The sequence below is a fragment of the Phocaeicola dorei genome (genome assembly GCF_013009555.1).
In the GTDB taxonomy this organism is placed as follows: domain Bacteria; phylum Bacteroidota; class Bacteroidia; order Bacteroidales; family Bacteroidaceae; genus Phocaeicola; species Phocaeicola dorei.
Genome location: NZ_CP046176.1, coordinates 4044155 through 4159497, shown reverse-complemented (window position 1 = coordinate 4159497; position 115343 = coordinate 4044155). Strand labels below are relative to the sequence as shown.

Genomic DNA, 115343 nt, shown 5'->3' with positions numbered 1-115343 from the left:
TATTTGCACTATTGATAATTGAAAAATATATAAAGCAATTATACTATGAAAGCAAAACATTTTCTTTTGGCTTCGGCTTTGTTGCTTTGGGCGGGAGTTTTGGAGGCTCAGACTTACCAGGTACCTGTTTCAGAGAAAAATGAAAAAATGCAGGAAGGAGAGTTCGAACCTACTTGGGAATCATTGCAGAACTATAAAGTTCCTGAATGGTTTAGAAATGCCAAATTTGGTATTTGGGCACATTGGGGACCGCAATGTGTGGAAGGGTCCGGCGACTGGATGGCGCGTTCTCTCTATTTGGAAGGTTCGCGCGAGTATAAGCACCATGTGGAACATTATGGCCATCCCTCTGAAGTGGGCTTCAAGGATATATTGCCTTTGTTTAAAGCCGAGAAATGGGATCCGGACAAATTGGTTTCCTTTTATAAGAAGATTGGTGCCCAGTATTTCTTCGCTTTAGGTAATCACCATGATAATTATGATTTATGGGATAGCCAATATCAGGAATGGAATTCCGTGAATATAGGTCCTAAGAAGGATATATTGGCGGGCTGGGCTGAAGCTGCAAAGAAAAACGGTCTTCCATTTGGTATCAGTTTTCATGCGGATCATGCGTGGAGCTGGTATGAACCGGCTCAACGATACGACCGTCATGGCGAGAAGGCAGGTGTACCCTATGATGGATGTTTGACTAAAGAAGATGGTAAGGGTAAGTGGTGGGAAGGCTACGATCCTCAAAAACTTTATGCACAGAATCACCCGTTAAGCGCTGGAAGTTGGGCTGACGGTATGATTCACCGTCAATGGGCATGGGGAAATGGTGTTTGTATTCCTACTCAAGAATATGTGACAAACTTTTATGATCGTACAATTGATGCAATAAACCATTATAATCCTGATTTGATTTATTTTGATGTGACTGGTGTACCGTTTTATCCTATCAGTGATGCGGGTTTGAAGATTGCCGCACATTTTTATAATCACAACATGGTTGCTCGTAAGGGGGATTTCAGTGCTGTTATGTTTGGTAAAATTCTTACCGATGAGCAACGTAAAGCTTTGGTATGGGATGTGGAAAGGGGATCTCCCAATAGTATTTATGAAGAGCCATGGCAGACTTGTTCTTGTTTAGGCGGTTGGCATTATGATACCAGATTGGCGGAGAACGGTTGGTATAAGAGTGCTTCCGATGTAGTGAAACTATTAGTGGATGTGATCAGTAAAAACGGGAATTTGTTGCTTAGTGTTCCTCTTCGGGCTGACGGAACTTTTGATGAAAAGGAAGAAGCCATTTTAAATGAATTTGGTGACTGGATGAGTATGAATAAAGAGGCTATTTATGATACACGTCCGTGGAAAGTCTTCGGAGAAGGTCCGATAGCCAATGCTGATATCAAGATTAATGCTCAAGGTTTCAATGAAGGTGCTTACACTAAAGCTACTGCATCTGAAATCCGTTTTACTCAAACCAAGAAATATCTCTATGCTACAGTCCTTGCATGGCCGGAAGAAAAGCAAGTTGTCATTCAATCGCTGGCAACGGGAAGTGAGTTGTACCCTGATAAAATTACTAAAATTGAGTTGTTAGGTTATGGAAAGGTATTTTTTACTCGTACAGCGCAAGGAGTTGTTATTGATATGCCTGATGTACAGTTGAATAAGATTGCTCCCGTATTTAAGATAAAGAAGTGAATATAGCATAAAGTAGGTTTATTTATCGGCTTTTTTAGGTCGGTAAGCCCTTGTTATGTCTTGAAAATTAACCCAATAATCAATAGAATAATGAAAAACAGATTAGAATGTATGCAGTCAATAAGATTCTTGGCGGTCTTGTTGATGTGTTGCCTGAGCTATACTACTTGGGCACAGACACAGAGTAATGTCAATGGTTTGGTTACTGATTTTTCCGGTGAGCCGTTAATTGGGGTCAGTATCTTGGTTAAAGGTACTTCCAATGGAACTGTTACTGATTTGGATGGCAAATTTTCTCTGTCTGCTGAAATGGGAAACATGCTCCAGATAAGTTATGTAGGTTATATTTCGCAAGAAGTAAAGGTTGAAAGTGACAAGTTACTTCGTATTATAATGGAAGAAGATACAAAAAAGTTGGAAGAAGTAGTTGTGATTGGATATGGAACACAGAAAAAGGTGAATTTAACGGGAGCCGTAGCTGCTGTTTCAGCTGAAGACTTGGCTAGTAAACCTGTTATGAGTACTGCTCAAGCACTGGCAGGTTTGGCTCCAGGTTTAAGTGTATTACAAACTTCAGGTCGTCCCGGACAAGGAGCAACTGTTAAAATTCGTGGAACTGGTACATTTTCAAAAGCTGGAACAGATCCATTGGTCTTGATTGATGGTTTATCAGGTAACATTGATGATGTAGATCCTAATGATATTCAGAGCATTTCTTTTTTGAAAGATGCAGCTTCTGCTTCTATTTATGGTAATCGTGCTGCTAATGGGGTTATCTTGATTGAAACAAAGAAGGGTGCACAAGGTAAAACGACTATTACATATAGTAATTCTTTTGGTTGGCAACAGCCTACGGAATTGCCTGATTTTTTACCATCATGGGAATATGCGGAATATTATAATATGGCTATGCGGAATATGGGTAAGCAGGAAGCTTATTTACCTGAACAGATTCAAAAGTATAGAGATGGATCTGATCCGGATAATTATCCAAATGTAAATCACTTAAAATGGCTGTTGGAATCCGGTTCTGGTTTTCAACACCAACATAATCTTAGCATACAAGGAGGAAATGCTACGACGAGTTATAATTTATCAGTAGGTTATAGAAATCAGGAAGGAATGACGGCAAAAACGTCTAATGAAAGAATGACTGCACTGTTTACTATGAAAAGTGAAATCGCCAAAGGGCTGATGCTTAATTTGAATATTAATGCTTATAATAATAAATATAATGCTCCTAATGGCGAACCACAAAGTATTGATGGAATGATAGGATATGCTGTTCGTCAGGGACCTATTTATGCCGGGCAAAAGTCGGATGGAAGTTTTGGATATCAGGATAATTATAGTCCGGAAGCGTGGTTGGCGAGTGAATCTTTTGTGCAGAATGTGAGTAGAAATATAAGTGCTTCCGGACAATTGACATGGAATACTCCTGTAGACGGACTTTCTTTTATAGGCAAAGTAGGGATGAATTACTGGACTAAATATGATAAAGCCTACCGGGCTGATACTTATTTTGATGATAGTAAGACAGTGGGACCCGCTACTTTAAATGTATGGACTGCAAATAATACGTATACTACTTTTGAAGCATTAGCTACTTATGAAAAACAAATTAAAAATCATACCTTTAAGTTATTGGCGGGTACTTCTGTGGAACAATCTAATAATAAAGGTTTGGAAGGTTATAGAAATACGTTTCCTAATAATTATTTGTATGAATTAGGTTCTGGAGATAAATCAACAGCTACTAATGATAGTTCATTGGAAGAATATGCGTTGCTTTCTTTTTTCGGGCGTATAAATTATGCATGGAAAGATCGTTATTTATTAGAGGTTAATTTGCGCTATGATGGATCGTCACGTTTTGCGGACGGTCATCGTTGGGGACTTTTCCCGTCAGTTTCTGCAGGGTGGAGAATCTCTGAGGAGGACTTTTGGAAGAATGCGGCAGTTTCAGCTGTAGTTGATAATTTGAAATTGCGTGCTTCCTATGGTGTACTTGGTAATCAAAATATAGGTGTTTATCCTTACCAACAGATTTATGAACTTGGACATGATTATCCTTTTGGAAATCCGGTAACTCTTCAGTCTGGGGCTTACATGAAAACCTATAATAATCCGGAAATTACTTGGGAAAAGACGGCTATAACGGATATTGGTTTAGATTTTAGTTTATTGAATGGACGTTTTAGTGGAACATTGGATTATTTTTATAAATATACTTCGGACATTTTAGCACCAGTTGAGGTGTCTAGTATTATGGGACGTGAAGTCGGACAATCTAATGTTGGAGCTGTTTCGAACGAAGGAATTGAAATAAATCTGACTTATAACGGACAAATAGGACGTGATTTCCGGTTTAGTATTTCTCCTAATTTTACATGGGTAAAAAATGCAGTTGAGAAATTGGCGAACGGAGCTACCGAAGAAATTAATAATAACAGAATTGTAGGGCAACCGATAGGTATTATATATGGATATGAAACTGATGGACTGTTTGTAGACCAAGCGGAAATAGATGCGGCTCCTGAGCAATTGGTAAGTAAGTCAGGATTGAAACCTGGTTATGTGAAATACAAAGATATTAGTGGTCCTGACGGGGTTCCCGATGGTAAGGTGGATGCGCAATATGATCGTACCGTATTGGGAAGTACTACCCCGAAGTTTTATTATGGTTTGAATCTTTCCACTTCTTATAAAGGTTTTGATTTTTCAGCTTTGTTACAAGGGTTAGGAGGTCATAAGCGTTTGATAGGATCTTATATGGCTTATGCATTCTACAACGGTGGACAGATACAGAGATGGCAGGCTGAATCTTGTTGGAAGGAAGAAAATCCTGATAAATGGGCTGAATACCCTCGATTGGAAACTTTGAATATGAACGACACTAATCTTCAAACTTCTGATTATTGGGTCCGTAATGCTAGTTTCTTACGAGTAAAGAATATACAAATAGGATATACATTCCCCAAAGCATGGACTAAAAAAATAGGTTTGGAAAATGTGCGTGTTTATGTAAGCGGACAAAATCTGTTTTCTTTCAATAGTTTCTATAAAGGTTGGGATCCGGAAAATGAGATAGGAACAGGGGATTCTCCCTCTTATTATCCGGTCAATAGTATTTATTCATTCGGATTTAATTTCAAGTTCTAAGTAAATCATTCAATTAAGAATCATTATGAAAAATATATATAATACATTAGGAATGACAAAGGCTTGTTTATGTGCTTTGGCTATATCACTAGTAACAACTGGTTGCTCGGATTTATTAGATAAGGAGCCACCTTCAGCAATTTCTGATGGTAGTTTTTGGACTGGTGAAGGGGATGCCATGTTGGCATTGACAGGATGTTATCGTTTCCAGACTGGTTGGTCGCATGATGATTTTGCTACGCCACAAGGGTTGCTTTATTTGGATTTTGCAGGTGGAAATGGAACAGAAAAGGAAAATTTTTCTACTTTAATGGCTAGTTCCAATACGGTGGCTACTAATGGCAATTTACGTTGGTATTGGGGAAATGCATATACGCAAATAGCTAAGTACAACACTTTTCTAGAGAATATTACGGATTGTCCGATGGAAGAATCTAAAAAAGAACAGTGGTCTGCCGAAGTGAAGTGTTTACGAGCTTATTTCTTTTTAAATTTGGCATTTTATTATAAGGATGTTCCTATGCCTTTGAAAACTCTGTCGGTGGACGAAGCGAATTCTATTTCTCAAACACCTCAGGCTGAAGTCTATTCGCAAGTGGAGAAGGACTTGAAGACTGCTATAGACTTGTTGCCTGTCCAATATTCCTCAGAGGAATATGGCCGGTTTACTAGGGGGGCAGCTAAGGTACTTTTAAGTCGTCTTTACTTAGCGCAAGAGAGATGGGTAGATGCTGCTACTGTTTTACGTAGTGTGATTGATTCGGGAATATATGAATTGGATCGTCGTAATGGAGAGGACAGCTATGAGAAACTTTTTCAAATAGGAGGTGAATATAGCCCTGAGATAATATTTTGTATTATGGGGATAAAGGATCTATATACTAATTCACGTTATCAATATTTATATCCTGAAGCTGCTTATGGAGGGTGGCATCAGTTCTCACCATATAACGAATTAGTGAAAGAATATTTTTGTGCAGACGGCAAGGATATTAAGACTTCTGAGGTTTATGATGAGAATGATCCTTATGTTAATCGGGATTTGCGTTTGTATGCTTCTATTTTTTTACCTCCTTTGGGAAGTTATGAGGGAACTAAGTATAATGATATAATTTATGATTGCTTTAAGGGGGCTAATACTGCAGATAGCTATAATAAGTTTGCCTTATTTAATGGATATTGTCCGAAGAAAGGTTGTGATCCGTCTATAACTAATAATTTAGGTTCTACTCCCACTTATACTCCTATAATGCGTTATGCTGAGGTCTTATTAAGCTATTTGGAAGCGGTAAATGAATCGCAGCCGAATGCAGTAGACCAGAACTTATTAGATCTGACTATTAATGATATACGTGATCGTGTGAAATTGGTTGGAATAAAAAAGACAGACGTAGCAACACAGGAACTTGTTCGTGAAGCGGTTCGTAAAGAAAGACGTGTGGAACTGGCATTCGAGGGGCTTCGATATTATGACGTGTTACGTTGGGGCATTGCCGAGAAAGAACTTAATCATACTTTTACCGGAGTAAAATTGTCGGATGATCCGCAAGCTCGTAATTATAGAGGAAGTGGTGTTACGGCTTCTCCTGTAGATGAAGATATGTATTATCAGTTTGAAAAACGTACATGGTCTGCACATAACCGATATTTTCCTATTCCTCAAAATGATTTGAATGTGAATAAAAATCTGAAACAGAATGAAGGGTATAATTAAGCAGGCATAAGTTTAAGATAAGATGAAAGAAAATGGATATGAAATGAAAAGATATGACTACCCGGTAAAAAGATATTGCCAGACAATGGATTTGAAGGATGATCCGGAGATGATAGCGAAGTATCGGGAGTGTCATAGTAAGGCGAAGTCATGGCAGGAGATCAGAGAGGGGATCCGTTCAGTTGGTATTTTAGAAATGGAAATATATATATGCGGTAATCGATTGTTCATGATTGTCGAAACTCCTATTGATTTTGATTGGGAATCTGCTATGGCTAAACTCGCGACTTTACCTCGACAGCAAGAATGGGAAGACTTTGTATCGATATTCCAACAGTGTAGGAAAGGGGAACTTGCTAAAGAAAAATGGAGTATGATGGAGCGTATGTTCTATCTATATGAATAATTTGAAAAGAGAGGGAACTGATGAAGTATTCTCTTTTTCCTCAAAATATAATAGAAGGCATATTGAATAATTTAGTGATTAAAAGATTGTACAATGGCGTGGGATAGAAAAAGAAATGCTTGTTTTATCAATACCCATTGCTTATCATCGGAAAGCCAATAAGTTGATAAAAGGGGTCAACGTAAAATCCTGAGGGGTATATCCGATAAAATCCTATCTTTGTGTGAAACAAACGAATCATCAGCGATTATGGAAACTAACGGTTACCGTCTCCTTCTTCCCGAAGGTACCTTGGATTATTTCAACATTTCCGATGTAAAGGAAAGCAGTAGTGAAATCGTGATTTACCTGGAAGAGAAAAATGAGCTTCCCGGTGAATATTCGACTGTCAAAGTGGAAAGCAAAGGCTTCTACGACCCTGTAGTAGTCCGGGACTTCCCCATCCGTGGCAAGAATCTTTTCCTGAATATCCGCCGGCGCCGGTGGATTTTGAAAGACGAGGGGCGTTACGTAAGCCGTAACTGGAAACTGGTAGCGGAAGGCAGCCGTATGACGCATGAGTTTGCGTCTTTTTTAAAAGAATTATATTGATACGCTTCCTGTCAGTTGTAAGCTGCTGGGAACCCTGTTCGGTGTGGACGGTGAGCTTCTTGAACGTCAATACCGCAACCACTTGAGCGGTTATCTGAAATGGGAGTCTCTTCCTCATGCCGGGGACTGGCTTCTCTTTGAGAAGAATATAGGGGCCTATGTGGGTATAGATGAAGTCTGCCTTTCGCGTGGTGAGCTCTATACTATCCTCATAAACAAGGAAAAGACAGGCCGTTCAGGCAGCATCATCGCCATTGTAAAAGGTACAGATGTAAGGAGTGTCACCTCCGTATTGCTCCGTCTCTCCCGGCGCAGACGGTTTCAGGTAAGGGAAATCACTATGGATATGGCTCCTAATATGGAACAGATCGCCCGTGTCTGCTTTCCTGCGGCACGCCGTGTTACTGACCGTTTCCATGTGCAGAAGCTGGCTTTTGAAGCTTTACAGGAAATGCGCGTGAAGGCACGCTGGGAGGCTTTGGACAAGGAATCAATACAGATCGCATACGCAAAGGCGTGCGGGAAGATATACCATGCCCCGACCTTTGAGAACGGGGATTCGCGCAAGCAATTGCTCGCCCGCAGTATCTATCTGCTGTATAAAAAAGAGTCATTATGGACTGAATCCCAACGCATACGTGCCGGTATCCTCTTCAGGGAATATCCCGACCTGAAGAAGGCATACTATCTTTCCATGAGGCTCGGGTTGATATATCACCAGTGCAAGCACAAGGACACCGCTCTGACAAGACTTGCCAGATGGTATGACGAAGTTGAAAAGTCCGGCTTTCTTGCGTTCGGAAGGGTAATACGTTCCATACAGACACATTATCTGGAAATCGTCAACTTTTTCGACAGGCGTTCCACCAACGCAGCTTCCGAATCGTTCAATGCCAAAATCAAGGACTTCAGAACACAGTTCAGAGGAGTAAAGGACAGGACTTTCTTTCTATTCAGACTGACTAAAATTTATGCTTAATCTATGAATCCCTCAGGTTTTTACGTTGACCCGATAAAAGTGGGTGATTGGTAGTGTTATCAATACTGAAATTTTTGAGCCTTCGTTTCTTCAGGTATAGACAAAAACCCTCGAAATTATCTAATTTCGAGGGTTTTTGTCTGTTTCTATATGGAATGTTGTGCGCGTGATAGGACTCGAACCTACACGTCTCACGACACCAGATCCTAAGTCTGGCGCGGCTACCAATTACGCCACACGCGCGAATTGCTTTCGGTAAGCGGGTGCAAAGATAAGGAATATTTCTTAAGTACCAAAGATTTTTAGGAAATTATTCTTTGTGGTTATGTAAATATTCACGTGCAGCCTCAATAATTGTATCCACATTGCGTTGCATATCCTCTGAGGTCATATTGACTTTGATGTCCGGATCTATACCAAATTCCAGATGTTGCATATTCGCATCGTACATTGGACTGGCCGAGAAGCGGACAGACCAGCCATTGGGCAGTTCAGAAGAGAAGGGCAGACCAGAACCGCCACCTGTTTTGTCACCGATGATGGTTACTTTGGGTAGTATTTTCATTCTGTTCACAAAATCATTGGTGGCGCTGAAAGAGCGGCGGTTAGTCAGCACTACCGCTTGTTTTTGCCAGCGTACGCGATCTAGTGACGGTTCCAGCCAAACAGCTTTAGGAGTTGAGAAATCATTGTGTCCCGGTCCGGTTTTATGGGACATATAGCCTACCAACACTTTTTCATTCGTGAAACGTGCGGCTAATTTCTCGGCTGTGGTAAGGTTACCACCGGAATTGTTTCGCACATCAATAATCAATCCATCGCAAATAGCCAGCTTGTTTAGAATCTCGTCCAGATTTCCTTCGCCGATACCTGATTGGAAACTGCCACAATAAATATAGGCTATGTTATCCTCGAATACCTGATACTTCATGCCTGAGGATTGGGCATAGTCCTTACCTAGATAGACACGTTGGATGCTGTCGCTGAAATTGGCCGGATAGCTGTCAAACCATTCACGATATTGGGAGTACTCCAGTTTGGAAGACAGATTTACGTGTCCGTCACGCAACTCGTTCAGCATATCTGCCAGAACTTCGAATAACTGTTCATTATTCATGCCTTTTGATATTCTCTGTTTGTACTGGCTATATATTTCATTCCAGTCCAATCCGTATTCCTGCTTTTTATAGTCAAGGAAACAATACTGGCGGTCGATAGTCTGCCATAACGCTTCGAAGTTGCCTTCGGGGGAGTTGTCGTATTCGTCCTCCGTGATGCACGAAGTAAATAATACAACAGACAATAACAGACTGATAAAAAAATAACTATTTCTTTTCATTCTCTATATTAATAAGGGCTGACCCGGCTGGGCATCGCCACTTTGTTCTTACCTTTTAATAAATAGAAGTTTTTCACGAAACCTATCATAAAGGCGTGTGACCATATATGACTTTTCAGATTATTGACTTTCGCCTGCTGGATATCACATAGGTATCCGAAACGCATATTGACTGACCGGATAGGAAAATCCAATGTAACCAATTGCCGCAAGGAAGGTTGGTTATGCAGGGAAGTGAACAGCACATTCTTGCCGCCATTCTTTAAACTGAATATCTCATAATAAGATTGTCCGTATTCCGGGGAAAACATAACCCCCATGACAGGCAAATTGGCTTGATAACGGGCTATCAGCGGATAGTTACCGATATGGAACCGATAGATGACCATACCCGATGCCGCCAGATTGACATATGCTTTGGCTTGGGCAGGATTATTAGAATTTCGCATGTTATAGATGAATCCGCCGTTCAAGTCCAGCATGGGACCCGCCAGTATCTTCAAGTTTTCTGTCAGCCGGAACTGGTAATGCAGTGCATAATTCCAATTGACCATACCTGACATTTCGTTACTTGTTTCTGCTTTATTCTCAGTCAGGGACAGATTGGCTTGGAACAGACTTTGAACAGATACGTTGCCATTCATCAGTTTGGTCATGCGCATACTTTCACGCAGGATACGAATTTCGGGTCCGGTATATTCCATCGGTGAAAGATAGGTGTCCAATATATTTGTAAAACCGACACCGTAAAGAGTAGCCCTCATAACGTAGCGGTTTGCTCGTAAGCTGTCTTCCTGAGCCTGTGAAGGCAGACCAAGAAACAGGGACAGTAATAATAGGAGAATTTTTTTCATTTCTTAAAACAGTTTCATCTGGCCGGTAATTTCATCAATGATATCTGTTTCACTCTTACCATGATCCGGATCTTCAATTTCAGCAGCTTCTTCATTTTTATCAGTCCCCTCTTCCGCACCGTCCTCTTCTTTGGGAGGTTCGGGAAAACGTAAAGGCTCCAGCTCGTTTATTTGTTCAATGTTGTAAGTACTGATTCGTTTTCCTTTCGCTTTGAAGCTCTTAATTCCGATGAATTCGTCCACATCTATTTCCAATGGATCACGGAAACTATCATGTCCTCCGAATATGACTTGTATGCGTGGATAAACCACACAAGTAAGCAATATAGAACGGCTTTCCTTGTTCTCGCCCAAATAATTGAGACGGCGTGAAGTGGATTCAAAAGTGAATCGTTTCAGATAAGGATATCCCTGATCGGCATCAAATAAAGCGGCAGACCATACCTTGTTGGCGTCGAACTTCTCAATGATGCGGATTCCCGGATCATAATGATTATTCAAATCGAAGTTACTAGTATAGAATTCTCCATTTTCATGGACTATTAAAATCAATTCGTCACTTTGGAATTCTCCCAGATATTCACCGCGTCCGTCATAGTTCAAGCGGAGCACATCCCGGTCAAACCATACTTTTCTTCCACCCAAAGTAGAGCCGCCACGTTGTTTTAAGGCTATTTTATGTACTTCGTATTTAGACAGGATATTGCCCATGGACTGGCGTCCCTTGATATTGATGTCACTGAAATCTTTTTCATATATGATTTTTTTGATACGTGGATTCGGTTTTAAGGTAATCTTGATAACCTCTGCTTCTCCATTAGGATTGGCTGTAAAGTAAACAATACGTGAGCCGGGTGTACCTTGCGTTACATCATATTCACGGTCACGGGTGATGGAGGTAATGTTGAACCGTTTGATATAGTGAAACCCTTCTTTTCCATCACGATAAACCACATTGTATATGGTACGTTTGTCGTTTTTCTTGAAGATATTGACATAGAGAACATTCTTGCCGACAAACATTTTGTCTGTTACGCGAACTACTTTATATTTGCCGTCTTTATAGAAGATAATCACATCGTCTATGTCTGAACAGTTGGCTATAAATTCATCTTTTTTCAAGGTGGTGCCGATAAAGCCTTCTTCGCGGTTGATATAGAGTTTTTCGTTAGCTTCCACTACCTTCGCCGCCTCAATGGTATCGAAGTTACGCAACTCTGTACGGCGGGGGTATTGTTTGCCATATTTATCTTTCAACATCTGATACCAGTCAATGGTATATTCTACGATATGTGCCAGATGATTGTTTATTTCTTCAATCTGTTCCTTGATACGGGCTATGTTTTCATCTGCTTTATCCTTGTTGAACTTCAGAATTCGGGCCATCTTGATATCCAATAACTTCAGAATATCCTCTTTGGTCACTTCACGGATAAATTGCGAATAGAAAGGAGTCAGCCGTTCATCAATGAACTCGCAGGCGGCGTCTGTATTTTCGGATTGCTCGAACTTTACTTCCTTATAAATCCGTTCTTCGATAAAGATTTTTTCCAATGATGCGAAATGAAGGTTTTCAAGCAATTCTCCTTTGTGTATTTCCAACTCTTGACGAAGCAGGGACAACGTGTTGTCTGTGGCTTTTTTAAGGACGGCACTGACAGTAAGGAAGTGGGGCTTCTTTTCATCAATAACGCAACAATTGGGGGATATGCTTACTTCACAATCAGTAAATGCATAGAGCGCGTCCAAGGTTTTGTCCGAGGATACTCCCGGAGCAAGGTGCACTAGGATTTCCACTTTTTCAGAAGTAAGATCTTCTACTTTCCGAATCTTGATTTTTCCCTTTTCACTGGCTTTGACAATAGAGTCGCATACCCCCGGGACAGTCTTTCCGAAAGGCACTTCGGCTATGGACAATGTTTTGTTGTCTATTTTATTGATTTTAGCACGTACCTTCACCATTCCGCCGCGTTCTCCATCGTTGTAGCGGGATACATCAATAGAGCCTCCTGTCTGGAAATCGGGATAGAGTTTGAATTCCTCACCACGCAAATAGGCAATGGAGGCATCACACAGTTCGTTAAAATTGTGTGGTAGGATTTTGGAAGAAAGGCCCACAGCAATACCTTCTACTCCCTGAGCGAGCAAGAGCGGGAATTTGACAGGTAGGGTGATCGGCTCTTTGTTTCGTCCGTCGTATGACGCTTGCCATTCGGTGGTTTTGGGATTGAAAACCACGTCCAATGCAAATTTGGATAGACGTGCTTCGATATAACGGGGGGCAGCGGCACCATCTCCTGTCAGTATGTTACCCCAGTTTCCCTGACAGTCTATCAACAGATCCTTTTGGCCTAGCTGTACCAACGCGTCGCCTATGGAAGCATCGCCGTGCGGATGAAACTGCATGGTATGTCCTACAATATTTGCTACTTTGTTATATCGGCCGTCATCCAATCTTTTCATAGAGTGGAGGATACGTCTTTGGACAGGTTTCAAACCGTCATTGATGTGCGGTACGGCACGTTCCAATATTACGTAAGAGGCATAGTCCAAAAACCAGTTCTGATACATTCCACTCAGCTGGTGCTTCACCCCTGTGTTTTTGGTATCGGTAGGTTTATAGTCCGAGTGTCCGTTCTCCGGTGTGGGGATATTTTCTTCGTTTTGTTCCTCTTTATCAATAAAATCGTCGCTCATATATATTTAAATTCCTTAATGTTCTGATGATATGCACGCAAAAATACGACTTTTATTGAAAAAAATCATTTACTTTGCATATTATTTCGCCCTTATTAAAGGTTGAAAACAGGAAAAAACAACAAAAGTGTAAGAATAAACAGATAAGAAAATGGCACAAGAAGATGTTTTTAAGAAATTAGTATCGCACTGTAAAGAGTATGGTTTTGTATTTCCGTCCAGTGATATATATGACGGACTAGGCGCTGTATACGATTACGGTCAGATGGGAGTGGAGTTGAAGAATAATATCAAGCAATATTGGTGGCAGAGTATGGTGCTGCTGCACGAGAACATCGTAGGAATTGATTCTGCTATTTTTATGCATCCTACTATTTGGAAGGCTTCCGGACATGTGGACGCGTTCAATGATCCTCTGATTGACAACCGCGATTCTAAAAAACGTTATCGTGCCGATGTGCTGATTGAAGACCAGCTTGCCAAATATGACGAGAAGATAAACAAAGAAGTGGCCAAGGCTGCCAAGAGATTCGGGGATGCTTTTGATGAGGCTCAGTTTCGTAGCACCAACGGTCGTGTTCTGGAGCATCAGGCCAAGCGTGACGCTTTACATGAACGATTCTCAAAAGCTTTGAACGACAATGATTTGGATGAACTTCGTCAGATTATCATTGATGAAGAGATTGTTTGTCCTATTTCGGGAACCAAGAACTGGACTGAAGTACGTCAGTTCAATTTGATGTTCTCCACCGAAATGGGTTCTACTGCCGATGGTGCCATGAAGATTTATCTTCGTCCGGAAACAGCGCAGGGTATTTTTGTCAATTACCTGAATGTACAGAAAACCGGCCGTATGAAGATTCCTTTCGGTATCGCTCAGATTGGTAAAGCTTTCCGTAACGAGATTGTAGCCCGCCAATTCATTTTCCGTATGCGTGAGTTTGAACAGATGGAGATGCAATTCTTCGTAAAACCTGGTACTGAGCTGGAGTGGTTCCCCAAATGGAAAGAAATTCGTTTGAAATGGCATAAAGCATTAGGTTTCGGTGATGATCATTACCGTTTCCATGACCACGACAAACTGGCACATTATGCCAACGCAGCTACAGACATCGAATTCCTGATGCCGTTTGGATTCAAGGAAGTGGAAGGTATTCACAGCCGTACGAACTTTGACTTGAGCCAGCACGAGAAGTTCAGTGGCAAGAGTATCAAGTATTTCGATCCGGAATTGAACGAAAGCTATACTCCGTATGTTATTGAAACATCTATCGGTGTGGACCGTATGTTCCTTAGCATTATGAGTGCTGCTTATACAGAAGAAACATTGGAAAGTGGTGAAACTCGTGTCGTGCTGAAATTGCCTGCTGCTCTGGCTCCGGTGAAACTGGCCGTGATGCCGTTGGTGAAGAAAGACGGCCTGCCCGAGAAGGCGCGTGAGATTATGAATGACTTGAAGTTCCATTTCCACTGCCAGTATGATGAGAAAGACAGCATCGGCAAGCGTTACCGTCGTCAGGATGCCATCGGTACTCCATATTGTATCACTGTAGACCACCAGACTTTGGAGGACAATTGCGTAACATTGCGTAATCGTGATACCATGCAGCAGGAGCGTGTGGCTATTTCGGAACTGAACAATATCATTGCCGATAAAGTAAGTATAACAAGTCTGCTGAAGACTTTGCAATAATAAACAGGAATTTATGAATAAAAGTATTCTTTGGCTGATTAGTCTGCTGTTTGTTGCTTCTCTGTCCATTGTTTCATGTAGTGAATCAGATGGAACAGAAGACCCGTATGCAAACTGGGAGGAACGTAATCAGAGATATATTGACTCCATCGCTACAGTGGCGGAAGCTAATCAAGGCAATGAGGTAGGACAATGGAAAATTATCAGATCGTATAAACTTCCTCCTTTGGGATTGAATGAGACAGGAAAGGTGAATGATAATGTTTACTGCAAGATTGTTAAGATTGGTGATAGTACTACAAGTCCGATTGCCACGGATACGGTAGCGGTGAATTATCGTGGTCAGTTTATTAATGGAACAGTCTTTGACCAAAGTTATCAAGGAGAACTTGATCCGGAAACAGCTACTCCAAAGACATTTGTTGCAGGTGGGGTGATTGCCGGATGGAGCACTGCCTTGATGAAAGGATATGGAGGTATGAAAGTAGGAGATCAATGGGAACTTTATATTCCTTATCAATTGGGATATGGAAAGGATGGATATAGTGATATTCCCGGATATTCCACATTGATATTTAATGTAAATTTGGTTGGCATATCCCCGTTGAAAGGTACGGAAAGAAGTGTTGATGATGTATTAGTTGCTGAATAAACAGCTATCATAAAAGATTAAAAGGAGTATTGCAGTTATTGTGATACTCTTTTTTTATGGATGATTTGAGCTATGGCAGTTGAATGAATCGGGTTTTATTTGACGATCTTGTTTTCTTATTTGTGGGACAAACCATTTTTTTGTTTGCTGAAATGTTTTTTGGGGTATGACTAACTGTTTTTCTTCATATGGTTAAGTGCTTTATATGCCCGCTTGCTACGTTCCATTATCTGTAAGGAATGGTTTAAAGGTCGGGGGATAAAAGGCTTATTATATCAAAAAGAAGTCTTGACGGGAACAAGGAGATTGTTTTATTTTATCGGGGACAGAATAAAAAAACTTCGTCCTTTGGGTATCCGAGGTGTTTTTTCTTTCAGCATAATGTTGTGGGGATAGTTTGACGGACGAATAACTGTAATAAACGATATAATCTTTATCTTGGTCAATTCATTAAATCAATGATTGGCGCAAAGATAAAGATTATAAAAAAAATTATTTCACAAATTATTTCACGTTTCCTACTTTGATCAAGTATTCGGCAATCTGAACAGCGTTCAATGCCGCACCTTTCTTAATCTGATCGCCTACGATCCAGAAAGTCAGTCCGTTTTCGTTTGCCAGATCTTTGCGGATGCGGCCCACGTAAACCGGATCTTTACCTGCCAGGAACAAAGGCATCGGATATTCTTTCTTTTCGGGATTATCCATCAATACCAGGCCTTCACCTTTGGCAAAGGCTTCACGGGCTTCTTCGGGAGAAATGGGGCGTTCAGTTTCTACCCAGATACTTTCCGAGTGAGAACGGAGGGCGGGAACACGTACACACATGGCGCTAACCTGAATGTCGGAGTGCATAATTTTGCGTGTTTCGTTGAACATCTTCATTTCTTCTTTGGTATATCCATTGTCGGTAAATACATCAATTTGGGGAATCAAGTTGAATGCCAACTGATAAGCGAATTTCTCTACAGTCACGGGTTCATTAGCCAATACCTGACGATATTGTTCATACAATTCATCCATAGCCGCTGCACCTGCACCGCTGGCAGCTTGATAAGTAGCCACATGCACACGTTTTATGTGTGAAAGATTTTCGATGGCTTTCAGTGCAACTACCATCTGAATAGTTGTACAGTTGGGATTAGCTATCACGTTACGGGGACGATTCAAAGCATCTTCCGGATTCACTTCGGGTACTACCAAAGGCACATCGGCGTCCATACGGTAAGCGCTGGAGTTGTCAATCAGTACGGCACCATGTTTGGTAATGGTTTCACAAAACTCTTTTGTGGTACCTGCGCCGGCTGATGTGAAAGCGATATCTACACCTTTAAAGTCATCGTTGTGCTGAAGGAGTTTCACTTCAATCTGTTTACCGCGGAATGTGTATTTTCGTCCTGCACTGCGTGAAGAACCGAATAACACTAACTCATCCAACGGGAAGTTCCTTTCATCGAGCACACGCAGGAACTCTTGTCCTACAGCTCCGCTCGCACCAACAATTGCTACTTTCATTTTGTTTTTTGTTTTATAAGATAAAATTTAGTAATACTTTAGAACTATCTCTCAGCATGTAAGTATGTTCTGCGTGCAAAATTAGAACATTTTAGAATATAAATCAGTAAAAAAGAAAGTTTTTTCGTAATTTTGTCGATATAATGGTATAAAACTCAAAAAAAGATGGAATTATTCGACCTTAACATACATTTTCCGGTCACAGATCCTACCTGGATATTCTTCCTGGTACTTATTATCATCCTGTTTGCCCCTATGATTTTGGGGCGTTTACGCATTCCGCATATCATCGGTATGATACTTGCCGGGGTAGTGGTAGGCAAGTATGGCTTTAACATTCTGGAACGTGACAGCAGTTTTGAATTGTTTGGAAAGGTCGGACTTTACTACATTATGTTTTTGGCCGGTCTTGAGATGGATATGGACGATTTCAAGAAAAACAGGACAAAAGGATTGATCTTTGGTATGTTTACTTTCCTCATCCCGATGGGGCTGGGCATATGGAGCAGCATGAGTATGCTGGACTATGGATTTTTGACTTCTGTGTTGCTGGCCAGTATGTATGCCAGTCACACCTTGATTGCTTATCCTATTATCAGCCGGTATGGCTTGTCGCGGCAACGGACGGTCAGTATCACTATTGGTGGTACGGCGGTGACTGTGGTGCTAGCTTTGATGGTGCTGGCTGTTATTGGTGGTATGTATAAAGGTGAGGACGTAGGCGGACTGTTTTGGGTGCTGTTGGTTGCCAAGGTAGTTTTGCTGTTCGGACTTATCATATTTTTAATGCCTCGCATCAGCCGATGGTTTTTCCGTACGTATGAGGATGCGGTGATGCAATTTATATTCGTGCTGGCTATGGTGTTCTTGGGCGGAGGCTTGATGGAATTGGTGGGGATGGAAGGTATTTTGGGAGCTTTCCTTGCCGGGTTGGTATTAAATCGTTTTGTTCCTCATGTCTCTCCTTTGATGAACCGGCTGGAGTTTGTGGGTAATGCGCTGTTTATTCCCTATTTCTTGATTGGGGTGGGGATGATTATTGATGTACGTTGCCTTTTTACGGAAGGTGAAGCGCTGAAAGTGGCGGTTGTAATGACCGTAGTGGCGACATTCAGTAAGTGGCTGGCTGCATGGATAACCCAGAAGATATATGGAATGAAGAAGGTGGAGGGCAGCTTGATATTCGGATTAAGTAATGCACAGGCTGCTGCGACCTTGGCCGCTGTGTTGATAGGTCATGGTATTATTATGGAAAATGGAGAGCGGTTGTTGAATGATGATGTTTTGAATGGTACGGTGGTCATGATTTTGTTCACTTGTATTATAAGTTCTGTTGTGACAGAACGTGCCGCACGCAAAATGGTGACTCAGGAAAATCTGATGGAGGGCAGCGAAGGTAAGGAACAGGAACGCATCTTGATTCCGGTAGCTAATCCTGAAACCATAGAAGGGTTGGTAGGCATGGCTTTGATGATGAGGCATCCTAAACAAAAAGAGTCATTGGTGGCACTGAGTGTGATCAATGATAATAATACTTCAGAAACCAAGGAACTGATAGGCAAGCGCAACTTGGAGCGTACGGCGATGATTGCTGCTGCTGCCGATGCGTCTGTAAAGACTGTGTTGCGTTATGATTTGAATATTGCGCAAGGTATTATTCATACGCAGAAAGAATATGCGGTAACGGATATTGTAATAGGTTTGCATCGTAAGACGAATTTGATGGATTCTTTCTTTGGTACAATGACGGAAAACTTGTTGAAGGGTACGAACCGCCAGATTATGATCGCTAAATTATTGATGCCTGTCAATACGTTGCGCCGGATTGTGGTGGCGGTTCCCGATAAGGCGGAATATGAAAAAGGTTTCTTGAAATGGATGACACAGCTCTGCCGTATGGGTAAACAATTGGGATGCCGCGTGCATTTCTTTGCTACAGAAGATACATTGAAGCATTTGCGTGCCCTGACAGAAAAACAGGAGGCGAATACTTTTACGGAGTTTTCTTTATTGGAAGAGTGGGATGATCTGCTTTTATTGACCGGACAGGTGAATTATGACCATCTGTTTGTGGTTGTATCTTCGCGTAAAGGTTCCATCTCTTATCAGACTTCTTTTGAACGTCTGCCGTCACAAATCAGCAAGTACTTTGCCAATAACAGTTTGTTGATTGTGTATCCGGATCAGTTAGGGGACGATCCGCAAGAGATTGTTTCTTTTTCTGACCCTCGCGGACAATCGGAAACACGAGTATATGATAATGTAGGAAAATGGTTCTACAAATGGTTTAAGAAAGGTGATGAACGAAATTAATATAGAGTGGCAGCAACGTACGGAGTTGTTGCTAGGAAAAGATAAGATGAAACGCCTGCGTCACGCTCATGTGCTGGTGGTAGGTTTGGGTGGAGTTGGAGCGTATGCTGCCGAGATGATTTGTCGTGCAGGAGTAGGCCGTATGACAATTGTGGATGCAGACATTGTGCAGCCCAGTAATATTAATCGTCAGCTTTCGGCCCTTTACTCTACTATGGGACGTCCCAAAGCGGAAATTTTGGCGGAACGTTTCCGTGATATTAATCCTGATTTGGAATTGACTGTATTGGTGGAGTATCTGAAAGATGAGCGTATTCCGGAATTGCTGGACAGTGCAAAATTTGATTTTGTGGTGGATGCCATTGATACGGTAGCTCCTAAATGTTACCTTATATATAATGTGCTTCAACGTCGTCTGCCCATTGTGAGTAGTATGGGGGCCGGTGCTAAATGGGATATTACTCAGGTTCGTTTTGCCGATTTATGGGATACTTACCATTGCGGATTAAGCAAAGCCGTGCGGAAGCGTTTGCAGAAAATGGGGATGAAGCGAAAACTTCCGGTTGTATTTAGTACAGAGCAGGCCGATCAGGATGCGGTGATATTGGTAGATGATGAGAAAAATAAGAAATCTACTGCCGGAACCGTGAGTTATATGCCGGCAGTCTTTGGCTGTTATCTGGCGGAGTATGTGATAAGAAGAATTTGATTATGATAGAATTACAGGGAATAACGAAGAGTTTCGGGACATTGCAGGTACTGAAAGGTATTGACTTGATGATAGAAAAAGGAGAGGTGGTAAGTATTGTAGGTCCCAGTGGTGCGGGGAAAACTACATTATTGCAGATCATAGGAACGTTAGATAAGGCGGATACGGGTACTATTTTACTGAATGGTACAGAAGTGAGTTGTTTGAAGGAAAAAGAGTTGTCGGCTTTTCGTAACCGGCAGATTGGCTTTGTGTTTCAGTTCCACCAGTTACTTCCCGAGTTCACGGCTTTAGAGAATGTGATGATTCCTGCGTTGATAGCAGGTACATCTTCTTCCGAAGCTATGCGGAAAGCCAAAGAAACGCTAGCTTTTTTGGGGTTGTCCGAACGTGCTTCGCACAAACCGGCTGAATTGTCGGGAGGGGAGAAGCAACGGGTGGCGGTAGCGCGTGCATTAATAAACAACCCGGCGGTTATCCTTGCGGATGAGCCGTCGGGCAGTCTGGATACCCGCAATAAAGAGGAACTTCATCAGTTGTTCTTTGATTTGCGTGATAAATTAGGCCAAACTTTTGTTATTGTTACTCATGATGAAAATTTGGCTCGTTTGACGGACCGTACTATTCACATGGTAGATGGCAGGATTTCTTTGAAAATTTAATAGAGCAGAGATCAGTTTAATGGTATATGGATGCTGTCATTCTGCTCTTTCCATTGGTCTACTTGGAATCCTCCGGTCCCTCCTTCTTCCAGTAGTACACCGTCCATACTCAGGTTGACTGTTGTTTTTGTTCCGGCACTAAGTTGTGTGGTTAGCTTTTGTTGGTAATGCTTTAAATCTCCGTTTTTCATTTGCACGAAGACTTGGATCATTGGATTTGGCTGGGATGGGAATACAGATACAAATTTATTGCTGAATTCTTTTCGATCTGCGTTAGGGATCAACCCGAAACGTATGGTTTTGACAGTTCCTTCCGGTTGGGCGGAGAAATAATTCAGATTACTATAGATATTGCTGATATAAATCCACATAGAGTCTATGCTTTCGCTGAAAGCGTTACCGTTTGTTTCGGTAGTGATTACTCCTAATGCGGCGGTAGCACGAATGAGATGCGCTTGAAGGTCATCTTGACCGATATTGATCTCTTGTGTGCCGAATACTAAATCGTGTACAGGATAGTAAACAGTATCTACGGGGACTTTTCGTAATCCTAATGAAGTGTCGAGTAATTTTTCTCCTAAAATTAGGGTAGGGTCGCTCAGTGCGGCGTCTGTAGTATTGAAAAAGGTGGGATATCCCCAATAAATGATATTATAGGTGCCTGCGGGCAGTCTTAGAGGGGAATTTTTAGATTTTCCTATTCCGTTTTCTATGGAATAATATGCGGGGACAGGGGTCTGATTTCCGGTTGATGTGTAATTTCCTACATAAATACTGCCATCAGGCCGGCAAGGTAATACTTCCAAAGGACCGTTATAAAGATCGGTCGTATTTTGTTGAATGGTGGCATATAAGGCGGGAGTCACCATCTCTTCAGGTTTGGGATTGCTTCTGTCATAATCCTCATCTTTACCGCACGAAGCTAGCAGTGCCAGTAAAGGTAAAAATAAAAACTTTCTCATGTACATCTTTAGTTTAGGTTTGAATACTCCCTATAACAAGATATGGATGAGAAAGTTTGAATGGTGTAGAAGAAAGTTATGCTTATACTTTCTCGGGAAAACTGGCTTTCAGGATTTCAAATGCCTGGGCATAATCTTTTTCGAAGACTAGAACCTTTATTTCCATTCCCGGAATATAAGCCAAAACTTGGGCTGTATACTCTCCCTGCAACATGGATTCTATACCTTCATTTTTTAGAAGATCCTGTAACATGTGTGCTCGGACATCACTTTTGAAAGAAGTAAGAATAACTGTTTTCATACTCGTTCCTCCTGTATCAGTTGTTTCTTTTTTCGATTTACAGTTTTGCAGAATCCGGCGTGCCACTTCTCCAGTTACATCACCGTCCTCTCCGTATGCTGCGCCTCTCTCATTGAACCGGCGTACTATTTCTTCGATGGTATCATCGCCTATTCCTGCTTCATCCAAACGGGTCTTAAGTCCTAAATTTCTAAAGAATTCTTCAGTCTTTTCTATGGTTAGCGATACTCGTACACTGGGAACTCCTGAAGTAACCCCCCAGATACGTTCGCCATATTGTAGTATTTTGTCACGCTTTTTGTCGGCGAGTGTCCGTAGAGTTCCGGGAAATACGATAGCCAGTGTCTGGCCGTGTGTCATGCCATGTAATGCAGTCAGCTCATGCCCTATCATGTGGGTGGCCCAGTCTTCGGATACTCCCATAGCAATGAAACCGTTCAAAGCCATAGTGGCGGACATCATAAATTCACTCATCAAGTGATAATCCTGTTTGTTTTCTTTGATTTGCGGAGCGATTTGTACCAATGTACGAAGGATGCTTTCGCTCCAGCGGTCCATTAGATAAGATTCGTTTGTTTTGGTCATGTATTGTTCCATGACGTGTACAAAAGTGTCTGCCAGTCCGCAAGCTATCTGATAGTCGGGCAATGAGAAAGTTACTGTCGGATCTAGGATAGAAAATACAGGATGAGAGGAGAAAAATGGATATTTTTCATGAGTTTCACGGCATGAAATTACAGCTCCGTTATTCATTTCTGAACCTGTGGCGGGAATAGTTAGCACAGTTCCTAAAGGAATAGTATTTTGTGCACTGCCTTTTTTAACTAGTTCCCAGGCATCTCCGTCGTAGGGAATACCAGCGGAAATCAACTTGGTACCGTCTATAACTGAGCCGCCACCTACTGCCAGCAGGAAGTCGATGTTTTTTTCTTTGCCTGATTCTATAGCTTTTTTCAGGGTAGATATATCAGGATTTGATTCTATTCCCCAAAACTCCGTGTAATCACGTCCTTCAAGGGCTTGGATTACTTGTTCATAGACTCCATTTGTTTTTACACTGCCACCTCCGAAAGTGATCATGATTCTCTTGTTGGCCGGTATCTGTTGGGACAATTGGGCAATCATGCCTTTGCCAAAGATGAGGCGTGTAGGATTGTAAAAGATAAAATTATCCATAACTAATTGGGGTTTTCTTTGTTAATAGCGAGTAAAGATAGTGCTTTTTATTTATCTTTGAGAAAAAATTTAGCTAATGAACGTAAAACTGGGAAAATACAACCAGCTGGAGGTTGTAAAAGAAGTAGACTTTGGTGTCTATTTAGATGGAGGCGATGACGGAGAGATTTTATTGCCTACGCGTTATGTGCCCGAAGGCTGTAAGCCTGGCGATGTGCTGAATGTCTTTCTTTACCTCGACAATGAGGAAAGGTTGATAGCTACCACTTTACAGCCATTGGTGCAGGTGGACGAGTTTGCCTGTTTGGAAGTGGCATGGGTTAATGAGTTTGGTGCGTTTTTGAATTGGGGATTAATGAAAGACCTTTTTGTACCTTTCCGTGAACAAAAGATGAAAATGCAGAAAGGGAGAAAGTATATAATACACGCACATATAGACGAAGATAGTTACCGCATTATGGCATCTGCTAAAGTGGAGCATTATCTTTCTAAAGAACATCCCGATTATCGGCTGGGGCAGGAAGTGGATATCCTGATATGGCAGAAAACAGATTTGGGATTTAAAGCTATTGTGGAAAATAAGTTCAGTGGTTTGCTTTACGATAATGAGATTTTCCAACCTTTAGAAGCCGGTATGCGGCTGAAGGCTTATGTAAAGCAGGTGCGTGAGGATGGCAAGATAGATTTGGTTCTGCAAAAGTTAGGCGCAAAGAAGGTGGATGATTTTTCAGAAGTGTTATTACAATATATTAAAGATCATGAAGGTTTCACTCCATTGAATGATAAAAGTGCTGCAGAGGATATCTATGATGCTTTTGGTGTCAGTAAAAAAACTTTCAAAAAAGCGGTGGGGGATTTATATAAAAAACGTCTGGTTGTTTTAGAAGCTGAGGGGATACGCCTTACTTAGTGGAGCTTTTCCCTACCAGATATAGGAAAAGCCCTATGAATTTATGGGGAAAATCAATTGTGGGGGAAAGTGATTTCCCCTATTTTTGTGCCATAGAACTAACAAACTAAAAACGTAACAGCTATGAAAAGATGGACTACATTACTGATAGTGATTTGTATGCTAGGTATAACTATTCCCGCAATGGGGGCCATGAGTATCAGCAAAATGAGACAGAACACTCGTTTTCTTACCGACCGTATGGCATACGAACTGAAACTCACTCCGCAGCAATACAATGATGTATATGAGGTGAATTATGATTTTATCAATAATGTCCGTTATCTGATGGATGATGTGGTAAGAGGCTATGATTATGCGTTGGAACGTTATTATGATTTTTTGGATGTGCGTAATGATGATCTTCGTTGGATACTTTCCAGTGCGCAATATCGTCGTTTTATGAGGGCTGAGCATTTCTACCGTCCCATTTATGCGCATGAGAACAAATGGCAGTTCCGTATCTATCTGGTATATAATAATGTGAATTTTTTCTACTATGGCAAACCGCATCACTATGCTAGTTATTGCGGAGGGCATTATCGTACTCATTTCAATAATGTCAGTTATTATAAGATCCATTATCGTGACCATTATCGCCATGATGTGTACGACGGACATTATCGTATCCGCCATGATAGAATGACGTATGATATGCACCGTCGTCGTGATTTTAATATAGTTGTTCGTCCTCCTCAAAAGGATCATCATCGCCCAGCCACTCCTCCTCAGGCTAGTCCAAACAGACCTCAAATCCGTCCTGACAGGCCGTCGGGTGATCATCATCGTCCGTCTGTTCCACAGGCAAGGCCGGACAGACCGAAGAAGGATCATAATAACAAGCATGATGGGCGCCCTTCACGACGTGGACAGAACTCACAGGTTGATAAGGACCGTCATGAAAATAGGCGTATTACTCCATCCGGCAGGGATGTGAGAAGAGGAAATGGTAAGAAAGAGAAAGATTCGGAACGTTCAGGAGGAAGCAATAAAAGTAATTCTAAGGAGAGAACTGTAGTGCGTATGCGTACGGTATAGTATGATTTGAAAAACGACGAAAATTGACGTAAATAAGAGTTGGAGATACAATGAATTGTCCGGATTGTAAAGATCATTTTTATGATGATTCACCACAGGTCAACGCAGAATTTGATTATGAATGGACTGTGAAAATCTGTGGTGAATCTTAAGAAATTATTCTAAAGTAAGAGGAACTCCTTTGTAGAAATCCAGAATTTTGGTACGGAACAGATAATCATATTTTGCTTGAAGCATATCCGAAACGGCTTTCATCCAATTGGTACGAGCCTCATTGTATTCAGTAGCGTTGGCTTTACCATTGGCATATTTTTCGCTCATCAGACGGAAGGAAGCCTCAGAAGCATCCGTAGCTGTATTACTGCTTTTATATTTGCTTTCGGCAGCTACTGCATTATAGTATGCTTGCTGTATTTCTTTGAAAAGAGCCTTTTTGCTTTCTTCCAACTTCCATGATAAAGCAGTGCGCTGGATGCGTGCGTTCTTTACTTTATTTCGTGTGTCAAAACGGTTGAACAACGGAATGCTGAGTGAGAATTGCAGGTATTTATTAAAATTTTGATGCCACTGACTGCTGAATGAAGCATTTTCTACTCCTGAAATATTATAGTAGTTTGTTCCTATACCTGCACTGAAGTTTAATTGCGGATACCAGGAACTTTGGGCAATACGGATATTTTTGGCCGCACCTTCCAGACGAAATTGGGCTGCTTTAATACTTGGTTTGTTCAGAACAGCTTGTGCATAGATATCTTCGGGAAGTGAAAGCAGAGTAAAATCATCCTCTACACGGGGAGATACTACTCCAAATCCGTCAGGAGTAGGAAGTTCCAACAGCTGGCTCAGTTCTAACAAAGCTAACTGATAGTTATTGTCAGCCTGTACTGCTGACATTTCGTCTTGTGCGACGCGTGCGCGGGCTTCATAGACTTCGGCTTCAGATGCTTTCCCATTTTTGAAATAGGCTTCTTTCAATTCCAGCTGTTCCCGGCTTAACTCTACTTGGTTGTGAGCTACTTTTGCCAATTCTTCATTAAAAAGAATTTGTAGATAGGCAGAGGTGACAGAAATGCTGATATCTTCTTTGGCCTTGTTCAAGTCTTCTGTAGCTGCTTTCAGGTTCAGTTTGCTGAGAGCGATGTTGTTCGGTATCCGCAATCCTGTAAATAAAGGAATACTGGTACTGAGTGAGAAGTTGGTGTTTTTGGTATTACGGTCGCCGTACGTATTGTCTGCCTGCAAGGCACGGCCGAAGTTAAATGACTGGCCCACATTACCGTTCAGATTAGGCAGCCGGCTGTATTTAGCAGTATTCAAATCCACTGCATTCTGATCTCTTGCAGCTTCCTGTTGCTTGATACTCAGGTTGTGTTCTATAGCATAATCAATGCATTTACGTAAATCCCATTTTTCTTGGGAAACGACCGGTAATGCAGTCAGGGTGGCCAAGGCTATAATGATTTGTTTCTTCATAATGATATTCTGTTATTTCTTTTCTGCTCCGCGTACTTTTTCATTGACATTCAGACCGTTCTTTATTTCAATCTGGATACCGTCACTCATACCTGTAATAACGGCACGACGGCTGAATTTCTGTGAAGGTACACTATCTGTCAATACGTATATAAAAGTAGAGTCGTTTTTAAACTCAACAGTACTTTCGGGTACTGCCAGTACCTTGCTGGCACGTGCCAGAACGATTTCCGCATTTGCGCTATATCCGGAACGGATGGTAATACTGTCGGGGACTGTGATGGCTGCTTTGATCTCAAATTGGTTAGCACCATTTTCTTCTACACCTTTGGGGGATATATATTCTAGTTGTGCATCAAATTCCATGTTTTGTAAGGCTCCTAAAGTTATTTTTACCGGCATGCCTTCGTGTATGCGTCCTACTTCCGTTTCATCAATATTGCCGCGGAAAATCAGATCATTCATGTTAGCTACGGTGGCGATAGTGGTTCCGTCATTGAATGTGTTGCTCATTATGACGGAGTTACCGGCTTTTACGGGCACATCTAAAATCAATCCGTCAATAGTAGATCGGATAAGGGTACTACTGAATGAAGCTTTGTTTTTAGTGATACCTTCTTTGACTATTTCCAGATTGTCTTTGGCTGTTTGTAATTCTTCACGTGCTTGTTTTACAGCTACTTCACTCTTTTCGTATTCTTCACTGCTGATAAGTTTGCTTTCGAACAGTTTTTTCATGCGGGCAAAGTCCGTTTCCCCTTGTCTGGCATTGATTTCTGCCAGCCTTACACGGCTTTCTGCTGAGTTTAGTTGTCCCAGTTCGGGGATCACCTTTACTTTGGCAATCACTTCTCCTTTCTTTATTTTTTGTCCGGCTTCCTTATATACCTCGTCAATGATACCTGAAATCTGTGGCTTAATCAGAATCTCGTCACGTGGTTCTATTTTTCCAGTAGCTACAGTGGTCTTTTTCAGATCGGTGATTTCTGCGTTTAATATAGTATACACGCTGGCTTTGGGTTGTGATTTTTGATAGAGAAATACAAATGTTCCGATGAATATCAGTGCAACGATGACTAATAGTGCAATTTTTACATACTTTTTCATATCTGTTTGTTTTATTATTTTTTTATTCTTGTTTGTTCTTGCATGGAAACTTTATCCGTTACGTCGGATGGTTTTATTCGTCTCTTATAGCCTCAATTGGTTTGATGGCCATAGCGCGATAGGCCGGTGCTAATCCGGCCAGCATACCTAAGACCATCAATAAAATGCAAGCCCCGACGGCCATCCAGAAGCTGATTTGAAAATGAGCCTCTGTACCCGAAGCTGCCGTTCCTACTTCTAATCCTTGTAAGATCAAGACTCCGAAACTAATCCCCATTAACCCTGCAAAAGTTGTCAATACCATGCTTTCAGAAAGAATTTGGTTTAGAATATCTTTAGGGCGTGCGCCAATGGCTCGGCGGATGCCGATTTCGGTTGTACGTTCTTTCACGGTAACCATCATAATATTGCTTACTCCGATAGCTCCTGCCAGTAATGTTCCCAAACCTACCATCCATGCCAAAATTTTGATGCCTGTGAACAGATTGTCAATCATGCTGAACATTGCTTCTGCATTGACCATGATCACCGCTTGTTTGTCGTCCGGGTGGATATAGTGCGCTTTCTTGATTACTTGTTCTATTTTGTCGGCTATACTGGTAACAGTTACTCCCGGTTTTACGGTAATACAGACTAAATCAATGCGCTTTCCAAAGTTGTATGCTTTTTGCATGGTAGTAAATGGAAGAGTTACACTATCCTCTGTTCCGGCATTGATATTCATGTTACTGGTTGATAAGCTAACACCTACAATCTGATAATAAATACCATCCACACGCAAATATTGTCCGCATGGGTTTCCTCCTTGGGGAAACAGTTCGTCGTATACACGTTTTCCTATGGTACAGACTTTCCGGTTTTCCAGTATGTCTACGTCATTGATAAAGCGCCCCATTGTAATATTTTGAGCTTCTATCTTTTCATAATCAGGCTGCAATCCTCTGACGGCACAGGAGCTTTTCTTGTCTCCGAAAATAGCAGTAGAGCCCCATCGGCTGATATTGGGAGTGATAACTTCTACTTCCGGTACGGCTTGGCGGATACGTTCCACATCGTTAAATTCCATATCCCAATAACGTCCTTTTCTAAATCCTTTATAGGCTTCACTGGTTTTATTACTTCCGAAAAAAACGGAATTGGTGGCGAATCCTTTAAAGTTGGCCGACATCATATCTTGTAGTCCTTGGCCACCCCCCATAAGGGCCACCAGCATGAATATGCCCCAAAAAACACCAAAAGCGGTCAATAGGCTACGTGTCTTGTTTCTGGTAATGGTGATGAATATTTCTTCCCACCTGTCTAAATCTATTCTCATAATTTTAATCTGCTCTAAGTGCTTCGATTGGTCGGATCATGACGGCCTTACGAGCAGGAAAGAAGCCTGCCAGTGTACCGGCTATCACCAATGTCATGGTTGCTTGTATGGCTATACTGATATCTACTGTGGGATTGAGGAAAACTGTTTCGGTGAAAACGCCTGCGTCTACAGTTTGGTTTCCTGCCACTGTATTCATGTATTCTGTGGCAGCGATACCTGCCACCATTCCTATATACCCGAAAAAGGTGGTAATTGTTACGCTTTCGGCTATAATTAGCCATAAGATAGATATAGGTTTGGCACCTAACGCTTTGCGGATACCAAATTCACGGGTCCGTTCTTTTACTGTGATCAGCATGATATTACTTACACCTACGATGCCACTCAGCAAAGTGAATATGCCTATTACCCAAATGGCTATAGTCAGAATGCGCATACCTTTTTCTTGTTGCAGGAATTGAGTGAAACGGTTCCACATCCAGATAGCGCCTTTGTCATCAGCTGTAAACCGGTGGTGTATGCCGATAGCTTTGCGGTACTCCTTTTCAAAGATTTCATTTTTTTCTTCTGTATCGAGTCCTCGTGTCATAAATATCAAATTGTTCAGCTTGTCACCTTTATTATATATGAGTTGTAAGGTGGTGAATGGGATGAAGGCATTAGGTTGGAAACTTCCCTTGTCGGTAAATAGGCCTACTACTTGATATACTACTCCATTGGCGTTGACAAATTTTCCGATAGCTTTGTCTGCGTCTTTTTTAAAGAGCATTTCTGCGGTTTTTGTATGAAGAATGATTACTTTTCGCCGTTGACGGATATCAATGTCATTGATAAATCGCCCCCCTGCAGGTTTTACTCTTTCTACATCTTTATGATTAGGGTATACTCCTTCCAGTGTGGTGGATACATAGTCTTGCCCGTATGTTAAAGTCACATTACTCTGACGTACGGTAGCTCCTACACTGATGACATTTTGGAGGAAATCGGTTTCGGTTATCCGATAGTCTTTATTGTCCAGTTCAATGCGGCGTCCTTCTTTTAATCCATCGTATGCTTTGGAAGTCCAGCCTGGAAATACTTTGATGGAATTCATAGCCATATCTGCAGATGAGCTTTCGAAAGCATGGATTAGTCCGTTGCCTGCCCCCAGCAGTACGATCAACATGAAGATACCCCAAGCTACGGCAAAGCCGGTGAGGAACGTGCGTAATTTATTGCGCTTTATTGTTCCGAATATTTCTTGAATAAGATCAATCATGTGTGTCAGTTATTTCATGAATCCGTTCTTGCCGAAAGGAGAGGCATTATGGTCTATGTTTTCTTCAATCCGTTCAATCAGTCCGTCCTTAATATGGATGATTTTGTCCGTTTGGTTTGCTACTCCACTTTCATGAGTGACGACAACGATTGTCAGTCCCTCGTTTTTATGCAGTTCTTTCAGAATATTCATCACTTCCACGGATGTTTTGCTGTCCAGGGCTCCGGTAGGTTCATCGGCGAGGATGATTTGCGGTTTGGATATCAAGGCACGTGCTATGGCTACACGTTGTTTTTGCCCGCCGGACAATTCATTGGGCATATGATGCGCCCATTCTTTAAGACCTAGTTTGTCAAGGTATTCTAATGCCATTTGATTCCTTTTTTTTCGGCTCACTCCTTGATAGAAGAGGGGAAGAGCTACATTTTCTACCGCATTTTTAAAAGAAATCAGGTTGAAAGACTGAAAGATAAATCCTATCATCCGGTTTCTGTATTCGGCAGAGCGGGTTTCACTCAGATTCTTGATTAATACATCGTTCAAATAATATTCTCCCGAATCGTAATTGTCCAAGATGCCTAAAATATTCAATAAAGTGGACTTTCCGGAACCCGAAGCTCCCATAATAGAAACAAACTCACCTCGTTCTATGTCGAGGTTGATACCTTTCAAAACATGTAGCGGAGCTCCGTTATGATAGGTTTTGTTGATATTCTCTAAATGTATCATTACCGATGAATTTAACTTGTGTTTGTCTGGTTAGACGTGCCGAAGATACAAAAAGTTGCAATGCTATATGAAATAATTGAAAAAAAATTTGCTCTCTTTTTTCGCATTGTGTACATTTGCTCAAAATAACTAACCCTAAATAATAATATATCATGGTAACAGGCATGGAAAAACCCTACGTAGTAGGTATGGACATTGGCGGAACTAATACAGTTTTTGGCATTGTAGATTCGCGTGGTAACGTATTGGCTACCGATTCAGTTAAGACACAATCATTTTCTAAAATAGAGGATTATGTAGAGGCGGTCAGTTCAAAGTTGCGTCCGTTGATTGAATCGTTCGGTGGCGTAGAAAAAATTAAAGGTATGGGGGTAGGTGCTCCTAATGGAAACTACTATAACGGTACCATTGAATTTGCTCCAAATCTTCCTTGGAAAGGGGTGATTCCCTTGGCTGCTTTGTTTGAAGAAGCAATAGGTGTTCCTACTGCTTTGACAAATGATGCTAATGCTGCCGCCATCGGCGAAATGACTTATGGTGCGGCTCGTGGCATGAAAGACTTTATTATGATTACTCTTGGAACCGGTGTTGGTAGTGGTATTGTAATAAATGGACAACTGGTTTACGGACACGATGGTTTTGCCGGAGAATTGGGACATGTGATAGTTCGTCGTGACGGACGTCAGTGTGGTTGTGGTCGTAAGGGCTGTTTGGAAACTTATTGTTCGGCTACAGGTGTGGCACGCACGGCACGTGAATTTCTAGTTGCCCGTCCCGAACCTAGTTTGTTAAGAGACATCCCGGCTGAAGATATTGTATCTAAAGATGTTTTTGACGCGGCTGTAAGAGGGGATAAATTAGCACAAGATATCTTTGAATATACAGGACGTATTTTGGGTGAGGCTTTGGCGGATTTCATTGCTTTCTCCAGTCCGGAAGCGATTATTCTGTTTGGTGGATTAGCAAAATCCGGTGATTATATCATGAAGCCGATTCGTAAAGCTATAGATGATAATATCTTGAAAATTTACGAAGGTAAGACTAAATTGTTGATTTCTGAATTGAAGGATGCTGATGCCGCCGTGTTGGGAGCTAGTGCATTAGGTTGGGAAGTAAGAGAATAATGGAAAACAAAAAGCAAGGATATAAAGTTCGGAAATATCAGGGACCGGTAAAACGTTATTGCCAGATGTTGAATCTGAAAAACGATGCGGCCTTGATAGCCGAGTATAGAAAGCGCCATTCGGAAGGCAAGGTTTGGCCGGAAACATTGGCAGCTATTCGTGAAGTCGGTATTTTGGAAATGGAAATTTATATCCTGGGGACTAATTTGTTTATGATAGTGGAAACTCCTCTCGATTTTGATTGGGATACGGCCATGGCCAGAATGGCTACGTTGCCTCGCCAGGCAGAATGGGAAGAGTATATGTCTGTCTTTCAACAGGCAGAGCCGGGAGCGTCTTCGGCTGAAAAATGGCAGTTGATGGATAGAATGTTTTATCTATATGAATAACTTTCATTCTAGATAATAATAAGAAAAGGATATGATTTTTATCATATCCTTTTCTTATTATTATAAAATTATAAACTTGTGTTCTTTATGGTAAAGCTCATCAGGCATTCGCCTGTTGGCTCATTAATTTCTGAAGCTTGTATTGCAAAGATTGGCAAGCAGCTCCTTTTCTCATTGCTTTGTATCTTCTTAACTGATACTGCAACATCTCGATTGTGTCATTTGTTCTTTTCATAATTACATCTTTTTTATGTTCTCCCGTTTGGAGAACTGGTTATTCCTAAAAACCTTTTGTTTTCTCTTTTACTACTGCAAAGATAACACCAAAATTCCTATTTATGTTTTAAAACATAGTGTTAACCTACTTTATTTAACTTTTAATGTGTATTTTATCTTATTGTTTAGTATACGTTAAGAAATATAGCTGTAAAAATGTCACTTATAATCTGACAGGGAAATGTTCATTAACACAAGTGGTGGATCTCCTTAAATCATGTTAGAGAACATTATTTTCTTTTTGTTGAATTTGCAAATTTCAATAATGTTCGTACCTTTGCATTGTGTTTTTCATAGTATTAGATTTAAGGTTAACAAAGGTTGGAGCAAGGCGTTGCTCCTTTTTTTATGTCTATATCTCTGCATAAAAGTTTCCTTTTTACAAATTGTTTTGTTACATTCGCACCATACTATTGATATTAAACTACTATTATGAAACACTTATTTATCACAATTCTACTCTTATTACCATTGTGCCGCATGCTGGCACAGGAGAGAGAATACGTAATTGTTGTTCATGGAGGTGCCGGTGCTATGGAAAACCTTGAGGACGATAAGGAGAAATCAACCTTGTATTATGCGGCTTTAGATTCAGCTTTGAGTATCGGAAATGCTATATTGGATGCTGGTGGTGAAGGACCTGAAGCGGTAATGGCAGTTGTTAACTATTTTGAGAATAACCCCTTGTTTAATGCTGGTAAAGGGGCTACTTGTACCAGTACCGGTACTTTTGAACTGGATGCTTCTATTATGGAAGGTAAGGATTTGACAGCAGGAGCTGTCGCCGGGTTGAAAACGGTGAAGAATCCGATTAATGCAGCCTATGCGGTAAAAAATAAAACACCTCATGTGATGCTGGCAGGTGAGGGGGCCGACCGATTTGCAAAGTCACAAGGGCTGGAAATTGTAGATAATATGTATTTTGCTACTCCTAAGACATTGAAGTGGATAGAGGATTTGAAAAAGGAGAGCAAGAAGAATGGAACTGTGGGCTGTGTGGTACTGGACAAGCAAGGTAACCTGACAGCGGGAACAAGTACCGGTGGTATGTTCAAGAAGCAATGGGGCCGTGTGGGAGATTCTCCGGTGATTGGCGCAGGTACTTATGCGGATAATGAAGGTTGCGCTGTGTCATGCACCGGGCATGGGGAGTATTTTATCCGTCATGTTGTAGCTTATAATCTTTCTACTCGTGTGAAGTTGCTGCACCAGCCTGTTGGGGAGGCTGCCGATTATATTATCCATCAGGAACTGAATACCAAGGAGGGGAATGGTGGATTGATTGCAGTGGACAAGAAAGGTAATTTTGCCATGCCGTTTAATAGTGGAGGCATGTTCCGTGGCTACTTGTATAAGGAAAAAGGAACAGGCAAAATTTCTAAAGCAGTGGGCATAGGGAAGAAGATGAAAACTTTATAATTTTAGTTCCTGTTTGAATTTTCCTCCCACCTGCAACAGAGTTTTGCAAAACTGCTACCCACTACTACCACCCTCTTTCGTAAACACCCATGAACAGGGCGTTTCAAAGGTGGTGGTAGTAGCATGAAAAAACATCTGCTACCACCACTTTTTATCTGTTATCACTTCCCTTTCCTCTGATAGTTTGAGAATTCCTGTCACATTTTGTCTTAGCTTCGTTACCCCTTGGAATAGACAAAACCGTTTGAAAGCTATAGGTTGTATGTAACGATACGGACAGTTGGTATGCTTATCGGGAACCGGTACGGATGATATCTTGATTATTCACTGACGGAGAAGTTTTGGAGCAGTAGAATTTTAGCGGGGCTTTCATCCGTAAGAAAAAGGCATCCGCAAAAGACTTTGGCATCAGATTCGTCCTTAAAGGATCTCATCCGTATCCCTAACCCTTTCCTGACGTATGGTTAAGGCTTTTCTACCTGTTTGTCTTATCTCCGCAAGCCTTTGGAGTTAACTCCATAACCTTGGGAGATAACTCCAAAGCTTATGGAGATAACTCCAAAGGCTATGGAGATAGAACATATCCGTATAAAAAGGCTTAACCTGAAGAAAGAAAAGGCTTATGCTATAGGGTAGGGAGTGATATACATTCAATTGAGGCTTGACTACTCCTACAGCCATGATGTTTGAAGCGATGCTGGATATCCTGCCGGTTCGCTGATGCGGCTGTAACCGGAATATAATATGCAGCAGGCTGGTAATGATCAGACGCTTAGGAACGTTTGGATACTATCCGTAAATAGGCCGCTTTGCTATAAAATGCTGTCTCGCTGCGGCTTGATCGGTTGCAGGTGCACTCACTGAGCATGAGGTAAAAAACATTGGCGGAATTAATTCAGTCTTTCAAATACAGTCTGGATTAACTCCGCCAATAGGCTACCACTATCGGATATCTTATTTATAAGTAACCGGTATCAACCTTACACTACCATTCAATCCCGATGGCAATGGCTGCCAATCAGTATAAGGTACCGGTTTGTATTGCAGATTTACCACATTGATTTCATTGAAGATACGCCATTTCTCACCCCGACGATCCATATCCGCAATGCGGTTGGCAGGCAGATTGGTCACTTCTATTTCTATCTTGTTATCTCCCGGTTTCAGCCATTTGCCTACTTTCAACTGAAAAGGTACGGCCCATGCTGTTCCGGCATCTTGTCCGTTGATGCGCACACGGGCACTTTCCCGCACATCGCCCAAATCCAGTATCCAGTCATCGGCGGGAATATGGGGAACAGTGATGATATTAGTATATACTCCCGTCGCCATGGTAATCGGAGCGTTGGGGTGAGCAATTTCAGTCCACGAAGACGGAGTATCGATATCAAATGTACCTTCTATCTTGGGAGTGCTTTTTGCAAAATGAAGTTTCCAATCGTGATCAAGGCTGAGGCTGACAGATTGTTCTTGAACGTATTTCCATTCGGCAGCCTCTGTCAAGGCATGGTTGAAAGTTTGCAGGATCACGCTTTCGCCGGAATGCAGCTGGAGACGTACTTGGGTTTTTCCTCCTTCCTTGCGAGTTTGTGCTTTCCCTTTTTCTCCCGTCATCGGATTAAACAGCATGGCACTTTCTGCGGGAACGGCTAAGGTTATCCAGTCGTTTACTCCTTTTTCCTGCAATGAGGAGATGAAATAATGATGTCCATCGGTATGGGAGCGGCGGATACATTGTAAGCCATATCGCGTTTTCATCTCTTCGGGAATAACACCGCTTTTTTCCAAGGCAGATTGATAGTTGTTTCCTGTAATGATGATTCCTTTCTGATAAGGAGTTGCCACCGTTTTATCGAAAGAAGAAACTTCCGGAAGTTGCTTTTGTAATTGTGCAAAGCTTTTCCGGCGTGCTTCCAGTTTTCCATAACCGGGTACATCCTGCGGATAGTTTTCGGTAAAGATGATAGTAGCTCCGGCTTGTGCCAGCTTTAGTAAATGGCCGAGTACCTCGGACGGCATTAATTTTACAGCAGGAATGATGATGGCTTTATAGGAAGTTCCTCCTTTGGTCAGTAATTTGCCATTTACGCAACGGGTACTTTTCACAAAGTTGTCAGAGATATAATCCATGTCATAGCCGCAATTGCTGATGGTATGAACGGTCTCTATAAACTTGGGAGCACGTTTTGCCATATCATGGATGCTGAACAGCAAAAGACGGCCCGGCTGTTCCTGCCACATATCATATACAGGCAGATAAACGAGAAAATCATTATCCGGTTTCCCCATTTGCAGGAAAGACTGGCAACGGGTGATATATTCAAAGAAAGCAGGAGCATCCTGCCAAATGTTATTGGTAGGAGACATATCAATAGAGGCATAAAACTTCCATCCCGGCCATTTGGCTTCTTTAGGACTGTAGGGGGTTCCATGGAAAAACATGTGGTTTACACCTGATACGAACATCAAATCCATATCCGGTTTGCACTGGGAAAGTGAGGTACGGAAATGTTCTGTCAGCCAGGTGAATGTTTCTGAAGACGTGTAGGGCTTTCCGGCGATATGGGCAGCGGAAGAAGCATACTTCAGCATGGAAAGGTCTGAGTCATTCTTACGGGTCAGGGAATCTTGGCGCAATCCTTTAATATGGAATTGCGACAGGCCGAATCCTTCGCATTCGGGAATATCCACAGAGGCATAGGTATCTATCAGATTGGCAGGGGAACCATGTGCTTGGTTACGGGTGATGCTGCCATGACCGTGTGCCCAGTTAGTCCATTGGGTACTGAAATTCTCAATCAATAAATCGGAGATTGTTTCGCGATAGTCACTGACTATGCGGGCGGTGGTTTCATTACGATCCTGAGCTATAAATTCAGGGAAGTGTTCTTCCAGTTTATAGCCACGACGACGGGCGAATTGTTCCAGGAAATCAGGAGTCCAGTCAGCACCATATACTTCGTAAGAGTCATTGAAAAAAGTATGTGGAAAATTGGTCTCGTTTTCTTTAAAAGCTTTGTCAAAGTTGGCAAAATAACGTTTTACGGCTCCTTTATCCAAGTGGTTCATCACATAGCCTTCTCCACCGGGAGCGGCACGTTTCACTTTTTGGAATGTTTTACCTATATATAAGGTAATAATATGCCAATGACCTGCCGGAGCTTTCCATTGTAATTGTCCGTTCTTCGCTTTGGAAGTGAGATTAAGACATTGCTTATTGTCCGCATTATAGGCCATAACCCGGCTTAAAGTGGCTACAGGGCGTTGTTTTTCTTCTTCTACTTTCAAATCTAGCGTAATTTCTTTTCCACCCTCTACTTGATAAGATTGAAAAATAGCTTTGGTAGCAGCATCTGTCATACTCACGTGAGGACCGCCGAAGGGCCATCCGGTACCGGTGTTCATATCTACTTCAATACCGATACGTTTTCCTTCAGTTTCAGTATGTTGCAACATATTCATCCATTGCGGGCTGAGGAAAGGGAGGTTATTCTTATCGTTGCCTTGAACACCATAAATAGGAGTGATTTCAACACCTCCCAGTCCGGCTTTGGCATATTCCTCCAGATTGTAGGTCAGATTGGTTGCATCGACAGCACTTCCTAGCCACCACCAGCGGGTAGCCGGACGGGTTTCGGGGTGTACTGCCGGCCATTCTTGTGCATAAAGGCTGCTTCCGGTCAGTAATAGGCTGAACAATAAATATTTTCTCTTCATTCTATTTGTTTTTTATAAGTTTGCTGCATTGAATTCTTTTCCATCCACTGTGATGTTCCTGTATCTGATATCATTGGCATCCTCTGTGACAAACAAGGGACGTCCGTCCGCTTTCTCGTAATGGAAATTTACATTGTCCAAGGTGATGTTGCGTGCATGGCGGATGTAGAAACCTTTGGCGGGAATCGTTCCGAACATCCACGGTTCAGGATATACTTTCTCTTGTTCGGGAGGAGTCAGAAGTCCGTCGGCTTCTGTATATCCTCCTTGGTGATAGATATGAATATCGCTCAGTGTCACATTTTCAATAAGGGCTCCCGGTATTCCGCTGATAATGGAGGAGTAGCGCGAGTCGGCATTAAATACATTGACGTGGCTGATGAGGATGCGTTTCATTGTGCCCACGGGCGTTCCTTGCGGGCTGCGCATCCGGGCTCCTAACCGCAGGAAGATAGGGGCGTTGACAATATCGCGCATCGTGATGTTGCTGATGACGATATCTTCCAGTTTTCCCCCGTCTACCGTTTCCAGGGCAAGACCTCGGCAACGTTCGAATATGCAATTGGTAATGGCTATGTTTTTAAAATTGCCACTGGATTCTGTTCCTAGTTTGATACGTCCGGTTACAAACCCGTGATCCGGTGCTTGGGGTTCGTCTCGTTGCCAGGTACAATCCAATACACTGCCACGGTCGTATCCGCTGACAAAACAATCGGAGATGGTTACATTTTCCGTATCCTTGAAATAGCCTAATCCGTAGGACGCTTTAAGCACGATAGCATCATCCCAGGGAGCGTTGACTGTACAATGACTGATGCGGACATTTTTGCAGCAGTCTATGTCAAAACCGTCCCGGTTGGTATCTACTTTCACGTTCAGAATGCTGAGATTATCTACTCCTGTAGCCAGCAGACCAAAATGACCGCAATGCAACAAAGAGAAGTCTTTCAGTGTCACGTTCTTGCAGAGTTTCAAGCTGATGGCTTTGTTGCCTACACCGGGCAGGCGGCTTTCCTCACGGGTGAGTCCTTTGCCATAAATCAGTCCCGGTCCGCTGATGGTGATGTCTTCCAGACCGATTCCCCAAATAAGTGAGTTCTTCCAATGACTGTGCCCGAAATCCTGGAATTGGGTGTGTTCATTCGGTTCTGCCAGGTCATAACCTTCCGTTGCTGATGGGAAGGCGCCTACAATTTGTGCTCCTTGTTCTATGTACAAATGTATATGACTGGCCAGACGTATGGAATAGCACGCGTATTCTCCGGCGGGGAAGTAAATGGTTCCTCCACCCTGAGAGGCAGCTTCCTCAATAGCTCGATTTATGGCAGGGGTGTCAATGGTAGTACCATCGGCTTTCGCTCCGTAATCTTTTACATTGTATATCTTTGCCTGTGCTGTCCATGTGCTGAGGCATAAAAGGAAGAGTATGAGTTGTTTCATGGTCTGTCTTTGCTTTTACTGAATGGGCATTAGTTTGAATTTGTGTAAATAAGATGCATTGCCATACATGGTATGTTCATCGGATAAATTCCAGAATCCGTCTTTGGAGGTAGGGTGGGCATCCCAGTCAATCACTGCCCAGCATAATCCGATTTCATTTCCTTCTTTTAATAAAGTAGGGCAAGATAGTTCGGGACCATCGGCATCCGCATGGTCAAAGGGAGTGATATAAAATTCCAATGTCAGCTTACCCGGTTCACCCTCCTTGAAAGAGTACTGATAGGCATAATCAGCGTATGGCTTTTGTTTCAGCCATACTTGAGGACCCCATAACATACACCAGTCATTGCCGTGAGCCGGGGTGAAGATGTGATAGTTCTGGGCATGGCATCCGTGAAATTTGAACCAAGCCTGCCATACGTCTTTGGGAGCTGTGGGATGAAAACGGTCGATGAACGGTCCCCCTGAACAATCGCCATCCACCACTACTTCAAAAATATCCGTGTTCAAGGAGTTCTCACTGAACCGCCAATAATTATCGTATGCTTCATATAGAAAATACAACTTCTGAGTTTCTGCACACCAACCTACTTTGACACTGACTTTCAAGGTGGTGGTATCTGGCTGTGCATGTTTTCCCTCGTCTTCCTTTAAAGCTGTTTCCGTTATCTTATAATCAGCCGGAACGCAATCCCAGTCGTGGGTATTGCCATCTATGGCAGGAACCTTATCTGCCGGAAATTGGTACACCTTGAATTCTTGTGCCTGGGCAGACAGGCATAGGAAAAGGAAGAACAGGTATAGATACAATCGTTTCATTTTGATCGGGTTTTATGTTCTTTCTCGAATAATCCGGGTAGCATGAAATAATTATAATCTGCTCGTTGGTAGAAACAAAAGTAGAGCTTTTCTTGCGGTTTCCACGGGTATAGGGCAGAGATGACAGGGGCATCTGTCTTTTTACCGGAGTTGAATAAAGCAAGCGGGGATGCTTGTTTATGTCCGTCGGACAGACGAATATCGGAACCGATGGGAGATACCCCATGAACCGTTCTCAGTTTCATGCTTTCACCATAATAGGTAGTAAAAGCGTTTCCTTCTATACTGAATACATTATGGAAGCAGGAGGCTGCCGGAATACTGTTGTCTGTTACGGCAGGGTCGTCTGCGCCGTCGCATGCACCGAAAGCCCAGCAAAGTTTGAGCTCTTCGGGTAATCGCTCACCGGAAATCTCCATGATAAAACCATTACTATCTGTCAATGGACATACAATCAGCTTTATTTCACCTTCTTTCCATAATTTATCTTTAATGGTATAAGCCTGTCCCTTTTTCTTGACACTGCATTGGTCCAGCCAGCAACTTTCATTGCCGCAAACCACTCCCAGACGGAAAGTTCCCGCACCTTTGGATAAGCGGAAGGGAAGAGTCTGGGCGTTGTTGCTAAAGACAGACAACAGCATACAGAGAAAGAACGGAAGTAGCCACCGGCTATAATTCCATGTTGTTTTCATAGCTGATATTGATTTGTGCGTTCTTATTGTTTTTTTCTTCCACACGGCTGCCGTCTTCTACTTGTAACCGGACATCTTCCAAGTGGAAGTCTTCGGTAAAGATAATGCTTCCTGCTTTATTTACCTTGGCTTTTATGCCGGAAATATGGAAATTCTGCAAAGGCAGTTCCTCATTCCAGCCTGCAGCGGTGATAAAGGTTTGCACATTAGTAGCTTTTACATCGCTGAGCCATACATTACGGAAATGCGGATACCCTTTTTCTTTAGGTGTGACAGGAGTCAGCATAACCTTCCAATGTTCGGGAATCTCTTTTCCTTCATATTCAGCCGGTAAGGTAGAATAACTATAGCTGGGGTTCCAGTTAAGGTCCGCTGCCAGTACATGGCGGACATTGTCTGCTGTCACTTGGGTCATGTAGATATTTTCTACGGTTCCACCGCGGTTCATGGCAGATTTCAGACGGAGGGTGGAAGAGGTTCCGTATGCTTGAAGGTTATATCCCAAGACATTTCGGATGCAGCCTGAAGTTTCGCTGCCGCAGGTAATAAGTCCCGCACCTTTACGTGCAATGCATCCACGAACAATGATATTTTCGGTGGGACGGTTTACACGCAGGCCGTCGGCATCCCGTCCGGCTTTCAGGCAGATATTGTCATCGTTGCAATCTACTTCACAGTTTTCAATCAGGATATTGGTGCTGGAATCAATGTCAATACCATCCGTACTGGGACCATGCCCCCCTACGTTATTATTGATTTTCAGTCCGTTCAAGGTACATTGGTCGGAATACAGCACTTGGCAACCCCAAAATCCGGTACGCATCAAGGTAAAGTCTTTTAGTGTTATATGGCGGCTGTTCGAGATGAGCATTCCTCTTACTCGTTTGCAGTCGTAGTCCACGATCCACCGCAGTTTGCGTTTCTCGTAATCCTTCCGCATGGTCCAATATTTATCCCAAAATATTTTTCCACGACAATCCAACGTACCTGCTCCGCTGATAGCTGCGTTTTCTGCATCCAGAATATTGATGACTGCCGAGGGCCATACCATTTCGATACCTGCCACGCGGGAGCGCATTTCGGGGTATAAATCTATATCCTCGCTGGCTATCAGCGTCGTACCTTGGTTGAGGTGGAGGTTTACATTACTTTTCAGGTAGATGGCACCAATCCGGTAGTATCCCGGGGCTACTTCCACTGTTCCTCCTCCGGAACGGTGGCATTCGTCAATAGCTTTCTGCAGGGCGGCAGTGCTTAACTGGGTACTGTCATTTTTCAATCCGTAATCGGCTGCTTGGAATATTTTTCCCTCAGGATAGGTTTTGGCTCCTACTTGGGCAGTCCACGAAAGGTCAGGAGTTCCCATCCCTTCTCCCCATTGGAATCCGGAGAGGGATTGGGCATTGGTAAAGAGGGTACCTAAGGTAAATGATAGGGTTAATAATAATGTTTTGTTATTCATTTGTTCTTACTTTTAAATTAATTGCCGTCCGGCTTTTCAATTTCTGTAAACGGGCTGTCATTCCATTTGAAACTGTCCAAAGCATCCGGATGTGCAGGATTGTAACCGGAATAGTCGCTGCGCAAATAGTTAGAGATAGGTAATCCCGCTTTCTTTATCCCTTCAATGATACATTTGGAGATTTGATAAGCTCCGTAAGGATTGAAATGAGTATTATCTGCCAATACCCTGTTTTGTCCCGGATAGGTTCCGGCAGGATAATGTACGAATGCCTTTTTGGAAGGTTCCACTCCCATTGCTTCATAGAGGGTACGGGTCATTTCGTTGAGATCGATCAAAGGAACGTTTTCTTTGGCAGCTAGCCAACGCATTGCTTCGGGATAATCTTCGTGAGTATCTCTGATTTTCCCGTTTTCATCGAAACTGCGGCGTTGTGTCGGGGTTACCAGTACAGGATAAGCTCCTCGTGCCCTTGCCTCATCAATGAATGTTTTCAAGCTGGTCATAAATGAATAATAAGCTCCTTTACCGGGACCTTTTTGCTTTTGGTCGTTATGACCGAATTCCATAAAAATATAATCTCCGGGTTTCATTTGTGTCAATGCCTTTTTCAGTCGTCCTGCACCGATAAAAGTATTGGCGCTTTCGCCGGATTCTGCATAATTGGCAAAACAAATGCTGTCATTGAAGAAGCGGGGAATCATTTGTCCCCAGCTTGCCCAAGGTTCATTGTCCTGGTCTACTACGGTAGAGTTACCGCATAGGAATACTGTGGGTACATTATTTACTTTCTCAATAATCAGTTCGGACAATTGGGGGGCATCCCCGTTGAATTCCAAAGTTAGTTTGTCATCCCAGTTCAATTTTTGGCGTTCACGCGGTTTGATGCGTACATTTTCTTTTTCCGAAATATGTGTGTTGCGCTTGTTGATCACAAATGTACAAGGTTTTAACTCCCCTTTTTTTGTCTTCACATTTTCGAAGAAAAGGCGGCGTGATTCTCCTCGCACTGTTGTTTCTCCGGCAGCGCGTTTGTTTCCTATCACGACTGTGACGTGGTAGTTGCCATCGGGTACCGTAATAGAGAAAAAGAATGGGGCTGTACTTTTACCTTCCGGAGAGGGCTGTCTGTCATATCCGTATCCCTTTTCCTCCGAGTATCTGTCGGCGGGAGTTATTTTGGTATAACCGTCTTTAGTTTTTTTACCTGTGGTAAAATCGAATTTGTAAGTTTGTGCTTCGACTCCTAATGTCGCTAAAAGTCCAAGAGCTAATAGGGCTATCTGTTTCATGATTGATATAGATTGTTATTAATTGATTTTCGGTTTTAGTTCATCCGGAGAGTCATTGGTATAAGATTTTATGTCACCGGCTGTTTTTGTGAACAACTCACTGATTTGTTGAGGTGTTACAGTAAATTGCGGACGGAACTGGTCCGAATTCATATAATCCAAAATGGCTTTATGCATCTGACGAGCTACAATGCGTTTCTCTGGCTGGGAGGTAATGTCCATGCTTGTCATGAGCACTTTCCCATTTAATACATTGGCTTCGAATAACATACCTATCTTGCGGCTTATGAACCAAGTGTCAATGCTTTGAACCGTAGGTTGGAAAGCGGGTGGAAAGTGGGTGAATTGCATCACTTGAGCATGATTCAGCAGTTCCCACCATTGTAGATTGCTGTGATATTCTGTCGGAAACTGACGGAATAACGGGTGTTTGGGGTTCACTAAGATACCTGTGGTATGAGGAGGACGCATTTTGAACCAGGAGGTGTTCCAGAATACAGGAGTGAATTGCTGAACCACTTCTTTACCATAACTCACTTTGCCCGCAGCTGTAATAAGCACATTTCCACCATGCTGAAGAATTTCCAAGGCTTTCGAATCCAAGGTATCGGTAGTGTATACTTTTCCTTCGGCTATTGTCACTTGAGCGGGATAAACCCAGAAATTCCAGTCATTTACAGCTTCTGTTCCTGTAATGCGTATTTCCAGATTCAGCTTTTTAGCCTCTTGGATATCAGTAAGCGGAAACTCAAGGCTACCAGTGTGATTTAAATTTCCGATAGGGATGTCTTGTGTTGCCAATGTGCCTTGCGCATATACTTTGCCATATTCGTCTTTTAACGTATATACAATTTCTGCTTGTTTTAATGTCTTGGCACCAAAATGAGCAACTTCAATATCCGCCTTTAAAATCTCATTGTTATTATATACAAATTTATCTGTACGCATCAGTGGAACAGTAGGTGAGCAAAAACGTCTCCATTCTGCAGAGTTGATATATCCTTTTTCTTCAAAGAAAACATCAAGAACACCTACTAGTGCAGTTCCCTGACCCGAATAATCGTTCAGTGCCAATAATTGGAAACCGGCATAATCAGGCGTGCGGAGTGTCTTTTCTATTTCATATTTATAACAAAGGGCTTGCAACTTTCCGCTGGCCATCATAAATAGATGGGCTTGGTCGCTCATGTGGTTATCAGCCAGAATGTCTTTGAAAATTTCGAAGTTCTTAGCTTTATTAACACCTGTATATTTACGTATTTCATTGAAATTAGGGAAAGCACACCATTGACCTGTTTCATGGGATACATAAGGTTGTTTCACTGTGTCAAGATGATTCTGGAAACGATAATCGTCTTGGGTGGATGGCTGTCTTCTAGACCAGGTCAGGCCACGTGCCCCTGCCTTTACATGATATTGGTTGCGGGGTTGCCATTGCCATCCGTTGCCTACCGATGCTCCGGTATATACATGTCTGGGATCCTTCTTTTCCCAATATTCTACGAACTTGGTCACCCATTCTACCCAGCGTCCGCTAGGTTCGTTTCCGCATGCCAACATGCAATAAGAGGCATAGTTGCCATATTCTTTGGTTAATGCGATGGTTTCGTTCATCAAATAGGTGTCAATAGGTTGTCCCAAACCTAATTTAGGACCATGATTGGGCCAGCTCGGACCTTCGGGTTGCAGATAGAATCCTACCCGGTCGGCAGCTATAAAAGCGGCTTCGGGAGGACAGAATGAATGGAAACGCATGTGATTCAGTCCATAACTGCGACAGATACGGAATACTCGTTCCCAACTTTCTACATCCATCGGGGCGTAACCGGTCAACGGGAAGTCACAGTTCTCAACTGTTCCGCGAAGCTGAGTTTTACGCCCGTTTACATAAAACCATTTACCTTTGATTTCAAATCGGCGCATACCGAATTGTATTTCTTTTATCTCAGTTTTTTTCCCATTGGTGACTTCTGCTTTCAGTTTGTACAGAGCCGGATGAAATTCATCCCATAGCAGCATATCATTCCCCATAGGTAATACCATTTCTGTTTCCGTTACTCCTTTGTTAAGTTTGATTTCTTGTTGTATGGCGGGAACTATATGCTTTTTATCCGTATTGAAACTCTCCGCTGATAATTTTATTTTTGTAATGCCTGCACCTTTGATGACGACTTTGACACGTGCCAGTTTTTGTTCCGGTTCCGGATATATTTGAATATCATCGAAATATGTTTTCGGAGTCGTTTGCAGACAGATGCGTCCTACAATACCGTTCCAGTTTCCTTGAGTTTGGTCGGTTATGCTGTGTGAATCCGGTCCAACATTGATTTCTTTGATACGATTATCCACTCGGATGGTGATAGTACATTTTCCGGGACGGACATAACGGGTTATATCATATTGATGGGGAACGCAAAGACTATTCTGCATTCCTGTCTTTTGTCCGTTCACCCATACAGTTGTTTCTATATGGGGACGTTCCAGAAACAACAAAATACGTTCACCTTTCCAGTCGGCAGGTATATTCACCTCTTTCTGATACCAAGCAGCTCCTACATAATGTTTGTCAGGAGTCAGAAAGAATGGAAATTTAATATTACCTTCTTTACGGTATTTTTCCATGTATGGATTATAATAGTAAGAACTGTCATAGAGACTGCCTGTCCATTGGGTCTTTGCGGTGACCTCATCACCTTTCAGTTTCTCGGGCATGGAGCCGGGCAGGTTGATGCAGTCATTCAATGTGTGGCTGAACCATTTTTCTTTTTCTCCATTATCCTGACGGTCTATACTGAATGACCATTTTCCGGATAAGTCAATAATTTTTTGTGCACTTAACGAGAAGCACATCCATGTTAGGCAGATTGTCAATAACGTTTTTTTCATAGTATCTTTTTACTTTGAATTTGATGTTGCTAAATTAAGGTCTTTTCATTTGCATGTAAATAGAAAGAAGTACATATAGATGGAAATTCGTATAAAATAAGGGTAATGTGCGATATATTTGTACGATTTTACATGGATATGCCTTGTATGTGCAGAAAAAAGTCCAAATCTCTTTTTATCTTTGTATGCTCACAATTAAATCATTGTATACATGAAAAAACGATTATTCAGTTTGCTCTGCTTGTTAGGGGCAGTTTCCGGATTATTTGCCGGTGATACGGCTTATTTGTTCTCTTATTTCATTAATGACAGTCGGGACGGTCTTCATTTGGCTTATAGTTTGGATGGGCTGACATGGACTCCCCTGAATCATGGAAAATCATTCTTGATACCCACGGTCGGGAAGAACCGTCTGATGCGTGACCCTAGTATTTGTCAGGCGCCGGACGGAACCTTTCACATGGTGTGGACTTCCAGTTGGACAGACCGGATTATAGGTTACGCTTCTTCTCCCGATTTAATCCATTGGAGTGAGCAGCGTTCTATTCCGGTAATGATGCATGAGCCTGCTGCACATAATTGCTGGGCACCTGAATTGTTTTATGATGAACCTTCGCAAACTTATTATATTTTTTGGGCAACGACCATTCCCGGACGTCACAAGGAAGTGCCGGTCATTGAGAGTGAGAAAGGGTTGAACCATCGTATTTACTATGTTACGACGAAGGATTTTAATACATTTTCTGAAACCAAACTGTTCTTTAATCCTGATTTTAGTGTGATTGATGCAGCTATTGTACGCGATCCGGTGATGAAAGACTTGATTATGGTGGTGAAGAATGAAAACTCGTTGCCGGCAGAGAAGAATTTGAGAATAACACGGACAACACGAATAGAGGATGGATTTCCTACTACTGTTTCTCCTTCTATTACAGGAGATTATTGGTGCGAGGGACCTGCGCCACTTTTTGTAGATGATGTTCTTTATGTCTATTTTGATAAATACCGTAATCATCAATATGGAGCAGTTTGCAGTCGTGATCATGGAAAGACGTGGGAAGATGTGTCTGATCGTGTATCTTTTCCAAAAGGAATCCGTCACGGAACCGCTTTTACCGTAGAGAAGGCTGTACTTGATAAATTGCTTCGTATCCATAACTTTAATCCTCTTGTTCCGGATAATATTGCTGATCCTTCTTTATCCAAATTTGGTGATACTTATTATCTTTATGGTACTACTGATATTGATAAAGGGTTGTCACAAGCAGGTACTCCTGTGGTATGGAAATCTAAAGATTTTGTAAACTGGAGTTTTGACGGGTCACATATTGTGGGATTCGATTGGCATAAAGGACATGAATATGTCAATGCTAAAGGAGAGAAAAAGACGGGATATTTTCGTTATTGGGCACCCGGTAGAGTAGTGGAGAAGAATGGTGAATATTATCTTTATACCACTTTTGTAAAACCGAATGAGAATGCACGTACCTATGTGCTGAAGTCCGACCGTCCCGAAGGTCCTTTCCTTTTTGCCGGACGTAATTCTATATCTTCTCATTCTTTGGATGGGTTTGATCAATCTTGTATTGCTCCGGATATAGATGGGGAACCTTTTGTGGATGATGATGGAACTGCTTATTTATTCTGGCGCCGCCGGATGGCTGCCCGTATGACTGACGATTGGCAGCATTTAACCGGTGATACTATTGTGATGAGTACAGCTCGTCAAGGGTATTCGGAAGGGCCGGTTATGTTTAAACGTAAAGGTATTTATTATTACATTTATACTTTGAGAGGGAATCAGAATTATGTAAATGCTTACATGATGAGCCGGCAGTCCCCTTTGTCGGGCTTTGAAAAGCCCGAAGGCAATGATATTTTTCTTTTTTCATCCATTGCCAATAATGTTTGGGGGCCGGGACATGGAAATGTATTTTATAATGAAGAAACAGACGATTATATTTTCGTATATTTGGAGTACGGTGACGGAGGAACTACCCGCCAAGTATATGCTAATCGGATGGAATTTAATGAGGATGGCACTATAAAGACACTTGTTCCTGATGAAAAGGGAGTTGGTTACTTGGCTGTCAGCCAGGAACAGCGCGAAAATAAGGCGCTGAAAGCTTCTTTCAGTGCATCCAGCGTACGTTCTCCCCGTACTTCTAAGGTTGAAATAGAAACTCAGCCTAATTGTCCTTTGGCTGATAAAACTTCGCTTGTCAAGGTGGAACGCACACATATATATCACCCTGGAAATGCAGGCGACCAGTCTAATGGAACACGCTGGATGGCAGAAACAAATGATGATCATCCTTGGCTGATGGTGGATTTGGGTGAAGCCATGCAAGTAACGGAGTGTCAATTTGCCTTTGTACACCCTGCTGAAGGTCATGCCTGGCATCTCGAAAAATCCAATGATGGCACTAATTGGCAACCTTGTGCCGAAGTAAAAGAGGTGAAGGCATGTTCACCTCATGTGGCAACGGTGGGAGATAAAGTACGTTATTTGCGTTTGCACATAGATAAAGGTGCAGCCGGATTATGGGAATGGAAAATCTATTAAATTACTATTTTATCATGAAAAAACGATTTGTGACCGTTCTTTTGGCTTGTTCTTTGGCCGGAGGACTTTTTGCACAACAGCCTTGGTTTAAAGACAAGGATTTGACCTTGACCGGTGCTTATTATTATCCTGAGCATTGGGATGAGAGTCAATGGGAGAGAGATTTTAAACAGATGCACGATTTGGGTTTTGAATTCACCCATTTCGCGGAATTTGCTTGGGCGCAATTGGAACCGGAAGAGGGAAAATATGATTTTTCCTGGTTGGATAAAGCGGTGGCTTTGGCTGCCAAATATGATTTGAAAGTCATTATGTGTACTTCTACGGCAACTCCACCGGTATGGCTGAGCCGTAAATACCCTGAAATTTTGATTAAAAATGAAAATGGTACCGTGCTTGATCACGGAGCACGTCAACATGCTTCTTTTGCTTCTCCCGTTTATAGAGAACTGGCTTATAAAATGATAGAGAAGTTAGCTCAGCATTATGGAAATGATTCCAGAATAATCGGCTGGCAGCTCGATAATGAGCCGGCCGTACAATTTGATTATAATCCGAAAGCCGAACTGGCTTTCCGGGATTTTTTGCGTGAAAAATATCATCATGACATTAAAGCATTGAATGATGCCTGGGGAACGGCTTTTTGGAGTGAGGTTTATTCTTCTTTTGATGAAATAACTCTTCCTAAAACTGCCCAGATGTTTATGAATCATCATCAGATTTTGGATTACCGCCGTTTCGCTGCCAGTCAGACAAACGACTTTTTGAATGAACAATGTTTGTTGATAAAAAAATATGCAAAGAACCAATGGGTGACTACTAACTATATTCCTAATTATGAGGAAGGACATATAGGTGGCAGCCCTGCACTTGATTTTCAAAGTTATACTCGCTATATGGTGTATGGAGACAATGAAGGTATTGGTCGCCGCGGATATCGAGTAGGAAATCCGTTGCGTATTGCTTTTGCCAATGACTTTTTCAGACCCATACAAGGTACTTATGGAGTAATGGAACTTCAGCCAGGACAGGTGAATTGGGGGAGTATCAATCCGCAACCGCTGCCCGGAGCTGTCCGTTTATGGATGTGGAGCGTATTTGCCGGTGGAGGCGACTTTATCTGTACTTATCGTTATCGCCAGCCTCTGTATGGTACGGAACAATATCACTATGGCATTGTAGGTACAGACGGAACAACGGTAACTCCCGGTGGACGTGAATATGAGCAGTTCATGAAAGAAATCAGACAGCTGCGGGGACAGGTTGCTGCTCGTGAGGTGAAACCGGCCGATTATTTGGCGCGTCGTACTGCCATTCTTTTTAATCATGAAAATTCATGGAGCATTGAGCGCCAGAAGCAAAATCGTACATGGAATACATTGGGGCATATTGAGAAATATTATCGCACGTTGAAATCTTTTGGTGCGCCTGTAGATTTTATCAATGAAAGCAAGGAGTTTTCCTCTTATCCTGTGGTCATAGCTCCGGCTTATCAATTGGCTGACAAGGCATTGGTAGATAGATGGACTGATTATGTAAAGAAGGGTGGTAATTTGGTCTTAACTTGCCGTACAGCCCAAAAAGATCGCCATGGACGTTTACCCGAAGCTCCTTTTGGTTCCATGATTAATGAACTGACCGGTAATGAAATGGAGTTTTATGATTTATTACTTCCTGAAGAACCTGGCAAATTACGGATGGATGGAAAAGAATATACATGGAATACTTGGGGGGAGATATTGAAACCGGGTAAGGATTCACAAGTATGGGCTACTTATACACAGGAATTTTATGAAGGAAAACCGGCAGTCACTACTCATAAGTTGGGAAAAGGTACTGTTACTTACGTGGGAGTGGATAGTACGGACGGATTATTGGAGAAAGATATTTTGAAGAAACTATATGCGCAATTGAATATTCCTGTGATGGATTTACCATATGGTGTTACTTTAGAGTACCGCAATGGTATGGGGATTGTATTGAATTATACAGATAAACCTTATAAATTCGTACTTCCCTCGGGAGCCAAAGTGTTGATAGGAGAGCCGGTAATTCCTACAGCAGGAGTATTGGTATTTTCTATTACTGATTGAAAACGTATGATTGATAGAACAAAAAGGAGCGGCTTCACAGTCGCTCCTTTTTACTTAACCTAAATCTAACCTTTAAATCATAGTCTATGAAAAATCGATTCACTAACCAATCATATTATTAATTTAATTTGTAAACTTCACTTCCGGCAAGCAGGAAACATCCTACTCCAAAATCTTCAAAATCGGGTACTTTGTCGTATGTGACAGGTTGACTGTCTTTCGGTTCTTTTCCGGTTCCTTGTACAAGTCCTAGGAAGCCGTTAGGGTGAACGGCATCTTTCACCATAGCATTCCATGCTTCCAACAAGACTGGCAGGTATTCTTTTCTGTCCAACAGTCCGTTACGTACCCCCCATGCCATGCCATATACAAATAAAGCGGTGCCACTGGTTTCTTTACCTCCGAAGTTTGATTCGTCATGCATACTTACATTCCAAAAACCATCTGTGCGTTGGCAATTTTTGATAGCTTTACTCATGGTCAGGAAATCATTGATATAGTCGGCACGATGTTTTTCATTAGTAGGAATTTCATCCAGTACACGTACCAGTGCTGCATATACCCATCCATTGCCACGACTCCAATAGCAATTCTTACCGTTAGGTTCTTTGTAGGGGGGATCAAAGTCTTGGTCCCTCCACCACAGACCTTCTTTTGGGTTGTACATGCCATTCTCGCCATGTTTGTTACGGGTATATTCATACATATCCCACATCTTGTCGAAATATTTTTGTTCTCCGGTCAATTTTCCAAGTTTGGCAAATACAGGCATTCCCATCTGGATGGCGTCAATCCACCACCAATCATTTACTTGAGGAGTGTTAACCAGCATATCTATATTAGCTTTGACCTTACGGATTCTTTCCGGATCGGGACAAATGTTATATAAATCAATGTAAGTCTGGCTGGCACAGTAATCATCAGCATTGCGAGTGGTGGTACCGTTGCGAAATCCCCATTCGTGGTAATTTGACCAATCGACAGCATATTTATAATATTCATCGCGTGGATAAACGGAGTAAAGAGCCATTAATCCTTCATAATATACTCCGCGTGTCCAGATATTACTAGGACGCGTTACATTTTTTACAAAAGAAGGAGTACGATAATCGGCATACTTCTTCATGAAGTAATTATTGACTTTTATAACAGTCTTCAACGTTTCTTTTTTGTCCGGCAAGTCTTGTGCTTTTACAACTCCAAAACCTAATGCGACAAAAAAGAATGATAGTATTAATTTTTTCTTCATCATGTTGTTTTAGTGTTTTAATGGTAGCGCAAAAATAGGATGGTCTGGGATTTTCTACAATGGAAATGTGTACATCTTCCTTGAATATTATGCATGTGTACGCATTTCGAGTGTGTTTTTTATTTATCAGTGTTCTTATTGGGCTATTTGTCTTTATTTGCAGATCGTTCATAAATCTTTTCCCCTTCTTTTATCTCTAGTTCCAAACCTTTAAAATTAACATTGGCCACATTTGAGATACTTAATCCTTTTTGAGCTTTGATATGGCAATTCTCAAAAAAGAATGTATCATTTCCGAATGGAGCCTCTTTAAAACCATACATGGTTCCTGCTGATTGTGCTTCTCCATTTATATTCTTGAAATGGATATTGCGCAAACAGGTCAGTGGATAATGTGCAGGTAGAAGCGGAGGAACCATACGCCATTCCATATTGATATCAAAGATACTGCGTGCTCCTTTGATGATAATATCTTCAAAAGTGATATTTTCCACAGTTCCGCCACGGCTGGGCTGGCTTTTAAAACGTAAGGGACTCCAGTTTTCGTTATCCATCAGGCAGGAACGTATGGTCACATTGCGTATGTCGCCTGATATTTCACTGCCCATAGCCACTCCACCATGACCGTATGCGAAATGACAGTTCTCTATCAGAATGTTTTCACTGGGACGTCCTACTCTGCGTCCGTCCTCGTCTCGTCCGGATTTGATGGAGATACAATCATCATGTGCCTCAATGCGGGTGGAAGTAATCAATATATCATTGGACGAATCGATATCTATGCCATCGGAACTGGGTATATATTCCAATGCACGGATATCGATTCCATCTATAGTGAATCCGTTTGTGTAAAGTACATGAAGACACCATGAGGCCTGATTTATCATTTTTAAACCGGAAATCTTACCTCCCGGGCAATCTGTGAAACATACCAGTCTGGGGCGTCCGGAGTTTCCGAATGGAATTTTTTTCCATTCTACTCCTTTACCATCAATAACTCCTTCACCATAAACTTTAACTCCGTCTGAATGGTCGAAATTCAAGAAAGCACATCGCCACCTTTTTTCTATGCCTTCAAAACGGGTAGGGATGACAGGAAATTCATTGGGGTCGACAGTGCTGATTAGTTTGGCGTTTTTTTCTATACGTAAATCTACACCACGTGGGAAGAATAGAGCGCCGCTTAGATACTCCCCGGCAGGAATAACTATCGTTCCGCCTCCATTGTGAGCTGCTTCATTAATGATACGTTGTAAAGTGGCTGTTTCCGAATAGCCATTTCCTTTTACGCCATATTCTTTAATGTTATATTCTCTGTTATTTTTTCCGATAGATATGAGCTTGCTTTCCCATGCTTCCAGTTTAATGGTCAGACGGGTGCGATTATTGACAATTGTTGCATTTATCGGTTGGAGTGTGCCATCTGTTGCATTCCATTCTTTTACAACTCCTACTTTATCAAAGTCTGCTGTAAATTCTGTAGCTTTATTCCCTTCATTGAATATGAAGTAGAGGTCGCCATCGGGCATTACTCTGCGTGTGTAGCGGATAGAATCATTGTCAGGTGAAATGATTTTCATTTCTGGTTCCGGAAGGGAAGAGCTTACATGTGCTGTCCATCTGGTGGATGGCTCAATCCTGCTGTTGGTTAAATCTGATAGGGAACCAGGAGCAGTGAAATTTTTGTCAATGAAAGAAGCGGGCTTCTTTCCCCAAAACAGGACTTTTCCTCCACGTGAGGAAAATGTTTCTATTACTTTCCAGGCAGATACGGAAATAACATCTGATGATGGGATAATCAATGTTTCATATCTTTGGCTGCTTTTATTTTCCAGATAGCCGGGACCTATGGTCAGTGCTTCCGTAAAAGCATCATCGTTTATGTAGTCAAAATCTCGTTGATGAGTTAACAGCTGTTGGGTAAGAGTGACGATATCCTTATAAACTTCATTGTTACCCAGCCACATAGTAGATGTGGGGTAATACATGGCAATCCGTGCTCCCGGCTTCCCTTGGCTCATCAGGTAAGTAGTGCGATTTGTATATTCATTCAGGCCTTTCATACCAGGATCACTCATCCAATTGCGATGTTTGGATCCTGCCAGCCAGAACATGAATTCAAAGAAGTTAATCCCTCGGGCAATCTGATGATCTACAACAAATTTGGCTTGGGGAATGGTAGGAGAGATGTGGTAAGCTGCAAAACTTTCGCTGAATGCTCTAGGTTTTCCATAAACATGAGCTACAGATGAGGCTAGTTTGGGGAAATCATTAAGGGTACTGGGCCATATTTGGTTCCAGATTGCATCTACTCCGGGTATTTGAACTTTACTTAAGGCTCGAAAATAGTCTCCTTCAGCTTTTACACATGCGGGCATTTCATGTTCTTTGTTAAGATGGGTAATATGGGCTACTCCATTGGCTGCACACCAATCGGCTTGTAATTTGAAAAAGTGGGTGGCAAACAAGCTGGACCAGACATCCCAATAATCGGCTTTTACTCTTTGTTCCTGTATGGTAGGCGAAGCGGTAAAAAAGGAGGCTAGATAGGGAGTCGGATCGTACCCTTTTGTATCTTTGAATGTTTGGACAATGGAAGGAGTCCAAGGTAAATGTGCATAATCGGGTTCATCTCCCCGGAAACCAAGTACGGTGGTACCCAGCTCTTTACCAAGATATTTTTTATACTGTTTGTGTGTCCAATCAATGAATTGTTGTACGGCAACAGGGTTCAGATAATCACACAGAGAATTAGTGGCATCTTTACCGCCATTAGGATTATTAACGGCTCGGGTTACAGCCGTCCGAAAGTCGCTTTTGACTAATAGGATCTTCCAGTCATCCAGCCCGGCGTTGAAACTTATTTTTCCATTATTAATTTCTACAGTTCTGTTAGGAGCGCCGGATGTACTGACGGCTACCGCACTGATGATTTCCGGTGCTATTTTATGGTTTGTCATTACTTCTCCCCGTTTTATCTGTATGGTATCACCTATCACAAGAGCTTGCATTCTCAAATCGGGACGTTCCTGTGAGAATTTTCCTCCTGCAAATCCGCTGGGATATTTTCCTTCATCAATAATCCAGACTTTCATGTCTCGTTTTTTGGCTTCAACTACTCCGGTGCGAATTGCTTTAAACCATTCTTCGGAAAGATATTTGAAAGGTAGTTTGTAACCTGCTTCAAATATTACGGCACGGAATCCTTTCTTTTTGATAGAATCCAAGTCATTGCAAATAGTCTTTTTATCCATTTTCCCTTCCCAACCCCATATTACATGGTTGGCAAATTCCACAGGAGGTTCTGCAAATTGTTGTTCTAGACGGGAAAGGGGTGTTTCATGAATGCCTTGCCAGGATTTTATTTCATTTTTTGAAAATAAGAAGTTGAAATAAAAAAGGGAAGCAATAAATAATAGTATCTTTTGCATGATGTTTATGATTAGAGTTGAGTTTTATATGCATAAGGGCGCATCAAAGCGCCCCTACAACAAAAGGATATCCGTTACAGTTTTTAGAGGAATCCTTCATGCTAATCTTAATATTATTCTCCTAAATAATAGGAGGGGACAGGAGCTTGTGGGTATCCCATGGAACGATGAGCTACATAGCTTCTATATATTCCGTCCTGCATCAATGTGGTACGACGGTCTTTTGCCGGAAGATTGGTTGTGTAGATACGTATTTCACCGGGTAATGCGGTTATTATTTCTTCACGCCAGTCTCCATATAAATCTGCAATCATTAAGATATCACCTTCAATATCTTGTGTTAGTGTTTCTCCTTTCCATTTTACAATACTTAGTGAACGACCGTTTGAAGAGGAACTTGCCCCCCATCGGTTATCATCTCCTTTAAATGTTTCACGCAATAAGTCACCGTCCCACCAGGCCCAATTACGGCAGGAGGGCACTTCCTCATTTTTACCTAAGGGTTTACCGTCAGCCGAAAGTAGATATTTGTCTGTGCTGCCTCCTTTACGGTCTTCGCTGGCAAAACATTCCAGACCTTTATGGACCGGATCAAAATCAGCAACCATCCCATCGCCTACATGGAATGTCTTATGACCGATATTCCATACCGGTTGTCCTGTTCTGGCATCCACAACACAAACGCCACGTCCGTTCTCGTGCCAAGGTTCCAGACAAAGGAACACTTCCATACCCGGACGATCCGGGTCGATATCAGTCAGATAGATTTTATCAGGGTGTCCTAATCCGGTAGACCATAGTAAAGTCCCGTTATCATCAAGCATGCATGAGCCTAATAGAATTTCATCTTTTCCATCTCCATCCACATCACCACATACCATATTATGGGAACCCATGCTTCTTACTACGGGATTTTCTTCATCACCGTCCCATCGCCATGCACGTTCCAGTTTGTTATCTTTCAGTTGCCATGCATCTACAGTCATCAGTTTGTAAGTGCCACGACATGCCAATATATAAGGAGTCTTGCCGTCCAGATAGGCCATTCCTATTTGGTTACGGTTTTGCCGGACCAGATTTCCATACCTGTCATTCCGTTCAGGCCAGTCCACGCGGGCAATTTCTTTTCCGGTCATTCCATCCCATACACTTAGATATTCTTCACCGGAGTCTACCCGTCCTTTTTCATTTCGTTTGGTCGTTTCCGGAGCTGTTTTTAAGGCAATTTCTGCTTTGCCATCTCCATTGAAGTCGTATGCGATGAAAGGGGAGTACCAAACACCGGGCTCAATACCTTGTCCTAAATCTTTAGACCATAAAAAAGTGCCGTCACTTAAATAAGCCTCAATTTGGTAAGTTGAACCATCCAGAGTACCGGGCATTCCGGGATCCACATTTTTTTCTGGGGTACGAATGATATAATCGTAAATACCATCCCCGTTCAAATCAGCAACGGCTATTTTGCCTGCTTTTATATTACGGTTCAATTTAATGGATTGATAGTTTTTCAATAAAGAACAGTCCACATCCAATTTGGAAGATGTGTTAATCACTTTTTTCTTTTTATCTAATGCACAGATCCAATAGGTTGCTTTTCCGGCAACGGGAGTTTGGTCAACAAAGTCACAGGTGTTTTTAATTGGATTTTTTGATAGGCGCTGTGTCTTGCCGTTTGCAGAACGGTAGAGGTGGAAGGGAGTGTCTGTTTTATCTTGTTCCAATAGCCTCCAACTGAGGTAGATACCTTTCCCGTCTACAGATGAGGTGGCCGTTAACCCTCTGTCTAAGTTCTCTTTTACTCTTTCTGTTGCAAAACCTTTGATTTTCGGTTTGGGCTCATGGCGTGGTTCTAGTATTTCATAATAATATGTACGTTCACGCGAGTCCTGAGCTGTCATGTTTATTGATATGCTAAGCAACAGCAGTACCGAGCATAATCCTATAAGTAGGTTCTTGTTTTTCATCATTGATTTATATATTAATTATTTGTTTTTAAAATATTTGTCAGCAAAACGAAGAAATTGTTCCCAATCGTATGGAAGAATAGCGTGAGGCCCTTTGCGATTGTGGTATGCGATAGAGCCATTCATGTAAGGTGTATCCACAGGAGGCATTTCTTCACAACCTATTCCGTTTAAGCCATAGAGGGCATATACAGGTTCAGCTCCTTTACCTCCTAGAAATTCACCTTTTTGGTCGGACCAGTTGTCTTCTTCTGCACTGGCGATATATATAGGTCTTGGAGCAATCAGGGCAACGAGTTCGTGCTGGTCGAAAGGCAAGTATTTTTCCCGGTCGTTAAATTGTTTATAATTACCGCAGAACCAATGAGGAAAACGTACATTCATGGCTTCTACAGTCTCACCAAAACAACGACGTGAGATGGCAACTCCACAACATCCTGAATTCCCGGATATGACTAAAGCAAAACGCGGATCGGAGGCTCCGGCCCAGACAGCGGTTTTGCCAAGACGAGAATGACCTATCACGGCGATTTTTTTGGCATCCACTTTTTTGTCTGTTTCCAGATAATCCATGGCACGGCTCATGCCCCATGCCCAAGCTGCAATGGAACCCCATTGATCCGGATCTGGGAAATTCTGCCCTTTCTCATAATAATAAGGATGCACACCATTTTGGAAGTCATCGTCAAAATCGGGATCCACATCATTATAACAGAAAGTGGCCAGACCATATCCGTGTTCCAAAATTTTATCAAGCTGCCAGGATTTGTCCATTGATCCCCTGAAAGATCTTTTCTTCATTTTTTCATCTGTTATTTCGGGGACAGATAAATCGGGATCATCATATATCGTGTAATTGGGCATGAAGCTGATACCTAGAAAAACCGGAATTTTTCCTGATACATGATTAGGAAGATACAGTTGCAAGTCAATGTGGGGACCCTGTGGATCGTCTGTTAATTGGATGGTTATTTCTTTCCGGGTGGCACATCCGTTCAGAGCTTTTTCATTGATCCGACTGACTGTACAAGGCAGTTTGTGTTTTAATACAGGTGCTTTGCCAAACATGTAAGTCGTGAACAGGTTTAAAATTTCGGGGCGGCGTTTTTGCTCCCATTGTTCCTTGGTCTGAACCATTTCTCCGTCGTGACACATTAATACGGAAGGTAAGGTATATTGCGGAACCTTACTTTCATCATAATTAGCTAATTTGGCATAGTCTTTTCTAGGAGACTTCCCATTTTGGGCGTCAGTATAAGTTATACTCAAGAGGAGCATAATCCATATCATTATGTTTTTCATAAGATCCAGTTTTTATAGAAGTTTGATAACGATTTCTTATAATTAAATTTGTTTTACACCTTTCGGAAGTTTCACTTTGGTTGCGATTTTACCATCGGCTTTCTTCTCGTGGCTGACTTCTATCACGCCCCAAGGGGTGGGATAAGTGCCTTTAGCCCATTCTAATTTACCTAGGTGTGGCTCAATACTGATCTGCTTGCGTTCCACGTTCACGATTTTTATACCTAATACATGATCTGACAGCCATGTGGTAGGTCCTGAGGACCACCCGTGGCAAAGGCTGTGACGGAATCCGGGATAGCAATAGGCGCCGAAATCGCCATGTATGTCTTTTTTTCCGGCTGGAACAGGTTCGTCTATAGGAGCGGCATTAGGAATCCAGTCCAGATTGAAATCTTCCCAAAACGTGGTTGCTCCCAAATCCAGCATGGCCCCCCAGAAAGTGTTAATGATATCTATTGCTTTCTCATACTCACCTGCTTTGGCTAATGTTTCCAGCATATAATACCCGTAAAAAGTGGAAAAACCTTTTCCACCACCGACAGAGACAACTTCATCGCAAGCCTGTTGGGGATCCATCAATCCAGCGATGGCCATTAATGAAGCTGCCTGTTTCAGATTGTTGTGAGGTAATATCTTTTTTTTCATCCGGTTGATAATGTCCAGACATAATTGAGCATCAGAAGTGTTACCAAGTTTTAAAGACAATTGATGTGCATCTTGCATAGCCCATACGATCAGTGCGCGATAGCCTGCCTCAACTCCGGCTTTATTTCCGCTGGATGGCCAGTCCAAAAAGCGGGCAGGTGCTAACGTTTCATTTCCCGCATCATCCACTTTCTCATTTATCAGATGGATTAATCCGCTGATATAGTCGGAATGTTTCTTTAAAAAATCAATATCACCAGTCTGGTGATACCATTCATATTGGTTGATCAGATACCATAGGCTGTATGCACTCATGCCATTCATCCAATTGGGTAACGGAAATTGTTTGCAGGCCAGGTCCAGACTGTTGGGAATTACCTCATTGTATCCGAAAACACGGCTGACAGCCATTAATTCAGGATGCATATCGCCCAGCCAGACTACCCGGTCACGTTTGATGCCATCCCATAAAAACTCCTGCATATTCAAGTGGACAGTATAGGCTCCGGTAATCCATATTTTGTTTAAACGTTGGTCGTTGCATTCAAAAGATCCCAGATAAGGAATATCACGGTAGCGCAGGATAGCTGAAATTTCTTTTAAAGAGATAGTGGCGTTGTTTTGCAGCAAGTCGAGGCGGACAAAGCGGAAACCGGTATTACCTATTTCAATCATGCCGTCACGGGGAATTTCCATGATGATATCACGTTTGGCATGATCGTCTGTTGAAAATCCCACTTTCCATTCGGAATTTGAAGTGGTACTGTTGGCTTCTCCAACAGATTCTCCGAAACGTATTCTTACCAAAGAAGGCTCCCTACGGTTGGAACTGCCCATGACGAGCTTTAATCCTCCATGCAGTTCACTGTCGAAATCCAGTAATAAGGATGCCTTCTCTGTTTCAGTAGAGGTCATTATGCAACATTTTTTTCTGTTCATTTCCGATTGGCCGTTTCCACGCTCTAACAAATAGTGTTCGTTTTTTATTAGATTATTCTTACATCCTGCATATTTGGTAACAATACGTTTGGGGGTGATGTAAGCGCGGTCCATGATATCTTTGGTCATTCTTTGTGAGGCATCGCTTTGTAGGGTGGGAGGGATACCTGCATATAGAAGTGCGGGTAACAGAGCGAATGCAATTATGCTTTTTCTGATTGCTGGTAATAGTTCCATAGTATCTTTGATTTTTGATTTATGCAAATATAGACGAAGAAGGTGTCTTACCTATGGAATTTTATTCATTTACATGGAATATTGTTCATCTTCTTTCTGTTCTTTTTTCATATACGGATAACAATCTTTATTCGTCGTGTTGGATTTGTATTGGATTTTAGTTATTGATTGGGGGGGGACTGACAGATAGATTCTTTATATGAAAAGAAATGAGTAAATGAACTGTACAGAACTTGTTGATATCACTTTTCTTTTATAATCCATATTCCTTCAAAAAAAGGAGCCTCACCTCGTAGCTTTCCTTCTTCTGTTTTATATAGCCGTGCGCTTACTATATCGTTGATTTGTATTATATAAATATCTCCTTTTTTTGTGTAGTGGCTTGTTAGAACCAATGGTCCTGGTGCGACAAATCGGCATAGCGTGTCGTTCAGGAAATCTATGTAATCTATTTGTGGATTGCCATCTACAAGTTCATAGCGTATAGTTTTTTGTTGTTTGCATCCCGCTATTAACAAGAATAGTGTAGTGAAGCATATAAACCGACCGATTTTTTTCATTATAAAATAAGTATTTATGGTGTGGAAAATAGGGGAGTGCTGAATTCGGCACTCCCCTTTATTAATTATTGACTGCAAAAATCTAGTCTGTTAATAGCCAGGATTTTGCATTGCGGCTTTTTCTTCATCACTTAAATTCGTACCGTCTTCATGTTGAAGTTGGTCTAAGAATGTTTGTGGAATAGGACGAAGCAAATGTTTGTCTGCTATATTGGCAGCTGCTTCCGGATTGAATAATTTAGCACGTTGAACCAAAGTCTTGGTACGGCTCAATTCTTCCCATCGGTTCCATTCACCTAAGCATTCACGGGTACGTTCGTTTAAAATGAAATTGATCAAACGGTCTTTGTCCCCATTTACGCCCATAGCTGATAGAATAGCTTCATCCTCGGCTGGTAATGATGAATAACTTGAAATTTGCAGACTGGAAGCATCTGTTGTGCGTTCTATACCAGTTGAAAGATAGTAAGTGTTCTTTTGAAGGAAAGAAGCCTTGAATGCCTCTGTGTTATTGATCTTGGTACCATTGGCATCTTTGCATTTGCCTAAAGTGCTTAGTGCGGTTGAATTATCTTCGTCACCGCCTGCGCTTTTCAAGAAAGCCATAGAACCATCGGTGTAGTATTCGCGGTCTTCACCATTTTTCCATTCGGCACGTGCACGGAGCTGGTTGATGGTAGAGATAGCATCCTGGAAGTTACCGGAACGTACTTGAGCTTCCGCTTTTATCAGATAAGTTTCGCCTGTACGGGCCATAATGACATCACGATGTGCGTCACCTTTCTCTGCTGTACGCGATCCGTCGTCAGTCTTATTGATACCACAGAATACATTGGACTGTGCTGGATTTCCGCTAACACCATAGGTGTTCAATACATATTGACCACCGGCATATATAGGGAATACATTCGGCACCCATTTATTTGTTTCGGGGTTTACAAAGGAGTGGGCTATACCACCACGACCTACTGTTCCATAATCGGAGTTTGTGGCGTCTTTAAAACGGTTGTCACTTTTTTTATTAAGAATAAAGATGATGCCTTGGTCGCCTAGTGTTGGAACCTGATCGGCTGTAATACCGTTTGTAGCCACTACATCATCTGCTTTCGATGCAATATTATTCAATCCGTAGACAGTTTTGAATGTTTTCCACATACGTGAGTCATTCACATTGTCGAAGATAGCATAAGCGTATTCTGTAGGGCGGCAACGTTGGAAGTCCATACCACCGATATATTGACCACGTTGTGTCCAACCACCGGAGAAGTTGGAGAATTGTGGGTTGAAGTAATTATAAGTACGGTTTCCGAAACGTCCGGTTGCCGAAGAAGTGTGTTGGCATGACATTAATATTTCATTAGATTCTTCAGCTTTGCAGTCTATACCAGTCCATTTGGCGTAAAGGTTATTATAATCACTTTCTAACGGACATTTTGAGATGACTTCATCACATAATGTAATCGCTTTTTTCAAATCAGCATCAGCAGGATAACTTGAGTTCCAGTCGCTGCAACGTTCAGACTGACGGTACAGCAAAGCTTTTGCCAGGAAGTGTGCTGCTGTGTATTTAGTCCATGTACCTGTACCACGCCATCTATCTGTAGGCAGTTTGTCGTAAGCGTTCTGCAAGTCATCAATCACTTGGTTTAATGTTTCTTCTGCAGAAGCGCGAGTAAAGGTTCTGACCACACCTTCAGTAACTTGGGTTTGCAGAACCACACCACCATATTGTGCGAAAAGACGATAGTAGTTATATCCACGTAGGAAATAAGCTTCCCCTAGGCATTTTTCACGGACTTCCGCATCAGTAACATAGTCAGCTGATGCGATAACTTGATTTGCAGAGGCGATGCCGTAATACATCTGATCCCAAAGAGCCGATACACCCGGACAGTTGTTGTTGGCGGCACCGTTCGCCGTTGTACAGTCCAACGGGTTCAGACGGCTGTCATAAGTGTTCCATGGTTCTGCAGTCAGGTCAGAGCCGTTTGTAAATTCATCGGTGCCGTAAAGGGTAATACCATACGCCCATTCATAACCGAAATGCCAACGGATGTTACCGTACAGTGCGGTAGCCAGATCTTGAATGCCCTGTGACGTTTTGAAATAGTCAGTGGTATAGGATGACTTGTTTTTTTCATCTAGGAAACTATCGCTACAAGAACTGAAACTAGCAGTCATTGCGACAGACAGGGCGGCTGTGAATAATGTATATTTTAAATTTTTCATTTTAAAAACAGTTTAATGTGTTATTATCAAATTAGAAACCAACTTGTAAACCGAAAGTAAAGCCTCTATTGTAATAAGTAGTGCCTAAGTCCAAATCCATAAAATCTACTGAAGAATAGAGGTTGCCTATATTCTTAGCTTGTGCATATAATTTAAGAGAACTGATTCCGATGTTCTTTAATGCTTTGGAATTAAAGTTATAACCCAGAGAAATGTTACGGATCTTGATGAATGAAGCGTCTTTAAAGCCTAGCAGACTTGAATAAGCATCACCACCCGCTGTACTGTAAATTGGTTTTTGATAATCAGCACCAGTATTGTCTGGAGTCCAATAGTTTATTTCACGTTGGTTATACATACCGTTTTGGCCTTCACCACCCGTATCAACTATATAACCAAATCGTCCGTTCAGCTCGATACCTAGTTCAAGACCTTTATAGTTGAATGTATTGCTCCATCCCAGCACCCATTTAGGATTTTTATTGCCAAGAATAATACGGTCATTACTGTCAATAATATAGTTGCCATCCTGATCAACAGGTTTCACCATGCCTGCTTCAAATTTATGTCCATTAGCATTAAATTTAGCCATCTCTGCCGCATCGCTTTCCTGCCACAGACCATCGTTGGCAATACCATAGTAAACATTGATTGACTCACCAATGAACCAGGCATTGGAAATGTCATCCTGCTTACCGTTAGCAAGTTCTAAGATTTCATCTTTTTGATAGGCTGCATTGATAGTGGAACTCCATTCAAAGTCTTTAGTTTGTATGGGAACCAGGTTCAAAGATAAGTCAACACCGAAGTTTTTTGTTTTACCTACATTGGCATAAGTAGAATTAAAGCCAGTTAAGGTTGGAATAGTCATGCTTAATAATAAGTCATTGGTGTTAGAGTGATAAATATCCATTGAACCGCTGATACGTCCATTCAAGAAACTGAAATCTATACCATAGTTATATTGTGTTGTCTTTTCCCAACCTAAATTTTTATTTGCCATTTTTACTTGAGAAGAAGTGTAATAAGGTTCATTAGTAGCATAAGCAGGGGTTAGAGTAGAGCCAAAAGGTACATAGAATGACTGGATGTTACCTAATGTAGAATATGCACTTACAGCTGAGTTACCAGTTGTTCCCAAACCGAAACGAAGTTTTAACTGGTTTATCCAAGAAATATCTTTCATGAAGTCTTCTTGGTCAATGCGCCAGCCCAAGGCGGCAGAAGGGAAGAAACTCCATTTGTGCCCGTCTGCTAATACGGAAGAACCGTCATAACGTCCGGATACAGTCAATAAATAACGGTCGTTGTATGCGTAGTTTACACGTGCCATGTACGATGCCAGCTGATTCTCAGACATACCAGTACTCATACCAGCACCATAAGTTGCTGCATCAGTAATATCTACACTGCCCATGTTGTACCATTCAAAATTTTCATTAGGGATGGCGTTAGCACTTTCGGAACCACTTTCTTTATTATATTTGGAAGCTGATTGCAATAAGGTTACGCCTAAGTTATGTTTGCCGAATGTCTTGTTATAGTTGATCTGATTATCCAGTGTCCATGACAAGTAACGATCTGTTGCATATTTAGCATAGTTTTTTGAGCCCATTTTCACGGCAGAGTCTTTGCTGATAAAAATACCTTGACGATAGTGGCGGAAATCAGGACCGAAAGAGATTTTATAGCTTAGTCCCTCTAGAGGTGCCCATATTTTCCCAAAATCAAATTGTCCGTAAAAGCTGCCTAGTGCACGGAAAGTTTGGCGGTTATCGGTTGACTTATTCCATTCGTCAATTACAGTATAAACATTGGTGGTGGAGCCACAGGGGTTGGTAATGATATTTCCTTCTTCATCATAAGGAACACCAAAGCGTGGAATAGCTTTTGCCGCGCTATATATATCAACAGGGCCCGAGCCTGAAGATTGTCCGGTACGGGAATAACCATAGTCTTGAACCGCCCATGAACCGTTGATAGATCCGCCCATTTTAAACCAAGGTTTTACTTGTAAATCGACAGACATTGAAAAATTATAACGTTCATATTCCTGTCCTTTCTGAGTTCCTTGATTATTCAGGTAACCAACAGAGAAGAAAGCTTGCGCAGTTTCGTTACCGCCACTACCACTGATGGTGTGTTCATGAGTGATACCTGTTTGGGTCACTATGTCTGCCCAGTCGGTATCTGTTACTTTACTTCCATCCCAAGTACCGTTACTCCAACCTTTATTTACATTTGCCAAAGCTGCGGGATCACCTGATGCTGCGAAATAAATTTGGTCTTTATCGTAGTTAGGTTGGTCACCGCGAGGATTGTTTACCGGATCTGAGTTATAATAAGCCCAACGGCGCCAGGTAATATAATCGCTTGCACTCATGGCAGGTGATTTGTCTTTTAGGTTTTCTAATGTGACAGAACCTGAGTAGTTTAAAGCGAGTCTACCCGCTTTACCGCGTTTGGTAGTTATCAATATGACACCATTGGCACCACGAGAACCGTAAATAGCTGTAGAAGAGGCATCCTTTAAGATATCAATGGATTCTATGTCACGCGGATTGATCGTTTCAATTCCTCCAGCACTCAAAGGAACTCCATCTACTACATACAGAGGGTCTGATGATGCGCTGATAGATCGGTTACCACGAATACGGATTGATCCTACAGTACCCGGACGTTCACTTGAGGTGATATCTACACCGGCAGCTTTGCCTTGTAAGGCTTCAAAAGCATTGTTCACAGGTCTTGTATTCAATTCTTCAGAACCAACACGTGCCATAGCACCAGTCACATCACTTTTTTTCTGAACACCATAACCTACTACCACAACCTCATCCAGTGTTTCAGTATCCTCCTCCAAGATTACCTTAACGGTAGATTGTCCTTTCACCTGGATATCTACGGTCTTGTATCCCACGAAACTTACTTGGATAGTTCCATTATCAGGAACATTTTGAAGTGTGAACTTACCATCAAAGTCAGTAATTGTACCATTGGTAGTACCTTTCACCACCACACTGGCACCGATTACAGACTCACCTGTCTTGTCAAGGACAGTACCCGAAACGGTTTTGCTCTGTGCAAAGGCCCCTACAGCCAATACGGATAACAAAGCAACGAAGAACAGCCGCTGGAACTTGTCCAGGCGACCCAACAGACTTGAATTCTTTCTGTCTTTCATACTTTAATTATTAAGTTAAACAAAAGTTAGTTTTCTATTCTCTCAGGAGAAATAGGTCTCCCACCTGTGAAAAAGTGTTGCAAATATATGCGTGAATATGAAAAAAGCCAATGTAGGATTGTACAAAAGCATGGAAATTTACGTCTTTTCAACTGAAAAATAGTACAAATGTCTGTGAACAATCTCAAAATGGATAGTCTCACGAGCATTTTTGTTATACAAGAGTGCTTTTATTTCTGATTGTTACTTTAATATTGTATTGTAAAACGTATAAACTAAAATTTGAATATGGCTAATCTTTCAATAGTAATTGTGCCTGCTAAAAAATTATCTAACGGTAGACATAGAGTTAGGATCGCAGTAGCTCATCGTTCACAAACGAGATATATTTCAACCCAATTCATTTTGGATTCTGCAAATCAAATGAAAAATGGACGAGTAGTAAAACACGAAAATGCAGCTAATATAAATTCTTGTTTGCGCAAACTGATTAATGAATACGAAGAGATTCTTTCGTCTATTCATTATCAGTCGACCATTTCATGCACTGAATTAATACATGTCATAACTCGGGAACAACAAAAAAAGGGAATAACCTTTAATACGGTAGTGAAAGAATATCTTTCGATGATGGAGGCAGACGATCGTAAAAAATCCCATAAATTATATAATATAGCTTGTGCAAAGTTCCTTAAACACATGAAAGGTGATTTTCCTTTGGTACAACTCAGTCCGACACATATACAAAGTTTCGCTGATGTAATGAAGGCTGAAGGATTAAAAGAAACTTCTATCAGGATTTACCTCACTTTAATAAAAGTAATATTGAACTATGCCAGGAAAATGAATTATGTAACTTATTTAGTTCATCCTTTTGTCTTATTTAAAATGCCAATTAGTAATATCAGAGAACTAGATCTGTCCGTTGATGAATTAAAAAGAATACGTGATGTAAAATTATTCAAATCTGTGCATATCATGGCTCGGGATATATTTATGTTAACTTATTATTTAGGTGGTATTAATCTAAGAGACTTAATGGAGTATGATTTCACTAAAGGGAACTGTATGAGATATATAAGACATAAAACCCGTAATAGCAAAAAGAATGAAAATGAAATAGCTTTCACTATCCAGCCAGAAGCACAGGCAATTATTGATCGATATATTTCAGAAAATGGGAAATTAGTTTTTGGCAAGTATAAATCTTATGAAAAAGTATATAGTTTGGTCTTTAGACATATAGGGAAAGTGGCTGGTCTAGCAGGCATAAATAGAAAGGTTTCATATTATTCTGCAAGAAAAACATTTGCACAACATGGTTATGATATAGGTATCGAAATAGAAAAAATAGAATATTGTATTGGCCATAGCATGAAAAACAATCGTCCTATATTTAATTATATACGAATAATGCAGGAGCATGCCGATAAGGTTTTTAGAGAAATCTTCGATCAATTGCTTAAATAGCCAATTCTATTATTATATATGCATAAATGCTTTTTCATTTCATGTAAATGTTATTATTGTATTACCTTAAAAAGCAAGTATGCTTCGTGAGCCAAGTAAATGTACTTAAATGGCTAATGAAGTACACTTACTTTTTAAGGATATCTTTTAAGTTTATGCTAGGACATAAACTGCTTCATATAAATTGGAACGTAAAGCAAAATATTTCATAAAAACCAACTAAAAGAGATTTTTTTCAAACAGCAATAAGAGCTCTTTATATTCTCTATTATTGTATCATCTATATTACAAAATTCGATGAAATGGGCTTTTTTCGATACTTCTATACTTATATATCAAGTTAACTTTTGTTTAACTTAATAATTAAAGTATGAAAGACAGCAAAAAATCAAGTCTGTTGGGACATCGATTAAGATTTCGATGGCTTTTTCTCTTTAGTCTGTTTGCAGGTCCTCTGGCTCTTCCCCTAGGAGGACAGTCGGCAATAGCTGCAAACAATATTGCTCAACAACAAAAAGTATCAGTGACCGGTAAGGTTGTAGATAATTTAGGAGAACCTATTATTGGTGCCAATGTTGTTGTGCAAGGTCAGACAGTAGGTACTATAACCGACATTGATGGAGTTTTTAAACTGGATGTTCCTAAAGGAGCTAAGTTATTGATTTCATTCATTGGATATAGTTCTAAAACTGTGGAAGTAAAACAATCTAATATCGAAATTGTTTTGGAGGATGATTCTCAAATGTTAGGAGAAGTAGAGGTTGTAGCTTATGGTGTTCAGAAAAAGGTTTCTGTGACTGGAGCTATTTCCAGCGTAAAAGGTGAAGAATTGACAAAAACTCCAACAGGGTCCATTTCTAATATGTTATCAGGGCAAATGGCAGGTTTGACTACCGTACAGTATTCCGGAGAACCGGGAAGTGATGCAGCGAATATTTTTGTCCGTGGTCAAGCTACATGGAATCAATCTGCTCCTCTTATTCAAGTAGACGGTGTGGAACGTAGCATGAATGATATTGATCCTAATGAAATAGAAAGCATTTCTATATTAAAAGATGCTTCTGCTACGGCTGTTTTTGGTGTACGAGGTGCAAATGGCGTTGTTTTAATTACGACTAAACGAGGTAAGGAAGGAAAGGCTAAGATTTCATTTACGACTTCCTCAAGTATTATTGCCCCGACCGAAAGTATTAAAATGGCTAATTCTTATCAATATGCCACTTTTTATAACCAAATAAACACTGGTGATGGTTTGAATCCTACGTTTTCGGATGAAATAATCCAGAAATTTAAAGATGGTTCAGATCCCGTTCGTTTTCCAAGTGTGGATTGGGTAGATTATTGCTTAAAAGATATGACCCTTCAAACACAGCATAATGTTAATATATCAGGTGGTACAGACCGTGTACGTTATTTTATTTCAGCAGGAGCTTATACACAAGGTGGTTTATTTAAAGAATTTGACTTGCCCTATAATCTGTCTTATCAATATAATCGTTTCAATTACCGCTCAAATCTAGATATTGACGTAACCAAAACGACAACATTATCAATGAATATTGCTGGTAATGTGAATAATGCTTCTAAACCTTATACTGGACAGGGTAGTGCCGGGATGTTAATAAACATGTATTATTCCACTCCGTTTTCTAGTCCGGGACTTGTCGATGGCAAACTGGTTAATGCAAGTACGGACTATCCGGATTTGAGAATGCCTTTTACTGGTGGTAGCGGCATGGGATACTATGGTGGAGGTTTTATGCGAACCAGTAATAACACCTTAAATGCTGATGTCCAATTAAAACAAAAACTGGATTTTATAACTAAAGGATTGTCATTCCATATTAAAGGATCATACAATAGTGGCTTTACATCTTATACACAGGCTAGTGCTAGTGTTGCAACTTATACTCCTGTATTACAGGAAGATGGTACGATTGCTTACAAGAAATATGGACAAAATTCTCAGTTGAAATATGAAGATAAGGATCCGGCTAAATCACGTGATTGGTATATGGAGGCAGCCTTAAACTATGCCCGGGAATTCGGTAATCATCATGTTTCAGCATTATTGTTATACAATCAGTCTAAGATATATTATCCTAGTGCATATTCTGATATTCCTCGTGGTATGGTTGGTATAGTGGGACGTGCAACTTATGATTGGAAAAACCGCTATATGGCAGAATTCAATATTGGATATAATGGTTCCGAGAATTATGCACCCGGCAAACGTTTTGGTACTTTTCCGGCCGGGTCTTTTGGTTGGATTGTTAGTGAGGAAAAATTCTGGAAACCTATAAAATCAGTAGTAAGTTTCTTGAAATTTCGTTATACAACCGGTCTAGTTGGTAATGATAGTTTTGACGGAAACAAGCAACGTTTCCTCTATATGTCTGATCCTTATGTAGTTAATAATTCTTCTTTAATTAACCGTGATGGTCATGGTTTTTTGTTTGGTATCAATAATTCCACAGTAAGTCCTGCAGCTTATGAAAATGGAAAGAATAACCAAGATATTACATGGGAAAAAGCGTTGAAAACCAATTTAGGTGTAGATGCTAATTTCCTTAATGATCGCTTACGCACTTCATTTGATTATTATCATGAAAAACGTACAGACATTATGTTGAGTGACGGTACGGCTCCTTCTGTATTAGGATTTACTCCTCCATTGGCTAATCTTGGGGAAATGAGAAGCTGGGGCTGGGAAATCACTTTAAAATGGAACGATCAAATAGGCGACAATTTTAGATATAACGTAGGATTGAATTTGATGTACAATCAAAATCGGGTGGTAGAGAGAAAAGAAGCTCCGCAGAATGAAGAATATATGTATCAAAAAGGACGTCGTCTTGGTTCACGCAGCCAATATAAATTCTTTGAATATTATAATTCGGAAACAACCCCTACTCATTACAAAGAAGTATATGGTACGGATATGCCAGAACAATTAGTCAGTGATTTAAAAAATGGTGATTGTGTATATGTCGATTTAAATAACGATGGTAAAATAGATTCTAACGATATGTCACGTCAATTTGGTTTCACAGATGATCCGGAATACATGGCCGGTCTTAATATGGGATTCAGCTGGAAGGGATTTGATGTTTCAATGCAATGGACTGCCGCATGGAATGTAAGCCGCAGTATATCAAGCGTATTCCGTCAACCTTTTACAGACCGTACAAACTCAGATCAAGGAGGTTTGTTGGAATATATGTTAGACCATACATGGACTCCAGAGAATCCGAATCCAAATGCGGAATATCCGCGTGCGACATTTATCAACGATACCAATAACTATGCGGAATCAACTTTGTGGGAGAAAGATGCTAAGTATCTTCGTTTGAAAAATCTGCAAATTGCTTATAATTTCAATCTTCCGTTTATGAAAAAACTGAAACTGAATACTATGCAGTTAGCGTTAAGTGGATATAATTTATTGACCTTTACTCCATATTTTTGGAGTGATCCGGAATCAAAGGCTAGCAATTCTCCCTCTTATCCGCTGACAAAAACATATTCATTGAGTTTGAAACTTGGTTTTTAATCTTAATAATGCAATCAAATGAAAAAATATAATAAATGGATTTTTAATGTTGCTTCAGGACTGGCTCTAACATCTGTCATCGCTACTTCATGTGTCGATGAAATCAAGTTCGGCAACTCTTTTTTGGAAAAGGCTCCAGGAGGATCGGTTACAAAAGATACCGTATTTAACAATGCTGAATATACCAGACAGTTTCTGACTAATCTTTATGGTATGCAATATTATGGGCTTCCTTATAAAAATGTAGCTAATCAGGAAAGTTCTAATAATTACGTGGGCAAACCGGAGGCATTGACAGATCTTTATATATATACTTATCCATCAGCCGGTATCACCGGACCTTATTATCAAGGTACTCATACAGCTAATTATGGTAAACGTTCTGATAAATTTGATTATTTAAGGAATAATATCTGGGAAGCTGTACGTGGAGTATGGATGTTGATTGAGAATATTGATAATGTACCGGGGTTAGGGGAAGATGAAAAAGTTTCTATGGTGGCACAAGCGAAATGTATTCTTGCCTCCCGTTATTTTGATGTATTTCGTCATTATGGTGGCATTCCTTTAATTAAAGGTACATTCAGTGGGACAGATACAAGCTATGAAATGCCCCGTAACAGTGTGGAAGAAACAGTGAATTATATGGTACAATTGCTGGATGAAGCTGCTGCTGTACTTCCTTGGACTGTAGAAACACCTGCATCTGAATCCGGACGCTGGACTAGAGCAGCAGCTTTAGCTTATAAATGTCGTATTCTTCAATTTGCAGCCTCACCTTTATTTAATTCCGACCAGCCTTATTACCCGGGAGCGACAGGCAATCCTGCTATTTGGTATGGTGGTTATAAACCGGAACTATGGGATCGCTGTCTGGAAGCGTGTGAACAATTCTTTAATGAACTGGCTTCTAAAGGTGGATATAGTTTACAGCGGGCGAAAGGTACTCGTCCAGAAGATTATCGTTTGGCATATCGTGCAGGCTATGCTAATTTGGACAGCCCGGAAGTATTGATAAACACACGTGTAATTGATATTGATGCATTCAAATCAAGTCATTATAATTGGCACCAATGGGGAGATCCTCTTATGAGCATTCATCGTGGTTACAGTCCTACACAAGAATATATGGAAATGTTTCCTTGGAAAGATGGTATGCCGTTTGATTGGGATAAGACTAAAAGTGAAGGAAAACTGGATGAAATGTTTTTGAAAGGAACGGGCACAGCCAGTGACGGACTAATAAATATAGAATTGACCCGTGACCCGCGTATGTATGAAGAAATCATTGTAAATGGTCAGCAAGAATCTTTGGATTGGACTACAGGAAATATGTCGGGGTATTGCTTTGAATCGTGGTTGGGCGGAAAGAGTGCCGGCAATGGTCCTACCAGTCAAACAGGTTCATTCGCTACGGGATATGCACCCATCAAATTCTTAATGGGAAACGATATGTTGCGTAGATATGTACATTGGCCTTGTATCCGTATAGCTGAACTGCATTTAATTTATGCGGAAGCATTGTGTCAAAGTTCACGAGGCAGTATGGATAAAGCTATAGCTCAAGTAGATATTGTACGCGCACGTGTAGGAATGAAAGGATTGGCAGAATGTAATCCAGATAAAAATTTACAAAGTAATAAAGATGCTTTTATTGAAGAACTTCTTCGTGAACGTGCTTGCGAACTAGGTATGGAAGATGCACGCTTCTTTGACTTGATTCGCTATAAACGAGCAGATGTATTTGAAAAGCAATTGCATGGACTTTTCATTTATCGTTTAGATGACAACGGAGTACGAAGAGATTTGCCTTGGCGTGGAAACGATGAAGGGAAGATGGCTTATCCAACCCATTTTGAATATGAAAAATTTGAATTGAATAACCCTACTCGTTATTGGTGGACAAATGGATTTGACCCTAAATGGTATCTTTCTCCATTTCCGTCAACAGAAGTTAATAAAGGATACGGGCTTGTTCAAAATCCCGGATGGTAATAACTAATGAATACTTCAATTACAATTTGAATTAATTATTATGAGAAAAAATAGATTAATTATTCCGGCACTCCTTACTTTTTTGAGTATGCAGGGGTATGCACAGGAACTCAATGATAGTATAACTTCCGGTAAACCGGCAAAATATTCCGATGAAGTTGTAGAAATCGGATATCATAAAGCTCAACGTCTGGAAGAATCTACCTCATCAATCTCTACCGTATATAATGAAGATTTCAATAAGCGTAGTGCTAAAAATATAGCTAATTCGCTTTTTGGATATGGTACAGGCTTGACTACTTTACAAGGTAGCGGACGATATGCAGATGCTGAACCTACATTTTTTATTCGTGGTCTACAAAGTTTATCTACCAATAATCCGTTGATATTGGTGGATGGTATTGAACGTGATATTACAGATGTTACTCCTGAAGAGGTAGAAACTGTCACTATATTGAAAGATGCTGCTGCAGTAGCTATTTACGGACATAAAGGTATTAATGGTGTAGTTAATATCACTACCAAACGTGGTATTTATAATACACGTGAAATCAAGTTTACTTATGATCATGGTTTCGGTTGGCAGGCACGCAAACCCAAGTTTGTAGACAGTTATTCTTATGCAAATGCCATGAATGAAGCATTGGTAAATGACGGGTTAACAACACGTTATACACAAGATGAGCTGAACGCATTTCGTAGTGGTCAATATCCATATCTTTATGCTAATGTGGATTGGCTTGGAGAAACTTATCGTGATATGGATGCCACCAATATATATAATATAAGTTTCCGAGGTGGGGCAAGCAAATTCCGTTATTATGCCATGGCTAACTTGACTACTAATAAAGGATTTATTGCCAATCCTTATATGAATGATGGATATTCTACACAGGACCAATACTCCAGAGCCAATTTACGTACTAATCTGGATATTGATCTAACAGAAAAAACAAAATTGAAATTAAATGTATTAGGTATCCTGTCAGAAACTAGGACTCCGGGAGCGGACGATCAGGGAGGTGCTAATTTATGGGATATGATTTATACTTTACCTTCCGCTGCTTTTCCCGCTCGTTTGGAAAATGGTACATGGGGAGGTAGTGCGACTTGGGCTGGAACCAAAAATCCTTTAGCTGTATCACAAGCGGCGGCTTACACAAAGTTCCACGAACGTACATTGTTCGCTGATATGACTCTTACCCAAGATTTATCATCTATAACCCCAGGACTAGGAGCAAGCGGTATGTTATCTTATGATAACTATGCCCAATATTGGGAAAATCATTCTAAAACTTTTGTTTATGGTAGTAATTCGGTAACTGCATGGGAAAATGGCGTACCCTCAAGTACGACTTATTATACTGATGGTAAAGAAAGTGCGATGAGTAGTGATGCTAAATGTATTGCATTTACACGGGTATTCAATTTTGCAGCAACTTTATTTTATGACAAACAAATAAATAAAGACAATAAGATTTATAGTCAATTAAAATGGGACTATGAATACCGTAATACCAAAGGGACTGATCAGACTTGGTATCGTCAGAATGCCTCTTTCTATACTCATTATGGATACAAAGATAAATATTTTGCTGATTTGAGTGTAGTTGCTTCAGCGTCTAATAAATTGGCACCAGGACATCAATGGTCTATATCTCCCACTATTGGTTTAGCTTGGGTCATGTCAAAAGAAAATTTCATAAAAGATCTTTCTTGGATTAATTTTATAAAACTGCGAGCTTCGTTGGGCGTCATTAATACCGACCGTCTTCCGTTGGATGATGACAACGAGGTTACTAACTATTGGGAACAAACATATGGTGGCGGTGGTTATTATCCATTTGACACAAATTATTCTGTAGGAACGCAAAGTTGGTCATTAGGTCGTCTGGCTTCTTTGAATTCTACTCATGAAAAAGCATATAAATATAATTTCGGTTTAGATGCCAGTATGTTCAATGGGTTGGATGTATCTTTTGATGCTTATTATGAAAGACGTTCAGATATTTGGGTGTCTTCAAGCGGCCATTATTCAAGTGTCTTAGGATTTACTGCTCCTTATGAAAATGGTGGCATTGTAGATAGTTGGGGAGTTGAAATTGGTGCTAATTACCACAAAAAAATTGCTGACATTACTTTAAATATAGGAGCTAATTTTGCTTTAGCCAAAAATGAGATTATCGAGCAAATGGAAGAACCGCGTATGTATGACAATCTTATAACTACAGGTAACCCTCTGAAGCAAACTTATGGTATGGAAGTTATCGGATATTTTAAAGATCAAGCTGACATTGAGAATAGTCCTAAGCAGTCATTTGGTGATGTAAAACCTGGTGATATAAAATATAAGGATGTCAATGGTGACAATATCATTGATGCGAATGATAAAGTTGCTATAGGGTATAGTACGACTGCTCCTGAAATTTACTATTCATTCAATTTGGGCGCGGAATGGAAAGGATTAGGCTTTGATGCCATGTTCCAAGGAACAGGAAGATATTCTGCTGTATTAAATACGAAGAGTTTATACTGGCCATTAATAAATAATACAACGATTTCACAGGAATATTATGATAACCGGTGGACTCCGGAAAATCAAGACGCTAAATATCCTCGTTTGAGCTCTCAAAGTAATGAGAACAATTATCAGACCAATACCTTGTGGTTGGCAGACCGCTCATTTTTGAAACTTCGTTCAATAGAGTTGTATTACAAGTTTCCACAAACATGGGTGAAAAAAAGCAAAATATTAAGCAATGCAAAGATTTATGTGAGAGGTATTGACCTTTTGTGTTTTGATAAGATTAATATTGCCGATCCCGAAGTTTATGGAGCGACTTATCCTTTAACTCGTAGTGTAGTGGCTGGATTAACTATCGGCTTTTAATTGTTGAACTTAAATTAAAAACATGATTATGAAAATCAAAAAAATAGTGAGCGGAATGGCATGTATGGTAACTTTGGCTGCATGTAACCTGGATTATCACGAATATGCCAATTACGGAAAAGACTATATAGATGAAAGTTATGAAAATGTAATTGGTATGATTACCAATGTTTATTCCATATTAGACTATGACTTTGGTCAAACATATAAAGGTGGAATGCTGGCATCCGCTTGTGATGAAGCTGAATATGCCTATACAAACAATGATATATGTGATTTTGTAAACGGATCTTGGAGTCCGGCTAATCCAATGTCTAATATCTGGACTAGCAGCTATAAAGCAATTCAGATATGTAATCAGTATCTGGCTGAATTTCAAGGATTGACATTTGATGAATTAAAATTAAATGATGACTATCGTGCACAAATGTTCCGTTATACCAACAGTTTCAAGGAAGCTCGTTTTTTGCGTGCATATTTTTACTTTAATTTAGTACGTGCTTATGGGGATGTTCCATATTTTACAGAAATGGTAACTACGGATCAAGTAAACAGTCTAACACGCACCCCTGCACAGGAAATTTTTAATGCCATTATAGCAGAATGTGACAAATTATCTACTGAATTACCTGCAGACTACACAAAACTTGGACTGGACGGAATTGCCCCAGCAGAGAACGGTCGTGTTACTTGTTATGCGGCTTTGGCATTAAAAGCACGTGCTGCTTTATATGCTGCCAGTCCATTGTTTAATCCGGAAAATAACAAAGATTTGTGGCGCAGAGCAGCTGAAGCTAATAAAGAAGTGATTGAAACTTGTACGGCTAACGGTTTTAAATTAAGTAAGTACTCAGAATTGTGGGGACCTAACAACTGGTCAAATAATGAAATGATTTTTGTTCGTCGATATAATGGTAACATCAGCACATTGGAAGAATATAATTTTCCAATGGGAGTACCAGGTGGAAATTCCGGTAATTGTCCAACACAAAATATGGTTGATGCCTATGAAATGAAAGCTACTGGAAAAATGTGGAATGAAACAGGAAGTGGTTATGACGCTTCTAATCCATATGTCGGACGTGATCCACGCTTCGATATGACTATTGTGAAGAATGGCGATACAAAATGGCCATCAAAGAATACCAATCCTATTGAAACTTTTTATGGAGGTTTGAATGCTGAACCTCTTTCAGGTGCAACTCCTACCGGATATTATTTGAAAAAATATTTGGATTCAGCCATTGATCTGAGTGCCAATAGTACTACAAAAACCAGCCGCCATTCATGGATCACTTATCGTTTAGGAGAATTTTACTTAAACTATGCAGAAGCCATATTCCAATATACGGGTTCTGCTGATAATGCTGGCGAATTCGGGATGACAGCTTGTGAAGCGGTAAATATCATACGTAATCGTACTGATGTCAAAATGCCGGAATTTCCAACAGGTTTGTCGGCAGATGCTTTTTGGAATAAATATCAGAATGAGCGCATGGTAGAATTGGCTTTTGAGGGACATCGTTTTTATGATCTGAGAAGATGGAAAGATGGTGATAAATTAAAGAGCATCATAGAAATGAAACTTACAAAAAATGAGGATGGTACTATCACTTATAAACGAAACGTTGTCAATCGTGTTTGGAATGATAAAATGTATCTCTTCCCAATTCCACAATCGGAACGTATGAAAAATCCTAATTTGTCTCAAAACGCAGGATGGTAATAGAATAAATATACAATAAGAGGATGCATCAATATGTATAAAGCATCCTCTTTTACCTTTAAATTATAATTTATAAAAATGACATGAAACAATCTAGATTTTATATTCTCTTTTTCTTTGTAGTTTTTGTAGTTTGTATCGGGCTATTTTGCTCATGTCTCAGTAATGACGATGATGCGCAATGGTCTAAATTTAATGGTGTATATGTTACGGTTAGTGGAGACAATATTCGTGGCTACAAGTTATACACGGATTTTGGTGCAATTTTAGTTCCAACAGAAGAAAGTCTTAATCGTATACCTTGGTTAAAAGAAGTACAACGTGCCATAGTTAGTTTTAATCTATTGGAGGAAAATGAAAATATAACTCAATTGGAGGATGGAAAAACTTATGATATTATATTAAACAGTACGAATGGAATGAGCCAACAGATTCCTACTTTTACAGTTCATGTTGACACTTTAAGTGAAGAGTATCAAATATCCGGCCAAGACTCTATCCATCTAAAAAATAAGAGTATTTATTCATTAGATAAAACGGCCGGAGCATTCTATATAAAAAATGGTTATATGAATATTGTTCCAACTTTTGAGTATGATTTATATAAGCCAGTTTTCTTTTTATTATACTATGATGGCGAAAAAGATATAGATATTTCTAATAATAAGTTGAATCTAAATTTGTATTTTAATAATAGTATACAAAGTAGTAATAACTCAATTTCTTCGTTTATAAGTCTTGAAATGCCTGGAGAAATTTATTATAAATTTCAAGATAAAGGCATGAATGATGACGATCTTATCGATGTATATTTGAATTCTGAAACCGTTTCCGGTCAAGAACAAATACATTGTAAAATGGCTTTAAAAGATTTTATGCTTCCTTAAAACATTGGATTCTTCATTGCATTTGCAGAAATTTTACCGATAAAAACGATAAAGGCTTAGCCAATCAAGAAAAATATTATACAAAACTAGGGAAATGAAATACTGATATATGGATCTTTCAATTAAAAGCAATTTGAGAAATCCATATATTAGTATTTTTTTTAAAGTCACATCTTTTTTTATAAGGTTAATAGTCTCTGGTCTGAAGTTCTTGGTATAATTATTATTTATGATGTAGGCACCATTCATCTAATAAAGGCCATTATTGGGATAATACAGGAACTTATAGGTTTCATTATTATTAAAAAGTACATATGGGAATATGTCAAGACGTTCAGTCAATAACATGGTAATACGGAAAATATTCTTCTTTTTTTATTATAGATTTATACACTCTTTAAATTTCCAATAAGCATCAAGCATCTGTTGATTAAGTATACAAATCTGATGATTGAGTTTTAGTTCTCAATCATGTCGAATCATAGTTTGGACCAAAATTCTTCCTGTTTTTATAAAGGATATTCTATTTTAAAAGAAGAACTATAGTAAAGAGTCATCATAAAGTTTTTAGTTTTTTATTTCCGCTGTCATTTTGTATATTCATACTTGAAAAATAAAAATATTTTTAAGGGTCGCATTCCCGTCTTTCCTATGCTTTAAAGTTATTAAAAAAAATCGATGTAATGTCAAACTATCGTCAATCATCTGTTATAGATGATTTTAAAATCCATAGCAAGTTTTTATCAAAGAAGTAAGTAGTATATATTGTTTATATGAATGATATTAATTAGATAAGTCACGATATTGAATACAACAAAAAGGAAATAAAATATGCTATTAATAATAATAGTATGAGAATATTAATTTATATATACTTGATTAATAAGAATATAGATTGAGAATATGTGTGATTAAAAAGAAAACATAGATTTAATTTTTATTCAATATATGAGTCGTTGAAAAATATAACTCACTGTTTATCAATATAATAATCCTATAAAAAAACTGCTTTCTAACTTTTGTTTAACTTAATAATTAAAGTATGAAAGACAGAAAGAATTCAAGTCTGTTGGGTCGCCTGGACAAGTTCCAGCGGCTGTTCTTCGTTGCTTTGTTATCCGTATTGGCTGTAGGGGCCTTTGCACAGAGCAAAACCGTTTCGGGTACTGTCCTTGACAAGACAGGTGAGTCTGTAATCGGTGCCAGTGTGGTGGTGAAAGGTACTACCAATGGTACAATTACTGACTTTGATGGTAAGTTCACACTTCAAAATGTTCCTGATAATGGAACTATCCAAGTAAGTTTCGTGGGATACAAGACCGTAGATATCCAGGTGAAAGGACAATCTACCGTTAAGGTAATCTTGGAGGAGGATACTGAAACACTGGATGAGGTTGTGGTAGTAGGTTATGGTGTTGTTAAAAAGAGTGATGTTACAGGAGCGTTGACAAAAGTTTCAGAGAAGCAAATAAAAGAGCGTCCAGTGCAAAATGCTTTGCAGGCTATGCAAGGTAAAGCTCCTGGTGTGGATATTACAACAAATAGCCGACCAGGTGAATTGGGAGATGTTCGAATTCGTGGTAATCGTTCTATTACTGCTGATAATGATCCGTTATATGTTATTGATGGAATACCTATGGTTGCCGGTTCTATTGCTGATATAAATCCGAATGATGTTGAGTCGATGGAAATTTTAAAAGATGCTTCAGCTACCGCCATCTATGGTTCACGTGGAGCGAATGGTGTTGTTTTGATAACAACTAAAAAAGGTAAAGTTGGTAAGGTTAGTATTAATTATGATGGAACGGTAACTTTTTCTAAAATCCATTCGATGACAGATTGGATGGATTCTGGCGAATTAATCGATTGGAAACGTCAAGCTTATATTAATACAGGAGCATATTCAGGTACATATGGTAATGCTCCTGATCCTAATATTGATGGTGATTTATTGTTTTCTGACAATGGTGGAGGTGTATCTAATTATCCGTATTTGAATCAATATTTTCAGAAAGCATGGGAATATAATGCGGATGGTTCATATAAGATGCGTCCGGCTACAGATTATGAAAAAGAGGTTTTAGGATATGCTGATCAAGTACCTGTATATAATTCTGCAAATATTCCAACTACACCTTGGACTGATTATGTGACACGTACTGCGATTACTCATAATCATCAGATTTCGTTGTCAGCTGGTTCTGAAAAATCTAATTTGTACATTTCATTGGCTTATTTGGATCAAGAGTCTCCGATGAAAGATCAAGATTTTAAGCGTTATACGGCAAATATTAATGGTGAAATTCAAGCTACAAATTTTTTAAAGGTAGGTATGGGTATGAATGCCAGTCATTCTATTAAGAATTATGGTATTATTAATAATACTTCTAATTCAACCTACAAAGATTCTTATGGCTATGCTGTGGCTAAAATGCCATTCGCCCCTGCTTATGATGAGGAGGGCAAACCATTGAATGTAGATGGAGGTCCGTCACAGTATAATCCGATGTTGGATGTATATCAGGCAACGAATGAAACTCGTTATTATAGTGTTATGTTTAATTCTTATGGAGAAATTGATTTTGGTAAAATATGGTCGCCGGTTGAAGGGTTAAAATGGCGCACAAATTTAGGTACTCAGTATCGCAACTCACGTTATGGAAGCTATTATGGAAATGATTTTTCTAATCCTTTGAAGCATTCTGCTTATGCTGCTAATACAGCCTTTAATCAGCAAGGTCAAAATTTGTCGTGGACATTAGAAAATCTAATTTATTACAATAAAATATTCAAGAATATCCATTCTGTGGGATTAACATTGATGCAGTCTGCTGAGTATTCTCGTGCTGAGGGATTGGAAGTACGTGCATATAATTGTACATTTCCTACGGCATTATGGTATAGTGTGGGTAATTCCGATTTGACAATGGATAGCCCAGGATCTTCATTTAGCGAACAAAAGCGTGCTTCTTATATGGCTCGTATGAATTATGGATTGATGGATAAATATTTGTTGACTGTTACTGGTCGATGGGATGGTGCATCTATGTTGGCTGTTGGTAATAAATGGGATTTTTTCCCTTCTGCTGCATTGGCATGGAAGATGAATGAGGAAAACTTTATGAAAGACGTTAAATGGATCAATCAATTGAAGGTTCGTGTTGGATACGGTGTGACAGGTAATGCATCTATAAAACCGTATCAGACTTCTGGAACAATGACAGCAAGTGGTGCCGGTAAGTTTTTTGGGGTAGGTAATATTACTCAAGTTACTATTGGTGCTAAAGCTTCTGTATTACCTAATTTGGATTTAGGTTGGGAAAAGACAGCGTCTACCAATATTGGTGTTGATTTTGGCTTTCTTAACAACCGTATAAGCGGTAGTGTGGAATATTATGTGGCTAAAACTTCGGATTTGCTGCTTGCTAAATCATTACCTTTGATGACTGGTTATACAAGTATTACTACTAATATTGGTAAAACACAGAACAAAGGACTTGAAATAACATTGTCTACAACTAATATTCAAACAAAAGATTTTACATGGAAGACTGATTTTACATTCTCTACTAATAAAGAAGAAATTGTGGAATTGGCAGGAGGAAAGGTTGATGATACAGCAAATAAATGGTTTATAGGTAAACCTAAAGATGAAATTTGGACTTTGAAATATGATCGTTTATGGCAGAATACTCCTGAAGATTTAAGAACTTTGGAATTATATGAGAAAATATCGAAGACTGTAATGCAGCCTGGAATGGCGAAAGTTGTAGACCAACCATTAATAGAAGTTCCCGAGGGTACGGAAGGAGCAAAAACTGTAACATTGAATTCTGGCGAAAGAGTGACTTATATGGATAATGGTTTTGGTACTATCAATACAGAAGATAATAAATTTCTTGGGTCATTCCAACCTAAATGGATTGGTGGCTTTACTACTACATTTATCTATAAAAACTGGCAGTTGAATTCATTTGTTTATGCTCGTATGGGCAATATGTATTATGGATTGTTACAAACTTATGGTCGTCGTGTAGAAAAGGACGTATGGAGTACTGAAAATCCGAATGGAAAGTTTCCACAACCTCGTTCTGGTGGTGTAACTACTACAGATTATAGTGCTTATATGAACTATACTAAAGGTAATATGGTAGCAATACGTAATATTGCTTTATCATATACGTTCCCTGAAAAGTGGTTGAAGAAACTTGGGGCTGCTAGTTGTCAAATTTATGGTCAAGTATTGAATCCATTTATATTTGGAGGAGAATTAGTGAAATCGGGTATAAACCCAGATGATACAACAGGATGGAGTGAAAAAACAAATGACACTAATTTTATTGGTGGTCAAACAAACAATACCATATTGACTCGTAGTTATGTTATCGGATTAAGACTTGGATTTTGATAAACCATTAAAAGATATTGAATATGAAACTAAAAAAATATATGTTGATTTCCATGGTTGCTGTTACTTTAGCATCTTGTGGAGATGATTTTTTGGAAGAAAAAATGGTAGCAACCATTACGCAAGATTATTTTGAAACAGAAACGGGGGTAGAGCAGTTAATTGTTAGCACTTATGATGCGTTACGAGTGACTAAACAGTACCAACAAGGACCTTTTGCTTTTTTTACGGGTGTTGATAATATGATGGCTAAATCTGCCAATTATGCTATTTATTCAGGATCAGTTTGGACTTCTACTGGTAATGAAGCAACGTATGTTGATGGATTATGTGGTGAGTATACTAGTAATCAATTGTTGGGTTTTTATCCTTGTATTAATAATTGTAATCGTGCAATTCTTTCTATTCGTGAGGGGAAAGTTGATGGTAAATTTGCTTCTGATCAAGCTTATGCAGAACAACGAATGGCTGAAGCAATGTTTAATCGTTCCTATTGTATTTATTTGATGAATACGTTATTGGGAGATGTTTATGTTCCAAGGGGGTATACTACTGCTTTACCTGAAAATTATGCATACAATCGGGAAACTTCGGAAAGTCTTTATAAATTGATGATTGGAGATTTGCGTTATGCTTTTGAAAAATTGCCGAAAGCTTCCGAACAATCAGGGGCTGATTACGGACGTGCTACAAAAGGAGCCGCCGCTCATTTTTTGGCAAAGCTTTATTTGCAACGTGCACAAGGGGCTGATTATGGAACAGCAGAATACGGACGTAAGGCGGATGGAAGTATTGATAATTCTAATGAGAAGTCATATTTGGGTATGCTATACAAAGGAAAAGGCACTGCTGACTTAGATTCTTGTATTTATTATGCTAATTATGTGATTGATCAAGATGGACACTATTCATTGGAATCGGATTACGGAAAATTGTTTAGCCATCCTTTGGATGATTATTCAAATGAGGAGAGTCGTGAGATAATTTTAGCTTGTGTATATGGTATGCCTGCTAATAGTGGTACAAATGGACGTTATGGGAATCGTTTGCCTTATTTTTTAACTCCCAATTATACAAGTGCCTCGTGGGGAATTCCTAATTTTACTTGGGAATATCCAGGTAAAGGTAATGGGCATTCTGTTTCGCCTACTGATTTTGGCTACGATGTTTTTACTAACAAACAAGCTGATTCTCGTTTTCAAAAATCATTTTATTTGGAATATCATACATCATTAAGGGGTGGTTCTAATACATCGACTCCGGCAGCAGATGTTCCTTATTACGCTTATGATAGTGAAGATAATGCTACATATACCTGGACATCAGATATGGCTGATTTTTTTAATTCTAATATATTGCCTAATTATAATCGTGATTCGTGGGGTGGTCGTCGAGCTGTCGCAGGAGAGCATAAGATGGGGGCAGGTGATATGGCGTTTGCTTATTTGGAAAATACAAAGGAAACAGCTATTGATATTAAAGAAGCGTTAGCACAACCTTTTGTATTATTGGCACGTTGGATTAAAGATGGAAATAAATATTATTATCGTGCTCCAATAAAGTCGGATGGCAGTTCGTATGCTTATAATAATGCAACATATGTAGGGTTGGATAAAGTTTCGGGAACAGGAGGGCCGACTACTGCTAAATACACTGATCCTAATAGAAATTCTTATGATTCATACTATTCATCGCGCGACATTCCTTTGTTCCGGTTAGCTGAAACATTCTTAATACGTGCAGAGGCTTATGGACGTAAAGGTAATTTCTCGGCTGCTGTCTTGGATATCAATAAAGTACGTGCACGTGCTGCATTTAAAGCTGGTGAAACTCGAAATGAAGTGTTGGCTCGTTTGTATCCGGGTAGTGAGAATTTGGCTAAAACAGAGAGAGAATGGCCTTATATTGTAAATACAGATATGACTTCTTCCATGTTGGTTGATGAAAGTTATTGGACAGGTGGGGTAAATGCTGATGCTGAGAATTATCCTGTTACTGCTACCTCTATATTAGATCGTTTTGTCAATTTTATATTGAATGAAGTTGCACGTGAAGCGAATACAGAATTTATTTATTATGAATGGTTGCATCATTCTGGTTGGCAGGCTGATCGTATAATGTATCATGATCAGGTAGGTTCACCATTAACTGGGCTTTGGGATAGTGCTGATAATTTGGTGAATGGGACAGGACCTACAGGTAATGGTTTGGGAGCATTTAAACCTGCTTATACATTAAAACCATTTAGACAGTCATTGCTTGATTTATTGACTGACGAAAATGGGGCTTTACTGGATGCCTCTGCTAAAAAAGCTTATCAAAATTATGGTTATTAATTAGTTGAATCTAACCATAGCAAAATTGCCTGTCATTACTATTAATGATGGGCAATTTTTAAAACATTTACAATGATTTCGTGAATCTTTTTAAGATCATAAGATTTGGGAAGTGATTGTAGATGTTTTGTTTTGAGATAACGTATTAAATGTGTGAAGGTACTGATTATACAAAAATACATGTATAATGGATAAAATTCTATTGGATGCCATGCGATTGATTCTTATCTTTGTGTGGTAAATAGTATATTGGAAAAATGATAAAAATAATAATTTTTTTACTGTTATATGTGCCCCTAGAGAGCATAGCAGCTGATGATGAAGAGGTAAAAGTGAGTATTGCCCAATATAGGGGAGGAAGAGATGCTGCAATCAGTTATACTTTTGATGATGGTTTGTTGGAACAATATACATTGGTTTTTCCGGAATTGGAGAAAAGGAATATAAAGGCTACATTCGCTGTGAATGGAGGTTGGATGGGGTGTATTAGTGCAAAGAAAGTATGTATGTCTTGGGAACAAGCAAGGGAAATGGCACAAGCAGGACATGAGATAACAAATCATGGGTGGATGCATAAGAATCTGACGAAATTGGTAGGGGAAGAAAGGCGTTTTGAAATACAACATAATGATACGGTTATTTTTGAGCAAACAGGTATATTTCCGCGTACTTATTTTTATCCGGGAAACCGGAAAAATGAGGAGGCCATAGCTTGTGCATCGGTTGACAGAGTAGGTACTCGTATCCGACAAATAGATATAGGTTCACGCCGTAATGCCCGGTGGCTAACGCAGTGGACGGATAGTTTGATAGCAAACAGATTGTGGGGTGTCGGTATGACACATGGTATAGTAACGGGATATGATGCTTTTCCTGATCCTCAAGTGTTTTGGAATCACTTGGATGAAGTGAACTGCCGAAGAGACAGATTGTGGGTTACGACATTTCGTGAGGTAGCGGCGTACATGGCTGAACGGGAGAATTTGGTACTGGATATAAAGAGGACATCAGGAAAAATTACAGTGACTTTTCATTTTACAATGGACAAGGAATTGTTTGACATGCCGTTGACTTTGCTTTTGGAAGATTTGCCCGATCAGTGTGCTGTTACTGTTCTGCAGGATGGTAGAAATTTGCCTGTGAACTTGTGTCGTAGAGGAATGGTTGTGGACTTCAGTCCGTGGGGAGGACCAGTAGAGATCTCTTATGCTTCTTCAATAACTAAAATCAGATAAAGTGAACAATTAACCATATAAATGGATAAAATTCTATTTGATATAACTTCTCTCGTGCATAAATTTGTCGTATCAGATAAAAAATGACATGCTATGAGAAAGACATTTTTAGCTATTACATTATTTTTAGCTTTTAGTAAAGCCGCATTGGCTCAGTTTGGAAACTGCACTGCATCGGAAATGCGGACTTATGTAGATAGTGCGACCGGCAGTACTATCACTATGTTGACCGATACGATGAAGAATGACCGTTTTCTTTATCAGACTGATCCCATGTGGACAGCTGATGGCAAATATTTATTGTTCAGGTCTTCCAGCCGTGGAAATGACAAAGAGGTAGAAAGTACGCTTCCTAACGGAGAAAAACGTAAATGGACTCCTACACAAATTTATTTTATTGAAATGGCCACCGGTAAGATTATTCAAGCTACGGAAGGACCGAACTTGGGCAGTGCTTTTTTGGCTAATAAAACGAATCGTATGTTTGTCAGCCGGAAAGAAAAAGAAAACTGGAACATGTATGTGATGGACTTGGATAAATTCTTTGCCGATGTAAAACAAGGAAAAGTAGGTAAACCATCCGCTTATGAAACTTTCATAGGCACTTTTCCCACTGAGATGGGACGTCCGGGAGGATATGCTGTGGATTGCAATGATGATTATGCCTACATAACTGTTGAGCGTGAGGGTACGGAAGAGGAAAAGGAACGTATGATGAAAAACGCTTTCTTGCCTGAAAGTAACCAGCCGGTAAAGATAAAGCCAACTCTTTGCGGAATTCGTAAAATGAATCTCAGTACAGGAGAAGTAACTAAGGTTATTGATACGGAATTTAAAACAGGCCACATACAAGCCAGCCGTTTTACTCCGGGTGAAATTGTTTTTTGTAACGAAACCGGTGGCGATGCCCATCAGCGTATGTGGTTTTGCACGGCAGATGGAACAGTCTTTAAACCTTTATATAAAGAAACTCCGCTAGATTGGGTGACTCATGAAACTTTTGCAACCAAAGATTTTGTATATTTCAATATCTTAGGATTTCAGCCGCGCCTTCGCAAACAGGCAAGTGGTATTGTGCGTATCAATTTGCGTACAGATGATGTAGAGTTGATAGGGCAGGTAGAATTAGAAAAAGACCGCCAAGCGATTGACGGCCAATTGGTAGGAAGAGGTTTCTGGCATTGTAATGCCAGCCGTGATAATAAATGGGCTGCCGGAGATACTTTTGGAGGTAATGTATGGCTGATTAATGTGCAAACCGGAGAACGTCATTGGTTGGTTTCGGATACCAAGATGAAACCGGATCATGCACATCCCAGCTTTAGTCCGGATGGTACGAAAGTTCTTTTCCAATCCGGACATTTTACAAATGGAAAAAGATTAAATTTAATGATGGTGGATATTTCATCTTTTAAATAAAGCAAGGTTGGATATGAAAAAAACACGTAAGATATTATTTTCCGCAGCTTTGTTGTCTTCAGGGCTTACGATGGCCCAGACTACAACGGCAGAGAAATCGCCCAATGTTATTTATATTATGGCGGATGATTTGGGAATAGGTGATTTGGGATGCTATGGTCAGCGTCAGATTAAGACACCGAATATTGATGGGATAGCTCAGAATGGGATGAAGTTTATGCAGCATTATTCCGGTTCTACAGTCAGTGCTCCGTCTCGTTGTGCTCTGATTACAGGAAAGCACATGGGACATGCTGCAATCAGAGGAAATGCAAAAGTAGCAGGTTCGGATGGATTGTTATATGAAACTCCGCTTCCTGTCGGTGAAGTTACTGTAGCCGATATTTTTAAAACAAAGAATTATGTTACCGGATGTGTAGGCAAATGGGGAATGGGAGGACCGGGTACGGAAGGTATGCCCGGCAAACATGGTTTTGATTATTTCTACGGTTATCTGGGGCAACGTTTTGCTCATAGTTATTACCCTGAGTTCTTGCATGAGAATGAGCAGAAGATTATGCTGGATGGGAAATATTATTCGCATGACTTGATGTTGGAAAAGGCTTTGAATTTTATTGATGAAAATGCGCAGAAACCTTTCTTTCTTTATTTTTCACCAACCATACCTCATGCAGATCTTGATATAATGGGAGAGGTAATGACGGAATATGAGGGGGAATTTTGTGAAACTCCTTTTGGAGGAAGCAAAGACGGTTATAAATCGCAGCAAACTCCGCGTGCGGCATATGCGGCGATGGTTACTTATTTGGATAAAAGTGTGGGTTTGATTATTAAAGAATTAAAAGAGAAAGGTTTGTATGATCATACGATAATTGTTTTTACTTCCGATAATGGAGTCCATTCGGAGGGAGGGCACGATCCATCTTATTTTGACAGTAATGGTCCGTTCAGGGGTCAGAAAAGAGATTTATATGAAGGAGGTATCCGTACTCCGTTCGTCATTCAATGGCCGGGAGTTATTCCACAAGGGGTAGTTACTAATCATATTTCTGCATTTTGGGATTTTTTGCCTACTATAGGTGAATTGGTGCAGGCGGATATACCTCAAAATATTGATGGTATATCTTATTTGCCTACTCTTACGGGAAAAGGTATTCAGAAGGAGCATGATTGTATTTATTATGAGTTCTTTGAATTTGGAGGAAAGCAATCTATTATGACACCTGATGGTTGGAAGTTGGTGAGACTGGAAGTTAGTGACCCGTCTAAAACTTATGAAGAATTGTATAACATTTATACAGATCCGGCAGAAACTACTAATGTGATAAAGCAATATCCTGATGTGGCAAGGAAATTAAAGAATATGATAGGTGGTCAACGTGTTGAAAATGCCCGTTTCCATTTTTAAACAAGTAAGATTTATGAAGCAATCCTTATTTTTAAAGAAATGCAGTAAGTTCTGTTATGTACTTTTTGCAGTTTGTGGCTGTTTGGCTTGTACACAGAATCAGAAGATTGAATGGCCGCAAGTGACTAACGAGACCAAGCCTTGGACGCGATGGTGGTGGGAAGGCAATGCGGTCAGGACTATTGATTTGGATACGGTTATGCGTAAGTACCAGGAGGCAAATCTGGGGGGATTGGAGATCACTCCTATTTATGGAATACATGGTTATGAGGACCGCTTTAAAGATTTTCTTTCTCCGGAATGGGTTGATTTGTTTCTGTATACTTTGCAGGAAGCAAAGCAGTTGGGGTTAGGTATTGATCTGGCTAATGCTTCGGGATGGCCGTTTGGAGGACCTTGGGTCACTCCCGAAGATGCGTGCAAGACGGTGGCTTATAAAACTTATCAATTGAAAGAAGGTGAGCAATTGGGTGAACCTGTCCGGTATAAAGAAGAAGGCTTTGTCAGATTGGCAGGGCATACTCCGGTAAAACTGGCGGATTTGAAAGAACCAGTCAGTGCGAATGCTGATTTACAGACATTGGCATTGGATCAGGTACGATATAAAAAGGAACTGCCTTTGATTATAGTGACCGCTAATAGTGATGAAGGTGAATGTCTCGACTTGACTTCAAAAATAAAGCCGGATGGTACATTGGATTGGACGGCTCCTCAAGGTGACTGGACTATTTGTGCTCTGTTCCAAGGTCATCATGGAAAAATGGTAGAACGTGCAGGGCCTGGTGGTGAAGGTGATGTGATAGATCATTTTTCAGCTTCGGCCATTGATCATTATCTCAGTAAATTCGATGAGGCTTTTAAAGGAAAGGATATCAGTTATCTGAGGTATTATTTTAATGACTCTTATGAAGTGGACGATGCAAGAGGCGAGTCGAATTGGACTCCTGCTTTTTTTGAAGAATTTCAAAAGTATAGAGGATATGACTTGCGTCAGCACTTACCTGCATTGTTAGGTATTGACACACCAGATAAAAATGCAAGAGTGTTATATGATTATAGACAAACCATAAACGATTTATTGATAAATCATTATTCTATTCGTTGGCAACATTGGGCGGCAAAACAAGGAAAGGGTATAAGGAATCAGGCTCATGGCTCTCCTGCCAATATTCTGGATTTGTATGCAGTGAGTGATGTACCCGAAATAGAGGGGCGTGATTTAGTCAGTATAAAAGCAGCTCCGTCTGTAGCTCATACAGAAGGAAAGAAACTCTCATCTTCAGAAAGTGCGACTTGGTTGAATGAACATTTTCAATCGAATCTGGGAGATGTAAAGAAAGCACTTGATCTTTTCTTTTTGGGGGGTGTGAATCATATTTTTTATCATGGTACTTGTTTTAGTCCACAGGATGCTCCTTGGCCGGGATGGTTATTTTATGCGGCAGTCCATTTTCATCCGAATAATCCGTTTTGGGAGGATTTTAAATATTTGAATCAGTATGTTACTCGCGTGCAGTCATTTTTACAGGATGGCACTCCTGACAATGATGTTCTTTTATACTATAACATAGCCGATGTGATGTCTGAGCAAGGGAACAGAAGCCTTCAACACTTTAGCGGATTGGATCGTAATATGTTGGAATCTTCGGTCAGAGAAAGTGCGGTAACTTTAACAGAGAATGGTTATGCATGGGATATGATTTCTGACAAGCAACTTCTTAAAACTAATATTGAGAAAGAAATGATTGTAACGCCTGGTGCCGCATATAAAACCGTTCTTGTTTCGGCAGCGCAATATATTCCTTATGAAACAATGGAAAAACTGATGGCTTTGGCTGATGAAGGTGCTACCGTTGTGTTTTATAAGGGAATTCCTCAAGATATGGCCGGAATGATTCTTTCGGAAGAAAAACAGGCTCATTTTAAAGAAATGTTGGATGCTTTGGACTTTCATGCTGAAGGTGCTGTTAAATGTGCTCGTGTAGGTAAGGGGAAGGTTTGTTTGTCAGATGATATTAATGCTCTGATGAATGAGGCGAATGTGGGTGCTGAGAAAATGTATCAGGCAGGTCTGCAATGTATCCGAAGAAATAGTACGACGGGAAAATATTACTTTATAGAAAATAGTAGTGACCGTAAAATAGAGGATTGGATTCCACTTCGTACAGAAGCTCGGAGTGCGGCGATTTTCAATCCAATGACTGGTGCTAGTGGTTTGGCTACTATGAAACGCAATGACGGGCAAACAGATGTTTACCTGGAATTGAATCCGGGTGAAACTGTCATTGTATCAACTTCCGGTCAGCATTTTACAGGAGATGCCTATGCTTATTATCAAAATGCAGGTGAGCCAAATCCAGTTTCCGGCAGTTGGACTGTTTCTTTTGTTCAAGGAGGTCCTCAACTTCCTGCTTCTATAACGGTTGACAGTTTGGGCTCATGGACTGATTTTGTAGGGGATGAATATAAAGCTTTTTCTGGAACAGCCGTTTATACGACTACTATAAATAAGGTGCCTGTAGCGGATGTGATCAAATTGAACCTTGGAACTGTGGCAGAAAATGCATCTGTCTATTTGAATGGAGAATATATAGGTACAGTGATTGACTCTCCTTATCAATTGTATATCCCTGCTGAAAAATTCAAAGGACAGGATGAGTTAGTTGTCAGAGTAGCCAACTCTATGGCGAATCGAATTGCTTATATGGATAAGAAGGGAGTGGACTGGAAGATTTTCTATAATGTAAATATGTCTGCAAGAAAAAAGGAAAATGTGAAAAATGGTATCTTTGATGCTTCTGATTGGGAACCAAAATCTTCAGGGCTATTGGGACCTGTAACGTTGACTCCGGCTATGGTGAAGCAATGAATTATATAGTCCTGATGTTGCAACCTATAGAATAAATGTTTCAGGGTATTTGTGTAATATATTGAGTATTAATGTGATATGTAAATATGTGCAACATGAATACCCTGAAATTTCGTTTTGAACGAATTTCTATATAAATGTATCTTATTCTATGGTATGAGAGGGAACTTTATGCTAGTTTTGTAACAAACAATTTGAGATAACTATGAGAAACAAAATTCTTTTATTTTTATTGGCTTTTATAGGAATAAGTCAGATTGCGGCAGCATCAGCTGTTCGTGATAAATACAATTTTAATTCTGAATGGTTACTTTATGTTGGCGATATACCGGAAGCCAAAGAAGTACGTTTTCAGGATACGGATTGGAAGAAAGTAACATTACCCCGTCCTTTTAATGAAGATGAAGCTTTTCGTTTAAGTATAGAACAACTGACGGATACAATCATGTGGTATCGTAAGCATTTCCGTCTGCCTGCCAATAGCAAAAACAAAAAAGTTTTTGTTGAATTTGAAGGCGTCCGTCAAGGAGCTGATTTTTATATCAATGGTGAATATATCGGCTTGCATGAAAATGGTGCGATGGCTGTAGGTTTCGATTTGACTCCTTATATTAAATATGGACAAGAGAATGTAATGGCAGTCCGCATTGATAATAACTGGAATTATAAGGAACGTGCCACTGATACTAAGTATCAATGGAGTGACCGTAATTTTAATGCCAATTATGGAGGGATTCCTAAGAATGTGTGGCTTCATGTTACTGATAAACTTTATCAGACACTTCCCTTGTATAGTAATTTAAAAACGACCGGTGTCTATATCTATGCGGAGGATATTCGTGTAAAATCTCGTAAAGCCGTAGTTCACGCCGAATCCGAAATAAAAAATGAATATAATCGGGATAAGAAAGTCGCTTATAAGGTTGAAGTGTGTGATCGTGACGGGAAAAGCATAAAAAGTTTTGAGGGTACTCAGACGGTAGTAAAACCGGGTGAAACTGCGACTTTGGAAGCTTCAGCAGAAATAGACGGACTTCATTTCTGGAGTTGGGGATACGGATATTTGTACACAGTAAAAACCAGTTTATGGGTGGATGGCAAAAAAGTAGATGAAGTGGCTACCCGTACCGGTTTCCGTAAAACTCGTTTCGGCAAAGGAATGATTTGGTTGAATGACCGGGTGATTCAGATGAAAGGTTTTGCACAGCGTACCAGTAATGAATGGCCGGGAGTCGGTATGAGTGTTCCTGCATGGCTGAGTGATTATAGCAACGGTTTGATGGTGGAAGATAATGCCAATTTGGTTCGTTGGATGCATATCACCCCTTGGAAGCAGGATATTGAATCGTGTGACCGTGTCGGATTGATTCAGGCGATGCAGGCCGGTGATGCAGAAAAGGACCGTGAAGGCCGTCAATGGGAACAACGTACAGAATTGATGCGTGATGCCATTATTTACAACCGTAATAATCCGAGTATTTTATTTTATGAATGTGGAAACGAATCAATCAGTCGTGAACACATGATAGAAATGAAAGCGATTCGTGATAAGTATGACCCTCATGGAGGCCGTGCCATCGGTTCTCGTGAAATGCTTGATATTCGTGAAGCCGAATATGGTGGCGAGATGCTTTATATCAATAAAAGCAAACATCATCCGATGTGGGCCATGGAATACTGCCGTGATGAAGGTCTGCGCAAATATTGGGATGAATATTCTTATCCATATCATAAAAATGGGGAAGGAAATAATTCATTTCGTTCTGCAATGACTAATAAGGTCCAGAAAAAGGTGGATGCCCGTGCTTATAATCACAATCAGGATTCCTTTACTATTGAAAATGTAATTCGTTGGTTTGATTATTGGCGTGAACGCCCGGGTACAGGTGACCGTGTCAGCTCGGGAGGTGTGAAAATCATCTTCTCGGATACGAATACACATTATCGTGGTGTGGAGAATTATCGTCGTAGTGGTGTGACAGATGCCATGCGTATCCCTAAAGATCCTTTCTATGCACATCAGGTGATGTGGGACGGATGGGTGGATATAGAGAATCCCCGTATTCATATCGTTGGTCATTGGAACTATAAAGAAGATGTGGTGAAACCTGTTTATGTGGTATCCAGTGCTGAAAAAGTGGAATTGTTCCTGAATGGTAAATCTTTAGGAAACGGTCAAAGAGATTATCATTTCTTGTATACTTTCAAAGATGTGGCATTTGTTCCGGGCAAGTTGGAAGCTGTAGGGTATGATAAGAATGGAAAAGAATGTTGTCGCGCTGAATTGCAGACTGCCGGCAAGCCGGAACAGATTAAACTCAGTGTGATTCAAAGTCCTAAAGGCTGGAAAGCGGATGGAGCTGATATGGTATTGCTTCAAGTGGAAGTGATGGATAAAGATGGCAGACGTTGTCCGCTGGCTAATGATTTGATACATTTTGATGTAGAAGGACCGGCTGAATGGCGTGGTGGAATAGCACAGGGCAAAGATAATTATATTCTTTCAAAAGATTTGCCTGTAGAATGTGGAATCAACCGGGCTTTGATACGCTCTCTTACGACTCCGGGGACAGTTCGTATAACAGCCAAGGCTGATGGATTGCAATCTGCCGAAATCAGTCTTTCTTCTGCACCTGTTGAAGTGAAGAATGGCTTGAGTAACTATATTCCGGGAGATGAACTGGAGGGCAGGCTGACCCGTGGAGAAACTCCGTTGACTCCTTCTTACAAGGATACGAAAGTCGATGTGAATATCTTATCGGCGGTTGCCGGAGCCAATCAGGATGAAGTGATAAAAAGTTTCGATGATAATGAATTGAGTGAATGGAAGAATGATGGCAGACTGAACAGTGCATGGATAACTTATAGTTTGGAACGTGCGGCCCGTGTGGATGAAATTTGTATGAAACTTACCGGTTGGCGTTTGCGCAGCTATCCTTTGGAAATATATGCAGGTGATGAACTGATTTGGAGTGGTGAGACTGAAAAAAGTTTGGGGTATATCCACCTGAATGTAAAACCTGTATTGACAAATGAGATAACCATTCGTTTGAAAGGTGCCAGCAAGGAAGGTGACGGTTTCGGACAAATTGTAGAAGTTGCTGCTCCTGCCGCAGGTGAATTAGACTTGTTTAAGGCAAAAAATGGCGATAAAACTAATCACGAGTTACGCATTGTTGAAATCGAGTTTAAAGAGAATTTGTGGCAATAGAGATGTGGATATTTTTTAGAGGTAAAGATTGATAGACAGGAGTTTCTTTTTTTAGTAGATAGGCGGGGAAACTCCCCGCTTGTATTAAGGTTTTATAAATTGTTAGATGAAACATTGGATTATGATGAATATGCTTCTGCTTGTCGGAAGCATATTCGCTTTTTCCCAACCTTACAGTGGAGAAAAGCTTTCAAGAGGATTGATTGGAATTCCTACAGAGGATGGAATGTATTTTAGCTGGCGCATGACCTTGGAGGATGCAGCCGGATTACAATTTGATTTATACCGTAGTTCCGGTGGAGGTGCGGAGGTGAAATTAAATAAAGAACCGATAGATCGGACTTCCGATTTTTTAGACCGTACGGTTGATTATACGGTGGATAATCGTTGGACTTTAAAAGCAACTACCGGGGAAGTCGCTATCTGGACCCGTCTGAAAGGAGAGGAACGGAATCCTTATTTAAGTGTTCCTGTTTGTAAACCGGAAGACGGAGAAATAGCAGGTGAATCATTCACTTATACAGCTAATGATTGTAGTGTAGGTGATCTGGATGGTGATGGAGAGTATGAGATTATTTTAAAATGGTTTCCTTCTAATTCAAAGCGACCGCCACAACGTGGCTTTACCGGTAATACCTATTTGGATGCATATAAAATGGATGGAACAAGATTGTGGCGTATTGATTTGGGACCGAATGTACGTTCCGGAGCAGCCACTACTAATTTCCTGGTCTTTGATTTTGATGGAGATGGATGTGCGGAAATCTGTTGTAAGACAGGAGATGGTACTGTCGACGGACTGGGACATCGGATAGGAGATGCCCAAGCCGACTGGAGGACATGGGATAAAAAAAGTCCTACGTATGGTAAGATAGTAAATGGCCCGGAATACCTCACGGTTTTTGAGGGACGTACTGGAAAAGAACTGGATTCGAAAGAATATATTCCAACCCGTTATCCCTTGGATGGTTGGGGAGGTGTCGGTGGTAATTGTGGTAATGACAATACTGGTGGTCGTTCAGACCGTTTTACAGCTGGAGTAGCTTTTCTGGATGGAAAAACTCCTTCACCTGTCATGGTAAGAGGATGGTACGGACGGACGGTGGTGGCTGCATGGACTTTTACAAACGGGGCATTGAAACATACATGGACTTTTGATAGTGCGGCACCGGGTTGGGAGGCCTATTCGGGCATGGGAAATCATAGTGTGACCGTAGCGGATTTTGATGGTGATGGTTGTGATGAAATCTGCGTGGGGGCTATGACTGTAGACCATGATGGTAAAGGACTGTTTACTACGGGCTTGCGTCACGGGGATGCTTTACATGCCGGACGTTTTATTCCTTCCCGTCAAGGTATGCAGGTTTTTGGCGTGCATGAAAATGAAGGCGATAATGAAATTGTAAAGCGTACTCCTGCCGTAGCTATGTTTGATGGAGCGACCGGAGAAATTATCTGGCAGGATGGTTTGGGACAAGATGCCGGTCGTGGAGTAGCTGCCGATATTGATCCGCGTTATGATGGAGCAGAGTGTTGGTGCAACATAGGAGGTTTGAGAAGAGGGGATACCGGAGAAATAATCAGTAATAGAAAGCCTGACTCCTGCAATTTTACCATTTATTGGGATGCCGATCCCTTAGCGGAACTACTGGATCATGTTTCCATCAGTAAATGGAATTGGAATACGGAAAGTACAGATTTATTATTGAAAGCCGAGAGAGTTGTTTCCAATAATGGAACAAAAGGTAATCCGTGTTTGTCGGGTGATATTTTAGGAGATTGGCGGGAAGAGGTTATTTGGGCCTCCGAAGACCAGACAGAATTACGTATTTATTCTACTACCATACCGGCTGTGGACAGACGTGCCACATGGATGAATGACCGTCAGTACAGGTTGGCGATAGCTTGGCAGAATGTAGCGTATAACCAACCGCCGCACTCTAGTTTCTAGCCTTGTCGCTACTCTGATTAGGATATATGTACTATTGGTTGAACGAATAAACAGGAAAATGAATGAATTTCTATTCTCCGGTTTGTTCGTTCATCTTATTTTTGTGAAAGATTTGAAATGCAATAAAAGAAAAACACTATAAATGTCATGAAAGGAAATAAACTTTGTTTATGCTTTTTGTTAGCTGCCGGAGTAGGATTGGGAGCACATGCTCAAAATAAAATAGCTGCTCCGATGAAGGATGTGAACCAAGTCGTTGATAATACGCTTGATAGTTTAAATGTGGCGCGTTCTGCCCGTCCTGTTTCAGGTTCTAGCCGGAAAGGGGATAATCCGGTGTTGTTCCTTGTTGGAAATTCAACGATGCGTACCGGTACTTTGGGCAATGGAAATAACGGTCAATGGGGATGGGGATATTTTGAACACGAGTATTTTGATGAAAATAAGATAACTGTTGAAAATCACGCATTGGGAGGAACCAGTAGCCGTACTTTTTATAACCGGTTATGGCCTGATGTCTTGAAAGGAGTTCGTAAAGGTGACTGGGTTATCATAGAATTGGGGCATAATGACAATGGTCCGTACGATAGTGGCCGTGCCCGTGCCTCTATTCCGGGAATTGGCAAAGACAGTCTGAATGTGACTATTAAAGAGACAGGAGCAAAAGAAACCGTATATACGTATGGGGAATATATGCGTCGTTTTATTCATGATGTGAAGAAAAAAGGTGCTTATCCTGTTTTGATGTCTCTGACTCCTCGTAACGCTTGGGAAGATGCAGACAGCACTATTATTACCCGGGTGAATCAGACATTTGGATTATGGGCGAAGCAGGTAGCTAAAAAAGCGAGAATTCCTTTTATTGATCTGAATGATATCTCGGCACGCAAATTTGAGAAATTCGGCAAAGAAAAAGTAAAGTATATGTTCTATCTGGACCGTATTCACACAAGTGCTTTTGGCGCGCGTGTCAATGCAGAATCTGCAGCCGAAGGAATCCGTAATTATAAGGGGTTGGAACTGGCGCGTTATTTGAAACCGGTAGAAAAAGATACGGTTACGGGGGCTACCCGTAAAAAGGGGAATCCTGTATTGTTTACGGTGGGAGACAGTACAGTGAAGAATACTGATAAAGATGAAAATGGCATGTGGGGATGGGGAAGTGTTATTCACGAACTGTTTGACACAGAAAGAATTTCTGTAGAGAATCATGCGAAAGCGGGCCGCAGTGCGCGTACTTATTTAGATGAAGGGCGTTGGGATAAAATCTATCATGCACTTCAGCCGGGAGATTTTGTTTTGATACAATTCGGACATAATGATGCAGGTGACATAAACACAGGGAAAGCGCGTGCGGAATTACCCGGTTCAGGAAATGAAAGCAAGGTCTTCAAAATGGAGAAAACCGGCAGCTATCAAGTGGTTTATTCTTTCGGCTGGTATTTGCGTAAGTTTATTATGGATGTAAAAGAAAAGGGAGCTGTTCCTATTGTCCTGAGTCATACACCCCGCAATAAGTTTGATAATGGTGAGATAGAGCGCAATACAAATTCTTTTGGTAAATGGACGCGTGAAGCGGCAGAAGCGGCCGGGGCTTATTTTATAGATTTGAATAAAATATCAGGAGACAAGCTCCAAGATATGGGATACAATCAAGGTTTGCGTGTAGTAGGAACGTATTTCAATCATGACCATACCCATACCTCTTTGAAAGGTGCCCGTATGAATGCCCGGAGTATTGCTGACGGGCTGAAAGCTACGGACTGTCCGTTAAAAGATTTTTTAAAGTAAATGAAAACAAAGCAACATCGTATGAAAAATCTGTTTCTGTTTTTATTTTTATTAGTTGTCTTTACGTCAAAGGCACAGGATAATAGAGTATCCGGTTTGAACTCCCGCCAGTTTACTAAATACTGGAAGGTTGAATCGGAATCGCCTGATTATAAAGTGACGTTTCAGGGAGATACCGCTGAGATAGTATCTCCCAAGGGATTGACTCTTTGGAGAAAAGAGAAAATGAGTGGAAAAGTGACCATTGAATATGATGCATGTGTGGTGGTGGAGTCGGATGGAGATCGTCTGAGTGATTTGAACTGCTTCTGGATGGCATCAGACCCTCAATATCCCGATAATTTATGGAAGCGAGAAAAATGGCGTAGCGGTATATTCCTGAATTGTTATTCTTTACAGCTTTACTATTTGGGATATGGTGGTAATCATAACTCTACTACACGTTTCCGTCGTTATGATGGGGATGAGTCGGGTATTACAAATCCTAAAGCCCGTCCTGCTATTCTAAAGGAATATACGGATGCCGGACATTTGCTGAAGCCGAATCATTGGTATCATATCAAGATTACCAACGAGAACAATAGGGTTAGTTATTACATAGACGGTGAGCGTTTGGTGGACTTCAGGGATGCTGAACCGTTACGGGAAGGCTGGTTTGGTTTTCGTACCACTTTGTCGCGTACTCGTATTACAAATTTCAGTTATGAATGCTCATCGCAAGAAGTGGCTACTGTTCCTTTGCAATGGATTGGTGAAACTCCCCGGCAGGATAAGGCCGTAAGTTTCGGAGTGCCTTTTGATAAAGGGGAAGTTTTTCCGGAAAACAAGCTACGGCTATCTGCAGAAAGTGGTGAGGATATTCCTATTGATACTTGGACTTTGGCTTATTGGCCGGATGGTTCTGTAAAGTGGGGAGGAATAGCAGGAGTTATTCCTGCCGGAACAGAAAAATTGACTCTGGAAAAGGCGGTAAAGAAATCTAAGGCGAAATCCAAACTGCCGGATACAGATAAAAAAAAGTCCGTTTCTGTGGCAGAAACATCACAGGGTATTCATATCTCTACCGGAGTCATTTCAGCATATATACCTCGTCAAGGCGAATTTTTGATAGATAGTCTGTTGTATAAAGGTGTGAAAGTAGGAGAAAAGGCTAGGCTTATATGCCATACGCAAAGCGAACCGGTACTTGAAAGTACTTCTCAAGTTTCTTTTACTAATTATATAGGAGAACTGAAATCTGTGACTGTAGAGCGTGCCGGTTCTGTGCGTGCACTTGTTAAATTGGAAGGGGTACACAAAAGTCCGAATGGTCGTGAGTGGTTGCCCTTTGTGGTACGGCTTTATTTTTATGGTGGCAGTGAGCAAGTGAAAATGGTGCATAGCTTTGTATATGACGGAGATCAGAACAAAGATTTTATTCGCGCTTTGGGAGTTCGTTTTGATGTTCCTATGCGTGAGGCTTTATACAATCGCCATGTAGCTTTCTCTTGTGCCGATGGTGGAGTCTGGAGCGAGCCCGTTCAGCCTTTGGTGGGACGACGCATACTTACATTGGATAAAACCGGAAATGGAGAATCTTCGTTACAGCAACAGCAGATGGAAGGAAAACGCATTCCTTCTTATGAAGCTTTTGACGAAAAGAACCGTGCTTTGCTTGATCATTGGGCTTCTTGGGACAGCTATCGTCTGTCCCAACTGACAGCAGATGCATTTTCAATCCGTAAACGTGCCAATGACAATAATCCTTGGATAGGTACTTTTTCCGGTACACGTAGTGAGGGTTATGCTTTTGCCGGAGATATAACCGGAGGCATGGGGCTTGAGTTGCATGATTTCTGGCAGTCTTATCCGTCTTCTATTGAAATCTCGGATGCAAAAACTCCGGTGGCTGCTCTTACCGCATGGATATGGAGTCCGGATGCTGAGCCGATGGACTTGCGCCATTATGATAATGTTGCTCATGACTTGAATGCCAGTTACGAAGATGTGCAAGAAGGAATGAGCACCCCTTACGGGATTGCCCGTACAACGACTTTTACCTTGATACCTCAGGGTGGTTATAGCGGGAAGAAAGCTTTTGCAGAACAAGCTAAACAACTTGCCGGACCGGGAGTGCTGATGCCTGTACCTGAATATTTGCATGCCAAGCAGGCATTTGGTGTTTGGAGCCTTCCCGATCGTAGTACTCCTTTCCGTGCCCGGGTGGAAGACAGGCTGGATGCTTATATCAGCTTCTATCAAAAAGCGATAGAACAAAACAAATGGTATGGCTTTTGGAATTATGGGGATGTGATGCATGCATACGATCCTGTCCGCCATACCTGGCGTTATGACATCGGAGGTTTTGCATGGGATAACACGGAACTGGCTTCTAATATGTGGCTATGGTATAATTTCCTGCGTACCGGACGTGCTGATATCTGGCGCATGGCAGAAGCCATGACCCGTCATACGGCGGAAGTGGATGTATATCATATCGGTCCGAATGCAGGATTGGGTAGCCGGCACAACGTCAGTCATTGGGGATGTGGAGCTAAAGAAGCACGGATCAGTCAGGCTGCCTGGAATCGTTTCTACTATTATCTTACTACGGACGACCGATGCGGTGATTTAATGACCGAGGTAAAAGATGCCGATCAGAAATTGTACACGCTGGACCCCATGCGTCTGGCGCAACCTCGCAGTCAGTATCCTTGTACGGCACCTGCACGTCTCCGTATCGGTCCCGACTGGTTGGCATACGCCGGAAACTGGATGACTGAATGGGAGCGTACCGGCAATACGGCTTATCGTGACAAAATTATAGCCGGGATGAAAAGTATTGTGGCACTGCCCAACCGTATCTTTACAGGTCCGTTGGCTTTAGGTTATGATCCGGCTACAGGGATTATTACCAGCGAATGTGATCCCAAGTTAGAAAGTACAAATCATTTGATGACTATCATGGGAGGTTTTGAAGTCATGAATGAAATGATCCGTATGGTTGATTATCCCGAATGGAATGAGGCATGGCTTGATCTTGCCGCCCGTTATAAGCAGAAAGCATGGGAGTTAAGGAAGAATCGTTTCCGTATATCCCGTTTGTTGGGATATGCAGCCTATCATACCCGTAATGCAAAAATGGCGGAAGAGGCTTGGACAGATTTGTTTTCCCGCTTGGAACATACTCCGGCTCCACCTTTCCATATAGAAACTATTCTTCCGCCGGAAGTTCCCGCTCCTTTGGATGAATGTACAAGTATCAGTACCAATGATGCCGCCCTTTGGAGTCTGGATGCCATTTATATGCAGGAAGTGATTCCGGTGGATGGTGAATAAATGATGTGAAGATTATCGTTTAGTAGGGGATTACACGGATTCCACAAGGTGTCTTTATTCTTTTTGTGGAATTCGTGTAAAATCAGTAACAGACAAAAATGGGTTCACTTGAAGAAATTTATTGGAACATGGTAAAAAAGCAATGGAAAGTTGGAGCACATTATGCTCTCATGCCCTCATAGTGATGGTAATTATCTCATTAACAATGCGCTATATATGAGTGCATCATCTTTATGCTCTCATAATATGCCCTCATGCTCTCATGTCATATTTATGTGTTCTTATTTATATCTTATTGTTTGTCAAAGAGATAAATTATTTATAGTTGTATCGGTAACTTATGTCTGAAATACGTTTTTGGTCCTTTGGGGGGGCTAATGATGCATAATAAAGGCTCTTTTCATTTGCTGCTTTCCGCATATCTTCTTTCTGCATTATTCTTGATATATAATCATTGACATACAGATGTTTATCAATATTCAACCGTTTGTATTTACTTAATCACATAGGTGGTTAAGTCTAGTTACAATAGTGACTAAGTCTAATCATATAGGTGATTAAAGTTAATCACAAAGGTGGTTAAGTAATTTTGCTAGTTTAGTTGAGCAATCATGAAGGAACTTTGATGTAAGCCTGTTCCTATTTTTACGTAACTACATCTCTATATTTGTATCGTATAATCGGAAGATATGCTTTTGCTATCGGTATAAATCATCTGATAATAAGTAATATACGTCTGTGTGAGAAAGTAAACACAGTGAGGGCATGAGGGCATTTATGAGAGCATAAAGATGATACACTCATAATATAGTGCATTGTTAATGAGATGATTATCATCGTTAATGAGGGCATGAGAGCATATTGTCTTCCAACTTTTTTTGTAAACTTGCTGAAGGAATAAGAAATATGTTTCTTTGAAATCTATATAGTTAGAAAAATTGCCGTATTCTTAGGTTATAGATGTCTTTAGACGGATAGGGTAATATTTTATCGCACCTATTTTGTATTTTTGTAAAAAGGAGCGTTTTGTATGAAGAACATAATCAGAAAGATAAGAACTTACCATCCTGTTTCGGGGTGAAGCGTTGGGAACATTGACACAACTTTTGGAGAGGCATATATTCCCGGCAGAAACACTTCTTATCATCATATCAGTTATGAAGTGATAGAGTACAAGGATATAATAGGATGTACGGGTTCCTATTTAGGGGCAAAAAAGAATAGAAGTAAGGGTAAGTAGTCTTTTAATTCTTTCCGTAATTGTTTTAGTGCCTGTTGAATTCTGTAATCTACTGTTTTGGAAGATATGTTTAATTCTTCTGCAATTTCCTGATAGGTCTTATTTTGGAAACGGTGCATTTCAAAAGCTATCCGATAGGATTCTGGAAGATTAAGAATTGCTTTTTCTATTTTTTGTGTTAATTCATCTATAATATAAAAATCAGGATCTTCGAATAGTTCCTGTATGTCTGGAGTGAGTATATTTTCTATTTGGAATCGAAGAGAATTTCTGGTCATTAAGGTATAACATTTGTTTTTTACTGCTTTGAACAAATAATGATGAACAGAAGAATCTATATGATTTGTTTTTCTATTCTCCCATATCTGTAACATGGTATCTTGAACCACTTCTTCTGCATCTTCTAATGAAACAAAACTGCGGGCAAAAGCACAAAGCATAGCATAATATTTGATGAATAAAGTATCAAACGCTTTCTTATTGCCCTGTTGCATGGATATATACAGTTGCTTGTCTATCAAATTATCATTTGTGGTTTCCATAGATTATAGAAGAAAATGTTACTGCAAAAATACATAAATTTAAATATGAAAGCGCTTAATCGAAAAATAATTCAAAAAAAACAGTTTTTGGTTTAGGAACTTTGGATCTTGGTTAGACTTATTATAAAAGGACATTATGATAAATTCAGATACCCAAATAGATGAAGCGCTTTTACTCCGTTATTTTGAAGGAGAAGTGACTCTAAGTGAGAAAGAAGAGATTGAAAAATGGATTATCTCTTCCGAAGCAAATAAAAAGCTGGCCAAGCAGATTTATTATCTTTCTTTTGCCACAAAAACAATGGATACCTTAAAACGGACTGATGCACGGGCTGCTTTGAAGGAAGTCAGAGGCAGGATAAGAAGGGAACGACAGCTACAATGGGGGCGATGGGCACAGCGTGCCGCTGCTATTCTTGCCATACCTTTGCTACTGTCTACTTTGTATTTATGGATGAATGGTAATGAGCAGAATAAAGTGAATTTTATAGAGATTCGTACTAATCCGGGAATGATAACTTCTACTATTTTGCCGGATGGAACTCATGTAATTCTTAATTCCAATTCAACTATTGTTTACCCTTCTCACTTTGACGAAAAAAGTCGTAATGTCCAATTGAATGGCGAAGCCTACTTTGAGGTAACAAAGAATTCCCGTCAGCCTTTTATGGTCCGAACGCCGCAGAAAGCTGTTGTAAAAGTTTATGGTACCCAATTTAATGTGGAAGCCTATGCTGATGATAAAACAATAACTGCAACTTTGGTGGAAGGAAGCATTGCCATGGCGTATGAAAATAAGAAAAGTAATTGGACGGAACAGGAAATTCAGCCGGGACAGGAAATTGTTTATACTGCTGCACAGCAACAAATAAAAATTGATCAGGCAGATGTAGAGGTTATCACTTCTTGGAAAGACGGAAAACTTATTTTTCGTGATACTCCATTTAAGGAAGTTCTTAAAATGCTATCTAAACGTTTTGATGTGGATTTCGTAGTAAAGAATCCCAAATGTTTTGAAGCCTCTTTTACCGGTGTACTTGAGAAACAACGCTTGGGACGAATTCTGGAATATATCAGCGTATCTTCAAATATAAAATTTAAGTATGCAGAAAGTAATAATATTCATCAAGAAAAACAGAAAATAGAAGTTTATTAATCTTTTAAAAATAACAAGCTATGTTGAAACATCCTACGTAAAACAATCTACAGAAAAAACACACTACTTTTTATCTGTAATCAAATTATGAAGTTAAAATTAAATCTATTTACGAAAATGAAGAAACCAGTATGTAAACTGCCTTTGTCGCTGAAAATAACTATTTTTGTTCTTTTCAGTTTTGCCAGCTTGTTATATGCTAGCAATAATTATGCACAGAGAACCATGTTGAACATCAGTTCTCAGACTCGGACGGTCTCTGAAGTCCTGACCGAAATTGAAAAACAGACGGATTTCACCTTTTTCTATAATAATAAGCAGGTCGATTTGAAACGTAAAGTAACCTTGAATGTCAAGAATGAGAATGTTTTTTCAGTCTTAAAGAAGCTTTTCTCCGGAACAAATACGACCTATAAAGTCTTGGATAAGAATATTATTCTTTCTGAAAAGTCTGCCATTTCTTCCGCAACGAAAGAGGTAGCCATCGTACAACAGGTAGGTCGTAGCGTAAAGGGCGTGGTGGTTGATGATAAAGGAGAGCCTGTAATAGGTGCTACGGTGATGGTCAAAGGTTCTACTAATGGAACTATTACGGATTTTGATGGAAATTTTATATTGAATGATGTCTCAAGTAATGCTTCTTTGATTGTCAGTTATGTGGGGTATGTAACTGAAACAATAAGTGTAAATGGAAAATCTTCTTTCAAAATTGTGATGAAAGAGGATGCTAAAACCCTTGAAGAAGTGGTTGTTATAGGATATGGAGTAGTGAAAAAACGTGATTTGACCGGTTCTTCTGTTTCAGTTACCGGTGCAGATTTAGCGGAAGTTCCTGTTACTAATGCGGCTCAAGCGCTAGCAGGAAAAGCTGCCGGAGTGAATATTGTTTCACAGAACGGAGCTCCTGGGGCTGAAGTGAATATTACCGTTCGTGGAGGTACTTCCATTACTCAGTCTACTACACCTATCTATATTATTGATGGCTTCCAGTCGGAAGATGGTTTGAAGAATATTGATGTAAATGACATTAAGACTATTGATATTTTAAAAGATGCTTCGACAACAGCTATTTATGGAGCGCGTGGATCAAATGGTGTGGTTCTTATTACGACCAAAAGTGGAAGTAGTGGCAAGACAACTGTGAATTACAATGGCTATGTATCTGTGGATTGGTTGGGCAAGAAACTGGATTTGCTCAATCTTGAACAGTATGCCAAATATCAGTATGAATGGTGGACTCTTGCCGGAGAAATGAACCAGTATGCACGTATGTTTGGAGGGGATTATACGGATGATGGATTTTATACGGGAGCATGGTCTGATATAGAGCAAACTTATGGCGGACGTTCCGGAATAGACTGGCAAGATAAGATTTTTGGTGGAAGTGCTCTTACTCAAAGCCATAATCTATCTCTTTCTACCGGAACGGAAAAAACTCAAGTATTGGTAAGCTACAATAATATGTCGCAAGACGGTATCGTAAAAAATCACGGATATTACCGTAATACGATTCGTACTAAAGTAAATTCCCAGCTATGGAAAAATGTACGTTTTGATATGAATTCTTCTTTTAATTACGCCAAAACATTAGGTGGAGGTTCTTATTCCGGATTAAAACAAGCTATTTTGCGTCCTGAAACTGGCGGAATCCTGTTTACTGATGATCAGCTTATTAATGAAGAGTTAAATACCGAATTCCGTACTTTCAGTAACGAATATGATGTGTATAACCCATTGATAACCAACGATGCTATAATAAATAGAAAACTTAGTCGTATTTTTAGTGTTAATGCCGGTGTGGACATTGATTTCTTGAAGGATTTTACATTCCGTACAGCTGGTAGTTATAATTGGGCCCAAATCAAAACAACTAATTTCGATGATGGTCGTACGGCCAATGCTCAACTCAAAGGCGGACCTTATGGCAGTATTGATAATAAGGAACGATATGCTTATCAATGGACTAATACATTGAATTGGAAACATACGTTTGAGAAGCATGATTTGGGCGTTTTGTTAGGACACGAATTATATTATACAAATACATCTGGTACAGAAACTGCCTATAAGGCATTTCCCGATACTAATTTCGGTCTTAATGATATTAGTATGGCCACTCCCGATACATGGAAGTCTTCTTTAGAAGAAAATGCTTTGTTGTCTTTTTTCGGTCGTCTCAATTATACTTTTAATGACCGCTATCTTTTTACAGCAACCTTACGTGCAGACGGTTCTTCTAAATTTGCCGAGGGTAATCGTTGGGGCTATTTCCCTTCAGCAGCGGCAGCTTGGCGCGTTTCTGAAGAAGGATTCTGGAAAGATAATGCTATCGGAAATGTTGTCAATAATTTCAAATTGAGAGTAGGTTATGGAACTACCGGTAATTGTAATATTGATAATTATATGTATGCTACTGCCTATAATGCTACGGTATATCCTGTGGGCAATCAGGAAACGGCGGCTTTGGCACCTGGCAGCACAGTAGGTAATAATAACTTAAAATGGGAGAAAACCGTTTCTACGAATATCGGACTGGACTTGGGTTTGTGGGGAAACAGAGTTAACCTGACATTGGACTGGTATAACAATAAGAGCGATGATTTGCTTATGAAAGTGGCTATCCCGACATCAACCGGTTATACGCACCAATATCAGAATATCGGTTCTATCCGTAATCGCGGTCTTGAGATAGCTATAAGCAGTACGAACATCCGCAACAAACATTTTACTTGGACTACCGATTTCAATATCTCCTTCAATCGTTCCAAGGTCTTGAGAATAGACGGTGAGAATGAATATTATCAGACTAGCGTCAGTGGTGGTACCAATTCTTCTGTTCTATACCGTGCCATCGTAGGTCATTCTTTAGGTGAGATGTATGGGTATAAGACCAATGGAGTTTATACTACCGACGATTTTGTGCAGAATGGTGATAAATATGTTTTGAAAGATGGTGTTATTTATCAGAAAGGATCTGTAAAAACTCAATATAAACCGGGTGATATCAAGTATGTAAATACTACGGGGCAGACGGATGACAAGGGGACACCTGTTTATAATTCTGATGATATGACAGTCATCGGGAATGCTAATCCGGATTTTACCGGAGGTTTTAAAAATACTTTTTCTTATAAGGGCTTTGATCTTTCTGTATTTATGGTATTCTCTTATGGTAATGATATTTTTAATATGTCTACCCAGCGTTTTGTCGGTCCATACCAACCGTACCAAAATATGCTTGCGGATGCTGCCAATCGTTTCACTCTGCTGGATCCCCGTACTGGAAAAGAAGCTACGGACCTCAACCGTATAGCTGAGCTTAATCCTAATCAGCATGATCCGAACATTCTGTGGAGTATTCATAATGACAACCGCGCAGCTATTACTACTCCGCTTGATCGTTTTGTGGAAGATGGTTCTTATCTTCGCATAAGCACTATTACTTTAGGTTATACTTTCCCGAAAAAGTGGTTAAGTAAAGCTTTTATCAGTAATTTGCGTCTATATTGTACATTGAATAATCCATTCACTATTACGAATTATTCAGGTTATGATCCCGAAGTTTCTAAGGAAAGTTCTATTTTAACTCCGGGTATTGATGATTCTTCTTATCCACGTTCCAAAGGATTTGTATTTGGCATTAATCTTTCATTATAATAATAGGAGAGTTGTATTATGAAGAAAATAGTATATTATATAGCTGTTGCCTTTTTGGCGATCAATTTCAGTTCTTGTTCTGACTTTCTGGATCTTCCTTCTAAATCGAAGACAGACAGTGAAAGTGTTTTCTCTTCCATTGATAAAGCTGAGATGGCTGTTCTTGCTTGTTACACAGGTGTCTGGATGCAGGATGCTTGGTATAAGGCTCAGAATGGAACAGATGAAATGTGGTCTACTGAGAGTAATTCGAATGCTAATAATTATGCGGCCAATTATGTGCTCAATGATCAAAGTTGTCCCACAGGCATTTATACTACCTCTTATTCCAGCATTGAGCGTTGTAATTCATGCTTGAAAGGATTACGTGCAATGAGCCTTTCGGGAGAGGACGAGAGAAAGTGTCACATTTATATAGCTGAATGTCTGGCTGTTCGGGCTACTTGCTTTCTGAATTTGATTCGTTATTTTGGGGATGTACCTTATTCTACTGTTCCTGTATTGGATATGACGACTTTTTCTTCTTCCCGTGTTGATCGGGATGAGATTTATGATGGCATTATTGCCGATTTGCAAGAAGCTGTCGAAGTACTTCCTTGGTATAGTGAAGGATTTTTCTCTACTCCTGAGCGGATTTCCAAGAATGCTGCTTATGGATTATTGGCCCGTACAGCTCTTTATGCAGCAGGTTATGCTTTGCATTGGGATCTGAATACTTATGATAAATCTACTCTTCAGATGCGCCGTCCTTTGGATGAATCGCGTGTAAGAAAATTATATACCATTGCTGATGAAGCTTGTAAAGCAGTGATTAGTAAAGGTGAAAACAGCTTGCTTTCTAAATATGAGGATGTGTTTAGAGCCTTGAACGAGGGTGGCGTTTATAACCCTGAAGAGGTAATGTTTGAATATGCTGAGTTTGGCAATACAACCAATGGTCGTGTGGGATATACAAATGGACTTTGCATTCATGCTTCCAATGCCCTTTATGGTAAAACATTGCCTTTGCAACTGATTCATCCTACCTTTTATCTTTCTTTTGCCGATGATGATACCCGTCGGGATGTTACAGTGGGCAATTACAGTATTGATGCGGCTGGTAACGATATTGCTGTGCCTTATGGCGCTTTGAATTTGGGAAAATGGCGCTGCAATTGGAAAGCCGGTCCCCGTACGGCCACTTTGAAAACGGATGTCAATTGGCCTATACTTCGTTATTCGGATGTATTGTTAATGTACGCAGAAGCTGAAAATTACTTGAACAATGGGCCCACGGAAGCGGCTAAGGCAGCTTATGAACAAGTTCGTCTGCGTGCTTTTGCAGGAGATGCCTCTCGTATAGGTACCACACCCTCTACTTATGATACTTTTTTTAAAGCGATTGTGAAGGAACGTGCCTTTGAATTAGCTACAGAAGGATGGCGGCGTACTGATCTTATCCGGTGGAACTTGTTGGCTGAAACTTTGGCTGAAACAAAAGCAAATACCGAGAAACTGGCTATGCGTGAGGTTCCTTATAATGAGGTGAAGACTTATCGGGCATATAAAGAAGCAACTTCTACATCTTGGAAGGATCCTTTGGTAGGTCTTACTTATATAGATTTCGATCATCAGCCCACAGAAACGGAAATGAGTGAACTGGTTGCCCGGTATGGAGGCACTTGGAATTGGGTAAATATGTTTATTACTCCCAATATTGCAGGAGAAACTAATTCCGGTATAGCCGGACAATCCAAGATATTGGGTTATAAAGAAAACAATAACACGTTGCCCGCCTGGATTACCGAGTTATATCGTGGGTTTATCAAGAATCAGGCTGAACTGTATACTTTGAGCACCACAGCCATTATTGATGTTAATCCTGGGTTAACCGGTCAACAACATCCTGCTTATTAATCAATAAATTATAAACATTTCTATATAGGAAGGGGGAAGAATAGTGATGATTTTTTGTTTCTTTTCTCTTCCTATCTTATAAAAAAAACAGTATGAAAATGATATGTATGGCGGTAATGCTTTTCATTACTTTGTTGTCTGCTGGAGCACAGAAAAACATTCCGGCCTCTGATATAAAAGTGGCTATGATGAAAGCTACACGTTTCATGGTAGAGAAGGTCAGCAACCGTGGTGGCTATTTATGGAATTATAGTCCTGATTTCTCCCGTTGTTGGGGGGAACTGGAAGCTAAACCAAGTATGATATGGATAGAAGCTGGTACACCTGCTATGGGAAATGTATTTTTGAATGCTTATCAATTGACTGGAGAATCTTATTACCTGAAAGCGGCACAAGCAGCGGCAGATGCTCTTATCTGGGGACAGCATTCAAGTGGGGGATGGCCTTATATGTTGGACTTTTCCGGAGAAACTTCGCTTAAGCAATGGTATTCCAAAGTACAGAAAGGATATATTCATTGTGCTCAGGAACATGCTCATTATTATGGAAATTGTACTTATGATGATGCGGCTACCTACGATAGTGGAATGTTCCTTTTGCGTATGTATTTACTGACTCTGGATCCGAAGTATAAATATCCGGTAGAAAGGTGTCTTGATTTTGTTTTGGAGAGTCAGTATCCTATTGGTGGGTGGCCGCAGCGCTATCCTCTCCATTATGAATATGTGAAAGGTGATAAGGAAGACTATACTTCGTTTATTACCATTAATGATGGAGTTCATACTAACAATATTAATTTTTTATTGGCTTGTTACACTTTATTAGGTGAAACTCGGGCATTGGAGCCTCTTCAGCGGGCTATGACTTGTGTCTTGGCATTGCAGGGAGGAAAGCCTCAGGCAGGTTGGGCTATGCAGCATAAGTTGGATCTCAATTACTCTCCAGGTCATGCCCGTGATTTTGAACCGGCAGGTTATGCGGCTACAGCTACTGCCGAGATGTGTCGCAACTTGATGCGTTTTTATCGTTGGACTGGGGATACTAAATATTTAGCCCGTATTCCGGATGCATTTGAATTTCTAGAATCTATCCGATATAACGACGCGCAAATGAAACAATTGGGTAAGTCTGTAAAACCGGGACAGATATTGTGTCCTACTTTTGTAGAAGTAGGCACTAACAGACCTCTTTACCTTCATAATGATCCAGATCATTATTGGGTGGATTATGATTATCATGAACTCATAACTCATTATAGCTCTACGCGGGCTATTGATTTGCAATCTTTAAAAGATGAGTATCAGCATTTGCTCTCTCTCTCCAAAGAGGAAGTGACAAAAGATTCTCCGTTTATAGGTCAAACGGATATTTCTGGAACTTTACTAAGTCATTTAATGCGTGGTAAAATGCAGCAAGCGGATACACAAAAAGTAGATAGTCTGCTCACTATTTTGAAGAAAAAAGATTATTTACCCGGTCGTTTGCCTAGTGTTTCGAAAGAGAATCCGGGCTTCTCTAATGCTCCTCTTCCTTCTGAAGTCATTTCCATCAAGGAATATATGAATGGTATGTCTACATTTATTCAGTATCTTACTAAATAGTGTCTATGATGAGAAATAAAACATTTTTTATTGTTGTATTGGCAGCAATGCTGCTGGTTACAGCTTGTGCCGATACTGCTATTGACCGTCATGCATTGGTGATGCGTAATAACCCTCATGTTACAAAAATTGATTCTCTTCATTCTTTGACAGTCGGAAATGGGCGGTTCGCTTTTACTGCCGATGCTACGGGATTGCAGACTTTTCCCGAATATTATAAAGAAGGCTTGTCTTTAGGTACCTATAGCGAATGGGGATGGCACAGTTTTCCTAACAAGGAGGACTATAAGATAGTTGAAACTCTACAGGATCATCCGCTTCCCGGTCATCCTCATGGGATTTATGCCGTACAATTTCCGGAAGGTCCTGAACGTAATGCCAAAGCGGCAGAGTGGTTTCGTGCCAATCCGCACCGCCTGCATTTGGGAAATATAGGATTTGACAGCTTGTTGGTGAGCGATATTACTAAAATAGACCAGACTCTCGACATGTGGAAAGGAGAACTTCATTCCCATTTCCTATGGAGAAAACTTCCGGTTACAGTAACTACTTCTTGTAATGGCGATAGTGACATTGTCTCTGCTTCTGTGTCTTCATCGGCAAAGCTGGCAGTTGGCATCCGTTTCCCTTATCCTACAGGTGAGGCAGCTGACGATGCTACTTGCTGGACAGCCGATGACTGCCACTCTACCGACATTATTCTTTCCGAACCTCAACGGGCTCTTATTCGTCGTACTGTAGATTCTACTGTCTATTATGTGGAAATCAGTTGGAGTGGTAAAGCTGTTCTTTCTCAAACAGGGAAGAACAGGTTAAAATTGACACCTTCCGATAAGCAGTGGAATTTCAATGTTGGGTTCTATAAGCACCAACCTGTAGTGCCTCAGCCTGATTACAAGGCTAATCTGCTTTCGGCCAACCGTTGTTGGAGGGATTATTGGCAGACATCCGGTGTTATTGATTTTTCTTCCTGTACGGATCCCCGTGCTTCGCTTTTGGAGCGTCGGGTTGTGCTGTCTCAATATTTGCTCCGTTCGCAGGAAGCGCAAAATTACCCTCCTGCTGAAACCGGCCTGACTTATAATACATGGTATGGTAAATTTCATTTAGAAATGGTAATGTGGCACAGTTTTCATTATGCGCTTTGGAATAAAGCAGATCTTTTGGAGAAACAATTGAAATGGTATAAGACTGCCGTACCGATGGCATGTGATATTGCAGCCAGACAGGGATTTAATGGCATACGTTGGATGAAAATGACTGATCCATCTTCTAAAGAGGCACCATCGGATGTCGGCTCTTTTATTATCTGGCAACAACCCCATGTCATTTATATGTCAGAACTTATCTATCGTGCACGTCCTTCTCAAGAATTTCTTCGTGAGTATGCTGATATGGTAGAGCAGACGGCTGCTTTTATGGCTTCGTTTGTTAATTATGATTCTGATAATGATCGTTACATTATTCAGGGAGCTTGTGCGGCTAATGAATCCTATAATGAAGAGACGACCCTTAATCCTGCTTTTGAAATGGCTTATTGGCATTTTGGCTTGTCCATAGCTCAGAAATGGCGG

The 115343-nt window shown here is 40.5% G+C and carries 67 protein-coding genes and 1 tRNA gene (1 of these 68 cut by a window edge); 39 read left to right on the top strand and 29 right to left on the bottom strand.

Translation table 11 applies throughout. The features are described 5' to 3' along the window. Positions 1-45: 45 nt before the first annotated feature. From GKD17_RS17310 to GKD17_RS17285, 6 genes are all read left to right on the top strand, one after another. Positions 46-1692 (top strand): alpha-L-fucosidase, encoded by a 1647-nt coding sequence (locus GKD17_RS17310; protein WP_007831454.1) that lies wholly within the window; start codon positions 46-48, stop codon positions 1690-1692. A 90-nt stretch (positions 1693-1782) separates the two neighbouring features. Then, positions 1783-4854, top strand: a complete 3072-nt coding sequence (locus GKD17_RS17305; RefSeq protein WP_007831456.1) for a SusC/RagA family TonB-linked outer membrane protein — start codon at positions 1783-1785, stop codon at positions 4852-4854. A gap of 25 nt (positions 4855-4879) precedes the next feature. Next, positions 4880-6568: a RagB/SusD family nutrient uptake outer membrane protein gene (locus GKD17_RS17300; protein ID WP_007831458.1), complete on the top strand. Its 1689-nt coding sequence runs from the start codon at positions 4880-4882 to the stop codon at positions 6566-6568. Between the two features lie 22 nt (positions 6569-6590). Next, on the top strand, positions 6591-6974 hold the full coding sequence (locus GKD17_RS17295; RefSeq protein ID WP_007831461.1) for an L-rhamnose mutarotase: 384 nt from the start codon (positions 6591-6593) through the stop codon (positions 6972-6974). Positions 6975-7223: 249 nt separating this feature from the next. After that, entirely contained in the window at positions 7224-7565 is a 342-nt protein-coding gene (locus GKD17_RS17290) for an ISAon1 family transposase N-terminal region protein (protein ID WP_007843962.1), read from the top strand. A 25-nt stretch (positions 7566-7590) separates the two neighbouring features. Next, complete coding sequence (locus tag GKD17_RS17285; protein ID WP_229103367.1) at positions 7591-8544, top strand: ISAon1 family transposase; 954 nt, start codon at positions 7591-7593, stop codon at positions 8542-8544. A 161-nt stretch (positions 8545-8705) separates the two neighbouring features. Here GKD17_RS17285 and GKD17_RS17280 read toward each other — a convergent pair. The 4 genes from GKD17_RS17280 to GKD17_RS17265 all read right to left on the bottom strand — a co-directional run bounded on the left by GKD17_RS17280 (position 8706) and on the right by GKD17_RS17265 (position 13434). Then, positions 8706-8787 (bottom strand) — tRNA-Leu (locus GKD17_RS17280). Positions 8788-8854: 67 nt separating this feature from the next. After that, positions 8855-9883: a S41 family peptidase gene (locus tag GKD17_RS17275; protein WP_007831463.1), complete on the bottom strand. Its 1029-nt coding sequence runs from the start codon at positions 9881-9883 to the stop codon at positions 8855-8857. Positions 9884-9891: 8 nt separating this feature from the next. Beyond that, on the bottom strand, positions 9892-10737 hold the full coding sequence (locus GKD17_RS17270; protein WP_007831465.1) for a DUF3316 domain-containing protein: 846 nt from the start codon (positions 10735-10737) through the stop codon (positions 9892-9894). Positions 10738-10740: 3 nt separating this feature from the next. Further along, positions 10741-13434, bottom strand: coding sequence for a DNA gyrase/topoisomerase IV subunit A (locus tag GKD17_RS17265; protein WP_007831466.1), 2694 nt, complete (start codon positions 13432-13434; stop codon positions 10741-10743). A 151-nt stretch (positions 13435-13585) separates the two neighbouring features. On the opposite strand from GKD17_RS17265, the gene GKD17_RS17260 reads away from it, so the two are divergent. Continuing rightward, positions 13586-15127, top strand: coding sequence for a glycine--tRNA ligase (locus GKD17_RS17260; RefSeq protein WP_007831467.1), 1542 nt, complete (start codon positions 13586-13588; stop codon positions 15125-15127). 13 nt (positions 15128-15140) lie between these two features. Further along, positions 15141-15779: an FKBP-type peptidyl-prolyl cis-trans isomerase gene (locus tag GKD17_RS17255; protein WP_007831469.1), complete on the top strand. Its 639-nt coding sequence runs from the start codon at positions 15141-15143 to the stop codon at positions 15777-15779. 504 nt (positions 15780-16283) lie between these two features. On the opposite strand, the gene GKD17_RS17250 is transcribed toward GKD17_RS17255, so the two are convergent. Next, positions 16284-17294 carry an aspartate-semialdehyde dehydrogenase gene (locus GKD17_RS17250; protein WP_005853694.1) on the bottom strand — a complete coding sequence of 337 codons (1011 nt, stop codon included), beginning with the start codon at positions 17292-17294 and terminating at the stop codon, positions 16284-16286. A gap of 165 nt (positions 17295-17459) precedes the next feature. Here GKD17_RS17250 and GKD17_RS17245 point away from each other — a divergent pair, with 165 nt between their 5' ends. The 3 genes from GKD17_RS17245 to GKD17_RS17235 are packed head-to-tail and all read left to right on the top strand — an operon-like array spanning position 17460 to position 20978. Next, on the top strand, positions 17460-19607 hold the full coding sequence (locus GKD17_RS17245) for a cation:proton antiporter (protein ID WP_007831473.1): 2148 nt from the start codon (positions 17460-17462) through the stop codon (positions 19605-19607). Further along, the gene (locus GKD17_RS17240; protein WP_007831475.1) at positions 19594-20316 is read left to right on the top strand and encodes a tRNA threonylcarbamoyladenosine dehydratase; all 723 of its coding nucleotides are present in this window, start codon (positions 19594-19596) and stop codon (positions 20314-20316) included. The genes GKD17_RS17245 and GKD17_RS17240 overlap by 14 nt, the downstream gene beginning before the upstream one ends. Before the next feature lie 2 nt (positions 20317-20318). Next, a complete protein-coding gene (locus tag GKD17_RS17235) occupies positions 20319-20978 on the top strand; it encodes an ABC transporter ATP-binding protein (protein WP_007831477.1) in 660 nt (219 codons plus the stop codon). Between the two features lie 11 nt (positions 20979-20989). Here the strand turns inward: GKD17_RS17235 and GKD17_RS17230 are convergent, their stop codons facing one another. Both GKD17_RS17230 and GKD17_RS17225 read right to left on the bottom strand, forming a co-directional pair. Next, positions 20990-21940, bottom strand: a complete 951-nt coding sequence (locus GKD17_RS17230; protein WP_007845945.1) for a FimB/Mfa2 family fimbrial subunit — start codon at positions 21938-21940, stop codon at positions 20990-20992. An 82-nt stretch (positions 21941-22022) separates the two neighbouring features. Next, positions 22023-23417 carry an iron-containing alcohol dehydrogenase gene (locus GKD17_RS17225; RefSeq protein WP_007831481.1) on the bottom strand — a complete coding sequence of 465 codons (1395 nt, stop codon included), beginning with the start codon at positions 23415-23417 and terminating at the stop codon, positions 22023-22025. Between the two features lie 76 nt (positions 23418-23493). Between GKD17_RS17225 and GKD17_RS17220 the strand changes: the two genes are divergently transcribed. Together GKD17_RS17220 and GKD17_RS17215 are read left to right on the top strand one after the other, a co-directional pair. Beyond that, positions 23494-24327 carry a CvfB family protein gene (locus GKD17_RS17220; protein WP_007831483.1) on the top strand — a complete coding sequence of 278 codons (834 nt, stop codon included), beginning with the start codon at positions 23494-23496 and terminating at the stop codon, positions 24325-24327. Positions 24328-24450: 123 nt separating this feature from the next. Continuing rightward, positions 24451-25404, top strand: a complete 954-nt coding sequence (locus GKD17_RS17215; RefSeq protein WP_007839424.1) for a hypothetical protein — start codon at positions 24451-24453, stop codon at positions 25402-25404. Between the two features lie 156 nt (positions 25405-25560). Here the strand turns inward: GKD17_RS17215 and GKD17_RS17210 are convergent, their stop codons facing one another. From GKD17_RS17210 to GKD17_RS17190, 5 genes are all read right to left on the bottom strand, one after another. Then, positions 25561-26877 carry a TolC family protein gene (locus GKD17_RS17210; RefSeq protein ID WP_007831490.1) on the bottom strand — a complete coding sequence of 439 codons (1317 nt, stop codon included), beginning with the start codon at positions 26875-26877 and terminating at the stop codon, positions 25561-25563. A gap of 12 nt (positions 26878-26889) precedes the next feature. Then, positions 26890-27984 (bottom strand): efflux RND transporter periplasmic adaptor subunit, encoded by a 1095-nt coding sequence (locus GKD17_RS17205; protein ID WP_005843627.1) that lies wholly within the window; start codon positions 27982-27984, stop codon positions 26890-26892. A gap of 73 nt (positions 27985-28057) precedes the next feature. Continuing rightward, positions 28058-29299 carry an ABC transporter permease gene (locus GKD17_RS17200; RefSeq protein ID WP_007831493.1) on the bottom strand — a complete coding sequence of 414 codons (1242 nt, stop codon included), beginning with the start codon at positions 29297-29299 and terminating at the stop codon, positions 28058-28060. A gap of 4 nt (positions 29300-29303) precedes the next feature. Further along, complete coding sequence (locus GKD17_RS17195) at positions 29304-30560, bottom strand: ABC transporter permease (protein WP_007831494.1); 1257 nt, start codon at positions 30558-30560, stop codon at positions 29304-29306. 9 nt (positions 30561-30569) lie between these two features. Next, positions 30570-31289 carry an ABC transporter ATP-binding protein gene (locus GKD17_RS17190; RefSeq protein ID WP_005843634.1) on the bottom strand — a complete coding sequence of 240 codons (720 nt, stop codon included), beginning with the start codon at positions 31287-31289 and terminating at the stop codon, positions 30570-30572. Positions 31290-31441: 152 nt separating this feature from the next. Between GKD17_RS17190 and GKD17_RS17185 the strand changes: the two genes are divergently transcribed. Both GKD17_RS17185 and GKD17_RS17180 read left to right on the top strand, forming a co-directional pair. Further along, positions 31442-32413 carry an ROK family protein gene (locus GKD17_RS17185; protein ID WP_005853709.1) on the top strand — a complete coding sequence of 324 codons (972 nt, stop codon included), beginning with the start codon at positions 31442-31444 and terminating at the stop codon, positions 32411-32413. Then, entirely contained in the window at positions 32413-32802 is a 390-nt protein-coding gene (locus GKD17_RS17180) for an L-rhamnose mutarotase (RefSeq protein ID WP_005843638.1), read from the top strand. The genes GKD17_RS17185 and GKD17_RS17180 overlap by 1 nt, the downstream gene beginning before the upstream one ends. 100 nt (positions 32803-32902) lie before the next feature. Here the strand turns inward: GKD17_RS17180 and GKD17_RS23430 are convergent, their stop codons facing one another. Beyond that, complete coding sequence (locus GKD17_RS23430; protein WP_005843640.1) at positions 32903-33037, bottom strand: hypothetical protein; 135 nt, start codon at positions 33035-33037, stop codon at positions 32903-32905. 473 nt (positions 33038-33510) lie between these two features. On the opposite strand from GKD17_RS23430, the gene GKD17_RS17175 reads away from it, so the two are divergent. Further along, entirely contained in the window at positions 33511-34497 is a 987-nt protein-coding gene (locus GKD17_RS17175) for an isoaspartyl peptidase/L-asparaginase family protein (RefSeq protein WP_007839446.1), read from the top strand. A gap of 954 nt (positions 34498-35451) precedes the next feature. On the opposite strand, the gene GKD17_RS17165 is transcribed toward GKD17_RS17175, so the two are convergent. The 7 genes from GKD17_RS17165 to GKD17_RS17135 are packed head-to-tail and all read right to left on the bottom strand — an operon-like array spanning position 35452 to position 46808. Further along, positions 35452-38214, bottom strand: coding sequence for an alpha-L-rhamnosidase (locus tag GKD17_RS17165; protein ID WP_007831510.1), 2763 nt, complete (start codon positions 38212-38214; stop codon positions 35452-35454). Between the two features lie 12 nt (positions 38215-38226). Beyond that, a complete protein-coding gene (locus GKD17_RS17160; protein ID WP_007831516.1) occupies positions 38227-39654 on the bottom strand; it encodes a rhamnogalacturonidase in 1428 nt (475 codons plus the stop codon). Positions 39655-39669: 15 nt separating this feature from the next. Continuing rightward, positions 39670-40473, bottom strand: coding sequence for a hypothetical protein (locus tag GKD17_RS17155; protein ID WP_007831518.1), 804 nt, complete (start codon positions 40471-40473; stop codon positions 39670-39672). After that, positions 40470-41168, bottom strand: a complete 699-nt coding sequence (locus tag GKD17_RS17150; RefSeq protein ID WP_007831519.1) for a DUF4450 domain-containing protein — start codon at positions 41166-41168, stop codon at positions 40470-40472. Before GKD17_RS17150 ends, GKD17_RS17155 begins: the two co-directional genes overlap by 4 nt. Then, on the bottom strand, positions 41146-42630 hold the full coding sequence (locus tag GKD17_RS17145) for a glycoside hydrolase family 28 protein (protein ID WP_007831520.1): 1485 nt from the start codon (positions 42628-42630) through the stop codon (positions 41146-41148). The genes GKD17_RS17150 and GKD17_RS17145 overlap by 23 nt, the downstream gene beginning before the upstream one ends. A gap of 17 nt (positions 42631-42647) precedes the next feature. Further along, on the bottom strand, positions 42648-43922 hold the full coding sequence (locus GKD17_RS17140; RefSeq protein ID WP_007831521.1) for a rhamnogalacturonan acetylesterase: 1275 nt from the start codon (positions 43920-43922) through the stop codon (positions 42648-42650). An 18-nt stretch (positions 43923-43940) separates the two neighbouring features. Further along, positions 43941-46808 carry an exo-beta-1,4-galactosidase gene (locus GKD17_RS17135; protein WP_007831522.1) on the bottom strand — a complete coding sequence of 956 codons (2868 nt, stop codon included), beginning with the start codon at positions 46806-46808 and terminating at the stop codon, positions 43941-43943. A 211-nt stretch (positions 46809-47019) separates the two neighbouring features. On the opposite strand from GKD17_RS17135, the gene GKD17_RS17130 reads away from it, so the two are divergent. Then, positions 47020-49374, top strand: a complete 2355-nt coding sequence (locus tag GKD17_RS17130) for a family 43 glycosylhydrolase (protein ID WP_007831524.1) — start codon at positions 47020-47022, stop codon at positions 49372-49374. Next, positions 49353-51467, top strand: a complete 2115-nt coding sequence (locus GKD17_RS17125) for a beta-galactosidase (RefSeq protein ID WP_007831526.1) — start codon at positions 49353-49355, stop codon at positions 51465-51467. Before GKD17_RS17130 ends, GKD17_RS17125 begins: the two co-directional genes overlap by 22 nt. A 118-nt stretch (positions 51468-51585) precedes the next feature. Here the strand turns inward: GKD17_RS17125 and GKD17_RS17120 are convergent, their stop codons facing one another. The 8 genes from GKD17_RS17120 to GKD17_RS17085 all read right to left on the bottom strand — a co-directional run bounded on the left by GKD17_RS17120 (position 51586) and on the right by GKD17_RS17085 (position 67210). Further along, the gene (locus GKD17_RS17120) at positions 51586-52716 is read right to left on the bottom strand and encodes a glycoside hydrolase family 88/105 protein (protein WP_371741508.1); all 1131 of its coding nucleotides are present in this window, start codon (positions 52714-52716) and stop codon (positions 51586-51588) included. A 143-nt stretch (positions 52717-52859) separates the two neighbouring features. Then, positions 52860-56147 (bottom strand): glycosyl hydrolase, encoded by a 3288-nt coding sequence (locus tag GKD17_RS17115; RefSeq protein ID WP_007831530.1) that lies wholly within the window; start codon positions 56145-56147, stop codon positions 52860-52862. Between the two features lie 113 nt (positions 56148-56260). Continuing rightward, positions 56261-58114 carry a rhamnogalacturonan lyase family protein gene (locus GKD17_RS17110; RefSeq protein WP_007831532.1) on the bottom strand — a complete coding sequence of 618 codons (1854 nt, stop codon included), beginning with the start codon at positions 58112-58114 and terminating at the stop codon, positions 56261-56263. A gap of 15 nt (positions 58115-58129) precedes the next feature. Next, a complete protein-coding gene (locus GKD17_RS17105; protein WP_007831539.1) occupies positions 58130-59413 on the bottom strand; it encodes an alpha/beta hydrolase family protein in 1284 nt (427 codons plus the stop codon). A gap of 42 nt (positions 59414-59455) precedes the next feature. Further along, positions 59456-61237: an alpha-L-rhamnosidase-related protein gene (locus GKD17_RS17100; protein ID WP_007831541.1), complete on the bottom strand. Its 1782-nt coding sequence runs from the start codon at positions 61235-61237 to the stop codon at positions 59456-59458. A gap of 242 nt (positions 61238-61479) precedes the next feature. Then, entirely contained in the window at positions 61480-61797 is a 318-nt protein-coding gene (locus GKD17_RS17095; RefSeq protein ID WP_007831547.1) for a hypothetical protein, read from the bottom strand. A gap of 90 nt (positions 61798-61887) precedes the next feature. After that, complete coding sequence (locus tag GKD17_RS17090; RefSeq protein WP_007831550.1) at positions 61888-64026, bottom strand: RagB/SusD family nutrient uptake outer membrane protein; 2139 nt, start codon at positions 64024-64026, stop codon at positions 61888-61890. A gap of 31 nt (positions 64027-64057) precedes the next feature. Beyond that, a complete protein-coding gene (locus GKD17_RS17085) occupies positions 64058-67210 on the bottom strand; it encodes a SusC/RagA family TonB-linked outer membrane protein (RefSeq protein WP_007839462.1) in 3153 nt (1050 codons plus the stop codon). Positions 67211-67498: 288 nt separating this feature from the next. On the opposite strand from GKD17_RS17085, the gene GKD17_RS17080 reads away from it, so the two are divergent. From GKD17_RS17080 to GKD17_RS17005, 16 genes are all read left to right on the top strand, one after another. Continuing rightward, positions 67499-68680, top strand: a complete 1182-nt coding sequence (locus GKD17_RS17080; RefSeq protein WP_007831558.1) for a tyrosine-type recombinase/integrase — start codon at positions 67499-67501, stop codon at positions 68678-68680. A 370-nt stretch (positions 68681-69050) separates the two neighbouring features. Continuing rightward, on the top strand, positions 69051-72233 hold the full coding sequence (locus GKD17_RS17075; protein WP_007831559.1) for a SusC/RagA family TonB-linked outer membrane protein: 3183 nt from the start codon (positions 69051-69053) through the stop codon (positions 72231-72233). An 18-nt stretch (positions 72234-72251) separates the two neighbouring features. Continuing rightward, entirely contained in the window at positions 72252-74228 is a 1977-nt protein-coding gene (locus tag GKD17_RS17070; RefSeq protein WP_007831560.1) for a RagB/SusD family nutrient uptake outer membrane protein, read from the top strand. A gap of 40 nt (positions 74229-74268) precedes the next feature. Further along, positions 74269-77118: a SusC/RagA family TonB-linked outer membrane protein gene (locus GKD17_RS17065; protein ID WP_007831561.1), complete on the top strand. Its 2850-nt coding sequence runs from the start codon at positions 74269-74271 to the stop codon at positions 77116-77118. 28 nt (positions 77119-77146) lie between these two features. After that, a complete protein-coding gene (locus GKD17_RS17060; protein ID WP_007839472.1) occupies positions 77147-78844 on the top strand; it encodes a RagB/SusD family nutrient uptake outer membrane protein in 1698 nt (565 codons plus the stop codon). Between the two features lie 83 nt (positions 78845-78927). Continuing rightward, positions 78928-79731: a hypothetical protein gene (locus GKD17_RS17055; protein ID WP_007831563.1), complete on the top strand. Its 804-nt coding sequence runs from the start codon at positions 78928-78930 to the stop codon at positions 79729-79731. A 1042-nt stretch (positions 79732-80773) separates the two neighbouring features. Then, positions 80774-84139 carry a SusC/RagA family TonB-linked outer membrane protein gene (locus tag GKD17_RS17050; RefSeq protein WP_063674208.1) on the top strand — a complete coding sequence of 1122 codons (3366 nt, stop codon included), beginning with the start codon at positions 80774-80776 and terminating at the stop codon, positions 84137-84139. Positions 84140-84162: 23 nt separating this feature from the next. After that, positions 84163-86475 (top strand): RagB/SusD family nutrient uptake outer membrane protein, encoded by a 2313-nt coding sequence (locus GKD17_RS17045; protein ID WP_007831568.1) that lies wholly within the window; start codon positions 84163-84165, stop codon positions 86473-86475. 257 nt (positions 86476-86732) lie between these two features. Beyond that, positions 86733-87710, top strand: coding sequence for a polysaccharide deacetylase family protein (locus GKD17_RS17040; protein WP_007831569.1), 978 nt, complete (start codon positions 86733-86735; stop codon positions 87708-87710). A 93-nt stretch (positions 87711-87803) separates the two neighbouring features. Continuing rightward, the gene (locus GKD17_RS17035; protein ID WP_007831570.1) at positions 87804-89129 is read left to right on the top strand and encodes an oligogalacturonate lyase family protein; all 1326 of its coding nucleotides are present in this window, start codon (positions 87804-87806) and stop codon (positions 89127-89129) included. Positions 89130-89142: 13 nt separating this feature from the next. Further along, positions 89143-90537 (top strand): arylsulfatase, encoded by a 1395-nt coding sequence (locus GKD17_RS17030; protein ID WP_007831571.1) that lies wholly within the window; start codon positions 89143-89145, stop codon positions 90535-90537. Positions 90538-90550: 13 nt separating this feature from the next. After that, positions 90551-93406, top strand: coding sequence for a glycosyl hydrolase (locus GKD17_RS17025; RefSeq protein ID WP_032935441.1), 2856 nt, complete (start codon positions 90551-90553; stop codon positions 93404-93406). 205 nt (positions 93407-93611) lie between these two features. Beyond that, positions 93612-96617, top strand: a complete 3006-nt coding sequence (locus GKD17_RS17020; RefSeq protein WP_007831573.1) for a glycoside hydrolase family 2 protein — start codon at positions 93612-93614, stop codon at positions 96615-96617. Between the two features lie 106 nt (positions 96618-96723). Continuing rightward, positions 96724-98568, top strand: coding sequence for a rhamnogalacturonan lyase (locus tag GKD17_RS17015; protein WP_007831574.1), 1845 nt, complete (start codon positions 96724-96726; stop codon positions 98566-98568). A 147-nt stretch (positions 98569-98715) separates the two neighbouring features. Then, on the top strand, positions 98716-100359 hold the full coding sequence (locus tag GKD17_RS17010) for a rhamnogalacturonan acetylesterase (RefSeq protein ID WP_007831575.1): 1644 nt from the start codon (positions 98716-98718) through the stop codon (positions 100357-100359). Positions 100360-100380: 21 nt separating this feature from the next. Beyond that, positions 100381-103677 carry an exo-rhamnogalacturonan lyase family protein gene (locus GKD17_RS17005; RefSeq protein WP_032935575.1) on the top strand — a complete coding sequence of 1099 codons (3297 nt, stop codon included), beginning with the start codon at positions 100381-100383 and terminating at the stop codon, positions 103675-103677. A 1200-nt stretch (positions 103678-104877) separates the two neighbouring features. On the opposite strand, the gene GKD17_RS17000 is transcribed toward GKD17_RS17005, so the two are convergent. Next, on the bottom strand, positions 104878-105459 hold the full coding sequence (locus GKD17_RS17000) for an RNA polymerase sigma-70 factor (protein WP_007831578.1): 582 nt from the start codon (positions 105457-105459) through the stop codon (positions 104878-104880). 136 nt (positions 105460-105595) lie between these two features. Between GKD17_RS17000 and GKD17_RS16995 the strand changes: the two genes are divergently transcribed. The 5 genes from GKD17_RS16995 to GKD17_RS16975 form a co-directional block, all read left to right on the top strand. Continuing rightward, the gene (locus GKD17_RS16995) at positions 105596-106615 is read left to right on the top strand and encodes a FecR family protein (RefSeq protein ID WP_007831579.1); all 1020 of its coding nucleotides are present in this window, start codon (positions 105596-105598) and stop codon (positions 106613-106615) included. Positions 106616-106732: 117 nt separating this feature from the next. After that, positions 106733-110272, top strand: a complete 3540-nt coding sequence (locus tag GKD17_RS16990) for a TonB-dependent receptor (RefSeq protein WP_032935576.1) — start codon at positions 106733-106735, stop codon at positions 110270-110272. An 18-nt stretch (positions 110273-110290) separates the two neighbouring features. Then, positions 110291-112168 (top strand): RagB/SusD family nutrient uptake outer membrane protein, encoded by a 1878-nt coding sequence (locus GKD17_RS16985; RefSeq protein WP_007831581.1) that lies wholly within the window; start codon positions 110291-110293, stop codon positions 112166-112168. A gap of 92 nt (positions 112169-112260) precedes the next feature. Beyond that, complete coding sequence (locus GKD17_RS16980; protein WP_007831582.1) at positions 112261-113769, top strand: pectate lyase; 1509 nt, start codon at positions 112261-112263, stop codon at positions 113767-113769. Positions 113770-113777: 8 nt separating this feature from the next. Then, positions 113778-115343 carry the 5' portion of a hypothetical protein gene (locus GKD17_RS16975; RefSeq protein WP_007839490.1) on the top strand. It continues 675 nt past the right edge of the window, so 1566 of the gene's 2241 nt are visible here — the first part of the coding sequence; it begins with the start codon at positions 113778-113780; its stop codon lies off the right edge, out of view.

Excerpts from the sequence above, each read along its gene's own strand:
- GKD17_RS17310 (WP_007831454.1), top strand. The coding sequence starts at position 46 with ATGAAAGCAAAACATTTTCTTTTGGCTTCGGCTTTGTTGCTTTGGGCG.
- GKD17_RS17305 (WP_007831456.1), top strand. The coding sequence starts at position 1,783 with ATGAAAAACAGATTAGAATGTATGCAGTCAATAAGATTCTTGGCGGTC.
- GKD17_RS17300 (WP_007831458.1), top strand. The coding sequence starts at position 4,880 with ATGAAAAATATATATAATACATTAGGAATGACAAAGGCTTGTTTATGT.
- GKD17_RS17295 (WP_007831461.1), top strand. The coding sequence starts at position 6,591 with ATGAAAGAAAATGGATATGAAATGAAAAGATATGACTACCCGGTAAAA.
- GKD17_RS17290 (WP_007843962.1), top strand. The coding sequence starts at position 7,224 with ATGGAAACTAACGGTTACCGTCTCCTTCTTCCCGAAGGTACCTTGGAT.
- GKD17_RS17275 (WP_007831463.1), bottom strand. The coding sequence starts at position 9,883 with ATGAAAAGAAATAGTTATTTTTTTATCAGTCTGTTATTGTCTGTTGTA.
- GKD17_RS17270 (WP_007831465.1), bottom strand. The coding sequence starts at position 10,737 with ATGAAAAAAATTCTCCTATTATTACTGTCCCTGTTTCTTGGTCTGCCT.
- GKD17_RS17265 (WP_007831466.1), bottom strand. The coding sequence starts at position 13,434 with ATGAGCGACGATTTTATTGATAAAGAGGAACAAAACGAAGAAAATATC.
- GKD17_RS17260 (WP_007831467.1), top strand. The coding sequence starts at position 13,586 with ATGGCACAAGAAGATGTTTTTAAGAAATTAGTATCGCACTGTAAAGAG.
- GKD17_RS17255 (WP_007831469.1), top strand. The coding sequence starts at position 15,141 with ATGAATAAAAGTATTCTTTGGCTGATTAGTCTGCTGTTTGTTGCTTCT.
- GKD17_RS17250 (WP_005853694.1), bottom strand. The coding sequence starts at position 17,294 with ATGAAAGTAGCAATTGTTGGTGCGAGCGGAGCTGTAGGACAAGAGTTC.
- GKD17_RS17245 (WP_007831473.1), top strand. The coding sequence starts at position 17,460 with ATGGAATTATTCGACCTTAACATACATTTTCCGGTCACAGATCCTACC.
- GKD17_RS17240 (WP_007831475.1), top strand. The coding sequence starts at position 19,594 with ATGAACGAAATTAATATAGAGTGGCAGCAACGTACGGAGTTGTTGCTA.
- GKD17_RS17235 (WP_007831477.1), top strand. The coding sequence starts at position 20,319 with ATGATAGAATTACAGGGAATAACGAAGAGTTTCGGGACATTGCAGGTA.
- GKD17_RS17230 (WP_007845945.1), bottom strand. The coding sequence starts at position 21,940 with ATGAGAAAGTTTTTATTTTTACCTTTACTGGCACTGCTAGCTTCGTGC.
- GKD17_RS17225 (WP_007831481.1), bottom strand. The coding sequence starts at position 23,417 with ATGGATAATTTTATCTTTTACAATCCTACACGCCTCATCTTTGGCAAA.
- GKD17_RS17220 (WP_007831483.1), top strand. The coding sequence starts at position 23,494 with ATGAACGTAAAACTGGGAAAATACAACCAGCTGGAGGTTGTAAAAGAA.
- GKD17_RS17215 (WP_007839424.1), top strand. The coding sequence starts at position 24,451 with ATGAAAAGATGGACTACATTACTGATAGTGATTTGTATGCTAGGTATA.
- GKD17_RS17210 (WP_007831490.1), bottom strand. The coding sequence starts at position 26,877 with ATGAAGAAACAAATCATTATAGCCTTGGCCACCCTGACTGCATTACCG.
- GKD17_RS17205 (WP_005843627.1), bottom strand. The coding sequence starts at position 27,984 with ATGAAAAAGTATGTAAAAATTGCACTATTAGTCATCGTTGCACTGATA.
- GKD17_RS17200 (WP_007831493.1), bottom strand. The coding sequence starts at position 29,299 with ATGAGAATAGATTTAGACAGGTGGGAAGAAATATTCATCACCATTACC.
- GKD17_RS17195 (WP_007831494.1), bottom strand. The coding sequence starts at position 30,560 with ATGATTGATCTTATTCAAGAAATATTCGGAACAATAAAGCGCAATAAA.
- GKD17_RS17190 (WP_005843634.1), bottom strand. The coding sequence starts at position 31,289 with ATGATACATTTAGAGAATATCAACAAAACCTATCATAACGGAGCTCCG.
- GKD17_RS17185 (WP_005853709.1), top strand. The coding sequence starts at position 31,442 with ATGGTAACAGGCATGGAAAAACCCTACGTAGTAGGTATGGACATTGGC.
- GKD17_RS17180 (WP_005843638.1), top strand. The coding sequence starts at position 32,413 with ATGGAAAACAAAAAGCAAGGATATAAAGTTCGGAAATATCAGGGACCG.
- GKD17_RS23430 (WP_005843640.1), bottom strand. The coding sequence starts at position 33,037 with ATGAAAAGAACAAATGACACAATCGAGATGTTGCAGTATCAGTTAAGA.
- GKD17_RS17175 (WP_007839446.1), top strand. The coding sequence starts at position 33,511 with ATGAAACACTTATTTATCACAATTCTACTCTTATTACCATTGTGCCGC.
- GKD17_RS17165 (WP_007831510.1), bottom strand. The coding sequence starts at position 38,214 with ATGAAGAGAAAATATTTATTGTTCAGCCTATTACTGACCGGAAGCAGC.
- GKD17_RS17160 (WP_007831516.1), bottom strand. The coding sequence starts at position 39,654 with ATGAAACAACTCATACTCTTCCTTTTATGCCTCAGCACATGGACAGCA.
- GKD17_RS17155 (WP_007831518.1), bottom strand. The coding sequence starts at position 40,473 with ATGAAACGATTGTATCTATACCTGTTCTTCCTTTTCCTATGCCTGTCT.
- GKD17_RS17150 (WP_007831519.1), bottom strand. The coding sequence starts at position 41,168 with ATGAAAACAACATGGAATTATAGCCGGTGGCTACTTCCGTTCTTTCTC.
- GKD17_RS17145 (WP_007831520.1), bottom strand. The coding sequence starts at position 42,630 with ATGAATAACAAAACATTATTATTAACCCTATCATTTACCTTAGGTACC.
- GKD17_RS17140 (WP_007831521.1), bottom strand. The coding sequence starts at position 43,922 with ATGAAACAGATAGCCCTATTAGCTCTTGGACTTTTAGCGACATTAGGA.
- GKD17_RS17135 (WP_007831522.1), bottom strand. The coding sequence starts at position 46,808 with ATGAAAAAAACGTTATTGACAATCTGCCTAACATGGATGTGCTTCTCG.
- GKD17_RS17130 (WP_007831524.1), top strand. The coding sequence starts at position 47,020 with ATGAAAAAACGATTATTCAGTTTGCTCTGCTTGTTAGGGGCAGTTTCC.
- GKD17_RS17125 (WP_007831526.1), top strand. The coding sequence starts at position 49,353 with ATGGGAATGGAAAATCTATTAAATTACTATTTTATCATGAAAAAACGA.
- GKD17_RS17120 (WP_371741508.1), bottom strand. The coding sequence starts at position 52,716 with ATGAAGAAAAAATTAATACTATCATTCTTTTTTGTCGCATTAGGTTTT.
- GKD17_RS17115 (WP_007831530.1), bottom strand. The coding sequence starts at position 56,147 with ATGCAAAAGATACTATTATTTATTGCTTCCCTTTTTTATTTCAACTTC.
- GKD17_RS17110 (WP_007831532.1), bottom strand. The coding sequence starts at position 58,114 with ATGATGAAAAACAAGAACCTACTTATAGGATTATGCTCGGTACTGCTG.
- GKD17_RS17105 (WP_007831539.1), bottom strand. The coding sequence starts at position 59,413 with ATGAAAAACATAATGATATGGATTATGCTCCTCTTGAGTATAACTTAT.
- GKD17_RS17100 (WP_007831541.1), bottom strand. The coding sequence starts at position 61,237 with ATGGAACTATTACCAGCAATCAGAAAAAGCATAATTGCATTCGCTCTG.
- GKD17_RS17095 (WP_007831547.1), bottom strand. The coding sequence starts at position 61,797 with ATGAAAAAAATCGGTCGGTTTATATGCTTCACTACACTATTCTTGTTA.
- GKD17_RS17090 (WP_007831550.1), bottom strand. The coding sequence starts at position 64,026 with ATGAAAAATTTAAAATATACATTATTCACAGCCGCCCTGTCTGTCGCA.
- GKD17_RS17085 (WP_007839462.1), bottom strand. The coding sequence starts at position 67,210 with ATGAAAGACAGAAAGAATTCAAGTCTGTTGGGTCGCCTGGACAAGTTC.
- GKD17_RS17080 (WP_007831558.1), top strand. The coding sequence starts at position 67,499 with ATGGCTAATCTTTCAATAGTAATTGTGCCTGCTAAAAAATTATCTAAC.
- GKD17_RS17075 (WP_007831559.1), top strand. The coding sequence starts at position 69,051 with ATGAAAGACAGCAAAAAATCAAGTCTGTTGGGACATCGATTAAGATTT.
- GKD17_RS17070 (WP_007831560.1), top strand. The coding sequence starts at position 72,252 with ATGAAAAAATATAATAAATGGATTTTTAATGTTGCTTCAGGACTGGCT.
- GKD17_RS17065 (WP_007831561.1), top strand. The coding sequence starts at position 74,269 with ATGAGAAAAAATAGATTAATTATTCCGGCACTCCTTACTTTTTTGAGT.
- GKD17_RS17060 (WP_007839472.1), top strand. The coding sequence starts at position 77,147 with ATGAAAATCAAAAAAATAGTGAGCGGAATGGCATGTATGGTAACTTTG.
- GKD17_RS17055 (WP_007831563.1), top strand. The coding sequence starts at position 78,928 with ATGAAACAATCTAGATTTTATATTCTCTTTTTCTTTGTAGTTTTTGTA.
- GKD17_RS17050 (WP_063674208.1), top strand. The coding sequence starts at position 80,774 with ATGAAAGACAGAAAGAATTCAAGTCTGTTGGGTCGCCTGGACAAGTTC.
- GKD17_RS17045 (WP_007831568.1), top strand. The coding sequence starts at position 84,163 with ATGAAACTAAAAAAATATATGTTGATTTCCATGGTTGCTGTTACTTTA.
- GKD17_RS17040 (WP_007831569.1), top strand. The coding sequence starts at position 86,733 with ATGATAAAAATAATAATTTTTTTACTGTTATATGTGCCCCTAGAGAGC.
- GKD17_RS17035 (WP_007831570.1), top strand. The coding sequence starts at position 87,804 with ATGAGAAAGACATTTTTAGCTATTACATTATTTTTAGCTTTTAGTAAA.
- GKD17_RS17030 (WP_007831571.1), top strand. The coding sequence starts at position 89,143 with ATGAAAAAAACACGTAAGATATTATTTTCCGCAGCTTTGTTGTCTTCA.
- GKD17_RS17025 (WP_032935441.1), top strand. The coding sequence starts at position 90,551 with ATGAAGCAATCCTTATTTTTAAAGAAATGCAGTAAGTTCTGTTATGTA.
- GKD17_RS17020 (WP_007831573.1), top strand. The coding sequence starts at position 93,612 with ATGAGAAACAAAATTCTTTTATTTTTATTGGCTTTTATAGGAATAAGT.
- GKD17_RS17015 (WP_007831574.1), top strand. The coding sequence starts at position 96,724 with ATGAAACATTGGATTATGATGAATATGCTTCTGCTTGTCGGAAGCATA.
- GKD17_RS17010 (WP_007831575.1), top strand. The coding sequence starts at position 98,716 with ATGAAAGGAAATAAACTTTGTTTATGCTTTTTGTTAGCTGCCGGAGTA.
- GKD17_RS17005 (WP_032935575.1), top strand. The coding sequence starts at position 100,381 with ATGAAAAATCTGTTTCTGTTTTTATTTTTATTAGTTGTCTTTACGTCA.
- GKD17_RS17000 (WP_007831578.1), bottom strand. The coding sequence starts at position 105,459 with ATGGAAACCACAAATGATAATTTGATAGACAAGCAACTGTATATATCC.
- GKD17_RS16995 (WP_007831579.1), top strand. The coding sequence starts at position 105,596 with ATGATAAATTCAGATACCCAAATAGATGAAGCGCTTTTACTCCGTTAT.
- GKD17_RS16990 (WP_032935576.1), top strand. The coding sequence starts at position 106,733 with ATGAAGAAACCAGTATGTAAACTGCCTTTGTCGCTGAAAATAACTATT.
- GKD17_RS16985 (WP_007831581.1), top strand. The coding sequence starts at position 110,291 with ATGAAGAAAATAGTATATTATATAGCTGTTGCCTTTTTGGCGATCAAT.
- GKD17_RS16980 (WP_007831582.1), top strand. The coding sequence starts at position 112,261 with ATGAAAATGATATGTATGGCGGTAATGCTTTTCATTACTTTGTTGTCT.